96 protein-coding genes (1 of these 96 running past the window's edge) are annotated in these 115,343 nt (G+C 43.8%); 45 read left to right on the forward strand and 51 right to left on the reverse strand.

From position 1 onward, the window contains the following. Nucleotides 1-703: 703 nt before the first annotated feature. From K7A41_RS12625 to spt, 5 genes are read right to left on the reverse strand one after another with little or no spacing between them, the layout of a single operon-like run. On the reverse strand, nucleotides 704-1,102 hold the full coding sequence (locus tag K7A41_RS12625; RefSeq protein WP_265713967.1) for a GtrA family protein: 399 nt from the start codon (nucleotides 1,100-1,102) through the stop codon (nucleotides 704-706). A gap of 2 nt (nucleotides 1,103-1,104) precedes the next feature. Beyond that, nucleotides 1,105-1,797 (reverse strand): CDP-alcohol phosphatidyltransferase family protein, encoded by a 693-nt coding sequence (locus tag K7A41_RS12630; RefSeq protein ID WP_265713968.1) that lies wholly within the window; start codon nucleotides 1,795-1,797, stop codon nucleotides 1,105-1,107. A gap of 9 nt (nucleotides 1,798-1,806) precedes the next feature. Then, nucleotides 1,807-2,799: an NAD-dependent epimerase/dehydratase family protein gene (locus K7A41_RS12635; protein ID WP_265713969.1), complete on the reverse strand. Its 993-nt coding sequence runs from the start codon at nucleotides 2,797-2,799 to the stop codon at nucleotides 1,807-1,809. After that, nucleotides 2,796-3,917 (reverse strand): hypothetical protein, encoded by a 1,122-nt coding sequence (locus K7A41_RS12640; protein WP_028072158.1) that lies wholly within the window; start codon nucleotides 3,915-3,917, stop codon nucleotides 2,796-2,798. Before K7A41_RS12640 ends, K7A41_RS12635 begins: the two co-directional genes overlap by 4 nt. Nucleotides 3,918-3,930: 13 nt before the next feature. Then, the gene (gene spt / locus K7A41_RS12645) at nucleotides 3,931-5,130 is read right to left on the reverse strand and encodes a serine palmitoyltransferase (protein ID WP_265713970.1); all 1,200 of its coding nucleotides are present in this window, start codon (nucleotides 5,128-5,130) and stop codon (nucleotides 3,931-3,933) included. Nucleotides 5,131-5,538: 408 nt separating this feature from the next. On the opposite strand from spt, the gene smpB reads away from it, so the two are divergent. Beyond that, nucleotides 5,539-5,994 (forward strand): SsrA-binding protein SmpB, encoded by a 456-nt coding sequence (gene smpB, locus K7A41_RS12650; RefSeq protein ID WP_028072156.1) that lies wholly within the window; start codon nucleotides 5,539-5,541, stop codon nucleotides 5,992-5,994. Between the two features lie 50 nt (nucleotides 5,995-6,044). Here smpB and K7A41_RS12655 read toward each other — a convergent pair whose 3' ends face one another. The 5 genes from K7A41_RS12655 to K7A41_RS12675 form a co-directional block, all read right to left on the reverse strand. Further along, on the reverse strand, nucleotides 6,045-6,446 hold the full coding sequence (locus tag K7A41_RS12655) for an acyl-CoA thioesterase (RefSeq protein WP_028072155.1): 402 nt from the start codon (nucleotides 6,444-6,446) through the stop codon (nucleotides 6,045-6,047). Between the two features lie 13 nt (nucleotides 6,447-6,459). Beyond that, nucleotides 6,460-8,280, reverse strand: coding sequence for a MutS-related protein (locus K7A41_RS12660; protein WP_265713971.1), 1,821 nt, complete (start codon nucleotides 8,278-8,280; stop codon nucleotides 6,460-6,462). Between the two features lie 30 nt (nucleotides 8,281-8,310). Further along, a complete protein-coding gene (locus K7A41_RS12665) occupies nucleotides 8,311-8,967 on the reverse strand; it encodes a protein-L-isoaspartate(D-aspartate) O-methyltransferase (protein WP_028072153.1) in 657 nt (218 codons plus the stop codon). 191 nt (nucleotides 8,968-9,158) lie between these two features. Continuing rightward, the gene (gene priA, locus K7A41_RS12670) at nucleotides 9,159-11,642 is read right to left on the reverse strand and encodes a replication restart helicase PriA (protein WP_265713972.1); all 2,484 of its coding nucleotides are present in this window, start codon (nucleotides 11,640-11,642) and stop codon (nucleotides 9,159-9,161) included. A gap of 105 nt (nucleotides 11,643-11,747) precedes the next feature. After that, nucleotides 11,748-12,137, reverse strand: a complete 390-nt coding sequence (locus K7A41_RS12675; protein ID WP_028072151.1) for a DUF423 domain-containing protein — start codon at nucleotides 12,135-12,137, stop codon at nucleotides 11,748-11,750. 325 nt (nucleotides 12,138-12,462) lie between these two features. On the opposite strand from K7A41_RS12675, the gene K7A41_RS12680 reads away from it, so the two are divergent. The 3 genes from K7A41_RS12680 to K7A41_RS12690 all read left to right on the forward strand — a co-directional run bounded on the left by K7A41_RS12680 (nucleotide 12,463) and on the right by K7A41_RS12690 (nucleotide 17,264). Beyond that, nucleotides 12,463-15,102: a hypothetical protein gene (locus K7A41_RS12680; RefSeq protein WP_265713973.1), complete on the forward strand. Its 2,640-nt coding sequence runs from the start codon at nucleotides 12,463-12,465 to the stop codon at nucleotides 15,100-15,102. A 117-nt stretch (nucleotides 15,103-15,219) separates the two neighbouring features. Continuing rightward, nucleotides 15,220-16,230: a DHH family phosphoesterase gene (locus K7A41_RS12685; RefSeq protein WP_028072149.1), complete on the forward strand. Its 1,011-nt coding sequence runs from the start codon at nucleotides 15,220-15,222 to the stop codon at nucleotides 16,228-16,230. Between the two features lie 23 nt (nucleotides 16,231-16,253). Continuing rightward, nucleotides 16,254-17,264, forward strand: a complete 1,011-nt coding sequence (locus tag K7A41_RS12690) for an FKBP-type peptidyl-prolyl cis-trans isomerase (RefSeq protein WP_265713974.1) — start codon at nucleotides 16,254-16,256, stop codon at nucleotides 17,262-17,264. 83 nt (nucleotides 17,265-17,347) lie between these two features. Here the strand turns inward: K7A41_RS12690 and K7A41_RS12695 are convergent, their stop codons facing one another. Genes K7A41_RS12695 through K7A41_RS12705 form a run of 3 tightly spaced genes read right to left on the reverse strand, consistent with a single transcriptional unit; the run spans nucleotide 17,348 to nucleotide 20,884 of the window. Beyond that, complete coding sequence (locus K7A41_RS12695) at nucleotides 17,348-18,520, reverse strand: ABC transporter permease (RefSeq protein WP_265713975.1); 1,173 nt, start codon at nucleotides 18,518-18,520, stop codon at nucleotides 17,348-17,350. An 11-nt stretch (nucleotides 18,521-18,531) separates the two neighbouring features. Then, nucleotides 18,532-19,488, reverse strand: a complete 957-nt coding sequence (locus tag K7A41_RS12700) for an HlyD family secretion protein (RefSeq protein WP_265713976.1) — start codon at nucleotides 19,486-19,488, stop codon at nucleotides 18,532-18,534. Nucleotide 19,489: 1 nt separating this feature from the next. Next, complete coding sequence (locus K7A41_RS12705) at nucleotides 19,490-20,884, reverse strand: TolC family protein (RefSeq protein WP_028072145.1); 1,395 nt, start codon at nucleotides 20,882-20,884, stop codon at nucleotides 19,490-19,492. Nucleotides 20,885-21,165: 281 nt separating this feature from the next. On the opposite strand from K7A41_RS12705, the gene K7A41_RS12710 reads away from it, so the two are divergent. Then, nucleotides 21,166-21,933 (forward strand): TatD family hydrolase, encoded by a 768-nt coding sequence (locus K7A41_RS12710; protein ID WP_028072144.1) that lies wholly within the window; start codon nucleotides 21,166-21,168, stop codon nucleotides 21,931-21,933. A gap of 12 nt (nucleotides 21,934-21,945) precedes the next feature. Beyond that, on the forward strand, nucleotides 21,946-22,965 hold the full coding sequence (locus K7A41_RS12715; protein ID WP_265713977.1) for an asparaginase: 1,020 nt from the start codon (nucleotides 21,946-21,948) through the stop codon (nucleotides 22,963-22,965). Between the two features lie 116 nt (nucleotides 22,966-23,081). Here the strand turns inward: K7A41_RS12715 and K7A41_RS12720 are convergent, their stop codons facing one another. The 11 genes from K7A41_RS12720 to K7A41_RS12770 all read right to left on the reverse strand — a co-directional run bounded on the left by K7A41_RS12720 (nucleotide 23,082) and on the right by K7A41_RS12770 (nucleotide 39,467). Further along, entirely contained in the window at nucleotides 23,082-24,377 is a 1,296-nt protein-coding gene (locus K7A41_RS12720) for a bifunctional folylpolyglutamate synthase/dihydrofolate synthase (RefSeq protein ID WP_265713978.1), read from the reverse strand. A gap of 10 nt (nucleotides 24,378-24,387) precedes the next feature. After that, on the reverse strand, nucleotides 24,388-25,215 hold the full coding sequence (locus K7A41_RS12725) for an energy transducer TonB (protein ID WP_265713979.1): 828 nt from the start codon (nucleotides 25,213-25,215) through the stop codon (nucleotides 24,388-24,390). A 54-nt stretch (nucleotides 25,216-25,269) separates the two neighbouring features. Beyond that, a complete protein-coding gene (locus K7A41_RS12730; protein ID WP_028072140.1) occupies nucleotides 25,270-25,680 on the reverse strand; it encodes an ExbD/TolR family protein in 411 nt (136 codons plus the stop codon). Then, nucleotides 25,680-26,387, reverse strand: a complete 708-nt coding sequence (locus K7A41_RS12735) for a MotA/TolQ/ExbB proton channel family protein (RefSeq protein WP_028072139.1) — start codon at nucleotides 26,385-26,387, stop codon at nucleotides 25,680-25,682. The genes K7A41_RS12730 and K7A41_RS12735 overlap by 1 nt, the downstream gene beginning before the upstream one ends. A gap of 25 nt (nucleotides 26,388-26,412) precedes the next feature. Further along, on the reverse strand, nucleotides 26,413-27,756 hold the full coding sequence (locus K7A41_RS12740; RefSeq protein WP_265713980.1) for an SPOR domain-containing protein: 1,344 nt from the start codon (nucleotides 27,754-27,756) through the stop codon (nucleotides 26,413-26,415). 40 nt (nucleotides 27,757-27,796) lie between these two features. Then, nucleotides 27,797-29,548, reverse strand: a complete 1,752-nt coding sequence (locus K7A41_RS12745; RefSeq protein ID WP_265713981.1) for a TonB-dependent receptor — start codon at nucleotides 29,546-29,548, stop codon at nucleotides 27,797-27,799. A 6-nt stretch (nucleotides 29,549-29,554) separates the two neighbouring features. Next, nucleotides 29,555-32,593 (reverse strand): tetratricopeptide repeat protein, encoded by a 3,039-nt coding sequence (locus K7A41_RS12750; RefSeq protein WP_265713982.1) that lies wholly within the window; start codon nucleotides 32,591-32,593, stop codon nucleotides 29,555-29,557. A gap of 366 nt (nucleotides 32,594-32,959) precedes the next feature. Further along, a complete protein-coding gene (locus tag K7A41_RS12755; RefSeq protein ID WP_028072135.1) occupies nucleotides 32,960-33,898 on the reverse strand; it encodes an aspartate carbamoyltransferase catalytic subunit in 939 nt (312 codons plus the stop codon). 142 nt (nucleotides 33,899-34,040) lie between these two features. After that, complete coding sequence (gene pyrR / locus K7A41_RS12760; protein WP_028072134.1) at nucleotides 34,041-34,604, reverse strand: bifunctional pyr operon transcriptional regulator/uracil phosphoribosyltransferase PyrR; 564 nt, start codon at nucleotides 34,602-34,604, stop codon at nucleotides 34,041-34,043. Nucleotides 34,605-34,714: 110 nt separating this feature from the next. Next, nucleotides 34,715-36,112 (reverse strand): APC family permease, encoded by a 1,398-nt coding sequence (locus K7A41_RS12765; protein WP_265713983.1) that lies wholly within the window; start codon nucleotides 36,110-36,112, stop codon nucleotides 34,715-34,717. 343 nt (nucleotides 36,113-36,455) lie between these two features. Further along, entirely contained in the window at nucleotides 36,456-39,467 is a 3,012-nt protein-coding gene (locus K7A41_RS12770; RefSeq protein WP_265713984.1) for a DUF2723 domain-containing protein, read from the reverse strand. Nucleotides 39,468-40,170: 703 nt separating this feature from the next. On the opposite strand from K7A41_RS12770, the gene K7A41_RS12775 reads away from it, so the two are divergent. From K7A41_RS12775 to pth, 3 genes are all read left to right on the forward strand, one after another. Further along, nucleotides 40,171-41,127 (forward strand): ribose-phosphate pyrophosphokinase, encoded by a 957-nt coding sequence (locus tag K7A41_RS12775; protein WP_028072130.1) that lies wholly within the window; start codon nucleotides 40,171-40,173, stop codon nucleotides 41,125-41,127. A gap of 134 nt (nucleotides 41,128-41,261) precedes the next feature. After that, a complete protein-coding gene (locus K7A41_RS12780) occupies nucleotides 41,262-41,858 on the forward strand; it encodes a 50S ribosomal protein L25/general stress protein Ctc (protein WP_028072129.1) in 597 nt (198 codons plus the stop codon). Nucleotides 41,859-42,044: 186 nt separating this feature from the next. Then, nucleotides 42,045-42,608: an aminoacyl-tRNA hydrolase gene (pth, locus tag K7A41_RS12785; protein WP_028072128.1), complete on the forward strand. Its 564-nt coding sequence runs from the start codon at nucleotides 42,045-42,047 to the stop codon at nucleotides 42,606-42,608. A 107-nt stretch (nucleotides 42,609-42,715) separates the two neighbouring features. Here pth and K7A41_RS12790 read toward each other — a convergent pair whose 3' ends face one another. Both K7A41_RS12790 and K7A41_RS12795 read right to left on the reverse strand, forming a co-directional pair. Beyond that, nucleotides 42,716-44,698 carry a M56 family metallopeptidase gene (locus K7A41_RS12790; RefSeq protein ID WP_265713985.1) on the reverse strand — a complete coding sequence of 661 codons (1,983 nt, stop codon included), beginning with the start codon at nucleotides 44,696-44,698 and terminating at the stop codon, nucleotides 42,716-42,718. Nucleotide 44,699: 1 nt separating this feature from the next. Then, nucleotides 44,700-45,065 carry a BlaI/MecI/CopY family transcriptional regulator gene (locus tag K7A41_RS12795; protein ID WP_265713986.1) on the reverse strand — a complete coding sequence of 122 codons (366 nt, stop codon included), beginning with the start codon at nucleotides 45,063-45,065 and terminating at the stop codon, nucleotides 44,700-44,702. 320 nt (nucleotides 45,066-45,385) lie between these two features. On the opposite strand from K7A41_RS12795, the gene K7A41_RS12800 reads away from it, so the two are divergent. From K7A41_RS12800 to K7A41_RS12870, 15 genes are all read left to right on the forward strand, one after another. After that, nucleotides 45,386-46,756, forward strand: coding sequence for a hypothetical protein (locus K7A41_RS12800; protein ID WP_265713987.1), 1,371 nt, complete (start codon nucleotides 45,386-45,388; stop codon nucleotides 46,754-46,756). A gap of 5 nt (nucleotides 46,757-46,761) precedes the next feature. Next, nucleotides 46,762-47,769: an SPFH domain-containing protein gene (locus K7A41_RS12805; protein ID WP_265713988.1), complete on the forward strand. Its 1,008-nt coding sequence runs from the start codon at nucleotides 46,762-46,764 to the stop codon at nucleotides 47,767-47,769. Between the two features lie 6 nt (nucleotides 47,770-47,775). Then, nucleotides 47,776-48,021: a hypothetical protein gene (locus tag K7A41_RS12810; protein WP_028072123.1), complete on the forward strand. Its 246-nt coding sequence runs from the start codon at nucleotides 47,776-47,778 to the stop codon at nucleotides 48,019-48,021. 189 nt (nucleotides 48,022-48,210) lie between these two features. Then, entirely contained in the window at nucleotides 48,211-49,497 is a 1,287-nt protein-coding gene (locus K7A41_RS12815) for a citrate synthase (protein WP_028072122.1), read from the forward strand. A 185-nt stretch (nucleotides 49,498-49,682) separates the two neighbouring features. Further along, nucleotides 49,683-50,744 (forward strand): NADH-quinone oxidoreductase subunit NuoH, encoded by a 1,062-nt coding sequence (nuoH, locus tag K7A41_RS12820; RefSeq protein ID WP_410240447.1) that lies wholly within the window; start codon nucleotides 49,683-49,685, stop codon nucleotides 50,742-50,744. A gap of 3 nt (nucleotides 50,745-50,747) precedes the next feature. Then, complete coding sequence (locus tag K7A41_RS12825) at nucleotides 50,748-51,311, forward strand: NuoI/complex I 23 kDa subunit family protein (RefSeq protein WP_028072120.1); 564 nt, start codon at nucleotides 50,748-50,750, stop codon at nucleotides 51,309-51,311. A gap of 1 nt (nucleotide 51,312) precedes the next feature. Continuing rightward, nucleotides 51,313-51,855 carry an NADH-quinone oxidoreductase subunit J gene (locus K7A41_RS12830; RefSeq protein WP_028072119.1) on the forward strand — a complete coding sequence of 181 codons (543 nt, stop codon included), beginning with the start codon at nucleotides 51,313-51,315 and terminating at the stop codon, nucleotides 51,853-51,855. Continuing rightward, nucleotides 51,852-52,160 (forward strand): NADH-quinone oxidoreductase subunit NuoK, encoded by a 309-nt coding sequence (gene nuoK, locus K7A41_RS12835; RefSeq protein WP_028072118.1) that lies wholly within the window; start codon nucleotides 51,852-51,854, stop codon nucleotides 52,158-52,160. Before K7A41_RS12830 ends, nuoK begins: the two co-directional genes overlap by 4 nt. A 3-nt stretch (nucleotides 52,161-52,163) precedes the next feature. Continuing rightward, nucleotides 52,164-54,218: an NADH-quinone oxidoreductase subunit L gene (locus tag K7A41_RS12840; protein ID WP_265713990.1), complete on the forward strand. Its 2,055-nt coding sequence runs from the start codon at nucleotides 52,164-52,166 to the stop codon at nucleotides 54,216-54,218. A gap of 3 nt (nucleotides 54,219-54,221) precedes the next feature. After that, nucleotides 54,222-55,823, forward strand: a complete 1,602-nt coding sequence (locus K7A41_RS12845) for a complex I subunit 4 family protein (RefSeq protein WP_265713991.1) — start codon at nucleotides 54,222-54,224, stop codon at nucleotides 55,821-55,823. Nucleotides 55,824-55,829: 6 nt separating this feature from the next. Beyond that, the gene (locus tag K7A41_RS12850) at nucleotides 55,830-57,311 is read left to right on the forward strand and encodes an NADH-quinone oxidoreductase subunit N (RefSeq protein ID WP_265713992.1); all 1,482 of its coding nucleotides are present in this window, start codon (nucleotides 55,830-55,832) and stop codon (nucleotides 57,309-57,311) included. Between the two features lie 135 nt (nucleotides 57,312-57,446). Next, entirely contained in the window at nucleotides 57,447-58,052 is a 606-nt protein-coding gene (locus K7A41_RS12855) for a DUF4254 domain-containing protein (RefSeq protein WP_265713993.1), read from the forward strand. 4 nt (nucleotides 58,053-58,056) lie between these two features. Then, the gene (locus K7A41_RS12860; protein ID WP_265713994.1) at nucleotides 58,057-59,082 is read left to right on the forward strand and encodes a glycosyltransferase family 9 protein; all 1,026 of its coding nucleotides are present in this window, start codon (nucleotides 58,057-58,059) and stop codon (nucleotides 59,080-59,082) included. Continuing rightward, complete coding sequence (locus K7A41_RS12865) at nucleotides 59,079-60,302, forward strand: glycosyltransferase family 4 protein (protein WP_265713995.1); 1,224 nt, start codon at nucleotides 59,079-59,081, stop codon at nucleotides 60,300-60,302. The genes K7A41_RS12860 and K7A41_RS12865 overlap by 4 nt, the downstream gene beginning before the upstream one ends. Before the next feature lie 12 nt (nucleotides 60,303-60,314). Beyond that, complete coding sequence (locus tag K7A41_RS12870) at nucleotides 60,315-61,427, forward strand: glycosyltransferase family 4 protein (protein ID WP_265713996.1); 1,113 nt, start codon at nucleotides 60,315-60,317, stop codon at nucleotides 61,425-61,427. On the opposite strand, the gene K7A41_RS12875 is transcribed toward K7A41_RS12870, so the two are convergent. The 10 genes from K7A41_RS12875 to K7A41_RS12920 form a co-directional block, all read right to left on the reverse strand. Then, entirely contained in the window at nucleotides 61,424-62,380 is a 957-nt protein-coding gene (locus K7A41_RS12875) for a glycosyl transferase family 90 (protein WP_265713997.1), read from the reverse strand. The two genes, K7A41_RS12870 and K7A41_RS12875, sit on opposite strands and share 4 nt — an antisense overlap. Before the next feature lie 61 nt (nucleotides 62,381-62,441). Continuing rightward, the gene (locus tag K7A41_RS12880; protein WP_265713998.1) at nucleotides 62,442-63,110 is read right to left on the reverse strand and encodes a glycosyltransferase family 32 protein; all 669 of its coding nucleotides are present in this window, start codon (nucleotides 63,108-63,110) and stop codon (nucleotides 62,442-62,444) included. 12 nt (nucleotides 63,111-63,122) lie between these two features. Next, nucleotides 63,123-63,935, reverse strand: a complete 813-nt coding sequence (locus tag K7A41_RS12885; protein ID WP_322784023.1) for a glycosyltransferase family 2 protein — start codon at nucleotides 63,933-63,935, stop codon at nucleotides 63,123-63,125. A gap of 25 nt (nucleotides 63,936-63,960) precedes the next feature. After that, on the reverse strand, nucleotides 63,961-64,770 hold the full coding sequence (locus tag K7A41_RS12890) for a glycosyltransferase family 2 protein (RefSeq protein ID WP_265714000.1): 810 nt from the start codon (nucleotides 64,768-64,770) through the stop codon (nucleotides 63,961-63,963). A gap of 56 nt (nucleotides 64,771-64,826) precedes the next feature. Then, a complete protein-coding gene (locus tag K7A41_RS12895) occupies nucleotides 64,827-66,098 on the reverse strand; it encodes a glycosyltransferase (RefSeq protein WP_265714001.1) in 1,272 nt (423 codons plus the stop codon). Continuing rightward, entirely contained in the window at nucleotides 66,082-67,341 is a 1,260-nt protein-coding gene (locus K7A41_RS12900) for a glycosyltransferase family 4 protein (protein ID WP_265714002.1), read from the reverse strand. Before K7A41_RS12900 ends, K7A41_RS12895 begins: the two co-directional genes overlap by 17 nt. A gap of 169 nt (nucleotides 67,342-67,510) precedes the next feature. After that, complete coding sequence (locus K7A41_RS12905) at nucleotides 67,511-68,677, reverse strand: glycosyltransferase family 4 protein (protein WP_265714003.1); 1,167 nt, start codon at nucleotides 68,675-68,677, stop codon at nucleotides 67,511-67,513. After that, nucleotides 68,670-69,935, reverse strand: coding sequence for a glycosyltransferase (locus K7A41_RS12910; RefSeq protein ID WP_265714004.1), 1,266 nt, complete (start codon nucleotides 69,933-69,935; stop codon nucleotides 68,670-68,672). The genes K7A41_RS12905 and K7A41_RS12910 overlap by 8 nt, the downstream gene beginning before the upstream one ends. Next, entirely contained in the window at nucleotides 69,932-70,987 is a 1,056-nt protein-coding gene (locus tag K7A41_RS12915; protein ID WP_265714005.1) for a glycosyltransferase family 2 protein, read from the reverse strand. Before K7A41_RS12915 ends, K7A41_RS12910 begins: the two co-directional genes overlap by 4 nt. 45 nt (nucleotides 70,988-71,032) lie before the next feature. Beyond that, nucleotides 71,033-72,262, reverse strand: coding sequence for a hypothetical protein (locus K7A41_RS12920; protein ID WP_265714006.1), 1,230 nt, complete (start codon nucleotides 72,260-72,262; stop codon nucleotides 71,033-71,035). Between the two features lie 394 nt (nucleotides 72,263-72,656). On the opposite strand from K7A41_RS12920, the gene K7A41_RS12925 reads away from it, so the two are divergent. The 4 genes from K7A41_RS12925 to K7A41_RS12940 all read left to right on the forward strand — a co-directional run bounded on the left by K7A41_RS12925 (nucleotide 72,657) and on the right by K7A41_RS12940 (nucleotide 77,161). Beyond that, a complete protein-coding gene (locus K7A41_RS12925; protein WP_265714007.1) occupies nucleotides 72,657-73,148 on the forward strand; it encodes a SixA phosphatase family protein in 492 nt (163 codons plus the stop codon). Between the two features lie 160 nt (nucleotides 73,149-73,308). Next, entirely contained in the window at nucleotides 73,309-75,309 is a 2,001-nt protein-coding gene (locus K7A41_RS12930) for a thioredoxin domain-containing protein (RefSeq protein WP_265714008.1), read from the forward strand. A 38-nt stretch (nucleotides 75,310-75,347) separates the two neighbouring features. Continuing rightward, nucleotides 75,348-75,845 carry an FKBP-type peptidyl-prolyl cis-trans isomerase gene (locus tag K7A41_RS12935; RefSeq protein ID WP_028072097.1) on the forward strand — a complete coding sequence of 166 codons (498 nt, stop codon included), beginning with the start codon at nucleotides 75,348-75,350 and terminating at the stop codon, nucleotides 75,843-75,845. A gap of 629 nt (nucleotides 75,846-76,474) precedes the next feature. Then, entirely contained in the window at nucleotides 76,475-77,161 is a 687-nt protein-coding gene (locus K7A41_RS12940) for an SMUG2 DNA glycosylase family protein (protein ID WP_265714009.1), read from the forward strand. Nucleotides 77,162-77,169: 8 nt separating this feature from the next. Here K7A41_RS12940 and mnmD read toward each other — a convergent pair whose 3' ends face one another. Further along, nucleotides 77,170-77,835 (reverse strand): tRNA (5-methylaminomethyl-2-thiouridine)(34)-methyltransferase MnmD, encoded by a 666-nt coding sequence (gene mnmD, locus K7A41_RS12945; RefSeq protein WP_265714010.1) that lies wholly within the window; start codon nucleotides 77,833-77,835, stop codon nucleotides 77,170-77,172. Nucleotides 77,836-78,084: 249 nt separating this feature from the next. Here mnmD and K7A41_RS12950 point away from each other — a divergent pair, with 249 nt between their 5' ends. Further along, nucleotides 78,085-79,356 (forward strand): dicarboxylate/amino acid:cation symporter, encoded by a 1,272-nt coding sequence (locus K7A41_RS12950; RefSeq protein WP_265714011.1) that lies wholly within the window; start codon nucleotides 78,085-78,087, stop codon nucleotides 79,354-79,356. A 5-nt stretch (nucleotides 79,357-79,361) separates the two neighbouring features. Here the strand turns inward: K7A41_RS12950 and K7A41_RS12955 are convergent, their stop codons facing one another. Next, complete coding sequence (locus tag K7A41_RS12955; RefSeq protein ID WP_265714012.1) at nucleotides 79,362-80,321, reverse strand: lipid A deacylase LpxR family protein; 960 nt, start codon at nucleotides 80,319-80,321, stop codon at nucleotides 79,362-79,364. A 331-nt stretch (nucleotides 80,322-80,652) separates the two neighbouring features. Between K7A41_RS12955 and K7A41_RS12960 the strand changes: the two genes are divergently transcribed. From K7A41_RS12960 to K7A41_RS12975, 4 genes are all read left to right on the forward strand, one after another. Continuing rightward, nucleotides 80,653-81,060 (forward strand): cytochrome c maturation protein CcmE, encoded by a 408-nt coding sequence (locus tag K7A41_RS12960; RefSeq protein ID WP_265714013.1) that lies wholly within the window; start codon nucleotides 80,653-80,655, stop codon nucleotides 81,058-81,060. A 20-nt stretch (nucleotides 81,061-81,080) separates the two neighbouring features. Next, the gene (locus K7A41_RS12965) at nucleotides 81,081-83,540 is read left to right on the forward strand and encodes a heme lyase CcmF/NrfE family subunit (RefSeq protein ID WP_265714014.1); all 2,460 of its coding nucleotides are present in this window, start codon (nucleotides 81,081-81,083) and stop codon (nucleotides 83,538-83,540) included. Next, entirely contained in the window at nucleotides 83,540-84,301 is a 762-nt protein-coding gene (locus K7A41_RS12970) for a Rossmann-like and DUF2520 domain-containing protein (RefSeq protein ID WP_265714015.1), read from the forward strand. The genes K7A41_RS12965 and K7A41_RS12970 overlap by 1 nt, the downstream gene beginning before the upstream one ends. 188 nt (nucleotides 84,302-84,489) lie before the next feature. After that, the gene (locus K7A41_RS12975) at nucleotides 84,490-86,046 is read left to right on the forward strand and encodes an FMN-binding glutamate synthase family protein (protein ID WP_028072084.1); all 1,557 of its coding nucleotides are present in this window, start codon (nucleotides 84,490-84,492) and stop codon (nucleotides 86,044-86,046) included. Between the two features lie 146 nt (nucleotides 86,047-86,192). Here K7A41_RS12975 and K7A41_RS12980 read toward each other — a convergent pair whose 3' ends face one another. The 3 genes from K7A41_RS12980 to K7A41_RS12990 all read right to left on the reverse strand — a co-directional run bounded on the left by K7A41_RS12980 (nucleotide 86,193) and on the right by K7A41_RS12990 (nucleotide 88,723). Next, nucleotides 86,193-86,636, reverse strand: coding sequence for a MarR family winged helix-turn-helix transcriptional regulator (locus tag K7A41_RS12980; RefSeq protein ID WP_265714016.1), 444 nt, complete (start codon nucleotides 86,634-86,636; stop codon nucleotides 86,193-86,195). Between the two features lie 260 nt (nucleotides 86,637-86,896). Beyond that, nucleotides 86,897-87,673: a nitrilase family protein gene (locus K7A41_RS12985; protein ID WP_265714017.1), complete on the reverse strand. Its 777-nt coding sequence runs from the start codon at nucleotides 87,671-87,673 to the stop codon at nucleotides 86,897-86,899. 81 nt (nucleotides 87,674-87,754) lie between these two features. Then, nucleotides 87,755-88,723 carry a polyprenyl synthetase family protein gene (locus tag K7A41_RS12990; RefSeq protein WP_265714018.1) on the reverse strand — a complete coding sequence of 323 codons (969 nt, stop codon included), beginning with the start codon at nucleotides 88,721-88,723 and terminating at the stop codon, nucleotides 87,755-87,757. Between the two features lie 161 nt (nucleotides 88,724-88,884). Between K7A41_RS12990 and K7A41_RS12995 the strand changes: the two genes are divergently transcribed. Together K7A41_RS12995 and K7A41_RS13000 are read left to right on the forward strand one after the other, a co-directional pair. Further along, nucleotides 88,885-90,054 carry a glycosyltransferase family 4 protein gene (locus K7A41_RS12995; protein WP_265714019.1) on the forward strand — a complete coding sequence of 390 codons (1,170 nt, stop codon included), beginning with the start codon at nucleotides 88,885-88,887 and terminating at the stop codon, nucleotides 90,052-90,054. Further along, nucleotides 90,051-90,380, forward strand: coding sequence for a metal-sulfur cluster assembly factor (locus K7A41_RS13000; protein ID WP_265714020.1), 330 nt, complete (start codon nucleotides 90,051-90,053; stop codon nucleotides 90,378-90,380). The genes K7A41_RS12995 and K7A41_RS13000 overlap by 4 nt, the downstream gene beginning before the upstream one ends. Before the next feature lie 81 nt (nucleotides 90,381-90,461). Here K7A41_RS13000 and K7A41_RS13005 read toward each other — a convergent pair whose 3' ends face one another. Beyond that, complete coding sequence (locus K7A41_RS13005) at nucleotides 90,462-91,697, reverse strand: cation:proton antiporter (RefSeq protein ID WP_265714021.1); 1,236 nt, start codon at nucleotides 91,695-91,697, stop codon at nucleotides 90,462-90,464. 3 nt (nucleotides 91,698-91,700) lie between these two features. Beyond that, on the reverse strand, nucleotides 91,701-92,180 hold the full coding sequence (locus K7A41_RS13010) for a cation:proton antiporter regulatory subunit (protein WP_265714022.1): 480 nt from the start codon (nucleotides 92,178-92,180) through the stop codon (nucleotides 91,701-91,703). 469 nt (nucleotides 92,181-92,649) lie between these two features. Between K7A41_RS13010 and K7A41_RS13015 the strand changes: the two genes are divergently transcribed. Together K7A41_RS13015 and K7A41_RS13020 are read left to right on the forward strand one after the other, a co-directional pair. Continuing rightward, nucleotides 92,650-95,670: a SusC/RagA family TonB-linked outer membrane protein gene (locus K7A41_RS13015; RefSeq protein WP_265714023.1), complete on the forward strand. Its 3,021-nt coding sequence runs from the start codon at nucleotides 92,650-92,652 to the stop codon at nucleotides 95,668-95,670. An 11-nt stretch (nucleotides 95,671-95,681) separates the two neighbouring features. Continuing rightward, the gene (locus K7A41_RS13020) at nucleotides 95,682-97,304 is read left to right on the forward strand and encodes a RagB/SusD family nutrient uptake outer membrane protein (protein ID WP_265714024.1); all 1,623 of its coding nucleotides are present in this window, start codon (nucleotides 95,682-95,684) and stop codon (nucleotides 97,302-97,304) included. 56 nt (nucleotides 97,305-97,360) lie between these two features. Here K7A41_RS13020 and K7A41_RS13025 read toward each other — a convergent pair whose 3' ends face one another. Continuing rightward, complete coding sequence (locus K7A41_RS13025; RefSeq protein WP_265714025.1) at nucleotides 97,361-98,140, reverse strand: MBL fold metallo-hydrolase; 780 nt, start codon at nucleotides 98,138-98,140, stop codon at nucleotides 97,361-97,363. A 115-nt stretch (nucleotides 98,141-98,255) separates the two neighbouring features. Here K7A41_RS13025 and recJ point away from each other — a divergent pair, with 115 nt between their 5' ends. From recJ to K7A41_RS13040, 3 genes are all read left to right on the forward strand, one after another. Continuing rightward, on the forward strand, nucleotides 98,256-99,956 hold the full coding sequence (recJ, locus tag K7A41_RS13030; protein WP_265714026.1) for a single-stranded-DNA-specific exonuclease RecJ: 1,701 nt from the start codon (nucleotides 98,256-98,258) through the stop codon (nucleotides 99,954-99,956). Nucleotides 99,957-100,175: 219 nt separating this feature from the next. Further along, nucleotides 100,176-100,910 (forward strand): LPS export ABC transporter ATP-binding protein, encoded by a 735-nt coding sequence (lptB, locus tag K7A41_RS13035; protein WP_028072074.1) that lies wholly within the window; start codon nucleotides 100,176-100,178, stop codon nucleotides 100,908-100,910. A 24-nt stretch (nucleotides 100,911-100,934) separates the two neighbouring features. Further along, nucleotides 100,935-102,449, forward strand: a complete 1,515-nt coding sequence (locus K7A41_RS13040; RefSeq protein WP_028072073.1) for a GH3 auxin-responsive promoter family protein — start codon at nucleotides 100,935-100,937, stop codon at nucleotides 102,447-102,449. An 80-nt stretch (nucleotides 102,450-102,529) separates the two neighbouring features. On the opposite strand, the gene K7A41_RS13045 is transcribed toward K7A41_RS13040, so the two are convergent. Then, nucleotides 102,530-102,688 carry a hypothetical protein gene (locus K7A41_RS13045; RefSeq protein WP_160169546.1) on the reverse strand — a complete coding sequence of 53 codons (159 nt, stop codon included), beginning with the start codon at nucleotides 102,686-102,688 and terminating at the stop codon, nucleotides 102,530-102,532. 321 nt (nucleotides 102,689-103,009) lie between these two features. On the opposite strand from K7A41_RS13045, the gene K7A41_RS13050 reads away from it, so the two are divergent. Continuing rightward, nucleotides 103,010-104,080, forward strand: coding sequence for a branched-chain amino acid aminotransferase (locus K7A41_RS13050; RefSeq protein ID WP_028072072.1), 1,071 nt, complete (start codon nucleotides 103,010-103,012; stop codon nucleotides 104,078-104,080). A 160-nt stretch (nucleotides 104,081-104,240) separates the two neighbouring features. Here K7A41_RS13050 and miaA read toward each other — a convergent pair whose 3' ends face one another. The 4 genes from miaA to pdxA are packed head-to-tail and all read right to left on the reverse strand — an operon-like array spanning nucleotide 104,241 to nucleotide 108,382. Further along, complete coding sequence (miaA, locus tag K7A41_RS13055) at nucleotides 104,241-105,179, reverse strand: tRNA (adenosine(37)-N6)-dimethylallyltransferase MiaA (protein ID WP_265714027.1); 939 nt, start codon at nucleotides 105,177-105,179, stop codon at nucleotides 104,241-104,243. A gap of 26 nt (nucleotides 105,180-105,205) precedes the next feature. Next, nucleotides 105,206-105,790: an IS1096 element passenger TnpR family protein gene (locus tag K7A41_RS13060; protein ID WP_028072070.1), complete on the reverse strand. Its 585-nt coding sequence runs from the start codon at nucleotides 105,788-105,790 to the stop codon at nucleotides 105,206-105,208. 48 nt (nucleotides 105,791-105,838) lie between these two features. Beyond that, on the reverse strand, nucleotides 105,839-107,272 hold the full coding sequence (locus tag K7A41_RS13065) for a CCA tRNA nucleotidyltransferase (protein ID WP_265714028.1): 1,434 nt from the start codon (nucleotides 107,270-107,272) through the stop codon (nucleotides 105,839-105,841). A 54-nt stretch (nucleotides 107,273-107,326) separates the two neighbouring features. Continuing rightward, nucleotides 107,327-108,382, reverse strand: coding sequence for a 4-hydroxythreonine-4-phosphate dehydrogenase PdxA (gene pdxA, locus K7A41_RS13070; RefSeq protein ID WP_028072068.1), 1,056 nt, complete (start codon nucleotides 108,380-108,382; stop codon nucleotides 107,327-107,329). 163 nt (nucleotides 108,383-108,545) lie between these two features. Between pdxA and rsmA the strand changes: the two genes are divergently transcribed. The 3 genes from rsmA to K7A41_RS13085 are packed head-to-tail and all read left to right on the forward strand — an operon-like array spanning nucleotide 108,546 to nucleotide 111,426. Continuing rightward, nucleotides 108,546-109,325 carry a 16S rRNA (adenine(1518)-N(6)/adenine(1519)-N(6))-dimethyltransferase RsmA gene (gene rsmA, locus K7A41_RS13075; protein ID WP_265714029.1) on the forward strand — a complete coding sequence of 260 codons (780 nt, stop codon included), beginning with the start codon at nucleotides 108,546-108,548 and terminating at the stop codon, nucleotides 109,323-109,325. Nucleotides 109,326-109,328: 3 nt separating this feature from the next. Continuing rightward, complete coding sequence (locus K7A41_RS13080; protein ID WP_265714030.1) at nucleotides 109,329-110,507, forward strand: FAD-dependent monooxygenase; 1,179 nt, start codon at nucleotides 109,329-109,331, stop codon at nucleotides 110,505-110,507. Then, on the forward strand, nucleotides 110,497-111,426 hold the full coding sequence (locus tag K7A41_RS13085) for an NAD(P)-dependent oxidoreductase (protein WP_265714031.1): 930 nt from the start codon (nucleotides 110,497-110,499) through the stop codon (nucleotides 111,424-111,426). Before K7A41_RS13080 ends, K7A41_RS13085 begins: the two co-directional genes overlap by 11 nt. Nucleotides 111,427-111,499: 73 nt before the next feature. Here K7A41_RS13085 and K7A41_RS13090 read toward each other — a convergent pair whose 3' ends face one another. Continuing rightward, complete coding sequence (locus tag K7A41_RS13090) at nucleotides 111,500-112,366, reverse strand: hypothetical protein (protein ID WP_265714032.1); 867 nt, start codon at nucleotides 112,364-112,366, stop codon at nucleotides 111,500-111,502. A gap of 185 nt (nucleotides 112,367-112,551) precedes the next feature. Between K7A41_RS13090 and acs the strand changes: the two genes are divergently transcribed. Next, nucleotides 112,552-114,468 carry an acetate--CoA ligase gene (gene acs / locus K7A41_RS13095; protein ID WP_265714033.1) on the forward strand — a complete coding sequence of 639 codons (1,917 nt, stop codon included), beginning with the start codon at nucleotides 112,552-112,554 and terminating at the stop codon, nucleotides 114,466-114,468. Between the two features lie 156 nt (nucleotides 114,469-114,624). Here acs and K7A41_RS13100 read toward each other — a convergent pair whose 3' ends face one another. Continuing rightward, nucleotides 114,625-115,343 carry the 3' portion of an energy transducer TonB gene (locus K7A41_RS13100; RefSeq protein WP_265714034.1) on the reverse strand. Its footprint extends 274 nt past the window's final position, so 719 of the gene's 993 nt are visible here — the last part of the coding sequence; its start codon lies off the right edge, out of view; the stop codon is at nucleotides 114,625-114,627.

Below are 115,343 nucleotides of genomic sequence, written 5' to 3' on the forward strand. Positions count from 1 at the left end.
GGCTGCTTCTTCCGCAGCAACCCGCCCTCCCTTGCGGAGTGGTGCAAAGATAGAAACTTTATGAACAAAGTTCCAAGCCTTTTGTCCTTATTTTTTTTGTTTTTGCCCTAACACGCTGGACAGGTGCACGATTGTTTTTCAAACTTGCTGCGCCGGGACCGCAAACAGGGTCCGAAAGCACGACAAGCTGCCCGGAGCCGGGTGCAGCTCTACCGGAAAAGCCGAACCGGACCGCGCGACGTGATAGACGGAAAGGACCTGCAGGGAGGCGTAGTACATACAGCCCAGTCGAACTGTACCGTTGTTGGGGGAACCGCAGGTGAGCGCTACACCAGCAACGCTAAATATGAAATATATACTAGAGTAAAATGTATCCAATTAGATAGGGTTTACTTAGGGTTTGTTAAGGTTTAGTTTAGGTGTTGATTAGGTAGTACCTAAACTAAACCTAACTTAAGGCTAGCTTAACATTATATTATCCCTAAATAAATATCAAGCTTAGTATCTGTGAACCGAAAATCATCCCATATGAACATATCAGGAACTATTTTGACCTCGCACTATTTGCAATTGCTGGGTGCATTTTTACACATGCGAATTACACGATACAAACCCGATCCGGAATAGAACATATTAGAATCGATCCGATATAGGAAGGATGGGACAAAAAGGGGAATAAAATTCTAAAATAGGATGGATAGCTTCATATCTTGCTATCGGTTTTAAATACCCAAAAACGTTGTAAGGTATAATTAAAACCTAAGGAGACCAAAAGTTCAACAAGCAGCTTCGAAAACAAAAAATTACCATGATATACATCAACCAGAAAATGTATACCCGTAGATTTAAGCGCAATGCTTCCACAGACGACGATAATAAACTTCCACAATTGGCTACCCACAGAATGTTTTGTACTTCCAAAGGACCAATATCGATTGATCAGGAAATTCACTATTGCGCCCAGACTTCCACTAATGGCATTGGAGAAAGGCGCACTGATATGGAGTAGCTTATAACAGGCCGAATATACCCCAAAATCAAACAGTCCGCCCAAGAAGGCGGAAAGTTGTGCTTTAAAAAAAGTAAACGCTCGTGAAGACATTTTTAACGGGACTCTTCCTGTTGTTTTTTCAATTTATCTTCTCTATCCTTTGCGTCACCTAGTTTTAGCAGGAGACGTGTGTCATTTGCATTGATAATAAAGAGCAATATACAGATGACCAATACACACCAATTGATGGAGCCAGGCATCAGCACTTCAAAAAGCATCACCAGACAAATAATGACTCGTATTTCAGTTGGACCAAGTATACCTGCGTCTATTGTGTATTTATCGGTAATTCTATACCGGAGCTGAGAGATGATCATCGCCCAGCCGTACAGGGACACCAGTGCAAATCCTAAATATTTATAATCTCCGGTCGTGTATAGCACATAGCCTAAACCGATAAAAACGGTACTGATCCAGTCCATTACAATATCAAGCGCAAATCCGTACCAACGTCGGGATTTGTTGCGATAAAAGGCTATACGGCCATCCAGCGAATCCCCAAACCATTGCACAAAAAAACCCGGGATCCCTAAAAGCAGATAGCGGATATCAACATATTCAGCCAACAGGAAACTTCCTAAAACGATTAGCGATCCAAGAAAACCAATTGCTGTAAGTCCATCTGATGTAATCCAATTCGGGATTCTCGGCACGAGATAAGTAATCAGCTTTTGTTCAGGCTGACTCAGGATATTTGTTCTTTTCCGGTCCTGAAAAAGCTTTTTATTTATTTTAAATTCACTCATTATCTGTGATTATAACCATTTATTTTGTTTATACCAAACCAAAGTCTCCATTAAGCCCGCTCGCAGATCATAATTAGGTCGGTAATGTATTTGGCGCTGAGCCGACGCTATATCACAGCCCCAGTTCTCGGCTGTAAGTTCGTTCAAGCGCTCGGGATATAATACGGGAATTGCCTTTGAATTTTTATATAAGCGCTCGAACATTACGGCTACAGCTTTTACTATCCCCAACGGAATATGCATTCGAAGCATTCTCTTCTGACCGAACTCCCTGAATATCTTAGCCATTTCATAACGGTCGTACACCTGTCCGTCACTTAGATTGTATACATGCTTCCCTCCCTGATCAAACCGGCAAGCGTTTAGGATGGCCTGCACGAGATCAGCGACATAAATAAAACTCAATTTTTGCGGTGACCTGCCAACATAGGCGTCCAAACCACCGTTCATCGTTTTAAAAAGAATAAAAATATCTTTTTCTCTTGGGCCGTACACTGCAGTTGGACGCAAAATCGTCAATGGCTGCTGGTCAAAATCGTTTAGAGCTAGCTCGGCCTTTCTTTTGCTGCGTCCATAAGCCGTCACTGGAGCATATGGGTTATGCTCGTTTATTAGACCTGAGGCATAGGAAACAGGCCCTATAGCAGCTAAGCTACTCACAAAAACAAATCTGCGGATTGGATTTTGAAGTGAAAAGCAGGCAGCAGCCAAGTTTCGCGTGTAGTTTACGTTAACGCGTTCCAAATCCTCCTCCCGCTTGGCACGGGTCATGGCTGCCGCATGGACAACATAGGTATAGTGCTCTGATTCCAGCAAGGCGCGGATAGCATCTACATCCGTAAAATCAGGGTAAACAAATTTATCCACTACAGAGCTAATTTCCGACACATCACTTGACTTACGTACTGCAGCGTGAACTTCCAGCCCTGCCTCTTTCGCTGCCCTAGTCAAATGATAACCTACAAAACCACTCGCTCCAGTGATTAATATCTTTTCTATCATAATGATTTCTGGTACAAACGATACCGTTTGTACAACTCTCCATTAATTTGTTCTATGGCATGGTTCATCATGTAGTTATGATCCAGCATCCACGAACATTCGGCTCCTTTTATATTTGAGCCGTTAGCATTTTTAATGATTCGACCATATAAACAGGCCTCTATCCCCAGTTTACGGTAATCTTCCAGTACGCCTAACATCAACACACGCAACAGGTTGATTTTCTTCATGCCAAACAGAAGTTTAAAAATTCCCGTGGGGAGCAAGCGCCCTCTCTTTATTTTAATAAGAATCTGATTAATATCCGGCACACCCAAACCAAAGCCCACAAGCTTACCATCTTTTTCAGCAAGAATGGCGAAACGCGGATCAAGAATCATCTTCAGGTCCTTGGCTGTATAATTAAACTCGTCTTCTGTCATCGGAACAAACCCGAGGTTCTTGTCCCAGGCTTTATTGTAAATCTCCCGGACTTTGGCCGCCTCGTTCTTAAAATCCTTTACATTAAATTGGCGAAGTGTAATACCCGAGCGCTTTAAACGTTCTTCCAGTTTCTCCAGCAACTTGACCGAACGTTGGTTGGCCGTATTTTCCATCACCAGATACGCCCTGAGGTCCACCTTTTGCGCGTAGCCCGCCCCAATGATCAGGTTTATATAATACGGAAAATTATAAGGCATCATCGCTACCGGGGGGCGGTCAAAGCCTTCCACCAACAGACCTACAGTATCATTGGTAGACAGATTGATCGGTCCTACTATCGTATCTCCGCCCTTAGCTTTCACCCACTTCTCGGCCGTGTCAAACAAGGCATCAGCCACTTCCTGATCGTCGATACAATCAAAAAATCCCCATTGTCCCTCATTAACATGATTGAACGCGTTATGATTGTTGTTCCATATCGCACAGATACGGCCAACGATTTCACCGTCGCGATAAGCAAGGAAGGGTTGGGCTTGAGAGTGTTTGTAAAAAGGATGCTTGTTCGGGGAAAGCAAATCTTCTTGTTCTAGAAATAAGGCAGGTACATAATTAGGATTTCCCTCATAGAGACTATGAGGGAAATCAATAAACAACCGTCTTTGTTTCTTTGTTTCAACGGGTATAATCTGAATCATATACGATTAGATTTTATATTAATGTTTCAACTTCAGCTTGTTTGAATACTTTAACCATCTTCTCAATGGCTTCGTCAATCTGATCATAAGTATGTGTTGCCATCAATGAAAAACGAATCAGGGACTCCTCGGCAGGAACCGCCGGAGACACTACTGGATTAACGAAAACACCATCATCCTGAAGCATTTTAGTGACCCAGAAAGTTTTTTCATTGCTACGAATAAATATAGGTAAAATCGGGCTTTCCGTCGCTCCAAGATCGAAACCATGATCCAACAGCTGCGCTTTGGCATAGTCCGTATTTTTCCATAACTTTTCGATATGTTCAGGCTCTGTTTGGATAATTTCCAAGGCCTTTAAGGTAGATGCCACTGAAGCGGGGGTCATGGAGGCACTAAACATCACAGAACGGGCATTATGTTTCAAGAAATCGATTACATCGGCATCTCCGGCAACAAAACCACCCAAGGAAGCCAAGGACTTACTGAATGTACCCATGATCAGATCGACCTCTTCGTTAAGACCAAAATGAGACGCTGTACCTGCTCCTTTATGCCCAATAACACCCAGGCTATGTGCATCATCAACCATTACAGCAGCGTCAAACTCATTGGCAATTGAGGTCAGTTCCGGCAAGTTAACAATATCACCTTCCATACTAAAGATACCGTCGGTACAGATTAACTTGGCACTTTCCTCCGGCAAACGCGATAATTTGGCACGCAGGTCCTCCATATTGTTGTGACCATATTTAATTACTTTCGCAAAAGACAGACGACTACCATCGATGATCGAAGCATGATCGCGTTCATCTAACAAAATATAATCGTTTCGTCCCATCAGACAGGAAAGCGGCCCAAGATTGGATTGGAATCCCGTGCTAAAAAGAATGGCAGCTTCCTTACCTACGTAAGCAGACAATTTTTCTTCCAGCTCCACGTGAATATCCAACGTACCGTTTAAGAAACGCGATCCAGCACATCCTGTTCCATACTTTTCCAAAGCATCTTGCGCTGCTTTGATAATACGTATATCGGTCGTCAACCCCAAATAAGAGTTAGAACCAAACATCAATACACGTCTACCATCGATTTTTACCTCGGTATCTTGTTTTGATTGAATAGGTCTAAAATAGGCATATAAGCCTTTAGCTTTTAACTCCTCTACAATCTTAAATTGCGATATCTTTTCGCCTAACTTTCCTTTACTCATGCGATAAAAAGGTATTTCTAAAACTATTTCTAACTTTTAGATGTTATTGTAACAAACAAAATTTCGAATTGGACTTTTATATAAAAAACTCGGCATTCGAATAAAAATCTGCTATATCCACAATGTAAGTTGAAATTCTACGTTGTATATATTCACAATAATTCCAAAAAACGTTGCAAACATACGAAAACATAATCTGACTTTCACTTAAATTTAGTCATATTTTTAACACATCGCCCAAAACTGTTAATTTTATTTTAATACTCCCCTAACATCTTCCTTCACAATTCTACTGTAAATAAGACAATTTTAATAATTATATTTGCGAACTTTAAATTATCCTATACTTAGTTACATTTAGGTTCATTGCACTAGCAATGGTATAGACTTACTAATATACAACAATATATGGCTTTATCTTCAGATATCAATATAAAAAATAAAAAAGCTTCTTTTGAATACCAACTACTGGATAAGTACGTGGCTGGCATCCGTCTATTAGGTACGGAAATCAAATCGATCCGGGAAGGAAAGGCAAATATCAACGATAGTTTTTGCAGCTTTTTCGATGATGGACTGTATATCCGTAACATGCATATCGCCGAATACAGCATGGGCTCATTCTATAACCATGAAGCAAAACGGGACCGTCAGCTTCTGTTGACTAAAAAAGAGCTGAAAAAACTAAAAGAAAAAGGTGAAGAACGGGGTTTTACCATCGTCCCCTTACGGATTTTTATCAGTTCCCGCGGTTTTGCGAAGGTCGAAATTGCATTAGCACAAGGTAAAAAAGACTTCGACAAGCGGGAAACTATTAAAGAGAGAGACGTCAAGCGCGAACTTGACCGGGTTATGAAATTTTAACTGATGGTTAGTTTTCCTGCACTGTGTCAACAGCACGCACTGCAGGAAAACTAATCAATATCCAGGCCTTCCAATACCGGAATTGGCTGTTTGTTCTCGCCAAGCGCAACGAAGGTGAACACGCCTTCAATAGCGAGCTCACGTCCCTCTTTATACATATGCTCCAAGTAGATTTCCACTTTCACTTTCAAGCTAGTACGCCCCACATTCTGAACCCGGGCAATTGCCTCAATAATACTGCCCGACGGGATAGCTTTGTTAAAATCAATGCGGTCCGTCGACACCGTGACCAGCGTTTTTCGGCAAAACCGCGTTGCGGCCATAAAGGACACCTCATCCATTATGGACATGGCCTTCCCCCCAAACAAGGTATCATGATGATTGGTCAAAAAGGGGAATACCGTATTGCAGACTCGTGTCTCCGATAAATCAATACGTTCTTGTAAAGTCATTTATTTCTCTTAATTATATATTTTCCTCAATGTCTATCCCAATGCCCTTCAGTAATAACGACGCATTGAATATTTTGCACTCGCCGCCCTTCAGCTTATAGTCAAACAACATCTGCCCTTCATCCACACGGATATCAAAATGATAATTTTTGATTGTTCCGGGTAATTCCTCTTCCAGGCTGGACAGTTGCAGATCATGTGTGGCTACCATACCTTTACCTGCGACACGGGCCAGTTGCCTGATGATAGCACGCGACCCCAAATATTTATCCACGGAGTTAGTGCCCCGTAACATCTCATCGATCAAAAAGAAACTGCTTGAATCGGCCGCAACGACATCCAGAATATATTTAACCCGATTTAGTTCTGCCTTAAATGTCGATGTGCTTTCATTTAAATTGTCTTTGATCCGCATATAAGATATCAAATTGTAAATAGGAAGACAAAAGGTCCTTGCAGCAACAGCTGCTCCCGCATAGGCCAGAACGGCATTGATACCGACGGTCCGCAAAAAGGTGCTTTTGCCGGCCATGTTAGAGCCCGTCACCAGGGCGATGCGATGATCGTTATTTGTATAATCATTTGCCACTGCCTGGCCAGCCGGGATAAGCGGATGGTAGATACCCGCGGCTTCTATTTTATCGTTAAGCGGATCGTCCAATATTACTGGATACGCGTAGTCGGGATGATTCCGTTTCCAAACTGCAAGACTATTGATTGCCTCAACCTCCGCCAACGTATCAAAAGCACTCAAAATATACTGCTCATACGTTTTCTTCCACTTGATAATAGCGAGTACCTGCCGAAAATCCCACAGCAAAAAGAGGTTCAAAAATAAGCCAACAAACACATTATTTCTCGCGTCCAGATTATTGATTAGACCGGCCAGCCTCTTAAAGGCCTCTGAGATCGGTTCGTTACGGTCGCCCTTCGTTAGCTTGCCCGCTATCTCCTGCATTGCGGGAGACATCCATGCCTGACTCTCGATGGAGCGTATAGCATCTGCGTAGGAACCCAAAACGGCCCCTATCTTATCAATACGGGAGGAAAACAAAGCCACACGACCTGATTTGGCCAAGGGCCAAAGAATATGAAACAATCCCAGAATAATCGCAATAGCAGCCATTTTCGAGAAAAAAAAACTTCCCACGAATGCAAGCAGCAATAAAATTGGCCCAGCATGGATATACAAACGCATAAAGCCATTACCAAATCGGAAATTGCCCTCTTGGAAATAACGGGACAAAAACGCTTTAATATCGACCTTTCGATGCAGATTACTCAGCAGTTTGGCCTGAAAATCCCAGCTCCATTCCGTTTGTTGTGCCAGTTCACCGGACGCTTCCTGATTACTCAAGATTCGTTTTTTGTCCAAGGGGGCATTGAGCCAGGTCGCAAGCAAATCGATTCCCTGCTGTGTAGTCGAACGATTTAACTGTGCAAATAATGAGTAGGAACCAAAGACATCCAGATCGGAACTATAAGGATGATTCCCGTCGACAAACTGCTCGCCATGCGCATAGATATTGGGACCTCCGGCAACGATTTTCCGTTCATTGGACAATATTTGCAGGTAGGCTTCAAAATAGGTTTTCTGAAGCTCAAGCTGGCTCTGTCTCCGGACCAGATAAGCAAATAAAAACAATAAGGAAAAAAAACAGACAAAAACCAACACAAGGCTCTGCAACTGAAATATGTAGAATAAGATGGCACCCCCGATCAGGATAACCATGAGCCGGGACAGATTAATGCGATTTACCGTTTTGGTTAAGCCGGCAACCACCGACGTCATCTCCTTGTGCTTCTGCTGGTATATTGTATCGATTGAACTCATGTGTAAAATTATATAGGGTGTCGGCTTCCCTTACCAGGCCTGATCGCCAACCAAGGGTACAAAGCGGAAAGTATCTAATTCAATCCGGTCAAACTCATTTTCTCCCACGCGGATTATGGTCATCATTTTCTGTGACTTCTCATCGCCTACCGGTATCACAAAAATACCGCCCATCTTTAACTGCTTCAGCATAATTTCAGGTACGTAGGGAGCCCCGGCAGTCACGATAATCTTGTCATATGGTGCGTGTTCTTCGATCCCTTTTGAGCCATCACCCAAAAAGAAATGCGCATGATATCCCATGTAAGGAAGCACCTGAATAGTCCTGTTGTAGAGATTTTCCTGCCTTTCTATTGTATATACCTCGGCCCCAAGCTCTAGTAGGATACAAGTTTGGTACCCCGATCCTGTGCCAATCTCCAGCACTTTATCTCCCTTTTTTACGTGGAGCAATTCCGATTGATAAGCAACAGTATAGGGCTGCGAGATCGTCTGTCCGTCACCAATCGGAAACGCAATGTCCCGATAAGCCTGGTTCCAAAAAGTCTCGTCAAAGAAAAAATGACGCGGCACCTTTCCAATCGCATCCAGGACTCTCTGATCTTCAATCCCCCGTCCCTTCAGATGCTCAACCAGCTTCTTTCGGGCTCCTTTTTCCCGGTAATTATCAATAAACTTATACGCCATGATGTTTCAAACTTAGATAAATTGCGTTTCATATGCAATATAATTGCAGTTTAATAATCGACAATTTATTTGGATCTGTCTGTTCTTTGATATTTATGATCATCTCGCAGGTATCCGTCGTGCTGCATATCTGTGGCTCACTGTTCTGACTGCCTGTTGTCCAATGGCCAAAAATTGTCGCCGTTGATCGTTTAATACGGGTCAACATCAAGCTGTATCCGCACACCGGTATTGGCCTTATCGATTTCAAAATCCAGAACGGCCGACCGGATCAGTTCCTTCACCTTCACAATACTGATGTTGGTCCGTTCAATTTTTAGGGTGATGGTCTGGATAAAATTGTTGCGGACACGGGAGACCAGTGGCGGCTCAGGCCCCAATACCCGTGTGCCGAGCTGCTGCCGGAGTGCAAGCGCGAAACGATTGGCAGCATCATAACATTTCTGGAAATCATTATGCTTGATATCAATACGGATCAAGCGATAGAATGGTGGATAGAAATAGTTTTTGCGTTCTGTGATTTCGGTCATAAACATACCTTCGTAGTCGTTGCTGACCACCTGCTCCAGCACTCTATGTTTGGTAGTGTAGCTTTGAATGATGACCCTCCCGCCGCCTTCCCTACGGCCTGCTCGTCCAGCTACCTGAGAAAACAGCGAAAAAGCGCGTTCGTAAGACCTAAAATCGGGAAAATTAATAATGGTATCGGCATTGATCACTCCGATCAGGCTCACACGCCCGAAATCCAGTCCTTTGGCAACCATCTGAGTACCGATCAATACATCAAATTCGTGCTCATCAAAAGCAGTGATGATCTTGTCAAAACCGTATTTACCTTTCGTTGAATCCAGGTCAAGGCGGCCGATTCGGACGTCTGGCATCAGCAGCTCCAGCTCCTCTTCGACACGTTCGGTTCCAAAGCCCTTACTCTCGATATGCGGCATTCCACAAGCAGGACAGACTCGTAGCGGCGGCTCTGCATGTCCACAATAGTGACAGTGCATCATATTCGAGCTTTTATGGTAGGTGAGACTGACATCACAGTTCACGCATTTAGCGACGAAACCACAGGTATTGCACTGGATCATTGTGGTATGTCCGCGTCTGTTCTGAAATAAGATCACCTGCTCTTTATTTTTGACCGCTTCCGCAATCCCCTGTAATAAGGTGCCGGAGAAATAAGAAAACATATTTTCCTTACGCCCTTCTTCGGGGATATTAATTAACTCTACACTGGGCAGCTGTGCATTCCCGTACCGTTCGAGCAACTGCACGAACCCGTACTTTTTAGCCTTGGCATTATAGTAGCTTTCCAAAGATGGCGTTGCCGACCCCAGCAGTACTTTACTTTGATGCAAAAAGCCAAGATAGATCGCCGTATCCCGTGCATGATACCTCGGTGCAGGGTCAAACTGCTTGTACGAAGTCTCATGTTCTTCATCGACAATGATAATGCCGAGATCCTGAAAGGGAAGGAAAACGGATGAACGGGCACCGATAACAACCTGAAACTCATTTTTCATCACCTTATGCCATACTTCTGCACGTTCATTGTCATTGAACTTAGAATGATAGACCCCCAGTTTATCTCCAAAATGCAGCTTTAACCGCGCGGTGATCTGCGCCGTCAATGCAATTTCTGGTAAAAGATATAAAGCGGATTTACCGGAAGCTATTGCCTGTTCGATCAGCCGGATATAGATCTGCGTTTTACCGGAGGCTGTGACGCCGTGAAGCAGCGTCACAGCCTTCGTCTCAAAAGCTTGCTGGATCGCATCATAAGCCCGCTGCTGATTTTCATTAAACTGAAAGTTGGCATCAAGGTCCATATCCTCTCCCTGAAATCGGGAAACCACTTTTTCTTTAATTTCGAAAACGCCCTTATCGACAAGGGCGGTAATTGCGCCATTCCCGCAACCGGATGCTTCTACCAGCATTGCGCGCGTAATATCTTCCGTCCGCTTCACGAGCTGCATGAAGGCCAGCACAGCATCCTGCTGCTTTGGCGCACGGTTGAGGCTATCCAAGAGCTCCCGCTTGGCCTCCTCATCTCTAAAATCTGGAGCGAGGCGTAAAAATGCCTTGGTCTTCGGCTTGTATCGTTCATGAATCTCCTCTGATATAAGGACGAGGCCCTTATCAAACAGCTGCTTCAATATTGGAAATACTGTTTTTTGTCCCAGTAGCTTCACAATATCACTGACTTTGAGTTCGCCCGCCACCTCAAGCGCTTCAATAATCAAATATTCTTTATCCGAAAGTGCCGTACGGTCAAAGTCAGCTGCCCTGGATAAGGCAACCTTGGTTTCGCTCGCCAGTTTCAATGCCGCAGGCAGAGCGGCCTGCATGACCTCCCCCAAGCTGCACATGTAATAATCCGCAAGCCAGTCCCATAATTTAAACTGCGCCAGATTGACGATAGGCTGATCATCAATGATATCCAGAATATATTTCGCCTCGTAATGGCGGGGTGCTTCATGGCTGATCGACTTGACGACAGCCGAATATATTTTATTTCGCCCAAACTGCACAATGACTCTTACCCCGACCTGTATACGGTCATTCCAATCCGCGGGAACACGGTAGGTATACGTTCGTGCCAGCGCCAAAGGCAAGACTACATCAATAAACAAGGTATCTCTTTCACTAAATATTGTAGATTGCGGATCGGACATAATTTCAAATTATGCGATAAAAATACAAAAAAAACAACAAGAGCCTTCCCGATTTATGTTCCGGAAGGCTCTTTCATAAGCACAAAGATTATATGTCGTCCAGCGCTAAGATTTATTTTTTAAAGCCGCCACAAACAGGGCGATCCAACCAACGATAAATGACAGGCCGCCCAGAGGAGTAATCGGCCCTAAGATTGCCGGATTACCAAAACCGGTGATCTCTCTGATGCTCAGAAGATATAAAGATCCCGAAAAAAAGAAGATACCAATAAGAAAAGCGATAAAGGAAACCTTTATTGAATAGGTTTTTGCACGTGAAAAGGTGGATAAAAACAACAATGCAAAGGTATGATAAAAATGATATTGATTTGCAGTCTTCCATGTGTCAATATGATATGCACTTACCTTTCCTTCCAGACCGTGGGCACCAAAGGCGCCTAATATTACAGCTAATGCTCCCAACAGCGAAGCAGTTAAAATGATTTTCTTATTCATTATAATAAAGTGAATGCTGAACACGTGTTTCTCCGATAAATGTATTAAAAACCGATTGAAATAAGGAATTTTTTGTTAAATTTATATTACAAACCCGCATTATTTGGAACGATTCGCTACTGCTTCCGGCATATTTTTATTAGGTTTGTTTTTGGATATGGGACCATCATGGATTTAAGTCGTCACAAGCAATGTCAAAAGAGCCCCGCGCGATCCTGCATTTCAATAAGTGATTCCTGATAGTTTCGTACACAAGCAACCCGGATGTAACGAATCCATATAAGGGCCTCTGGCTTTTCTATGGCGTTCATAAATATTTACTCTGATGAAAAAAACAATTATCATCACCATTCTACTATTCATCGCCGTCATTGTAGCCACGATCTACCTTTTTGGCGATTTTAATAAAAATAACAAACAAGACTCTAAAGCATTACAATATCTGCCCGAAAACACATTAGCGATTGCTTCTTTTGCCAACAATCAAACGGTAGACACGATATTCAGTGATTATGAACTGTTCCGGGCCATTCTGGGACAGGCCAATGTTGATCATCTGGAAAAACTGAAATCAGAGCTGCTGCAAAGTCCTCAATTTGCTCCTTTTGTCGAAGGACAGCAGATCCTGCTTTCCTTTCATCAGGAGAAGGACCAGATCACCCCACTATATAGCGTGCAGGTCGGACAAAGTCTCGACAACAACTCATTGGCAACCCTTATTGCCCAGGCTGGGAAAGGTTATCAGGTACAGCCATTGGATACCTTAGGGCAACGGTTCTATGCCTTGGTACAAGGGAGCAGAGACAGCACACTGTATTGTGCTTATTCACACGAGATTATTTTTGCCAGCTACTCCAAGAAAGTACTTGCTCAAGTATTTGACAAAAACGTAAAAAAGATAAACTCCAAAGAGATTGAGTTCTTCGTCACCCACAACAATAAAAATACGCCGCTAAGCTTATATTTCTTCAATGAACAGCTGGCGCAGGTAGCCCGCATATTCATGAAGTCCAAATTTGGCAGCTACCTCAATTTAGTCGATTCTTTAAAAGGGCAGACTTCCTGGAATATGAACTTCAAAAAAGATGCCTTTATCTTTAAGGGTGCAACAGACCTGACGGGAAGTAAAGACAGCTATCTACAGCTGTTTGCCCATCAGACTGCCCAAGTCCAGGCTTTAGGCAACTACCTTCCTAAAAATGCAGCCTCGTACATCGATTTCAGCATATCGGACGCTCAAAGCTTCCGTGCGGGGCTGAAAGAGCTATTCATACAGCAGAAAGAATATGACCGCCTGAGCAAGAGCATAAAAAACCTCGAAGAGGATACGAAAATGTCTTTCGACAGTATCGTCACACCACTGTTTAACGACGAGTTCGCACTGGCTGAATTGGACAATCAGGATGTACTCGGTTTGATCAGTATTTCCGATTCCAGCTTATTTGCAGACCACTTCAAAAAATTCAGTTCATCGGTCGGCGATTCCATTTACCAGTTTAAATATTCCAACTTGTTATACGCCTCTTTTGGCCAGCCTTTCAAAAACTTTAACAGGCCCTATTTTACCATTGTGGACAACATTATGGTCGTCGCCAGCCGAACAGGAATACTGAGGGATTATCGTGAATCCTTCCGCGAGAAGCAGTTCCTTTCTGGTACGGCTATATTCAAGAACCATGCGGCATTGCAGAGCAGCCGCAGCAATGTGACGTTTTATTTAGAACCGAAGGCCGGCAAAAGCAACATCTTGGACAATCTAAAAACAGCATATGCCACAAATTTTAAGGATGACGAGCAATTTGGTTTCCAGAATTTCTACTCCTGGTCTTATCAGTTAAGTGGCAATCAAGGCACTTTTACCTCCAGTCTATATGCACTTTATAAAAGCGACACCCGGCTCGGCGGCAAACCAGAGTGGAGCGTACAGCTTGAAAACCGGCTCATCAACAAGCCATGGATTCTGGATCAGGATGGCAAAAACAAGTTTATCCTGCTCCAGGAACAGGATCACACTGTACATGCCTTTTCACCGGACGGCAAAGAACTATGGCAAAACCTGTTTCAGGGAGAGATCTTGGGAGAACCCATCCAGCTGCAGGACCTCAGTATCCTTGCTGTGACTAAAAACCGGCTCTATCGCTTTATGCCGGACGGAAAAAACCTGAGCGGCTTTTCTGTCGCATTGCCTTATCAAGCAAGCTATGGTGCCACCGTCTCCAATTTCAATAAAGAACAACGGATCTACATTCCTGCGACTGACCGTATCCTGGCTTATACCCTGGAAGGAAAGCGGGTAGAAGACTTTGAAAACAATACTGTCGACAGCCGGATCCTTTTCGACTTAAAAACAACCACTTTAGGCCAGACCAACTACCTCATCGCAGGGACGAGTACCGCTTCTATTTACTTCTTTGACCAGAATGGAAAAATAATCCGTAAAAAGACAGTGGATACCGATGGTGAGAGCGTCAAGAATCCGATTGGGCTCGTGGCTGCCTCCGACGAAAAAAATTCTTTTGTGTATGTCGCCGACAATAAGGGCCATGTCTTTAAAGTACCATTCGAGGGCGAGGCAAAAAAAATTAGACTGGGCGACTGGAGTAAAGATGTATTCTTCAATTTTGAAGATATCAGTGGCGGGGCAGACCGGGATTTTGTTATCTTATCGAATAATAAATTAAACAGCTATAGTTCGCGGGACTCTTCTTCCTATTTCGAATATAAATTTATTGATGACGTCAGCAACAGGCCGCTCTTCTTTAAGCGTATCGGTAAATCGGATGTACTTGGTGTCGGCACCGACAACCGCATGATCTATGTCTTCGGATCTGACGGACTGGTTCAGGAAGGTTTCCCGATGGAAGGCTTTTCGAAGTTCTACTATGGACCGATTAACTACGGCGACAATGCCAACTATCTCATCTGTATGAAGCGGGATTTTAAGGTATATGTATATAAATTTTAAAAACTTGAAAATCAAAATTTTAAACTACATATACCACAGAGCAGCATGCAAAAGATGTTTATAAAAAATTTGTTTAATCTAATTTTTTTATAGTAGGTTTGCAGACTTAATATGACTATGCTGAAATCCGAAGAATTAAAAAGAATATTGGCTGAGCCAAAGCAGATTGTAATCACAACCCATTACAAACCAGATGGGGATGCTTTGGGCTCCTCGTTGGGATTGTATTTCTGGCTTACTGCAAAAGGACATCGCGTTAATTTAATTGTACCCTCTGACTTTCCCGCTTTTTTGGATTGGCTACCGGGTCTGGATAATGTACAGATCTATACACAGGATATTCCTTTACACGACCGGCAGATTGCTGACGCGGACCTGCTGTTCTGCTTGGACTTCAATGGCCTCGGTCGCATTCAGGAAATGGGAGAGCCTATCCGACAGGCGAGAGGAATCAAATGCATGATCGACCATCACCTTGATCCAGAAGGTTTTGAAGACTATGCCTACTGGGATCCGACAGCCGCTGCAACAGCACAATTGATCTATCGCTTCTTGGTAGACGAGATGCAGGATGCAGAACATATCAGTGCCGACATGGCGACCTGTCTATATACCGGGATTATGACTGACACCGGATCTTTCCGATTCCGCTCCACCACATCCGAAATCCATCGGATCATCGCCTCATTAATCGACTGTGGAGCACAAAACTGGGCCATCCATGAAGAGATCTATAACAGTTCGTCGGAAAACCGGCTTAAATTTCTCGGATTCTGTCTGCTCAACCGCCTCGAAGTAATCCATCCATACAATGCAGCCATCATCCATGTCACCAAAGAAGACCTCCAGCAGTTTCAGGTAATTACCGGCGATACTGAAGGACTTGTCAATTATGCGTTATCCATCAAAGGAATTCGCTTAGCTGCATTAATTATTGACAGAAGTGAACAAATTAAACTATCTTTGCGATCGATTGGCGAAGTACCCTGCAATGAGATCTGCAAATTGTATTTCAATGGTGGAGGGCATCTCAACGCTTCCGGTGGCAATTCAAAAGAAAGCCTCGAAGCCGTGATTGCAAAATTCAAGTCGATTTTACCAATTTATAAAGAAATATTAACAAAATAAGATATCGTAACATACATTAGAAAATGAAGAAAGCAATTCTATTTTTCGCGGCTGCCGGTCTTTTGATGACGTCATGCCAAAATTTTAAAAAGGCTGAAGGTGGTCTTGAGTATAAAATCGTGGATGACAATGCAAAAGAGAAAGCAGTATCCGGAGATTTACTTTCCGTGGACATGATCGTCAAGTCAGATAGAGATTCTGTATTGCAAAGTACTTTCGATATGGGTATCCCCCAGATCGTTCAATTATATGCAGATAGTATCATCGCCAAAAACCCAGGTGATCCAACAGGTTTATTCAAATATGTCGGTGAAGGCGATAGCTTGGTATTCAAAATTAATCTGGATTCCGTAGCAGCAAAAACACATCAACCAAAGCCTGAATTTGCGGACAAATACATCATCTATTCGATCAAAGTTCAAAAACACTTCAAAAAGGGCAAATTGACAGATCAGCAACTGGGTGAACAAGTTCAAAAATATTTTGAGGAGCAGTTAAACAAACATAAGGCTGCTGAACCTGCAAAAATCGAGAAATACATTAAAGACAAAAACTTAAAAACAACAAAAACGGCTTCAGGTCTTCAATATATTATCACCAAGCCGGGAACAGGCGCCAATGCCAAAGTAGGTGACTCTCTTCAGGTAAACTACGTAGGTTCATTGACTACCGGCGTTGTCTTTGACACCAACCTTCCGGATATTGCGAAGAAAGAGAAGATTTTCATGCCACAACGTCCTTACGAAGCATTGAAATTCCAGTTAGGTGTTGATGGTGTTATCCCAGGATGGACTGAAGCATTCCAGCTATTCAACAAAGGCACCAAAGCTACGTTGGTCATTCCATCTTCTTTGGCTTACGGTGATCGTCCATCAGGTAAAATTCCGCCTTATGCTCCACTTGTATTCGAAGTTGAGGTATTGGATATCAAACCGGGAAAAGTTCCGGCTCCAGCAGCAACAACTCCAGCGGCTCCGGGTACTACAGCACCTGCAACAGCTGCTCCTGCAACTAAAGCACCTGCTAAAAAATAAACAACAGGTTTTCGAAGGACTTTATACAAAAGCGCCGTTTCATTTCACGAAACGGCGCTTCGTTTTTAAAGGTGCTCCTCACCTCAGCTTTTCGTTTGCTTGGCAGCCTGCTTCATCTTCCTAATTTTTATCCACAGCACGATAAGGGCCAGCACAAAAGATAGCGTCATAATAATGGTCAATGCCAGAAGTGCTTTATCCGTATGATAATTTTCGGCATGCTGAATAAACATCAGCCTAAATATGCGGAGATAATGCGTAGACGGAATAACATTCGCTATGGCCTGTATCCATCCCGGCATCAAGCTCGATGGCCAGGTGAAGCCGCTCAGAATGAAAGCAGGTGTCGCGATCACCATCAGCACTTCAGTCGACTTTAACTGCGATGGCAATACGATGCTGACCAATACCCCAATAAAGCATACCGCTAGCAGAAACACCGTCGTACAAAGTATAAAGCGGCCAAAATCGGCATGCAGTGGCATGTGATAGTATTTTCCAAATCCCCAGTACAACAATAGGATACCGATCGACATCAATACATAGGGCAATATTTTGACCAAAATAAGCCCAATTGGATTCGACACTTTGTTGACCAGATCAGGAAAGGTATTGTTTTCGAATTCCGAGGAAAACGACAAGGCCAGGCCCAGCAGCAGGACCTGTTGCAGGACGGTAATCAGGACGCCGGGCAACATGAAATAAAGATAGTTGCCACTGCGGATATTCTGCTTGATGATGGTCGTCTTAAAAGGTTCGTATTGCTGCGCTGCAATTTTTGCGGGCACTCCCCTTTTCATCTGTGACTGGATCTGTATACCAGCTTTGAGCGTCATGGCACATACGTTGACAGCCATTAGCGCGGTATTGGAAGTCAGCGTATTTGCGCCATCCACAAAGACAGTGATTTCGGGCAGGCGGCTTTGCTGCACTCCTGAAGCAAAACCACGGGGGATATGGACAATGGTCGTGGCATCGAATTGAATTGCCACATCTTTTGAATCAAATAATGACGGCAACACTTTAGCCACCCGAATACTCTCGTTGTCCGATAGCATATCAATAAACGAACTACTCAAGGGGCTATTGTCTTCATCGACCACCACAACGGGCATTTCGGTCACCTTCCCTTGCTGATAGACATGTCCTACAAGAATCCCATACAGTACAGGAGCGCCCAGAAAAAGCATCAGCAGCACCTTATTGTTGAAAAACAGGCGAAATTCACGCTGTAACAATGCTAAAAATTTTTTCACATCCTGACGGTTTAATTCGCATGGAGAATCACCAGCGTTTTGGTTAGCAAATCCTTCGTACCGGCGGCATCCTCCGGTACGACTTTTAATTCAAATACGGCAAGCTGCGGATCGAAATCCGGATAAGCCGAAGCAATGTTGGCGTACGCATTCAGGGCTTTTATGCTCACTACTTTCGCGCTGACTTTTTTGTGGTTTAGATAAGGTATCTCTACCTCTACAGCTCCGCCCTTTTGCAAGTTTCCGATCTGATTTTCGGGCAAGGTGAATCTAAAATATGTAGAACGGTCGAGATAACCATTGATAATGGGGTAGCCCGCCATTGCCAGTTCGCCTATCTTCAGGTTGATCGTCTCCACGCTCATGTCCTGTGGCGCTATGACATATTTTTCCTGCGCAGCCACATTGACTTCAGATACTGCACCAAGTGCCCGCTCTTTCTGTCCGAGCGCCATGATCTGCTGTTCACGTCTTGCACCATTGCGTGCTTCCTCCAGTTCAGCCTGAGCCGCCAGATACTGGTTTTTCGCTCCCTGATACTTCGCGTAGGTCTCATCATACTTTTGTTGCGGTATCAGGCTGTCCAGCAATAATGCTTCCAGTCGGCCGATTGATTTTCTGGCAAATTCGTACTGTTCTTTGAGTCCATCCACTTTTGCCTGCAATTGGACGAGCTGGCCCTTCGTCGCCCCTTTGACAGCCATATTATATTGTGCGTCCGCCGACTGAAGCGCGCCTTTTGCCTGCTCCTCTTTTGCATCGACTTCAGGAATGCTTAAAATCGCCAGGGTATCGCCGGCATGTACCAGATCCCCCTCTTCGACAAAAATCTTGGCAATCTTGCCAGGAACCTTGGTCACTACCGACACCTGCTCACGCTCCACCTTTCCCTCTATCGGTTTTTCCTTGACTTCTTCTGAACAGGCAACAAAAATAAGCACGGATAATAGTCCACATAAATTCTTCATGTTACTCATGTATAGTTTGTAATAATTTTCCGGATGTATGTAATAGCTCTACAGCAGCCGTCCGCTGCTGTAAAACATTATTGAAATAACCAAGGTTCACTTTGTACCACTCATTCTCCGTCGCGAGCAGTTCGGTCACATCGATCAGTCCGGCCTGATACTGCTTTACAGCCATGGATAAATTGTTTTGGGCAACTTTCAGCTGCTGTTCGCCTACCTTCAGCTTCTGGTTTCCCGTTGTATAGTTCACCTTGTTCTTGCTCAGCAGCAGGTTGAGCTTCTCTTCGGTATCCTCCTTTTTGGTCGCGTTGATGGTCTGATCCAGTTTGACTTGTTTTATCTTGTTCTGATGTTCTCCCCCTGTATAGAGATCCCATTTTACTCCAAGACCAACCAACAGATTGGGATTACCTCTGATCGAATTAAGGGGCAGATTCACCGTCCCCAATAGAGGCTGATCCTTTATGCTGAGTTTAGAATTAAATACGTTGAGGTAATTGGCGGAGCCGAAAGCAAAGACTGCAGGCAAAGAACCTCCTTTTTCTTTTTTATATAAATATTCATACGCTTTGGATGAAGCCTCCAACGCCTTCAGCTCAGAACGCTGATCGACGTTGTCGGGAATTTCCGTCAGGAAAATTGGCTGAAGTGTATAGTGGATGCCCCCTACCTCCTCAAACGGAACACTGGTTTCCTGCTGGATCTTCTGGCATAGAAGGTCGCGGTTTCCGGCGACCTCGACTTTCTTCTCCTCCAGTTCGAGCAGTGCCAGTTTGAGCTTATCACGGTCATAAGGAATGGCCAGACCGTTCTGGATCGCTTTATTGACTTTTTCCTGTTCTTTCTTCAACCTTTTTTCTGAATCTGCTATCAGCTTATCGACTTCGTCAAGCAGCATCAACTGGTCAAAGGAAGCTATAATATCTTTAGAGAGGGTCTCACGGCTTGCTGACTCCAGATATTGCTGGGCAAGGGCCTTTTCTTTCAGCGCTTTTATCCCATTGGGTATCTGCAATCCTGAAAAGATAATTTGTCTCACCGAAACACCGGCGTAGGCGGCCTGCCCATGCATGCTGAATCCCGTTGCGCCCTCAAATAGCCCCAAGTTTAACAGGGGCACATTCACGGTGGGGATATCCACACTGCCATTGCTATGTACATAACCATACAGTCCGAGTGCCGAGACATGAGGCAGCTTATTGGCTTTAACACCTTCGGCCTCCAGCCGCGCCTTGTCCACCTCATAGGTCTTCAGTTTCAACTCCTTGTTGGTTTGAAAAGCTCTCTGAATAATATCTTTTACAGATGGGTCAATCAAAGACTGAGCATGCAGGCTATTTAAACCGATGACCGATGCTAAGGTGACCAAACCCAAGCTTAGTTTCTTATTCATCATTTTATACCATTTATTCTAAAAATAGGGCTACAGCCGTTCTCTTGTTTAACAGCAAATCATGCAGTATGTTTTGCCGCGTCGCGTTTTTCTGAATTCTTTCTTCCGCCATCACGGCGCCTTCAATACAAGAAAGAGAATACGTTATTAATTTTCATTTTGTTAATTAATAAGTTATCTTTGGAGAGCGAATTGAAATTTTGGTAATGAACACTACCTCTTGATTCGAGAATAACAAAAAGTAAAGTTACCCTAATCCGCTTTTTGCCTCCACGCAGAAAACTATGTTGCTTACAGATACACACACACACATTTATTACCATGCAGGTACGCCAAAGCTGCAGGAGCATCTACAGCGCTGTTTTGACAACGGTATACAGCGCCTTTTCCTGCCGAATGTCAATAGTGCCTCCATCAAGCCGGTTTTTGATACCGTTGCGGCTTATCCCGAACACTGCTTCCCCATGCTCGGACTCCATCCCTGCGATGTGAAAGCGAATTATGTGAACGAGTTAAACACGATCCAAAAGAGCTTGGAAAATAACAAAGTCCATGCCATAGGCGAGATCGGACTAGATCTTTACTGGGACAAGAGTACGCTGGAGATCCAAAAAGAAGCCTTTAGAATCCAGGTTCAATGGGCCAAAGAGCTTCATTTACCGATAGATATCCATTGCCGTGAAGCCTTCCCCCAATTATTTGAACTTTTGGAAGAACTCCATGACGAAAGACTGTTTGGCGTTCTTCATTGCTTCACCGGAACGCTGGAGCAAGCACAGCTGGCCATTGATCTGGGCTTTGCCCTCGGCATAGGCGGCGTTGTTACCTTCAAGAAAGCTGGCCTGGATCATGTGGTCAGGGAGATCGACCTGCAACATATCGTGCTGGAAACGGATGCTCCTTACCTTGCACCGGTCCCCTATCGCGGCAAGGAAAACGAAAGCAGCTATTTAGTCTATATCGCCCAGAAAGTGGCTGACCTCCATGCTGTGTCCATGGACACGGTAGCCAGCATAACAACAGAAAACTCAAAACGTATATTTGGTATATAATCTACACAACCCATGCACAATATCTTTATTATCTACACAGGAGGGACCATAGGGATGGTCAAAGACGAAACAGGGACGTTCGTTCCTTTCGACTTTGAACTGATTAAGCGCAACCTTCCTGATCTAAGCCGGCTGGATTATAAACTTACCGTACATTCATTCGAACCGATCATCGACTCATCCAACATGAAGCCGGAGATCTGGATCGAAATGGCGCAGATTATCAAGGATAATTATGAGGACTACGATGGTTTTGTTATTTTGCATGGTTCTGATACAATGGCCTTTACCGCTTCCGTACTAAGTTTTATGCTGGAAGGGCTGCAGAAACCTGTTATCCTCTCAGGCTCCCAGCTGCCTATTGGTGAGATCCGCACCGATGCACGGGAAAATATGATGACGGCCCTTGAAATTGCGTCGGCAAAGCAGGACGGTGTTTCCATTATCCAGGAGGTCTGTATCCTCTTCGACAATAAATTATTCCGCGGCAACCGTTCCTTCAAGTATAATTCTGCCAAATTCGAGGCCTTTAGGTCACCAAACTATCCTGTTCTGGTAGAAGCCGGCATTCACCTCAAATACAACACGGATGCCCTGCTGAACAATGTCAACAAAGAATTTATCTTACATACCAAATTAGACAACCGAGTTGCCGTACTAAAACTCTTTCCGGGTATATCAGCGCAGACCATCAAGGCGGTGCTCGACTCTGATGTTCGCTCCATTGTAATGGAAACCTTTGGCTCGGGCAACACGACGACCGATAGCTGGTTTCTGGATCTGCTCAAAGAAGCGATTGACCAGGGCAAAAATATCCTTAACATTTCGCAGTGTAAAGTTGGGTCAGTGGAATTGGGTCGGTATGAAACTTCCCAAGGCCTTAAAGCAATAGGCGTGCTCAACGGCTACGACCTCACCTTTGAAGCCGCAGTCACAAAACTGATGTACCTACAGGGTGAACTCGAAGATCAAAAAGAGGTCGCTTACTGGGTTGAAAAAGACATTCGTGGAGAATTGACTGTTAACGATTAAACCATCATCTAGCGGTCTTGTAAAATAGACGCCTACAAACATGTCGTGATTCCAATAAAAGAGGGCTACAGTGGAGGTCTTGAAAACCGGGATACTGCAGCCCTCTTTCATTCATATTAGATTTTCGCCAGGACCTCAGCAACAACAAAATTACTTCCCCCCACGAAAATGAGGTCACCTGTTGTGTAGGCTACCCTTGCAGCGTCGAAGGCTGCTGTGACAGACGGGAAAGCCCAGCCCTGAAGGCCAAGTACTGCAGCCTCCCGCCGTAGCAGGTCTGCAGGCATCGCGCGCGGCATATCCGGTGCAGCAAAATAATATATAGCATCTTTCGGTAGATGCGGCAGCATATGAGATAGATCTTTGTCCCGCATGGCCCCCATGACAAAGTGCAGCGTCTGATAAGGTGTGGCCTCCAGATTTTTTAAAACCTCATGAATGCCATCCTCGTTATGACCTGTATCGCAGATCACAAGAGGATTTTTGGAAAGCTGCTGCCAGCGTCCCTGGATACCTGTTGTCGACTGCACTTTCTTCAGCGCGCCTCGCACCTGTTCTGGGCTGATCTGAAAGCCCTGCTTACGCAGTTCATCGACTGCCAGCAGCACACCCGCTAAGTTTTTAACCTGGTAGGAGCCCTTAAGATCCAGCAGATATTGGTCTTCAGTACCCTTGGGGTCGCTGACATCTATAGCCAGATAATCCTGATCGACGGACCTTATCCTCGTGTGATAAACCTGAGAAGCAAACTGAATGGGAGCTTGTTCGGCATGTGCTTTATCCAGGAAGACCTGCGCTGTCTCGGTGGCATATTCCGAGATTACGACCGGTGTATTTCTCTTGATAATACCCGCTTTTTCGCCTGCAATTTCGGTCAAGGTATTGCCCAGCATATTCATATGGTCAAAGCCAATATTGGTGATTACCGACAGCAAGGGCCGAATGATATTGGTGCTGTCCAGCCGGCCCCCTAGTCCCACTTCAATGACAGCGATATCCACCTTATTTTTTTCGAAGTAATCAAATGCCATAGCTACCGTGATTTCGAAAAACGAAGGGCTTACTTCTTCGATCAGCTGCCGGTGCTGCTCCACAAAATCAACGACAAATTGCTGCTCGCACATTACACCATTGACACGGATACGTTCTCTGAAGTCCAGCAGATGTGGTGAGGTATAGAGCCCGGTCTTATATCCCGCCTCCGCCAGAATCGCGGCAAGCATATGGGAGGTAGATCCTTTGCCATTGGTTCCGGCAATATGTATCGTTTTGAATTTTTGCTCCGGGTTACCGAGCGCATCACATAATCGGATGGTATTGTCAAGGTCTTTTTTAAAGGCTGAGGCACCATCCCTTGTAAACATAGGCAATCGAGTATACAGATACTCGATTGCCTCTTTATAAGCATTCATCTGAATGTTTTTAACGTAATTTAAAATTGAAGACAATCCGCCCTGTTTGGGAGTCAGGGGCATTAGGCAATTGATTTAGCCGTGCTCCTCGCACCGCACGTTCACATTTCTCCAGCAGTGAGGGATCCGTGATGGTCGTCCCTTTGACTCCTGCACGCGCATAGGTAATGATGCCCTGTTTATTCACTCTAAATTCGACGGCTACTTTTCCCGCCTGCTGTCCGTTATCGTCGATACTTGGTCGCTGCGTAAAGCTCCTGTTTTCAATCGATAGCATCATATTGCCATATCCAGACCCCCCTTCACCATAATTACTGGCTAGAGGGTCGCCCAATTTCGAGCCCTGATTTCCCGGAGTTGTACCTGTGCCGTCTCCCGCTCCCTTTCCATTATTCTTATTGCCTTTGAAAAGAGCTTTGGCATTGGCCTGTGGAGCTACTTCTTTAGTTTGTTTGGTTGTTTCTGTTGCTTTCGACTCTACTTTCTTTTCCGTCTTTGTGACTGCCGGCGCTTCCTCCATGTCCTGCGTAGCCACTACTTTTTCGGCGACCTGCTGCGTCGGCGTAGGTGTCGGTGTCTCTACCGGGTCAATTCGGTCTGGACGTTCATTATTGGCATTCGGGTCCACGGACGGCTCCTCGACACTCATGTAGTCATCGCCCATACCTTCGGGAGCCGTACCATAATTGACAATCATGCCGCCCATACCATATTCGTCGGGCGCCTGCGCTTTGAAAACGACAAAAAAGCCGATCAGGAGCAATGCAGCCATGACCAATGTCGATAATCCCAAGGCTTTGGGGAAGTTGTTTTCTTCGTGCTGAAGATGGTATCTCATTGTATAAATCTCCTATATTAACCTATGAACAACAAACCTCAAAAAAGTTTAATGTTACTTATCTTTTTTAGGTTCGGTTGCCAATACCACTTTCACTTTCAAACGATTGGCCACATCCATCACAGAAATCACATTCTGAATCGGCACCGTGCTATCGACATAGAGCATGATTGTCAGCTCTTCGCCACCTGCCATCTGCGCCTGTACAGCCGCTTCCAGGCCCTCAATGGGAACAGGCGTTTTGTCAATAAAATAGCCCAGGTCTTTAGTAATGGATACCGTGATCGTCTTTTTTGCAACCGACTGCTCACCGGCACTGGACTTTGGCAACAATAGTTTGACCACCTGAGGGTTTGACACAGCGGAAGCCAGCAGGAAAAACAACATCAGGAAAAACATGATGTCATTTAACGCCGACGTGTGTACCTCCGCAGATGGTTTATTTTTTCTACTTCGTAAATTCATTATCTTCCGGGTTCATCCAATAAATCAATAAATTCTACTGCATCAGTTTCCATACGTAAAATCAAGCGCTCGACCATCATATTTAAAATATGATAGCCCAGATATGCCAGGATACCTACGGCAAGACCAGAAGCCGAAGACACCATTTTCACATATAGACCACCGGATACCGATGCGATATCGATACCACCTGCCAGCTCTACTTCATGGAAAATTTTAATTACCCCAAAAATGGTACCCACGAAGCCGAGCATCGGAGCGATACCCGCAATAATACCCAAGATGTTGATATTTTTCTCCAATTTGGCAACTTCCAATTTGCCGACGTTCTCGATGGCTCCCTCAATATCTTTGATCGGTCTGCCCACACGCAGCAAGCCCTTTTGCAACATCCGTCCCAATGCTGAATTGCTCGAACGGCAGACAGCCAAGGCAGAGTCCAGGTTGCCCGACAGTACGTTTGCTTTGATCTGGGACATCAGACTGTTATCGTATTTTGCAGCGCGGCGAATAGTCAGATAGCGCTCAAAAAAGATGACTAATCCAATGAAAAACAATAAAAGTATCGGGATCATAATCCATCCCCCCTTGATCATCATATCGATCAAACTCATGTTTTCTGTACTTGCGGCGGCAGGTAATGGTTGTTGCGCAGCTTGATTAAACGTATCCACAGCAGTCCTTGCTGTATCCTGTACTAATGACATAATTATTAATAGTTTTATATAAGTTCTATAATGTTTCTACCCAGGCATCTTTGATTTTCTTCTCGACAGATTTACGGGCGAGGTCAGCCTCCTCCTTGGTCATGTACGCATTCAAGATGACTTTTTTTCTACTCTTTTTTGTTTTTCCTTCCACGGCACGCGCTGTTTTATACCCCATCTCACGGAGTCGCTTGGCTTCTTGTTCAGCTTGGACCATGGTCTTGGCGGAACCAATGACCAGCTGATATTTTGGCTGTGCAAGCGGTATGGATTCTTTAATTACCGGATCTGCCTGAAGTACGGTCGGTTTATCCACTGTTTTGCTGGCCGATACCGTACCAGTAGCGGCCTTCGCGGAATCAGCGGCGGTGCTAACCAGGGAGTCGGTTTGTCTTAGGCTATCCGTCGCCAGCACCTGCGATGCAGAATCCAGAACGGTCGCATTGCGCTTTTGGCCAATGCTGTCCACAGTAGCTTTTGCAGGCGTTGGGCCGCCCAATAGTGTGTGTTTTAGTCCCGGATTCGTATAAAGCACCCCGACAACCAGCATGACCAGCACAATGGCAGCAGTGAGCCAATACCAGATCGCATTCGAGTTGCGCGGTTCCTCCTCATATATGTTGGGCGTGTATGCAGCATTTGCGGTTGCAATTGCTCCTTGCTCCTTTCTCAGCTCCCCCGATGTGTCATTAGCCTGTTGTGCAACACTATCCTCCAGCTCCACGACGGCAGGTTCGGTTGTAGCCGTCTCCACGATTACATCTGCTGGTCCATCAGACTCCGCAACCGCATCGTCATCGGCAGCGGGCGATTGCTCGGTCGCCTCCGCGTTGCCTTCTGCCGTTAAGGGCTGCGGATCAATACCGGTGTCTTCCGACTCGGTAGATTCTGGCTCTACATCCCGTTCTCCGTCTTGTGTATCCGTTGAGGCGACATGCTCTTCCTCAAGAGCCGGAATAACCGTCTCAATATCAGGTCCGGCCAGATTCACCACAGGCTGAAAATTGAAACCTGAGAGATCCAGCGGCTTAAACACCAAACTGGTACCATAACTGATCAGAAGTCCCAGATCATCCAGTTTTGCCTGTCCAAACTGCCCCAGCTCGTCACGCAACGCAGCGACAGCTTCATCCACAATCTGCTGTGCCTGTCCCAACCCCAGGTTTTCCTGCTGTTGGATGTAATGGACCATATTGAAGCCATGCTGTGCAGAGTAGTCGAGCTCCACATACGAGATAGGTGGCAAAAACACATTGTTCTGTTTATCAAACTGCGCAGGCGAATGGATTCTTTTGAACACACCTATTCCCGGCACGTATACTTCCGCATAGCGTCTTAATAAACTATTGATGTTTTTGCCTAGATTCATTGTTCTACAATTTAAAACGCAAATTTATAATCTTAATTCGTTAAAAAGAATAATTAAGACCGCCAATTACATTGAAGCCCAGTCTTGGATAATACATATAACGTTCGTATTCCTTTCCGAAAATGTTATTTGCCTTGACGAAGACACCGAATTGCTTTTTGATCCGGTATTCAGCGCCGGCACTTAAATCAGCAAAAGACGCTATTGTTACCTTATGTCCGCTATCTGTGATACGGCTGCCATCCGCGGCGTAGTCATACACATACGCGTAGGTATTGCCTTGGCTCGAAAGCTCGGCATCCACAAAAAACTTGTCCGAAATATTGAAACGTGCATTGGCCTGCAACCTAAATTTAGGTAAGCCCCAGGCTTCCTCCTCGTCACTCAGATTATAATCATCAATATACACTTTACCACCTAGATTAACCAGCTGCGAAAGACGTACATTGATCTCCCCTTCCAAGCCCATGTGTTTTGCTTTATTGATCATCCCATCATACACCACATCAAAAGCCCACGGGATATAGCCTTCCTGACTGCCACCGAACGCACTGTTCTTAAACAGGGGCAATCCTTCGATCTGTTTGTAGAAGACTTTCACTTTATACCCAAATGTAGCGCCTGCATTTCCTTTCAGTCCACCATATACATGGAGTTTTTCTATTGAGTTGGCGATCCGCACATTAGGTGCCAGGTATGGGTTCTCCTTCGCAAAATTACGGAAAGAGGCCTGTCTAACATTCCCATTCACGCCGGCGAATAAAGAGATGTATTCTGGCGCCAAAGAAAAATCTGCCTCCACAGATGGAAATACATTGAAACGGGATTCGTCACCAAACTCCGAAGTCAGATTGGCTCCAAGAGTCACGTTATAATTATCACCCTTAAAGCGGATATAGGGATTGAGCAACAAAAGGTTGTTCTTTACGTTGGCGGTATCATTTTCATTGGTCACATTATTCATGTTGACACTCACATTCGCCCCAACATTAAATGCGCTCATCCGCTTATTTAAGTATCCTGATAATGCGATTGAATTCTCCTTTGCTTGATAAGCATCTTTGAACAGGTAACCATCGACCTTTGCCGAATAGCTCATGGCCTGCTCATTTTTCGGATCGGCATTGCTGGACAGTTCGCCATTTAAGTAAATATCGGTAAAGGTTTGTTTATCCGGCGCGGTATTGAGCAGGGTCTGCCCTGTCTGATCAAAGGTCTGACCATAAAAATTGGTACCATAACGGTTGTACCCTATTGTCCCCTTTACCGTAACCGCATCGAGCACACGACGCCCGAAAATACCCACATCCTGTGTACTGAACTTCTGTCCTTCGATATTTCCTTTCTGGCTCAGATGTTTTGCAAATAAGCCGAAACGTGTATTTTCAAATTGCTCGGACGCCAGGTAAGCTTCGCCCAGGATCGAATTGTAGTTACCAATACCAAATTTGACGTAGTTACTGCTCTGTTCAAAAGGCTGTGCGAAAGGGATCTCCTGCACATTCAGCTGCTTCAGACCTGTATTAATGTCCAATTTCTTATCCATGATATTACCATAAGACAATTTGGGCTGGTACTCCCGCTTGTTGGTCATATCAGGGCTACGACGAATTTTTACCGCATCAGCAAGGATCGGCTTGTAATCGCGAACAACATCAAAAGAATCAATAGTGACCGGTTTTTCAGGATCATTCTTTTTGCCCGTTTCCTGTGCAAAAGAATTCAATCCCACGCCCATCAACAGCGCTGCTAAGGTATATTTCTTCACATTTCTATTTTGCAACTTCTTCATTGTATCCTATTTCTTTTTGTTGTTCAATTTATTTAGACGTTCTTTTGCTGCAGGCAAGATATCGTCTTTCGCCTCGTAGTTATCCACAATTGATTCTAATGTCGCTTTAGCCTGGAACGTATCTCCCTTACCTGCATAGGCATCAGCCATGGTGATAAAGCTTTTCGCTACCCAATATTCATAAGAAGAGAAATTGTCCGACAGGTCCATGGCTGTCTTGATACAAGCGTCATATTGCTTGTTTTCCAGCTGGAGCAGTGCCACATTGTATTTGGCTTCAGCTCCAAATACGGTACGGCTCTTCAAGGCTGCGAGGCTAAATTCTTTCATCGCCTCAGTCTTCTTATTCTGTTTGACATAACATTTACCAGCATACAGGTAGGCATTCGCAATTTCCTCTTCCGAAGATTTCTCGTAGTTTTTCACGGCGTTGGTATAGTTCAACGCTTCTTTATAATCTCCGATCTGATAGTAAGAAACCATCAGGTTATTAATCGCATAGCCATAATTAGCCTTATACTCTGAGGTTAACTCCAGCTTCTTCAGCAATTGCGTCGCCTCATTATATTTCTTTTGTTTCAGATAGAGATTTGATACCGAAATCAGTGTCCGTTCGGTATAAGGCGAAGTCCAGTCATTCAGAATAATATTATAATCGTGCAATGCGTCGTCGATATTGCCTAAGGCAGCATTACTTTCCGCACGCACAAAACGTGCATATTTCTCCTGATTCGGTTTCGGGAATTTATCGAAATAGGCATTGACAGCCTCGACAGCGCCCTGATAATTGCCGCGGGAGAATAAAGTAGTCGCTGTGGAGAAGGTGCGCGCATCCTGTTCTGATTTTGAAAGATCGCCGAGATTGGTACCTGTCGCATATTTGATGTAGCCGGTGGCATCCCCTTTGTCCAGATAAATATTCTCGATAGACCGCATCGCTTGCTTGGCCTCCTCTGTAGACGCATATTGATCCACAACCCGTTGGAAGGTCGCTAAAGCAGCATCGTTATTGTCCTGATTGTATTGCACCAAACCGATAGTGACCAGCGCACGCGGTACATAGCTGCTCCGCGGATACTTCTCTACCATGCTTTGCAGTCCGGCAATTGCCTGCTCGCTTTCTCCCATTAAGAAACGTGTATACGGGATCTCAAAAGCGATATCGTCCGCATAATTTGAATTCGGGAATTGTGCGATCACTGCATTTAGCGTGGCAATCTTGCCGTTATTGTCGCCCTGCAATCCTTGAATAATTCCCCGCTGAAACAGCGCATAGTCCTGACTCGGTGCTTTGGATGCAATCAGCTTGTTGTACTCTGTGAGTGCTCTGCCATAGTTTTTCGAAGAGAAGTAGGAGTCCCCAAGACGGGCGATTGCATCGTTACGCGTGTTGATCTCCAATCCTTTTGAACCACCGGAAGCCAGGAAGCGCTCGAAATAGTTGGCCGCGGTATTGTAGTTGCCATTTCGGAAAGCAGCATACGCCAGCGCATAGTTTGCGTAGCCGTATACATCTGTTTTGCTGGCTCCCGGCAAACGTAAGAATTTATTGAAATTGGTCACCGCTTCACCATATTTGCGGACTTCGTACATCGCTTCGGCTTTCCAGTACGTGGAGAGCGCATAGATCTCCTCATCATAACGATGTTGTTCAGAGCGCATAAACATGGATATCGCATTTTCAAATGCACGCTCATTGTAGTATTCTAGACCACGGTAGTACGTTACCTTCTGGTAGGCTGCATTAGCTTCTTTTCCACGTTTTGGAATGGATTCCAGGATGTCCACCGCATCGCGGTAGTTTTTCGTGCTCAGCAACACTTCTGCCAGCAAGGTTTTTGCTTCTTCCTGACGGCGTGATTTTGGATAGGTCTTCAAATATTCCTGTGTAGCAGCCAAGGCCACCTGATGAAATTCCAATTCGTAAGAAAGCTTTGCATAATTGAACAAACCTTCTTCCTTCATCGCCGGATCAAAGTCCAATTTGGAAGCTCTAAAGAATGCGTTGCGGGCAGACTGCTTATTTCCTTTTTTCAGGAAGCTGTCACCCAGGGTGATCATCGCCGACTGATAATAGGCATCCGGCTCAGTCATCTTCTCCAGCTCGGCAATCGCTTTGTCGTAATCCTTCAGTTTGTAGGCAATATAACCGATCTGGTAGCTATCCTGATTATTCTGTGTCTTACCTTGGTCCTGCGCCTGGAATTTATCATAGTAGTCTTTAGATGTTTTCAGGTCGCCCTTGATAAAATACGTTGCAGCAATGATACGGAACATCTCCGTTTCATTTTCCTGTTTGGTACGCGATAAAATCGGCAGGGCATAATCCAATACGTCATCATAGCGCTTATCCAAGAAATACAATGCAGTGATGTAGTACGGATAGCTGCTTTCAAACTGTTTTGAACCATTTAAGCGCTCAAATTCGTTTAAAGCAGTTTTATATTCGGCATCTAAATAACACAAGTAAGCGTAGTAATAGATCGAGGCTTCCTGAAACTCGGTTTTCTGATCTTTCAATCCCTCAAACAAAGGCTTGGCCGTTTTGTAATCCTTGGTCATGAAAGAAGCATAGCCCAATTTAAAGCGGTATTCTACATTTTCCTTACCTGCAAGGTTTTTACTGTCGATCTTGGTGAACCATTCGATCGCTTTGCTGTAATCCTTTTTGGCGTAATACGATTTACCGATCTGAAAATAGGCAGCTTTTGAATTTGCACTGACGGGGAAATCTTTGATGTATTTTAAGAAACGGTTTTCGGCATCTGATTCGCCCAATTCAAGCGCACATACCGCTTGATAATACCGTACGTTTTCTTTCAGCAAGGAGAGTTCTTCTGTCTCGTCCAACTGTAAGTTGGATTTGGTCCGCAAGGCTTCCACACGATCGAACTGCGCTGAGGCAGAACTGAATTTTCCGCGCTCATACAATTCCATTCCGGTTTTGTACGCCTTGTTGATTTGTTGCCATTCTGTCTGTTGCGCTAATGCTGGCGTCGCCATAACACTTAATGCAACTCCCACCTGGTAAATCTTCTTATACATAATATGTGAAACCTTAATATGTTGTTTATCTGCAAATGTAAATCAATCCCTCCTCAAATGGCGATAATCTGCATGACGCACACTTCGCCGTCCCTTTCCCGTGTAACCTATACATCGGGGGAAAATATTGAAAATCAATCCAAATCTCCGGCTTGTGCGGAGATAGATTTATTCATGTTACTAAATTATACTTTAATTGAGATGTTTTGCCCAAAAGTTATTAACATCTGTGAATAACCCTGTATTATAACGGAAATTTTGCACAAAAAATATGCCCGACCAAAAATAAAGTCAGGCATCGTCTTGTTGGTCCCTTCATCAACTTATACCTTGGTCACTTCCGTTGATCTCGCATCATTACGGCCTTTAGCCGCGCTGCCCAGCCAATAGATACAATACGGCCATCCGTACTGCCACGCCGTTTTCCACCTGATCCAGGATAATGGAGTGTTCGCTATCGGCTACATCAGAGGTGATTTCCACACCACGGTTGATCGGTCCCGGGTGCATGATGGTGATTGGCTTGTTCAGCGAATCCAAAATTTCTTTATTTAATCCGTAAAGCATCGAGTATTCCCGCAGTGAGGGAAAATAAGCGATATCCTGACGTTCCAGCTGAATACGCAGCATATTAGCCACATCACACCAGTTCAGTGCTTTTCTAAGATCATGTTCCACCTTTACACCCAACGAGGTAATATGTTTAGGTATCAGTGTCGTCGGCCCACAGACCATCACTTCAGCCCCCTGTTTTTGCAGGCACAGGATATTGGAGAGTGCGACACGCGAATGTGTGATATCTCCGATAATGGCCACCTTACGTCCGGCGACATCGCCAAAGCGTTCGCGGATGGAGAAAGAATCGAGCAAGGCCTGGGTCGGGTGTTCGTGTGCGCCGTCGCCAGCATTCACGATCTGCGCATTGACATGTTTGCTCAAAAACACGCCCGCTCCTGCGTAAGGATGCCGCATCACGATCATATCGACTTTCATCGCCAGAATGTTGTTTACCGTATCGATCAAGGTTTCCCCTTTGCTCACGGAAGAGGACGAAGCCGCAAAATTGACAATATCAGCCGAAAGTCTTTTTTCTGCAAGCTCAAATGAAAGCCGCGTGCGCGTTGAATTTTCAAAAAACACATTGGCAATCGTAATATCCCGTAGGGAGGGAACTTTTTTGATCGGCCGGTTTAATACTTCTTTAAAATTACTCGCTGTATCCAGGATTAATTGAATATCTTTTTCATTTAGATCTTTAATTCCTAACAAATGGCGAGTACTTAATTGTTCTGCTGCAGCTGACATCTTATAGTGTATTCAAGTATTTACTAATCATTTCAATTGACGAGGCTCCTTGTGTTGATTCCGGAAGTTTTATCGGACTGTGGCGGAGCACTTTGTTGTTGTCTAAAATTGTCTGGATGGTTGGCCATTGACCAGACCGATCTTAGTCATTACCAGACGTTTTCTTCTCGGTGATCAAGGTTATGCTATCCTGATCTTCGGACTCCTTCCAGTTCACAATAACTTTCTGTGAGTCGATAGAATCCACCTGTATACCAATATAATCAGGCTGTATGGGAATCTGTCTGGAAAAGCGACGGTCGACCAGGACAAGCAGTTCTATTCGCCGCGCCCGGCCAAAAGCCTGCACCGCATCCATCGCGGCACGGATCGTGCGTCCGGTCCAAAGTACGTCATCAATAAAAATGACATCTTTACCTTCGACGATAAAATTGATATTTGTGCTATTGGCGAGTATGGGACCGGCATTACCTTTAGTCCGGAAATCATCTCGGTAAAATGTGATATCCAGATCGCCGACCAGAATATCTTTTCCGATCATCTGTTGCAGTTCCTTGACAATACGCCGCGCTAAGAAAGTTCCTCTTGGTTGAATACCTATGACGACGGCATTTGAAAAATCACCATGATTCTCAATCAACTGACGACATAGCCTTTGAATGGTGATCTGAAATTTTGGTCCGTCTAATAAGATCGACTGTTTCATTATGGGAATGTTTGAGCAAAGCTACACTTTTTTCAACAAAAATTTAAGGCTCCCCGCCAATTAATTTCATTAACTGGCTGCTCCCACTCCGTTTTCTTACATCCTCACTGCTACACGCTGCCTCTCCCGTTCATCTTTCCACGCGCGATAAAGTAGACGGGCAGGCCGATCAGTACCAGAATAAAGCCCGGCCAGGTATATTGAGGTTTATAAATGATCAGCAGCACACAGAATATGGTACCGATAAGCAGATAGAGCAGCGGCGTCAGGGGAAATAAAAAAGTCTTGTACGACCGCTCCAGTGTCGGCTTGCGCACCCGCTGTATAATCACGCCGAGTACCGTGATCATGTAAAAGATGACGATCACAAAAGAGATCATATCGAGCAAATTACCATATTGTCCGCTCAGACAGAGCAGGGATGCCCAGATGCCCTGTAGCCACAAGGACCGGGCCGGCACATCAAATTTATTGTTGGGGATTGCCTGTTTAAGAAATAAGCCATCTTTGGCCATGGTCTGAAAGACCCGGGCTCCCGATAGGGCAAGTCCATTGACACAGCCGAATGTGGAGATCATGACCAGCACAGCCATCGCGATGGTCCCCACATGCCCCAGCATCTTTTCAGCTGCCGCAATAGCGACCCGGTCATTGGCGGCGAAAGCAATTTCTTCGCGGCTCAGCGCAGATAGGTAAATAATATTGCAGCAGATATATAAGACCATCACCAGACTGGTACCGATCACGAGTGCACGGACCACATTGCGCTGCGGATTGACAATTTCGCCCGACACGAAGGTCACATTTTCCCAGGCAACGCTACTAAACACCGATCCCACCATAGCTGCTGCCAGCGCCCCCATTAATGTACCTCCCGAAATAGCTACCCAGCCCTCGCCTTTCAGGTTCTGAAAAGAATCCCAGCCATAGGCCATATTCTCCGAAAAATGATTTTCCCGAATCAAAAATAACCCACCGACGATCAGCAATACCAGGGCGATAATTTTTGCCGAAGTAAAAAAGGACTGTACCGACTTGCCACTTCTAATGCCCCGTGTGTTGATGTAAGTTAACAACAGGATGATACCCATGGCGAGCACCTGAATCCAGGTAATTTTGAACTCCCCGCGCTGAAACAAAGGAGCAGCATCGTTCAGCTGTGGAATCAGGTAGGCCGTAAATTTACCGAAGGCCACCGCTACGGCCGCTATGGTACCGGTCTGAATCACGGTAAACAGGCTCCAGCCATATAAAAATCCAACTGGCTTGCCAAAAACCTCCGTAAGGTAGGTATATTGTCCGCCGGCTTTGGGATACATCGATGACAATTCACCATAACAGATTGCTGCAGCAACCGTCGCGACGGCAGTCAGCAACCATACGACCGCCAGCCAATATCCGGAGCCCAGCTGCCGCATCATGTCGCTCGACACAATAAAAATCCCACTACCGATCATCGATCCCATGACCAGCATAACAGCGTCCCACAATTTCAGTTGACGTTTCATATTCAGTTATGTATTCAGTTATGTATTCAGTGCCTTCATTGGTATAAACGAACTTGCTACCCTCGGGCAACGACGCTGATCGGCTTCATGCTCCTAAATATAAGCGTTTTATGAGCCCAGACACCTCATCATGCAATCAGGTTGGTTTAATGCCGTTAAGCTAAGAAAAAATATTCAAAAAAAATGCTCATATTTTACAATCAGCAGCAGCTTGGAGAAGCGGTTTTCACTCAGGCAGGTCGAAAAAAAAAGCTGTCCCTCCCACAAGCTGTTCAAAAAAGTATTATTTTTTGAATAGCTTGCATGTAAAGACAGCTCTCCCAGCTCAATGGGTGGTTGACAATTACTCTACACCATATTGCTGTTTATACGATTTCTCCAGGTCAGTCACCTGCTGTAGCAGATGCTTTTCTGAGGTCGAAGCCAGAATGCTCTTGTAAGCACCCAAAGCCCGCAATGCCGTTCCGATATTGGAATATTCGAGTTCAGGTTTGCTCTGTGCAATATCCTGATACCAGCGCATATTTTGAGTAATGAACTTCAGGTTGCGGCTGACAATCTCATTTGCGCGTTTATTTTCACCCGTTTCATACAATACGTTGATAATCGGAATGTAACCTAAGACGTCACGCATCAAATAGACACGTTTCGGCATTTTCTCGTAAGTCTCCACCGCGACCTTGCGAGCCTCATCTTTATGTCCTTCCACCATCAGCTGAGTAGCTGTACCGCCCATCACCGTATTGGTGATCATGGTGATCATCCGGTACGACTCGGGATCGAGATAAGAAGCATTTGCCATATTTCCCCACTGGTATTTGGTCGTGATATCTTTGTAGGCAGCCTGCGTATCTACCAATGTACCTTCTGCTCCTGCAGGCGCATTGATCGGCATCAAACGTAGGGCGAATCCCTCCTGCACCAAATATTTGTCCAGACCGAGGTAGTTATCGTTCGGCACGGTTGCTGCGAAATAAATCGGGCGTTTCCAGTTGTTATTCAACAATACATTCAAGATCGACAGCTCCGCTCTCGATACATAATTTCTATTGTATGTCCAGGTCATCGTATCTACGATGGACTCTTCCCATGCTTTTGGAACCACCTTATTTTTGATAACAGCTTCTCTATCGACCGGAAGGCTGAAATTTTTGGTTGGCAGGAAGTTCTCAAACTTACCACCACGCAGTTCCAGCTTGTTCTTTTGGTCATCGGACAACAAGATCTGCATCACCAGATCCAGGTCTACGTGTCCCTGAACCTGCATATCCTGATAGTAAAGAACCTCACGGACGCCTTTTTTGAATTTCTCATCATCAATGTTGATCGGTAGACCATCCGCCTGGTTGACTTTTTGCTTCATCTGACGCATATACCAGTCGGAGCTCAGCAGGCTGAGATTCACAACGCGTACATCCGGACGATAATTTTCTACTTCCTGCACATACCATAATGGATAGGTATCGTTGTCGCCATAGGTAAACAAAATGGCATTGGGTGCACAGGAAGCCAGGTAATTTTTAGCCAGATCACGTGCCGTTGTTTTCTCCGAGCGGTCATGGTCATCCCAGTTCTGGAATCCCAGCAATACCGGAGCGCCGAGCAAACAGGCAGCTGTAGCTAGCCCAGCTGCAACTTTGCCGTCCACCTTCTTGCTTAGGTAATCCGCGATAGCAAATACACCCAGTCCGATCCAGATGGCAAAAGCGTAGAATGAACCTGCATAGGCGTAGTCACGTTCCCGGGGCTGCAGTGGGCTCTGATTCAGATAGAGCACAATGGCAAGTCCTGTAAAGAAAAACAATAATCCCACAATCCCGGCATCACGTTGCCGCTTGCCGAAGTGCCAGAAGGCGCCGATCAGACCGATGATCAATGGCAGGAAATAGTATTTATTGTTGGAAGGGTCTGTTTTCAACGAATCCGGGATCGCATTCTGACCACCCACATGCATCTGATCCACCGGCTTCAGACCCGAGATCCAGTTGCCTTCAGTAAAGGAGCCCTGCCCCTGCTGATCGTTTTGACGGCCCGCAAAATTCCACAAGAAATAACGTCCGTACATATGTCCGATCTGATAGCTGAAAAAGAATTTCATATTATCCCCGAACGTCGGAGATTGCCCTTCAGGAATTTTCAGGTAATCCCGGTAATACCCGTCATGCCCGTCTCTATTGCTATAGATCCGCGGAAAGAACATGGTTTTATCGTATTTATAATCCATACCGTTTTCGACCTTTGTATACTTGTCCTTATCTTTTCTATAAGTGTAAGTCGGTGTAGCATCGACCACCTGCGCGTCAAATGTGGGACCACTTAATAGTGGCTCACTTGTATATTGTTCACGTCCCAAGTAGCTCACAAACGAAAAGGCATTATCTGGATCGCTGTTATTTAATGTAGGATTTGCTTTGGCACGTACCATGATCATGGCAAAAGAACTATAGCCAAATACGATGAAAGCGGTACTGACCAAAATTAGGTTCAGCATCGGTTTGACCTTTTTGATCGAATACCAGATGCCGTAAACAAAAAGCGCTACGACCAGAATCAGGAAGAAATTGAAGCCCGTTCCAAAGCCCAGTCCCAGGCTATTGACAAAGAACAGGTCAAAATAAGCCGCGGCCTTGACAGTATATTGGATGATCCCCCACAAAATCAGGGCAAGCACCACCACACCGATGAAGAATGCCTTGGTGGCCCCTGAGGAAGTCACTGTTTTTGTACGTTTGAAGTAGATGACCAGGGCAATTGCCGGAATGACCAGGAGGTTCAATAAATGCACCCCGATAGAAAGGCCCATCACATAGGCTATGAAAATCAGCCAGCGGTCAGCGCCGGGCTCATCCGCGTGGTTCTCCCACTTCAGGATACCCCAAAATACCACAGCAGTACAAAGAGAAGACATGGCGTACACCTCTGACTCGACTGCAGAAAACCAGAACGTATCTGTGAAGGCATAAGCCAGCGCGCCTACGGCTCCAGAGCCAAATATTTTGATCAGATCTGTTGCTGTAAACGATTCATCAGCACCTTTTACGATGATCTTCCTGGCCAGCGCAGTGATGGTCCAAAACAGAAACAAGATCGTCAGACCGCTACATACAGCAGATCCCACATTCATCCAGAAAGCGATCCGTGTCACATCACCACCCGCAAGGTTTGAGAAGATATTCTGGATCATCAAGAATAAGGGAGCTCCCGGCTGATGCACAATTTGAAGTTTGAAGGCTGAAGCGATAAACTCACCACAGTCCCACCAGCTCGTCGATCGTTCGGCTGTCATGATATACGCTACCGTTGCAATGAGCGCACATATCCATCCTAAAAGATTGTTGATTTTAGTATAGTTCATAAAATGATAACTGTAAAAGTATATATAATACGGCTCGAAAATAAGGATTAGTTGATAAGAAATGAACTTTATTCTGATTTTTTAACACATCCTCCCCGAAAAAATGTCGGCAGCCGGAATATCATTGGGATAAAAACAAAAATTATTTCTTTGAAAATCAAGCCCAATACATATTCAAGCACATTTTTATTTGCAGAAATAAGAATTGTCCGTATATTTGCAACATCAAATCCGGAACGCTTGTGGACAAAACAAGCAGGATGAGTGTCCGATAGTATAAGGGTAGTACAAGTGATTTTGGTTCATTTAGTCTTGGTTCGAATCCAGGTCGGACAACAACAGCAGAAAGGCTTGCAAATGCAAGCCTTTCTTCGTTATATGCAAGGCTTATTGTTTATAAAGGGTTAGATTTTTTTAAATTCCAATTTTGATTTTTAAAACAAATCTCTATCTTTGCGTCGTCAAAAAGAAAAAGACGGAAACGTTGACTTTTATTAGCGACATTGTCCGATAGTATAAGGGTAGTACAAGTGATTTTGGTTCATTTAGTCTTGGTTCGAATCCAGGTCGGACAACTTTTAAAGTTAACAGTATATGGATTGTGCAAACAATCCATTTTTTTTAATGTTTAGCTTTAAAAAAATAAGGGAATAAAATATTGAATAAGCGACAATACAATAACCCAACATAAATATACAAAACCATGCCTTTGCAATTCAACACGGTTAAACTATTTGCAGGTTCTGGCACCACAGAACTAGCCGAAAAAATCGCACAATCTTACGGGAAGCCTCTTGGAGACAAAACATTATCACGTTTTAGTGACGGTGAGATTCAGCCATTCTACAATGAATCGGTTCGTGGAAGCGATGTATTCATCATCCAGTCGACCAATCAACCCACTGACAATCTTCTCGAATTATTGTTGATGACTGATGCGGCCAAAAGAGCTTCAGCGCATTACATCACGGCCGTAGTTCCTTACTTCGGTTTCGCAAGACAGGACCGAAAAGACAAACCGAGAGTTGCCATCGGCGCAAAAATGATCGCCAATCTGCTGACAGCAGCTGGAATCCACCGTATCATGACGATGGACCTGCATGCAGCGCAGATCCAAGGTTTTTTCGATATTCCTGTTGATCACCTTGATGGATCCATCATCTTTGTTCCTTACATCAAATCCTTAAAGCTTCCCAATTTAACAATTGCATCGCCGGACATGGGCGGATCCTATAGAGCACGTACCTTTGCCAAATTTTTCAATGCAGAAGTTGTTATCTGTGACAAACGCCGTAAGCGTGCCAATGAAATCGAATCGATGTCTATCATTGGTGATGTCACTGACCAGGATGTGGTCCTGATCGACGATATCTGTGACACAGCAGGCACGCTTTCAAAGGCAGCGGCCCTGATCATGGAAAACGGAGCACGCTCTGTACGGGCAGTTTGTACGCACGCCGTGTTATCGGGCAAAGCCTACGAGACTATCGAAAACTCGGCCCTGTCCGAAATGATTGTAACAGATACGATTCAGCTGGATCCTGTGAAAGCCAAACAGTCAACAAAAATTAAAGTATTGTCTACCGCTGACCTGTTTGCAAAAGCAATCAAAAGCGTAAATCAGCATACATCGATCTCCGATCTGTTCGAAGTCGAGTAAAACACGGGGCCTGGCAAGGAGTATACAATTTTTAATTTTTGCTTTTTAAATTTATATACTATCTTTGCACCTCAAATTTATAGAAATTTAACGGATGGAATAGTTCATCCACCATTTAAAAACAATTTTAAAAAATGAAATCAATTGCTATTAGCGGTTCTGTAAGACAGAACGTAGGGAAAAGAGATGCAAAAGAATTGCGTTACCAAGGTTTAGTACCGGCAGTGCTTTACGGAGGTAAAGAACAAACCGCTCTTTCTGTATCCGCAGCTGATTTGAAAGCAGTTCTTTATACGGCTGATGTTATCTTCATTGACTTAAACATCGACGGACAGACAAAAAGAGCTATCGTTCAAGACGCACAATTCCACCCATTGACTGACCAGGTTACTCACGTTGACTTTTTGGAATTATTTGATGACAAAGAAGTATCATTAAATATTCCTATCAAATTGACAGGAACTTCTCCAGGTGTTAAAATGGGGGGTAAACTAGTTCAAAAATTGCGTAAATTGCGCGTAAAAGCATTACCTGCAAACTTGCCACAAGAAATCGAGGTACCAATGGAATCCTTAGAAGTTGGTAAATCATACCGTGTGGCTCAGGTTCAGCTGGAAAATGCAAAAGTATTAAACAACGCTGATGATACTATCGTATCCGTAATCATGTCACGTGCATTGCGTCAAGCTGAACAAGAAGCAGCTAAAGCAGCTAAAGGTGGTAAAAAATAATCTGGACAAGATTTTCAAATACTACAGAAAGCACCGAAATTCGGTGCTTTTTTGTTTATTTAAATTTCTATTTTTATACCTTGGATTACTCTTTTCGGGACAATATGCAGCAGACCGTAGCCCGGAGCCGTGAACACCACCGGCTTAGGAATACGTTAAACAATAAGGATAAAATAATTAAACTATATGAACTTCCTCATCGTCGGATTGGGCAACATTGGCAGTGAATATGCCGATACGAGACATAACATCGGTTTTATGGTAGCCGATGAGCTTGTCAGACAAGCTGGCGCCAGTTTCTCGTTATTAAAACTGGCGTATTACAGTGAATTTAAACAAAGGGGACACAACGTCACGGTTATTAAGCCGACCACCTATATGAATTTAAGCGGCAAAGCGGTCAATTATTATATGCAGCAGTGCAAAGTTCCCATTCAGCATGTGCTGGTCGTCGTGGACGACCTGGCCATTCCATTTGGTTCATTACGGATGAAGCCCAAGGGTAGCAGTGCGGGCCACAACGGTCTTAAATCCATCGAGCAACTGTGTGGTGGACAGGTGTATCCACGGCTGCGCTTTGGTATCGGCGATAATTACCCCAAGGGCAGACAGGTGGATTATGTGCTGGGACCTTTTGACAAAGAAGAGCAGGCAGAATTGCCAGCATTAATTGATCATGCGGTAAAAATGATCCAGAGTTTTGTCAACATCGGGATTGAGCTGACCATGACCAATCTAAATACAAAGTAAGAGAGGGATAAGCCTCTCTTACTTTGTATTTAGATTGGCTACTACCTTTTATCGCCCTTGACGCCGGCAGCAGGTCTTATTTCTGTGTCGAGTTCGGTTTTGACCGTTTACTTTGTCTTCCCATCCAAAGTTTCAGCAGCTGCTTTTTTTATCCCGGCAGCTTTTTTCTTCGTGGTGACCATAATAACACCCTTATCGCCAGCTGCACCAAATCGCGCTGTCGCAGCCCCGTCTTTAAGCACCTCCACCGACTGGATATCCGAAGGTTTGAGATCATCTAATTTCACTGACTCCACCTTGCCATCGACCACCAATAAGGGATTCTTCTGGCCAGAAGAAAAACCGCGCACTCGAATAGGACTTGTATCAAACGACTGAATCAACGTTTTTGTCCTTTCCTCCTGCCCTTCCGATGTCGTATTGGACTGCGCTTTAAACGTCAGGTTCTCAATATCACCAACACGGTCTCGGGCAACACGGCCCGCCATTAAAAGTCCAGTCCCTTTCACACTATTTCCGGCCCCGGTAACCTGCGACGATGAGGCTTTCAATTTATCCGGATGTTCTCTGGCCCATCCCTTCGTCGTTACTTCGATGACGCCATTTTTGCCGTCCCGACCATATTTTACCTGTGCGGTAGCATCCTTAATAACATGTATATGTTCAATATCGTTGGGAGACAGCTCTTTTATTTCCTCCGGACTTGCTTTCACACCATCGATGACATATAGAACGTTAGTAGGTATGCCTACGGTTTTCACCTTTGTCGTACGCGTAGAATCGCTCTGAAGGAAAAGGCCCGAAACCTTACCTTGCACGCTGCCGGCAGCAGCACTTTTGCCGGTCTTCGTTGTAATCAAGACGACTCCCTTTTCACCTTTCTCGCCATATATGGCAGTTGCCGATTTATCTTTCAGAACCGATATGGATTCAATTGTATTCGGGTCCAGCACATTCAACTTTTCTCTGTCGATCACCACATTATCCAGCATCAGCAAGGGATCATGACCAGCCAAACCAACTAACTTTAATCCGCTCGCTTTACCGTTATTTTCTCCAGCAACATGACGAACGGTATCATTCTTGACGGTATCTGCGGCCGGCTCCTTTTTTTGTAGCGTTCCAGTGTGAGCGGGCAACCTGTCCGGCAAAGAATCCAATGGATTCACCTTGGGCAGCGTAATCAGTGGGGTTTCATTCGCCTGCCTGACCACCCCTTCGATACTATGCTCCGCCCTGCTGACCGTGAATGCGGCTCCTGCAAGCAGAAACAACGGGAGTAGAAAGCCATACTTGCTCAACTCTATTTTGGACGATCTTTTTTTATTCATCATCATAATGCGACGTTTTAATAGTTTAAAATTAAATTGATTGCTCAATCCTATTGAAGTGCCCTTTTTGGACACATTCAATAGGCTATATTGGTACGTTTGGCGGTCAATTCCTTTATCGAGCACCCGTTGATCAGTCAGGAACTCCAAATTTTGGCGAATGGCCCTGCGCAGCAGCCAGACGAAAGGATTGTACCAACAACACACCAATATCATTTCAAACAATAAAATATCCACACTGTGAAGGCCTTTCACATGAATATCCTCATGCTTAAAAATATCGTGCAGCTCCGCGTCCAGATGCTGCTGCTTGTTGACATAGATTTTATTCAGGAAGGAAAAGGGAACGATAGGAATCAATACGTTCCGGAAAAAATAAGTCCGCCATTGGTCTGCTGTAGAATGCATATGAATCCGTAGTAAGCTCATGAGCTGCAATAGAAATTTCAACAGCAGTATAGCCGCGCCTACCATAAAAACGATTTCTATGAGCCCGGCCAGCGTCAATCTGTCCTGTACCTCCGGCTTTGTGATATAGAATGAAATCTGCTCGCCGACCACGCCCATATCCAGCCCGCGCTGCAGCAAAAGAGACCTAAGATCCAAAAAGGGATACACGAAAGCAAATACGCCCCCGATCAAAAAATAGGCTCTATTCAAGGTATAGAACGTCAACCTCTTCAGGAGCCCAGTATAACCGATGTAGATCATCGCAAGCAAAAGATTGACTTGTAGGATGTAAGTCAGTAAGCTTTCCATTCTATTTGGATTTAGTGTCTTTGATCATATCCATTATCTCCTTGAGCTCATCCGCGGTCAACTTTTCTTCCTTTACAAAAAAAGAAACCATCTCCTTATACGAATTTTTAAAATAATCGCCCACAAAGGAATTCATGAACTTTGCTTTGTAATCCTGTTCGCTGACAATGGGCTCATAACGCTTGGCATTCGCATACCTTACCGCCTTCACAAATTCCTTGCGCTCTAAATTCTTGACGGTAGAAGCCAATGTGGTATAAGGCATCTTCTCGCCTTTGATGTTGTCCAGTATCTCCTTGATAAAACCTCCGTTGAGCGCCCATATGGATCGCATTGCCTGCTCTTCCTGTGCTGTTAATTTTTCCATTGTGTATCTCCTATTACTAATCTTTCACTAATCTACGAATAATTCGTAAATATCAAAACTATTTTTCTTTTTTCATTGATGATCAAAATCGTATCGCGTCTCTACGCTGTGGAAAAAACAACCTGCTCATTTCATGCGTATTTAAACTCATGCGCCACGAATATGAGTTGGCTGGCCGAAAATTTGTAATACGTTTATTTTTATTCTAACTTTCAGCGATAGAAATCATAGTCAGTCATCAGAATGAAGGGATTACTGCAGTTATTCCATATAATAAAGAATCTGAGATCAAGCTGAATCGATAAACACAAGTAAAGTAAATGGCCAAGAACATCAAAGCGATCAAATGCCCCCACTGTGGCAGTATTAAAGTCACCACGCTGCGCCCGGATTACTATAAATGTAACAGCTGCGGCACAGAATTCTTTCTGGATAGCGACGACATCAATATCAACCACAACTATAACTATCCTCGTCCTCATCCAGACCAGTCCAAAGCCCTACGCATCATTGTGCTCGCTGTCGTCGGATTTGTTGCGCTGCTGTTTTTTATCAATGTGCTCAGCGGTATATTCAGCAAAAAATCCGAACCAGCGTACTCGGCTTACAGCTCTTCGAACCAAAACAAAGAGCCGGAAAAAACGGATCCGCTGGAATGGAACTACGCTAGCAACACCTTATTTTTGGATAAGAACAACGTGCCGCACGTGGTACTGGTAGGCAATGTAGGTACCTTCCGCACAATGCACGACGAAGGTAGAGACAATAAGGTATATATAGGACTGTTTGATCCCAAAACCGGCAAAAAGGAATGGGTAAAAGCGCTGATGGAAAGTCCGGTCAAATTGTCAAGCAGCGATGTGCAACTACAGGTCTTTGAAGACCAGAATCTGTATATTATTGTTAAATCCAAATATATTTATCAGCTGGATCGATCAACCCTGACCTACAAGAGTGTACTGGAGGACTATGTCAAGGCAGCGCCTGCCCTAAGTACTGGCATTGCCAAAGTAGAGTTTAAATATGCGGATTACGGCTCTGCTTATCAGATCGTCAATAATGAGGGACAAAATCTGGCGTACTATCCACTGATCAACAAAGCCATACCTGATAAACAGCTTTACGACGAGCGACGGAAAAAACTTCCAAATGCTACAACAAAAACCGGCTTTACGTTTTCAAGTAAATCCAGCTATTATCCGGAGGAGAAAATACAGCTGATTCAATACAGCTATCAGTATCAATATGGATTTCCAAAAGACAGCCCACGCTTTTCCTGGGATAAAGACTTTGGTGGATCGGGCATCTTCACGGACCGTGACCCGTACAAAAAGGTACTGATCAATCCCTGGCAATTTAAGGGGGCCCGCCTGCTCAGCTTTAAAGACCTGACGCCGGGACGGCTTTACTTTCAGCCAAAGGTCGTTACTTACAATGAAAAGACACTGCTGATCGCCTACAAACCGACACCGGCAGAAGATGATCCTTTTCAGCTCCAGCTGTTGGATGCCGTTACTGGCAGCATACAGCAAACCATACCGACCGAACTTAAGTATATTGATGACGAGGGCAGCCTGCTTAAAGACGGCTTTATTGTCAAAGGCTCCAGCGACTACTATTATTTTGACCAAAGCGGCAAACAAATCAATAAATTCGAAGGGTATAATCCCAAATTCGACGCAATAAATTAAATATTATGGGACTATTCAATCTTTTTAACAACCAGCTATCTGAGGTCATTGAGTGGAAAAATCAGGACCCGCGATTATTATGGTATAAATTTCCATCCGAAAGAAATGAGATCAAAAACTCCAGCAAGCTGATTCTCGCTCCCGGGCAAGGCTGTATTCTGGTCTACGAAGGAAAGAGTGAAGACCTGCTCACCGAGCCGGGAACATACAACTTAAAAACGGACAATCATCCGTTTTTTACAACGCTGGCGAGGCTCAGGCAAAACTTTGAGTCGGAGCACAAACTATATATATATTTTTTCCGTACAGCAGCGATCGTCAACCAGTCCTGGGGAACAGGAAACCCGATAAAATATATCGATCCTCAGTACAACCTTCCTGTAGAACTGGGGCTTAACGGTACTTTTTCCTACCTCATCACAGATCCTGTACATTTCTACACGAATATTGTCGCCAATCAACATACAGTCGACACCGCGGCCATTCAGGAGATTATCAATAACCGTATTCCGCAGCAGATCATTAGCAGCATCGGACAGAAAAAACTCGGGTATAATGAAATTGACAGCCAACTCTCAAGTCTGTCTGCCGACATAAAAACCGCGATCGAACAAGAATTCAAAGACCTTGGTCTGCACATCACGGACTTCAAGATCCTAGGTACGCAGTTTGACACTAACACCCAGCGCCGCATTGGTGAAATTGCTGACCTGAGCACCCAAAATCAGGCGGCTTCACAGGCGGGCCTCAGCTATGTGGAGCTCGAAAAATTGCGTGCACTTCGGGATGCAGCCAAAAATGAAGGCGGGCTGGCAGGAGTAGGTGCCCAACTGGGGGTGGGCATGGAATTGGGCAAGCAGTTCAACCTGGAAAAAGACCAGATCAAAGACAGCATCCAACAAGAAGGAGACTTTGTCGAAAAACTGCAAAAACTACAGTTGCTGCTACGCGAAAATATCATCACTCAGGAGGAGTTTGATACCCTCAAAAAACAGATCTTAAATAAAATATAATATCATATGAAATACATCTTCGGTATATTATTCACTCTGGTTATCCTATTTGTCGCCACATATTTTCTGCTGGGCTTATGGGGAATCCGCTTGCTGGACGCTGAGAATTTCAGCAAAATCCTCTGGACAACAGGTATTCTTACCTTAACGTCCATTATCTTGGTCTGCTTTGTCGTTATCCCCTTCTTTGGATCAGGCAAAAATGGCCGATATGAGGACAAAGGAAAGGTCGCCCAACGAAAAACCGACTGATATTTAGCATAATAAGTTAATGTTAAATTTGAATAAATTCTTTGCTGATATGAGTAAATATTTAGTCGATATTATCCAAAATGACGGAATCATGTCATTTTAATTCGAAAAGAACTTTCGATTTTAAATCTCAAATAGTTAAATTTGTGAGATTAGCATAACAAATCAGATATAAGATAATATATAAACATGTCAGATAAAGCATCTATAAATTTAGACGGCACTTCTTATGACCTTCCAGTCATTGTCGGTACTGAAAATGAAAAAGCAGTTGATATTTCCAAATTAAGAGATCAAAGCGGATTTATTACCTTAGACCCGGGATACAAAAATACGGGCGCCACTAAAAGTGCGATTACCTTCCTAGACGGCGAAAAAGGAATATTGAGATATAGAGGTTATCCTATCGAGCAATTGGCAGAAAAATCCACTTTCTTAGAAGTAGCTTATCTATTGATCTATGGAGAGCTTCCGAAAAAAGAGGTGCTCGAAAAATTCAGAGCTGACATCAAAAAACAAATGATGATCCACGAAGACATGAAAAATTTCTTCGCCGGATTCCCATCTAAATCCCACCCTATGGGACAGCTGTCCTGCCTGGTCGGTGCACTATCTGCATTTTATCCTGAATCTTTAAATCCTAATTTAACAGACGAAGAAGAAGATCAGACGATCATCAATTTACTGGCTAAGATGCCGACTATCGTATCATGGATCCAAAAGAAATCTTTGGGCCATCCAGTTGTATACCCTAAAAACAACTTAGGTTACATCGACAACTTCCTAAACATGCTATTCGGCGAAGTGAACGATGAAAAAACATTCGATCCAGTCGTTATCGATGCCATGCACAAACTACTTATTCTGCATGCTGACCATGAGCAGAACTGTTCGACATCCACTGTACGTATCGTAGGCTCTTCAAATGCCAACCTTTATGCTTCTGTTGCTTCCGGTATCAATGCCTTATGGGGTCCATTGCACGGTGGTGCAAACCAGGCAGTGATCGAAATGCTTGAAGCAATCAAAAATGACGGTGGCGACGCTGAAAAGTACCTGGCGAAAGCCAAAGATAAAAACGATCCTTTCCGTCTGATGGGATTTGGACATCGTGTGTACAAAAACTTTGATCCACGTGCCAAGATCATCAAAAAAGCATGTGACGATATTCTGGAAAAACTAGGTGTTCAGGATCCTGTATTGGATATCGCTAAAAAACTAGAAGAAGCGGCATTGAACGATCAGTATTTCATCGACAGAAAATTATATCCAAACGTTGATTTCTATTCGGGTATCATCTATCGTGCATTAGGGTTCAAAGCGGATATGTTCACTGTATTATTTGCGTTAGGCCGTCTTCCTGGATGGATCGCGCAATGGAAAGAGATGCGTGAGAACAAAGAGCCGATCGGTCGTCCTAGACAAGTATACGTTGGCCATACAGAACGTGACTACGTTGAATTTGCAAATCGCTAATCCGATTTCGATTTATATCCATAAAAAAGCATCTCCCGGGATGCTTTTTTTATGGATATGTCACAATAATCTACTTGTTAAGTATATTTTAATTTTTCCTTATCTAAATTCCCTGTTTTTCGTTAAGTTTGCGTATTCATTGGACGCTTATTAAAAATCATTATAAATAAGACTTGTTGGATTCTATACTACATATCTTGGTTCCCATTGCTATCTTCACCTTTATAGCAGCATTTACCTTATTTGCAGTATATGCCGAACGCAAAATTGCCGGATTTGTCCAGGACCGTCTCGGCCCAATGGAAACGGGGAAATACGGCAGTCTACAAACGATAGCAGATATCCTCAAGCTGCTCCAAAAGGAACTGATAACCCCTGCTTCAGCAGACAAAATTCTGTTCCGCATAGCCCCGATCATCATCTTTGTAGCGGTATTTACAGGCTTTGCAGTCATCCCATGGGCCAAAGATTTTATACCGGCAAATACCCATACCGGTCTGTTTTTTATCATGGCGATAATCTCCATTGATGCATTAGGCATTCTGATGGCGGGCTGGGGATCAAACAATAAATATTCCTTACTGGGTTCCATGCGGGCTATCGCCCAGATGGTTTCCTATGAAATACCTGTCGGTCTTTCCCTGATTACTGTTGTCATGCTGACACAGACTCTGAATCTCAATGAAATAACGATAGACCAGGGTATTGCTACCAACGGCAGTATCAAGTTTCTGGGTTTTTGGGAGGTGAATGAGATCGGTGGCATTTTTGCATGGAATATTTTTCAGGCCCCTCACTTGATCGTCACATACATTATCTTTTTCATTGCTACACTGGCCGAATGCAACCGTGCGCCTTTTGATATTCCCGAAGCGGAATCCGAATTGGTCGGCGGCTTTCATACAGAATATGGGGGTATACAATTCGCCTTTATCTTTCTGGCTGAATATGCAATGATGTTTCTGGTATCCATGCTGGGGGTAGTCCTTTTTCTTGGTGGTTGGAACACACCGTTGCCCAATATCGGTGCGCTGCGGCTCGCCGACTGGACCAGTGGTCTGGCCTGGGGAATCTTTTGGACTCTGGCCAAGTCACTATTTATTGTTGGAATACAAATGTGGATTCGCTGGACACTGCCGCGTCTTCGCGCAGATCAGCTGATGAGTCTTTGCTGGAAGGTGCTGACACCCTTGGCCTTTCTCTGCATGGCTATTTCCGCGATCTGGAGAATCTTAATTATTGCGTAAGATATGATATTTAAAACGGCTTCCCATGCATTTCGTACGGCGATCAAAGGTTTGTCTTTGACGGTCAGGCACTTGTTTGGCGCACGGCGTTCCCGTCAGGAGCTAAATATCAAAAAGGATAACTATTTTGACAATCAGGATGGCATTGTCACGGTACAGTATCCTGCCGAAAAGATGCCTATACCCGATGTTGCGCGTTATCAGCTGCAGGTTGACATCGACGACTGCATCGTGTGTGACTTGTGTGCCAAGGCCTGTCCCGTAGACTGTATTGAAATCGAATCGATCAAATCGCCTGAAGCCATTGGCAAGACCTCGGATGGCAGTGTCAAACGCCTTTATCCAGCCAAATTTAATATTGACATGGCCAAATGCATGTACTGCGGGCTATGCACCGTCGTCTGTCCGACTGAATGCATTACGATGACCAACGAATACGACCGCAGTTCACAAAAGCTAACCGACCTGATCTATGGTTTCTCGGATATGACCGAAGAACAGGTGGCCCAGCGAAAAGCGGAGTGGACTCGATATCAAGCTGAAAAGGAGGCAGCAAAACAGAAGTAAGATGGAAAAAATCCTGTTTTATGTATTTGCGTTCCTTGCCATCGGCTCGGCATTGCTGCTGGTCAACCTTAAAAATATAGCACGTGCATTATTTTTGTTTTTCATTGTGCTGTTTGCGATGGCGGGCCTGTATTTATTTGCACTTGCCGATTTTGTGGCGATTACGCAGATCATGGTCTATGTGGGTGGGGTACTGATCCTCATGCTGTTTGCATTTATGCTTTCCAACAAGGAACTTCTGAAAGAACTGCAGGATAGCAGTGGCTCATTCCTAAGCATGCCCAAGTGGCAAGCGGTGCCATTGGCACTGGGCTTTCTGCTCCTGATGATGTATGGAATCATTGAATGGCAGCAGGCTACTCCTACGTGGATAGACCAGTCTGAACAGAATGGCACTTTTATCGCGGCCACGGATAACAACATTCAGCAGATTGGACTGCGATTTATGACATTTTATGTACTGCCATTCGAAGTCATATCGGTCTTTTTGATGATGGCACTTATCGGTGCCTCCCATTTATCCAGAAAGGAGCGCAGCAGATGATCCCATTAACCCATTTTCTGATCGTCAGCGCCTGCATTTTCTGCATTGGACTTTACACCGTGCTCTCGAAAAAAAATGCCATCATGATTCTCGTGGGGATCGAACTGATGATCAACGCGGCTATTCTAAATTTTGTAGCCTTTGGCCGATACGACAAAATCAGTTACGGCGGGCAGATCTTTGGCTTGTTTGCCATCGTGCTTGCTGCTGCTGCCGTTGCTGTCGGACTCGCACTGGTTTTAAATGTATACCGGCATTACAAGACCATCAATCCGGACGAAATAAACGAACTAAAAGATAAGTAAGCATTGGATCAGCTTGTTAACATATCGCCCCTATTGACCGCGCTGCTCGCCGTAATAGCACCATTTATTGCCTTCCTTTACCAGGCAGTCGCAGGCAGACATGATCAATCGGGGGGCGTCTCCCTGCTGGCTATTGTGCTCAGCTTTGTTTTTGGTGGACTCACCTGGCTAACCTGCTGGAACAGTCCGCCCGTTTCCAGCCAGATCAACTGGTTTACCATTGGTGGATCCACGTTTACAGTCGGCATCCTGCTCAACAACCTCAGCACACTCATGCTGCTGCTGGTTCCAACCATAGCACTACCTGTACATATCTACTCCAGAGCATACATGAAGGGCGACACTGGCATTCACCGGTACTGGATGTATCTCAGTCTGTTTTGTTTCGCTATGCTGGGCCTGGTAATTATGGACAGCCTCTTGCTTATGTATATCTTCTGGGAACTGGTGGGCTTTGCATCATACCTTCTCATCGGTTTCTGGTTTACCCGTGAATCAGCTGTACAAGCCAACAAAAAAGCATTTATTGTCAATCGTATTGGCGATTTAGGTTTCTTGATTGGCCTGGCAATTCTATTTACACAGTTCCAGACTCTCAATGTAGCTGAACTTTTTGCTGAGGGTGGCCTCGTCGCTCAGACGAGTGTCGCAGATGGACAGTGGGTCTCGCCGGTCAATACAATGGATCAGATCTGGTTAACGGTAGCCGGGCTTGCATTTTTTGTAGCTGCGATGGCCAAATCGGCACAATTCCCACTACATGTATGGCTGCCCGATGCCATGGAGGGGCCGACCTCCGTATCCTCCCTTATTCACGCTGCCACAATGGTTGCCGCTGGAGTATTCCTACTAGCAACCGTACTTCCGTTATTCAATGAAAGTGTGTTGTTGTTTATAGCAATCATAGGCACGGTTACCGCAGCATCCGCAGCTTACTTCGCCGTCGGTCAATACGACATCAAACGTATCCTGGCATTCTCAACCATTTCACAGCTGGGTTTTATGATGGTCGGTATCGGTATTGGCACTTGGGATGCAGCTTTATTTCACCTGGTCACACATGCCTTCTTTAAATGCCTTTTATTTCTTGCAGCAGGGGCAGTCATTCACGAGATGGCGCACCTCAAAGAACATAGTCATTTGGACTTCGATCCGCAGGACCTCCGCCAGATGGGCGGGCTAAAACAATATATGCCCAAAACCTTTATCCTAATGAGTCTGGCCTCGCTGGCCCTGGCGGGCTTTCCGCTCACCTCAGGATACCTCTCCAAAGACAGTATCGTCATATCCGCTTTTGAATGGGCATTGGCACATGGAGGAGGCTATCTGTTCATCCCAGTCTGTCTGGTTCTTGTCAGCATATTGACGGCATTCTATATTGGCCGGTTAATCTTTAAAACATTTTTTGGCGAATTTCGCCTACGGGCGCGGCTACCAGAAACGCTACAGGCACACCCATTACATGAGGCGCCGCGTACGATGCTGGTTCCGATGTTTTTTTTGGGAATATGCTGTTTATTCCCCCTATTTTCCACCAACCCACTCTCTTATCACGATTCGTGGCTGATGGATGGCCTATTGCCGGGAGAATATCAGTTTGCTCCCAGCCATAGTGCCCACCTGATCATTCCTTTGCTACTGCTGCTGGGATCCGCTGTGGGCTGGGTCATAGGCTGGAGATGGTATGTGCAAAATAAATATCCGCTAGATCCTGATAAATGGACTTTAAAAGCCGCTTTGCACCAGGGATATCTGAATGAGATCTACCAGGTCACCTTCGTTCAGGGCATATTAAAATTAGCACAGTTTAGTTACTGGTTTGACCGCCATATCGTCGATGCCCTGGTTGCTTTTGTTCGGTCCATCGTCCTCTCCTTATCACAGCTGAGCGTATGGGTAGACAAATATATTGTGGACGGTTTTGTCAACACAGTCGCTTCAATCGCATACTGGACGGGAAATCAGGTGCGCTTGGTGCAGAACGGAAAATTGCAGACAGCGTTGTATTCCGTGTTTTTGTTTGTTTTACTTGGTTTAATTTATCTTATATTTTTTTAGGACATGCCTATTCTATCCTTACTGATATTTTTACCGCTTTTGGCAACAGCTATCATTCTCGCCTTACCGACACGCTTTAAGTCGAGTTATCGATACATTGCCCTTGCCATCACTGGAATACAATTTGTGCTGGCTGGTATATGTTATGCACATTTTGATGCGAGCCAGACGGGTATTCAGGATCTAGCTGGGTATCAGTTTGTCGAGCAGCTGCCCTGGATCCGACTCGACCTGGGTACGATAGGCACACTTGAAATTGATTACCTTATTGGCATCGACGGTATTTCCATGCCCTTGCTGCTGCTCAGCGCTTTTGTAATGCTCATGGCCATCGGCGCATCCTGGAATATACAAAAAAGTCCCAAAGGTTATTTTGCCTTATTGATGGTGCTCAATATGGCTGTGATGGGTATTTTCTGTGCGCTGGACTTTTTCCTGTTCTATTTGTTCTACGAAGTCATGTTACTTCCACTATATTTCCTCATCGGTATTTGGGGTGGAGCCCGGCGGGAATATGCAGCCATCAAATTTTTCCTTTATACGCTATTTGGATCGGTTTTCATGCTATTGATCATTGTAGGCCTCTACTTTTCGGTGGTCAATCCAGAGACCGGAGCGCACACATTTAATATGATCCATATGATGAATCCCCAGAACTACCTCGCGGATTCCCTCTTTGCCTGGGGTGGATATCGGGAGATACTGGGTATTTCGGCAAGGCTGGTTGGCTTCATTGTGCTGTTTTTTGCCTTTGCCATTAAGGTTCCTATTGTACCCTTGCACACTTGGCTGCCCGACGCTCACGTGGAGGCACCAACGCCGGTATCGATTATTCTGGCGGGGATCCTGCTGAAAATTGGTGGCTATGGCATTATCCGCATCTGCTATAGCATCTTTCCCGATATGGCTGCACTTTCCAACTGGTGGCTGGGGTTGATCGGAGTGGTTTCCATCCTATATGGCGCATTGAATGCATTAGCCCAAAAGGATCTGAAGCGGATGATCGCGTATTCGTCGGTATCGCACATGGGCTTTGTGTTGCTCGGTGTAGCCTCGCTGACTGCCGAAGGTATCTCGGGAGCCATGTTCCAGATGATCTCCCATGGTTTTCTGTCTGCAGCGCTCTTTTTTCTGGTGGGAGTCCTTTATGACCGTGTGCATGACCGTAATATTTACAGTTTTCGGGGATTGGCTCAGATCATGCCCAAATACACAGGTTATGTTGCCGTCGCATTCTTTGCTTCTCTCGGGTTGCCGGGCTTTTCCGCCTTTATCGGCGAAGCTTTTGTCATTATCGGTTCATTTAATGCCGCCAGCTTAGGCACTGGCTTACCGCGCTGGATGGCACTCGCGGGATCTGTCGGTATCTTATTGAGCGCAGCCTATCTCTTGTGGACATTGCAGCGCATGTTTTTTGGACAGGTCCGCCTGAAAGGCGCCGACAGCTGGGCACATGCCCTGACGGATGTCAATGGCCGCGAACAGCTGATCCTATTTCCGACCCTGGCACTCGCTCTTTTGCTGGGCATCATGCCTTCCCTGGTATTTAGTCAGCTAAATGCAAGTGTATTGAACCTTGTCAGCATTATACAACAATTTATTTAACCCAGCATGCTCGCATTCGGTCCATATATCAGTTCTTTTATCGATCAGGTCATCGCCAGTATTCCCTATTTTAAACCCGAACTTACGCTGGTCATCACCTTTATTGCTGCAATTATTGCCAGCCTGTTTTTAGACCGCCGCTGGAAAAAGAGCTCATTTATCATTACTTTTGCCGGTATGGCACTCAGTGGCTGTTATCTGCTGGGACAAGGGCTCAGTAAAGTCGATATGGTTGCATTTTTCGATATGATCCATATCGATCCTTTCGCTACTTCAGCCCGGATGGTTATCCTTTTTTCAACCCTGCTGATTTGTCTTTTTGTGCAGCGCCGCCATCAGGAAGACCGTCCATTAGGTGACTTCTATGCTGTACTGCTGACAGCCACGCTGGGTTTAAATCTGTTGACCATGTCCAGCAACTGGCTGATGATTTTTATTGCGGTCGAAACTGTCTCTATCAGTTCGTACGTCATGGTCGGTTATTTTTCCTCCAGTAAAACTCAATCTGAAGCCGCGCTAAAATATGTCCTCTTTGGTTCGATCTGTGCTGCGGTAATGCTTTACGGCCTATCTCTGCTGTACGGTTTCACGGGAAACTTGAATTTCGATGCATCCAGCCATATTGCAGGCCTCATAGAAGCCCCACGGGTACTGATCAGCCTTGCGCTGCTCTTTTTGCTGACAGGAATAGGCTTTAAATTGAGTTTCTTCCCTTTTCATGTCTGGAGCCCCGACGTCTATCAGGGCGCACCGACCGTGGTGACGACCTACTTGGCCACAGTACCGAAAATAGCTGTTGTCGTGCTGTTATCCAAGCTCCTGGCAGCATGGCTATCCGTATCTTTTTATTTCAGTGATTTTCTGCTCTATGTCGTGATCATCATCGCCATAGCAACCATGCTGGTCGGCAACCTGGCTGCCCTACGGCAGCAGGACGCCAAAAGGATGATGGCTTATTCTTCTATCGGCCATACGGGGATATTATTAATGGCCGTACTGGTTTATCAAAATAACGAGGCCAATGTGCTGTTGTTTTATCTGTCCATCTATGCGTTGATGAATATTGCCGTTTTTATTTTCATTGATTCATTGGAGAATGCCCTGGGAACGACTTCCATCGACTCCTATCGTGGACTTGGCAAGCAATTCCCACTCCTCTTTACCGCATTTTCTGTGGTATTGGTGGCGTTGGTCGGCTTACCGCCCACGGCCGGTTTTGTTGGTAAACTTTTGGTATTTTCCAAAGTATTTGAGCAATATCAGCAATTCCCCACCTTCGGCCTGCTGACGTTACTGATCGTGGGCGCGCTGACCTCGGTCATTTCCCTGTTTTACTACTTTAAAATCCCGCTGAACGCATTCTTAAAGGAAACGGCTGAGCAACATACTTTCCGGCCATCGCGCCTGCTGCTTGGCATCGGACTGCTCTGTACCGTCGCGGTCCTATTGCTGGGTATTTTTCCCGACATTTTATTGTCCTTATTTTAAGTTGCAGGCTGTGCCGTATGACCATATGTTTTACGGCTGGTCGCGAACGGCGCATCGGTTGAAGGAACATGTTTTACCTTAGCACAGCGCGCGATTATAATTGTATATACTGGCAAATTTATCTAAGTTTGTGTTATGATTAGTGCAATAGCAAATCCGATTTTCCAACGTGCTATCCAGGATTACCACGTATACGACCAGATTGATCATCCAATCCAGAATCCGTATGACACACAATCCCTAGAACATCTCCTTTACCTCAAGTGCTGGATTGACACCGTTCAGTGGCATATGGAAGATGTTGTACGTAATCCGTCAATTGATCCCAAAGAGGGTCTATATTGGAAACGGCGCATCGACGAATCGAATCAGTACCGCACCGACACCGTAGAATATATCGACAGCTATTTTTTGCAGCAATATAAAGATATTCAGGCCAACCCCGATGCGAAGATCAACACCGAAAGTCCGGCATGGGCCATTGACAGGCTCTCCATACTGGCATTGAAGATCTACCACATGGAGCGGGAAACATGGCGTTCGGATGCGTCAGAAGCGCATATTGCAGCCTGTCAGGAAAAATTGAATATCTTGCTCGAACAGCGAAAAGATCTTTCACAGAGTATCGATGAACTCTTGAACGACATTGAAGCCGGCAACAAATACATGAAAGTATATAAACAGATGAAGATGTATAACGATCCGGCACTTAACCCTGTACTTTATACCTCCGGGAAATAGAAACATGTCTTTGCCTCAGCGAATCATAGTAACTCGGTTTTCGGCCATGGGTGATGTCGCCATGGTCGCTTCTGTATTAAGAGAATTTTGCCAGCAGTTTCCGCAGGTCGAAATCATTATGGTCAGCCGTCGCTTTTTTGAGCCATTCTTTGAGGAGATACCCAACCTGCGGTTTCATACGATAGACCCTAAAGCAGTACATAAAGGCTTGCGGGGTTTGATCAGGCTGAAAAAAGAGCTAGCGCAATATGGAGCAGATGCCGTGGCAGATTTACATTTTAACCTACGTTCCCGCGTGCTCGCTCTGCTATTTTCTTTATCAGGTTTGACCGTAAAACAGCTGGATAAAGGACGTGCTGAGAAAAAGGCCCTTACCAGAAAAGACAACAAGGTTAAAGTGCCACTAAAGCTGACTGTCGAACGCTATGCAGATGTCTTTCGTGCCCTGGGGTTTATCTTTACGCTTTCCAATCGTCTGATACCAAATGTGCAGGATGTCCCCAAGGCGGCTTTCAGTATGTTCGGCAATATGCGCCATAAAAAGGTAGGCATTGCGCCATTTGCTCAGCATCGCTATAAGATATGGTCTTCAGACAACATGGAGCAAGTGATCGATTATCTGACACACAACGGATACGACGTACTGCTCTTTGGTGGCGGCAAGGCTGAATTTCAAATTGCTCAGAACTGGACGGAGCGCTTCCCTAATACCTTCAATACCATTGGAAAGTTCAGTTTACGCGAGGAGCTGGATATCATATCCAATCTAGACCTGATGATCAGCATGGATTCGTCCGGGCTGCATATGGCCTCCTTAATGGGTGTCCGCTGTCTGTCTTTATGGGGCGCCACGCATCCCTATGCAGGATTTACGGGATATGGGCAGCAGCTGGCGGACTGCATCCAAGTCGAACATCCCAACCGTCCCAGTTCGGTGTACGGCAACAAACCCTGCGACTGTAATGGTACAGAGGCGATTGATTTAATTACTCCGGCAATGGTGATCGAAAAAATAAGGGCGATAAGATGAGAATAGGACTAGTTACGATTCGATATGGCCTGGATATCACAGGTGGAGCCGAATTCCATTGCAGAATGTTGGCGGAAAGATTAGCAAAAAGACATGAGGTTACTGTTCTCACAACCAACATTAAGGTGTTAAATAAGACCCAAGAAAATTTTGACGAAGGAATAGAAATCGTCAACAATATTCCAGTGCTGCGATTTAAAACAAATGGCATTAAAGCTCCGGAGACTACAGAAAAAAAAAGTAAGATCGCTAGAAAATTAAGGCGTTTAATTTATAGATGGGGATTATCACGACCCGTTTTTTCGATGTTCCCTATTTGGAGGTACAAAGTACATCAGGAGGCCAGGCATTTGGAACGTCATCCCTTTTATTCTTCTGACTTATTAGATTATTTAAAAAATCATAAAGACAGCTTCGACAAAATTATTTTCTTCACCTATGAGAACCCACTTACTGTTTTCGGATGTTTAATGGTTCCAAACAAATCCATCTTAGTTCCAACAGCACATCTGGAAAGTATGTTATTTAGAAGTATAAACACGCTCGTATTTTCAAAGGTAAAACACATTGCCTTTAATACCCAAACTGAAAAGGAAATGTGCAGGAAAATATTCCGAAACGCTCTAGCCCAAAATAGTGTAGTAGGGATAGGGGTTAATCAGATCGAAGATTTTGGCGATGGTAAATGCGTTTTTAAGAAGTTTAACATCCGCTCACCATATTTGCTCTATTGCGGACGGATTACTCCAGTAAAAATAAACAATTTTATACACTATTTTCTAAGGTTGAAAACCGAGCAAATGCTAAACCTACAATTTGTTTTAACCGGAGAAAATATGATGGGGATTGAAACTCATTCTGATATTATTTATACCGGATTTGTCAGTGAAGAAGATAAAAAGAAACTGATGGAACAAAGTTTTGCCATCGTCAATCCGTCCCTTGCTGAAAGTTTATCTTTATTGACTTTAGAAGCACTTCAATTAGGCAAACCTGTGATTGGTAACAGGAGATGTCATGTTATGGTAGAGCATGAAATAAAAAGCGGAGCAGTATTTTGCTATGATTCTTTCAACTCATTAAAATCGATAATCCAATATTTACAGAACTCAAATATTGAAAGCGATGCAATAGAAAAGAAAGCGAAAGAATATGTCAATAAATATTATAATTGGGATTTGGTATTGAGTAAATTTGAAAATATTTTTAAAGAAAGCTAAACCAAATCAGGCATGATAACAATTGGATTCGATGCTAAGAGATACTTTCTCAATCGGACTGGCTTAGGTAATTACAGCAGAGATCTTATTCGAATTTTGGAGTTATATTATCCAGAAAACAATTATCTGAAATACACTCCAAAATTAAGTTCAGACATCTTTGGAAAAGCTTATGATGATCACATCCGTATACCCAACACAACATTTGCTAAAGCATTTCCGGCTTTTTGGCGAAGTTGGGGAATAGCATCTGATTTGGTTAAGGACGGTGTAGACCTCTTTCATGGGCTCACTGGTGAAATACCGAATAGATTGGGTTCCACAGGTATTAAATCTGTTGTCACTATACATGATTTAATTTTTTTAAGATATCCCCAACTGTATAAACCTATTGATCGTTGGATATATAACAAAAAATTCCGTTTCGCTGTTAATAACGCTGACCGAATTATCGCAATAAGTGAACAAACCAAATCTGATATTATTAATTATTATTCTGTTCCAGAAGATAAAATTGATGTGATCTACCAAGGTTGTCATCCGGCTTTCAAAATACCAAAAAGTGAAATTGAAAGAGAATCATTAAGGCAACGATATCATTTGCCTAGCGAATTTTTACTAAGTGTCGGGTCGATTGAAAGGCGAAAGAATGTTTTGCAGATTGTAAAAGCCATCCATGACATTGATATCCCTTTACTAATAATTGGGAAGGAAACTCCGTATTTAGATGAAATCAAGAAATATATCATAGCAAACGGGCTCGAAAAGAAAATAATTATTAGAAAGGGCTTCACTGTGGAGGAACTATCAACAATTTATTCCATGGCTTCCATTTTTATTTATCCATCTATTTTTGAAGGCTTTGGGATCCCTATTATCGAAGCGCTTTATACTGGAACACCCGTAATTACTACAAATTCAGGTGTATTTCCGGAGGCTGCTGGCCCTTCATCTTATTATATTGATCCATCAGACGTGGACGACATAAATATGGCAATCAAAAATATCTTAAACAATCCAGAAAGAAGAACCGAGATGGTATCCCAGGGATATAATTACGTACAGAAATTCAACGATGAAAACATCGCAGTTAAGCTGATAAACTGCTATACGTCCTTACTTTAGCGTATTAACACTTGGCCAGTCAACCTAAAATATTTTTCTAGGACTTTAAGTGCGATTAAATCTTCTTGCTTAGTATTTTTGAAGGGCTTTATATATTCATTCGCGTTTTGCACTATTTTTTTTGCATCCTGCTCATGAGTAATAAAATAGTTTAACTTTTCCTCCAAATCCGAATAATCGTCTTTAATGCAAATAAAATGGTGATCTGGGATTAGACGTCCTTCCATAAACCAAGTTTCATATTTAGGCATGGGCATCACAGCGATAGAATTAGATGACATAATCCATTTTAAGTTTGTAGCAACGTCGTTTCCTTCAAGGGCTAAAACAAATTTATAGTGTAAATGATCGGAAATAGATAGATAGCCGGCATCTGAAGGTTTATTTGCTTTTTTAAGATTACACAAAGGATGGTCGTGGAATAAGGTATAGAAGCGAGCTCGATGCGGTTGTGTGAACCCACTTCTCCCGACAAGTATATTTATTTTTCTATCAAACGGAATATCATCGTGCACAAAATTGAAATGCCTAGATTTATCCAGTTTTAAAATGACTGAATTAGCATTATTTCCTGTGATTGGCCTACTTTTAACTATGGACGGAAATTCAGGTATATGTATAATATCACCTGGTAAAATACTGAATTTCATCCTAGGATTGAAAAATCTCAGATATTCTTTACTATCAAAATAATATACCCGTATACGCTCGGGAATACCATACTGGCCAATTTCAATAGCATCTTTGCCCACGGCCTGATAGTGTGCCAGTTTGTTATAATAATTCACTCTATCATTAATATACGAGGCATGCTCACAATAATATATGCTATTTAAACGCTTTCGCAGCGTGGCTCGTGGAATCGCGCTCGGTATCAACTCTCGAATGAGTGCCTTAATATAATAGTAAATCTTATTATTTCTATTTCGTAAAAATACGCGTTTCAGATTCATCGAAAAATACTTTACTTTTTAATAATAGGCAACAAAACAATCCCCATTAGAACATAAATTCTTAGTAATCGTTATCTGGCTTTATTACTGGTATACGTAGCTGTAACTTCTTCCAATGATTAGATCTATCTTTGTAAATCAGAAGTTTTCCCAATTTGTATTTAAACTTCATTAACCCTTTATAATCATCTTGTATACAGCGATATCTTACCGTTGGGTTTTCTTTGAGCACCTCGTTAATCGCACGCGTATAGACTGTTGGCCCCGTCATCGCGTGTACATCATGAGGAAAACGGTTTTGTTCAATATTGTCTACTATTAGCTCGAGTGTTCTTTTTAAAAACGGATGTCCTTTGTCGAAGATCAAAGCCCATTGAGCATACAAGCTTCGGTTAGTTTCGTGTGCTATTACTGCAACGTCATCTTCTTTTAAATAGTTATTAAGGGAAACCAGCAAATCGCTATCCAGATCCAAATATATACCGCCATAAATATAGAGAACCGCATATCTAAAAAAGTCAGCTTTTGCAGCCCCAATTTGAACACGTTGATAAGCCTTATTCAACCGCTCGTCGAAATGTTGCTTAAAAAACTCGCTTACGGCCTCATCATCGTAGAACATATATGAATAGTCCTGGTTCTTCTTTAAAAAGGACCGAATATATAATTTAGTAAGCCAAGGTACTTTATTATCCTTAAACGTCTGAAAAATATTCTTTGGAATCCCCATGATATCAATTAATTAAAGGAATCTAGAAAGTCCATCCTCGCAGAACTTCAATTTCTCCGATTTTGTCCTTTTTAATGAAAAGTCATTTTGCGGAAGGGCTTGACGAGATTCTTCTCTATGATAAAGATGATAACCGATTGCAGCAAACCTTACGAGCAGTCCCTTCAATCCATTATTGAAAAGACGCTCTACAAATTCACTATCCTCTCTTCCCCATCCTTCAAATCTGTTGTTAAATCCATTCACCGCACGCACATCGGCCATATAAAATGACATATTGCAAGATCTTACTTTACTTCTATTACTCGCAAGGTCCTTTAAGGTCAGCTTTGCAAACAAAAGATTACGAAATGCACTAACTCGCTTTTCAAATCTATATTGTTCAAATCCAGGATGTAACATACTAGGATATTTTAAACGGCTACTATCCGTCAGTAATCCCGAAGTTAGGGCCTGGTTGAGTAATATCCTTCCTCCTTGAATAAAATGACCAGGTTTAGCGAATTTCAAATGATCCTCAATAAAACGAGGCGTCATTAAAATATCACCATCTATTAGTATCACATATGGCGATTCAACTTTAGCCAATGCTTTATTTCGAATACGTGCGACGCGAAAACCAATATCCTCTTGCCAGACATGAACGATGGGAATCTTAGATATTGCTGCATAACGATCGATAACCAGCTTTGTTCTGTCATCGGATCCATCATCTGCTATAATAATTTGACATGGTGATATTGTCTGATTCAACGCAGACAATATTACCAGCTCCAACGCGTCAGGCCTATTATACGTAGTTATAATAATCGAAGTTTCCAACAAATAGCAATTATTGGTAAAAATACTGCTAACTAAGTGACTTCAGGTATTTATCAATACCATTATCACAATAGGTCAAATTTAATTGTTTTGTTCTTGCAAACAAACAATTATTATTCCCCAAATTCTCTTTTGCGTTAATTTTATGCCAGATATGGAATACGATACCACCAAACTTCAAAAAACGTTTTTTAACGTGTATATTTAAAAGCCGAGCTACAAACTCTTTATCCTCAGGCCCCCAACCTTTAAAATCTTCATTGTATCCGTTGACAGAGATAGCATCCTCTCTCCAATAGGCCATATTCGCACCATGAATCTCCCAACGTTCGTCACCTTTATTTTTATAATTAAATTCAAAATATTTCCATAAAAATGGTATTCTAAAGGCACTAAAAAAATTCGATACCCCCTTATCCAATCTATTGATCTCTGTATTTAGGGTTTTGATTTTCTTTTCGGATAGTTCTTGATTTAAATATATCCGGCTTGCTCTGACCACGGTCCCTTTCCTAGCAAATTTTCTATGATCTCGAATAAAATATGGGTGTAAAATTAGATCTCCATCAATCTGAACAATATATTCGGACGACGCCTTTGCTATTGCTTTATTTCTAATTTTTGCCAATTGGAATCCATCATCCTCGTGCCAAATATGAACAACAGGTATATTAAACCTACTTTTGTACTCTTCAATAACTCGTTCCGTTTCCTTTCCAGAGCCATCATCAGCAATAAGTATTTCATTAGGTAGATCCTTTTGCCGTAATACACTTTCCAAACATAATGTCAATGCTTCGGGCCAATTATAGGTAGATATTAATAAAGATATATTCATAGTGAGAATTCAACTCTCTTTTTTTGGATTGTAAAAAACAATAACGCGATATAGTCCTATTCCCACAAGTATTTTTTGTACTTTTTGCCTAATATGCGACTTTTCAGTTTTTTAAAACGTATTTTCAATTTTATAAAACCTATATTCTTGAGCTTTTCTAACTTCAATTTTAGTAGTTGGTTTTCGTTTCTTAGATCAGTCAATCTCATGTTAGTTTCGTCGGTTACTCTATTTTTTATATGCTGCCCAATCACATGGATTCTGTCTGCCATCGCCCTACCGATATAGGCATAACTATGGTAGTTTGAAATTTGTTCACGCGCCTTTGATTTAAGCCTGTCTATCTCGTCCCCGCCCTTGAAAGCTTTAGTCATTAGATACGCTGCATGATGAATATCAGGATCCGCCCATTTCATTCCTTTTTGAAAGGGGCCAATAGACTCCGTAATTTCATTTAATTCAAAATTGACCAAAAGTGAATTCGTATGGTTCATAAATTCCATATTACCAGAATAACCAGTTGCTATCACGAGCTTACCATACCCCATTGCTTCAGCCATCGTCAGACCAAAACCTTCAGAATGATGCAAAGAAATGTAACAATCAATTTGGTTTAACAGTAAGTGAACTTCATCTTGTTTTAATTTCTCCTCATAAAAAATAACTGAGCGATCGTCCCCAATCTCCTTTAATATCAGAGCTCTGTCTTCCTTAAACCTTTCATTTGGCAAAGTTTTCAAAAGCAATGTTGCATCTTTTGAGTTATGCCCAAAAGCGAGTTTAAAGGCCCTTATTAGTCCCACCACATTCTTTCTAAAAATTAGACTACTGATGTCAAAAATACTGGTAAACAAAAATGTATCACCTCTATCTTTCAAAAGTCTGACTCTTATTCCCTCCACTGCATTAGGTATAGTTAAAATGGGAACCGCATGCGGCATATTTAATACAGGGACCGGACTTTTTTTCGATATAACTGCCTGACAATAGGAGGAAGGGGTCCAGATCTCATCAAAATAATCAAAACAATTTTGATATTCATCGGGAAAATCGTCCGTTTCCCAAACCCAAAACGCGATGTTAAAACTCTTCTTAAAGGTCTCAATGCGATACCTGATAAAAAAATCATGCACCTCCTGAGGATATATTTGAAAAATATTAATTGAACGCGCATCAAAAATTGTATTCAATTCTAAGTTGGCCAGATCAAAGACATTGACTTTAAAGCCTTGGCTTTGTAGAGCCTTGACATTGTTTCTGGAAGCCTCACCTAAGCCAGAAAACGCGGTTATAAATCCAAAAAAATTAATGTCAAATTTGGGCTCCATTGTAAATTAAATCTATTGCACTATTAAACTTATTCGAGATCTTTTCCCAGCTGTAATTTTCTTTTACATATGCTTTCGCTTTGGTTCCTATCTGTTCTCTCTCCAAAGGCGTCATTGCCAGTGCCAGATCTAAAGAACAGCTAAATTCCTCAAAGTTTGTGAAGGTGAAACCAGCACCGCTCAACTCAACATGATTGCTCAGGACCTCGCAATTTCCATTAACAATCGCGATTTGTCCGATATCCATGGCTTCTAATGTGACCAAGGATAGACTCTCATTCAAAGATGGCATTATCAAGCCGACGCTACCTTGAAGCAAACCGTACTTTGTCTCCTCATCCACAAATCCTGTCGTTAAAATTTCCTTCTGTTTGTTTACTCCTATAAAATCCTTACCTACTAAAACCAGTTTTAAATCCTTATTCTTTTTACAATATTCAGTAAAAAAATGTATTAACTCGTTACAGTTTTTATCGGCCTCTATTCTTCCGATATAAACAAAATATTTACAATCGATAGCATAGCGATTCTTGATTTCGGAAACGGTTGCTGGAGCTATGTTCAACGACTTTATTCCAATCCCCGCAACATCGTTATGCGCTGCTATACGGTCAAACTTTGATGCTATCAGCTGTTTTTCAGCTAAAGAATTGTATAATATGTACTTAGGTATATGATAAAGGTCTTTATAAGGTTTGGTATACATTATTTCTTCGTCGTGTGCAGTGGGTATAAAAATACTTTTTTCACCGACAAGCTTCATGCCCACAACAGTAGGAAAATACAAATAAGTAAAAAAAATAAAAACATCAAAAGACAGCTTTTCTCTTTCAATAAAGGAGATCATTTCTGGACAATACGGTCCTTGATATTTAAGCCAGTCTTGCACTTCTCGGTCACTAGGTTCTCTGATATTAAATTTTCGATCAAGAAAATCCAGTATGCCGAATAGCCTCAATATTCCAAAATATTTCTTATTTCCAAACATAGCACGCCGGGCCTTACGTAAGCTCTTTTTGCTTGTCTGAATGGTTGGGAATCTCCTTACCGAAATCCCGTTAACGACATCTAAACCTGCCGAATAGTAGTTTTTCCAATCCTTGTAGTTGTTTGCCGTTGTTGTCAAAACTTCAATATCATAGCTTTCTGCCAACAGCTCAGCCAGCGATCTTGCGTGCAGCTCCGCTCCCCCGTTAACCTCCGTACCATACATTTGAACAACTACCGCTACTTTTTTTCTCATATTTAAATGCTGATCAGTGACTCCGGCTACCCTACGAGTTAAATAAACGTAGTTCGCCCGCAAAATGTTACATTTTTTAATCAAAAATTACTCCTCTAACCATCATTAGCAATTTATTGGTAACAAAAATATTACTATTTATAGAATATTACCAAAGAGCAACGTAATTTTACATCTCCTCCATCTCTAGGAATATTTTATCCAAAACTGCATGTTCTTTATCAACGGTGTAGAATGATTGATAAAAGTTCCACGCGTAGTCACATTGCGTTTCATAGAAAACCGCATCTTCCAAAAGCTTTCTGATATATTTTGCAAATTGAATAGCATCTTCGGCTACCAAGCAGCCATTATTCATCTTATTTATAAGACCATCGACTCCCCGACGATTAGTTACAACAGGCAATCCATAAGACAGCGATTCCAAAACTTTGATTTTTACGCCCGTACCGCTCAACATCGGGCAAATTGTCATCTTTGCCGAGGTATAAAAAGAAATAATGTCCTCAATCATACCATGTTTTGTCAATTGTGGATGATCCTGAATTTTGTCGCATATCTTCCCCACAACATCAATTTTACAGTTCGGAATAAGAGGTAAGACCTCGTTTATAAACCAATTCATACCACCTATATTATGCGAGTTATCACTGGCAACATAAAGAATACCTACGTTTTTTTCTAACTGCTGTTTCAATCTCTTAGCACCGTTAGATACAGGTAAAAGGGTAATTTTATTGTCTAAGAACTGCGAATAAATATATTGTTCCTCAATCGAGTAGGTCCAAATTTCATGATATAAAGAAAGTACATTCAACTCTTCTTCAAATGCAGCTCCAACCGCCAGATTTGAATTTTGTTTTTTGCGTTGTAATGTCATGAAATCATGCGTATCAATAATCGTATAAGCATCCAGTTGATGTAATTCACGGATCAAAGCCCCCCAAGTAGAATAACTAATAATAATAAAGTCATATGTTTTATCTTGTAAAAGAGACTGGATACGCTTGGCAATAATAGGGGTCAACAAATTGATTTGTGGCCTATGCATGCGTTGAAAAATCAATCTGGGTATTTTATCTTCGATTAAATATTTAATCCGGTTGCTTTTATTCGAATTAATGTCAACAATCTTTAAATTAATAAAAGGGTATGATTTATTAAACAATTCTACGGAGGCGTTGTCCCAGAAAAGGCAGGACAAAAAGTCTACCTCCAATAAAGCCTCGTGCTGTGCAAAATAGTTTAATAACTGCTTTGCGCGGGTTAAATTCCCGGCCTGGCTCCAGAATGGGTTGTCAGGCATAAAATATAATATGCGTTTCTTTTTAGTCATTCTTATTTATCGCATGTTTTTTCATTACCGCTTGGATGAGAGTTTTCCATCCGCTAACCATCCTAGCTAACGTGTAGTTTTTCATCCCCAAATGTGCTTGTCTTCCCAATTTTTGGCGCAGCGGCGCATCTTCCATTAGCTGCTTCAGGAAGCTTCTCATCTCATCTATGCTGTTGGCAAGAAAGCCGTTCTCACCATGTTTAATCAGCTCGTTTACGCCAGAACAGGAGGAAAATCCAATGCTGGGCAGCCCGCACGACATTGCTTCTCCCAAAGCTAAACCAAACCCCTCGTATTTGCTGGGAAAAATAAAAATATCCGCTTCATTCATTTTGCTTATTGGATCATCTGTAAATCCACGAAGAAAAATACGTGATGATAGCCCCAAATTCACAATTTGAGTATTCAAACGTACCAAATCTGCCCCTGTTCCCCAAAATTCCAGCTCCCATTGCGGAAACTTAGACGCCAAGTCTGCAAATATTTCGATAGCGAGATGTTGTTGTTTACAGTCAGAATCGAGCCTTCCTACATGGATAACCTTATATCTTTTTTTACTTTGATTGTGATTCACAACCTTATCCGATGGCACTTGTTGCACTGGATTTGGAATAACTTTGCATTCTCCGTGAAAAATAGATGGTAAAAACTGACGATAACTTTCGAACAAAATCTGAATTCCGTCCAATTGGCGAAAACTTTGAGTCAACAAATCGACTAAATAAGGCTTCCTTCCACCTAGACTATTGGTATAATCATAATCTGGACGGCCATTTACCGAGTTTATAATCGGCTTGGAGAGCTGATTATGGTAGGTGATTTCCAATAATGAAGCAATCGACATGGTAATAATGAGATCTGGGTCTAAACGATCAATATATCTTTTCCACAATATTGCTCGATTCCGTAAATTATATTGATACAATTTATCTTCTCCACCCATCCTTTGATTTAACTTACGATTGTACCATTTCGCATACTTTTTCCTCAATTTATATTTTACCCAAAGCAACGGGTTTCGCCCTTTGTAATTATAAATTGGAATTTCTTCTTTCTGTTCTAAGTTCGGATCAAAAATATTTGTTACCGTTACATTTTCGTGTAATGGAAAGACCGGAAAACCAATTGTACTTTCATTTGTAGCAATTTCGGCTTGATGTCCATCAGCACATAACATATTTGCCAATTCTGAACAGATTTTCTCCGTTCCTCCTATGCCATTGAGAAAGGAGGAATGCTGGACTAGCAGAACTTTCATATATCAGCGTATTTGTCCCTTATATTTTGACGCACTCTTCGTCTGATTTTTGCGATTGGGATAAATCTCACCCAGAACAATGCCCGTTTGAACCTTATGGGTCTTTCTTTGCTATAACGCTTATAAAAGGAATCGAAGTCATAGCGACTCTTAGCTTTCATGAAATATTTAAAAGGTATACTAAGTACTTTTTCATCCTCCTTCGTTAAATAAGGGGTCACATATTGTTCAATAAAGTCTTGTAGCAATTTAAAAAGGGCCTCCCGTTCGGTATCGGTAAATGACATTTTTATATAGCGCAGTTCGAACGGCTCATGTTCGACAAATAAGGCTAGATGACGTACCTTCGAGGCGAAAATATGATGCTCGCCGTAGAATGTCTTTAGTAAATCCAACCACTTAGGGATCTGTTTTAGAATCCGTCCGGTTTCGTAATTTATCCGGATATGATTTTGATTTTCATGTTTTCTGTAATTGTATACAGCATTACGGTTAAATCCTATTTTATCCGTGATTATAAAAAGCCGATGCGAAAAAAGCCCATCCTCACACGGTTGGATTCCCGCTGGAAAACGGATGTCTGGATGGGCGTCTAACAAGGACTTTTTTATAAGCAGCCCACAGGTCGGCACAGCCGTTAACTTTTTAGCCCGATTACAGTAGGCCTCTCCAACAACCACTATATCCAGCTCTTCTTGTAATGCCACTTGAATAGAGCTGGACAAAAATTCTGTGCCTAAACTGTCGTCCGAATCCAGGAAATAAACATATTTACCTTCTGCGTGATCTAAGCCTTTATTCCTAGCAACCGATACGCCGGAATTTTCTTGCTCAAGAAAGAAAATTCTCGAATCTAAAGATGCATATTTTTGACAAATCTCAGCCGAAGAATCCGTACTGCCATCATTCACTAGAATAATTTCAAAATTCTGCAACTGTTGATCAAGGACACTTTGTACCGTCTCATCCAAGAATTTTTCAACATTGTAGACAGGGATGATAACCGAAACAGCCGGCCCATTGTACTCGTTATGATTAAAACTTTCCTCCATTGACTCTTAATATACAAAAATAGTCAGATACATTTTATCTCAATATCAATTTAGGGACTTTTCGATTCTGTCCTTGTCCAATGTAAACTCACGGTAACGGAATTCTCCAGATTTATTTCCGATCATGGCCCCCATCTTAATCAAACGGTCTGTGCTTCCCATTGGAAAAATTGAACTCCGATACGCATTATTCTTTAAAAGAGGTTTTGGGAATACCTTAAAATTCAAACCATCTTTAGAATAGGCGATATATAATAATTCAGAAGTGTATTTTCTAACGTCACCTATAGCAACACACAGAAAGTAATAACCGTCTTTAAAGCTCGCTTGAATATGCCATGGCGAATTATTCAAGTCTTGCTTGAGCCATGGTCTGTTCAAGAAATTAACTACTCTACTCGCCCTATAGTTCGTAAAATTAAAACCATCAGTTGAGGTTCTACAAACAACAATGGAAGGGTGCTTAGCTTTATTCTTTTTTGCCCCAAGATTCAATTCGATTTCATAGCTTAAAAATTGGCTTCCATCGTGAATAAATGACGGAGACAACAAATGATTATCTTTGGGTGTACAGGGTGGATTACTTGTTAACACAATATTCAAATTAGACCATCTGATACCATCTTTGGAAGTCTGTTGAACAATAGTCCGATGCGCATTCTGCTTCAATCGATCAAAATTAGTATTATCGAGTACACATTTGCCTTTTAATGATTGTGCAGTGATAAAGCTTCCTCTATAATAAAGATAAAACTGGTTATTGACGAATAGCCAGTCAACATCAGACCAAAATCCTTGAATAGGATCCACCTTGTTTTCTCTAAAGCTTTCTGAAGGAAATGGCGTGTTAATGATTGGATTAGTTAAACCTTGCGGATTTATCCATTCAATGCCATTATTTGATACTACAATAGTCGGATTCTCAAATTTTTTTGAATTTTGCGTGGTTCCTACAGTTCCAAAATAAGGAGTGAACACCATCCAATATTTATAGCCATTGAACGTGTTTGGGAAATACAATACGTCTGGATGGCAATAACTTGAATGTACGCCCGAAATATCCAATAAGTCAGCTGTATTTTTCAGACCTTTAAAATTGGCATCAGCCGTAGTATGAATGTTTACGATACCTTCATCCCCATCAAACGCAACCGAATCAATGGGATCAACAGTCCAAATAGGCATCTCAACTTCCTGAGCAGAAAACTCCTGTGTACGGCTACAAGCCATAAAAATTATACTCCCACACAGAAGTATCAACAAATTACGAATCATAAGTAAATTCTAAACGTTAAATAAAGAAAAATGCTACTTATACGGTGGTATAAAATAGGAATTATGCGAAAATAAAAAATACATCTAAATTTCTTCTGTAAAGATGTTTTTATCATGATAAAAACATCTTTACGTGGGTTGTTGAATTTTAACAAGTTGCCTAACAATCCTGCTGTATACTTAACGATCATATGACGTCAATTTTCCAATAGAGGCCCGACATCTTCCCCCTGCGAATGAGTAGAAATAGCGTAAACTCCAGCATTTCATATATTTTAAAAAACATCATAGGCTGTGAGTTGTATTTATAGGTAATTGAGAAGTCATGTCCACGGCGCACACAATGAAATTCGCGTACGAGACGTTAAATATTATAAGAATCAAAAATTTTATTATGGACAACAGCAAAAAACTCTATATTATCCGACACGCCAAAGCCGAAACCATTCCCGGAATCGGCGACTTTGATCGCGCGCTGACATCCGAAGGAATACAACATGCTAAACAAGTAGCTGCCAAACTCGCTACCAAGGTGACCTTGGACGACAACTGTGTTGTCATCAGCTCTCCCGCTAACAGAGCATTACAAACGACCCGCATCTTTCTCGATGTACTCGGTAGCCCTTCATTCGACATTCAGATCGAAGAGTCCATTTATGAATGCACCTACAAACATCTATTGTCCGTAATCAACACTATTCCTGATCATATCAACAATGTACTACTGATAGGACACAACCCAACGCTGACTGATTTAGTTGAATATCTAACCCGAAAAGCCGCATATTTACGGACCTCATCATACGCAGAAATCAAACTTGATACTGGCTTCACATTTCAGATGCTTAGCGGTAATTGCGCAGATTTAGTACAAATAGTTGATTAATATTCAGTATTAAGATTTATAATTAAACATTGTTTTATTATAAAGGAATTACCCAAATAATCAGTGTTAACTTAATACTGAAAAACACCTTAATAAAACACCCTATCAAATTAAATAGATTTAAGCCTCCATTATGGAGGCTTTTCACTAACTTCGTCTTATGGCGAATCAACTCCAGTTTGAAAATTCCCCTTACCTTAAGCAGCACGCACACAATCCGGTGGATTGGATGCCTTGGGGAGCGGAAGCCCTGAAAAAGGCAAAAGATGAAAATAAACTTATCATAGTCAGCATCGGCTACTCTGCTTGCCACTGGTGTCATGTGATGGAACGTGAGAGTTTTGAAAATACGGCCATCGCCCAGACCATGAATACTTTTTTTGTGCCGATCAAAATAGACCGCGAAGAAAGACCTGATATCGATCAGGTATATATGCTCGCGGTACAGCTGATGACCAACGCCGGCGGATGGCCACTCAATTGCATCTGCCTGCCCGATGGCCGGCCGATATACGGTGGCACCTATTTTAAACCGCATGACTGGCAAAACATCCTGCTGCAGATTGCGCAGATGTGGGAAGAGAAACCTGAGGTTGCGCTCGATTATGCAAACAAACTGGAAAACGGTATCCAAAGGGCAGAGAAACTACCCATTCAACCTATCCCCGATCAATACACTGAGACGGACCTTGACGACATCGTGAAGCCATGGGTGCAAACCTTTGATAAAAAAGAAGGCGGGTATAAAAGAGCTCCGAAATTTCCCCTGCCCAACAATTGGTCCTTCTTTTTAAAATATGCTTCACTAACCGACGATCAGTCTATTTTGGACCACGTCCATTTCACCTTAAAAAAAATGGGCTCTGGCGGCATCTACGACCAGATTGGCGGAGGCTTTGCCCGCTATTCCGTAGATCATTACTGGCATATCCCCCATTTCGAAAAGATGCTTTACGACAATGGACAGCTACTGTCCTTGTATGCCGAAGCTTATCAGCAAAACAAGGATCCATTCTATAAGAGAATCATGGAGGAAACCATAGCTTGGGCCGAACGCGAAATGCTTGCACCCAACCATGGTTTTTACAGCGCATTAGATGCTGATAGCGAGGGTGTGGAGGGAAAATACTATTCATTTTCAAAAGCAGAGTTTGACGACGTACTAGGAGAAGATGCCCCCCTGTTTTGTCAATATTTCAATATTACCGAAGAGGGTAACTGGGTGGAAGAAGAAATCAATGTACCGATATGCGCCATTAATGCAGACCAACTTGCCGCTAAGGTCAAGATGTCAGGTGACGAATGGGCAGAGTTTCTTAAAAAATCGAAGAAAAAATTATTTGATTACCGCGAACAGCGCGTACGACCCGGACTTGACCATAAGCAATTGACCACCTGGAATGCGCTAATGTTAAAAGGGCTGGTAGACGCCTACCGTACCTTGGACAACAACCGCTTTCTAGACCTCGCTCTCCATAATGCAACGTTTATCTGTACTGAGCTCATCCAAGATGATCATACCATATTACATCAGCCGAAAGACGAGAATCGTGCGATAAACGGATTCCTGGACGACTATGCGTTCACGATAGAATCTTTCATTGCGCTCTATGAGGCCACATTTGATCAGCAATGGTTCCACATTGCCCGAGAGCTGGCGGATAAAGCAATCGACCTCTTTTTTGATGGTAAACAAAAAACATTTTATTATACATCTTCAGAAGCCGAAGAACTTATAGCCCGCAAAAGCGAGATTATGGATAATGTCATCCCCTCATCCTCTTCGACCATGGTACGTCAACTCAAGCGCCTTGGGCTCCTTTTTGATGACGAGAATTATACGGCGATAGCGGATCAGCTGTTGGCCAATGTGTTTCCACAAATCAAAACTTATGGCTCGGCCTATTCAAATTGGGCAATATTATTGCTAGAAGAAATATATGGGATTAATGAAATCGCATTGACCGGTGAGCGAGCGGAGCTATTTCGTAAGGAACTGGATCAGCATTACATCCCCAATAAACTTGTGTTAGGCGGTACGGAAGAAAACCTTCCACTGCTGGAAAATAGAATCGGAAAGGAGACAAAAGCATATCTTTGCAAAAATAAGACCTGCAGTCTTCCGCAGGATTCCATAAATGCATTAATAAATCATATTTAATAAACGGTGGTCTCCGGACGACCAAAAATCAGAATCAGATGGCTATAAAAGCAAACGACGTCGTAGCATTGACGTACAGACTTCACACAGTAGAAAATGGTGAAAAGGTTTTTGTTGAAGAAACAACTGCAGAACAACCTTTGGACTTCTTATATGGTGTAGGTATGATGTTACCTAAATTTGAAGAAAACATCGCAGATTTAAACGTTGGTGATAAAATCTCCTTTGAATTGGCTCCAGAAGATGCATACGGTCAAAAAGACGACAGAGCATATGCGCAGCTTCCAGTAGATATGTTTAAAGAGACAGGTTTACCTCCAGTAGGTGAAGTTTTACCTCTACAGGACAACCAAGGAAATCAATTCCGTGCTGTCGTTGCAGAAGTAACTCCGGAAGTTGTAGTTGCAGACTTAAACCACCCCATGGCAGGCAAAACGTTAAACTTCGATATCGAAATCTTAACGGTACGTCCCGCTACTGAGGAAGAATTATCCCATGGACATTCCCATGGAGCAGACGGTACGCAAGGTCACTAATAAGGCCTTGTATCTGGATAAAGAAGGACGTTGCATGACGTCCTTCTTTATTTCCAATCGCTAATTCACTCTATCCGATGTTCGCCTTTGATTTCGGACAAAAGGAACCCAATCGCTAACTAGGATATTTTAGAACACCTACATGCTATTCAACAACACAAAATCAACAGGAAATCCATGTTATACCGACAATTATATTCGATTATAAGCAGCTCAAATAATCTGTCATGACTATAGCATCCACTATCTAGTCCGTGTACGGTAGACTATTCAGTCACGGTGCAAAGATAGTTCTGGTCATCCTCTGGGCTCATTCGTCCCTATAGCAGAATAAGAGCGTCCCGTTACAGCTGTGCTACCGCCTTCTATCCGAGTCTGACTCGGACCCAACACGGACTCAACACGGACTCATGTCGTTCTCACTACGGCTAATTGCTGTCTATGATATGAAGATATAATACATCTGACTTCCCTCCTGACTGAATTTACTATATTCAGCCAACTGATACAATTTTTTGATTAAGGTTTATTAAAGCTCACTAACCGCATAATTACAAGCTTTACAATTTCCTCGGGCAGGATTCTTGATTCCCATCTAAAAGCCTTATATTGCCTATAAAGGATACACTATGACATTTGGCGAAAAAGTAATTTCATTTAACAAACAGCTCCATTATAAAGGGGATCTTCCTCCAGATTTTAATGTCATCAATCCCTATCTGGACAATCCGGAAACGTTAATCGTGATGGAGCAATTTTACAAAAAATACTATAACGACACGGTTAAGCGTAAATTTATCATCGGCATTAACCCCAGCAGACACGGCGCAGGCGTAACTGGGGTACCTTTCACCGATACCAAAAGGCTCTATAGTTCCTGTGGCATAAAAATGCACTCAGCGCATACCCACGAAGTGTCGTCTGTATTCATGTACGATATGATTGAGGCCTATGGCGGTCCCGAAGTATTCTACAAGCAATTTTACATCAATTCCCCCTTCCCGCTGGCGATCGTCAGACATACCCAAGCGGACAATTGGATCAACGCGAATTACTACGACGATAGAAAACTCTTTGAAATGGTAAAGCCTTTTATGCAGGCCTCCTTACAACAACATATTCAAATGGGACTGGAAACCGATGAAGTATTTGTGCTGGGCAAAAAAAACGCTTCCTTTCTAGCAAAGATCAACCAGGAACAAAAACTGTTTGGCAAAATGACTATTTTGGATCATCCGCGCTATATCCAACAATATAAATCAAAGGACAAGCAACTATATATTGACAATTATATTCAACGATTAAGTGGATTGTAAATGTATCGTCACATCTTGGTAGCGCGCAGCATTTCTCTCTTTCCCGGTGCACCAGGCGCTTTCTCAATCTTAAAACCCAACGATTTCATGCTGCGTTTAAGGTTGCCTGTGATGGCATAAGTAACAAAAACTCCTCCAGACCTGACAAACTGTGCCACATGTCCTAAGGCAGCATCGTTCCACATCTCAGGCTGGTGAACAGCCGCGAAAGCATCGAAATAAACCACATCAAATTGACGGTCCGACTGAAAATCCATCAATAGACTGTGCGCGATATGCAATTGCAATCCCGCATTCAGCTGTATAGGTCCCTCCAATGCTTTTTCGTACCCCTCAAGATAAGCGGACCACAGTCCTGAATCCACACTTTCATCGTAACCCGTTGCCGCAATAGTGGCCAAGGGCAAAGGGAAGCCCTCAATACCAACATAATCTACTTGCAAAGGTTTGTCAAGAATATACTCCCCTGTCTGCAGCAAGTTTAACCCTGTTCCAAATCCGACTTCTAAAACGGCGATATCCGCTGCTCCGGTCTGCTGAACATAATGTTCTAGCCCCATCTTCACAAATACATGTCTGCTCTCTTGCACTGCGCCATGTCTGGAGTGATAGCATTCTCCTATCGCCGCATTATACAAGGTCTTCGAACCATCTCCTGTCGTTACAAAATCCATCTTATTCTCCTTTTAATTTGCTGTTCGCTCATCTGGCTTACATCGCCCTGAGGGGCGCAGGGCACGTGAACAGCCGAGTAAACGTGTAAAGGTAAGTATTTCTGGAAGTCTGTAAAAATCCGAAAGTCGGACGCATAGCAGGTTTGTGCCGGTATTGGCAGTATATAGGCACAAATATTAAATGAAAAAGAGTATTTTAGCAGGCAAAACGACTAAACAATCGCAAACCTAATGAACCGAAGCGAGCTTATGGAAAAGAAAAATAGGGAGATGAAATACGCAGCAAAAACTTTCCTGCACAACTATGGCAGTATTTTATTTCTGCTGTTTGGTATCAGTCTTGGCAGTGTGATCGGTATCTTTTTTCCTCATGCAGTAGATAGTCTTAAGCCAATCGGGGATATCTTCCTCAACCTACTCTTTGTCAGCGTCATACCGCTGGTATTCTTCGCCATAGCAGGATCTGTTGCCAATATCGAGGGTGACCGGGTTCTGGGCCGCATCATTGGCACGATGGCTGCCGTATTTATCGTGGGCATTGTCATCGCCGGAGTCGCAAGCATTATTTTTCTCTATCTTTTTCCGCTTAGCACAGAGCTGCCGGTCGAACAGAGCAAGGAAATTTTCGATACGGCAAAGGATGATTCCTGGGGTGAAAAGATAGTGCGCTTCCTCACCGTGAGTGAATTTTCCAGCCTGTTGTCGCGACAGAATATGCTGGCATTTGTTATATTCTCTTTTCTTGTCGGCATCGCAACACGTCAATCTGCGGCAGCCGGAGATCTTTTCAAAAAGTTTATCAATTCGGGAAATGCGGTCATGGGCAATCTGCTCGTCATGGTCATGAGACTCGCGCCTATCGGGCTCGGTGCGTATTTTGCCTACCAGGTCGGTACACTGGGACCACAGCTCTTCGGTTTTTACGCCAAGCCGATCGGGCTCTATTACATCTTTGGCCTTCTGTATTTTTTTACGGTATTCAGCCTATTTGCTTTTTTCGCCTATGGTATCAGGGGCGTCAAGCTTTACTGGAAGAATAATATTCTCCCTTCGCTGACGTCATTGAGCAGCTGCAGCAGCCTGGCAACCATGCCGGCCAACCTGCTTGCCGCTAAAAGTATCGGCATTCCCGATACGGTCGCCAGTGTGGTAATTCCACTGGGGACTACCTTACATAAACATGGCTCGGCAATTTCCTGTATCTTTAAGATCTATGTGGCGCTGCTGCTCAGCGGGCAGGAATTTTTCAGTTCCACCAATCTGATTATGGCAGTGGGCATCACACTGCTGGTCAGCATCGTTGCCGGCGGCATTCCGAATGGCGGCTATATCGGTGAAATGCTGATCATATCGGTATACCAGATGCCGACGGAAGTAATACCCTCGATTATGATCATTGCCACACTCGTCGATCCATTAGCAACAATGCTCAATGCTACGGGGGATACAGTGGCCGCCATGCTGACAACCCGACTAACAGGACAAAAGCTCTTACCGCCTCAAGCTACCTCAGCTGAATGACAGGCTCAGAAACGGTAGGCAAAAAACAGTTCGCCGTATTGGTGTCTGTGAAAGACGCCTTCCAGCTCCTTAGAATTAAAAATATAGTTGATACCATAATTGATCTTATGGTCTGACCAATGAAAGCCGACCCGGTGGCTGATCATCCAAGGTTCCACCTGATACAGTCTGCCGACAGGATCATCTTTGCCCAGGCCGCCCCGGATGGTCGAATTATAAAAAATCCGCGCAAGGCTGGGCTGGTAAACAAAATACCATTCCTTCTCTCCGGCCTGCCGGGCCTGTGTCAGATGACCATAGGTGAAGGTGGAAGCCTGATAGGGCTTCAGCTTACCAACCCGTACCGGCAGTCCGGCCTGAATATTCGTATTGTTCATCCCAAGCACGGCCTGTGTTTTTACCCCCAGATCAAAGGACTGTGCGCGATTGCGGTAAAGCCCTTTCAAATATTTTGCATGCAGATCGACACCAAATGAATTGCTAAGCTGTGTATCCCAGCCTGTTGCCTCATACATACCAAATAGATGATGGATAAACCGCTGCGCCTCTTCGCCGTAGGAGCGCTGTCCGATCTGCCCGACCTCCACTTTTCCCTCTATCAGCTGATCAGCAGATAAAAAGCGTGTTGCGCCACCGCTTAAATATAAATATCCCGCAAAAGGCCGGTCATAGTCCTTCGGCTGCCGGCGGTAATCGAGGATGCTGATGCCATTGTAAATTCGCTGCCCGATCTCAAAGTCCAGCACGGTATTAGACTGCGGCTGCGGTCCGGCCGATGGCAAAGCTATCCGGTAATTGACATTGATGCCATTGGTGTAATAACGGTCCTGTCCGATCAACAAATAAACGTCATTGTCGTTCTGAACGGAGACTTCCTGATTGCGCCATCTTACCTGCCCAAAAACAAAAAAAAATGGAAATACAATTCCATACCATAGCAGTAAAGACCGCAAAGCAACATTCATATTAACAGGCAATTGTAAAATTCATGCAATATCGCCAGCACCAAAATATTAAATCTCCATTGAAATTATTCAAAAGCATTCTAATATCGCATATTTTTTCAACTCTGCCAATCTATTTAGAACAAATATAAATAATACCGAAAAGTTGCATTATTCCTTTCTTCGCAAATCTATTCGTAATTTTGCATTCGGTTAAGTGTCTGTTAGGGCCAATCTTCTCCTGTTTGGACGGTCGGGCTCTCTTAGGCACAATATCGCCGCTGAACAGATCAGGTCTTGTGATTGGTTCACCCGGGTAAAGAAATTGATACATTATAAATAATTTAAACGAATGAAAAAAAGTTCGATCATTCTAATCGCTATCATTGCTGTGGCCATCGCCATGATACTTGTGATCTATACCGATTCAAGTACATACTCCACATTTACCGAGGCAAAAGAAAAGAAAACAGAACTATATGTTGTGGGCCAGCTCAACAAGGAGAAGGCGCTTCATTATGATCCAAAGACGGACGCCAATAAATTTACATTTTTTATGTATGACAACGAGGGTACCGAGTGTGAAGTGGTGTTCAGGGGAGCCAAACCTCAGGATATTGAGCGTTCGGAGCAGATCGTTCTGACGGGTAAAATGGACGGCAACGTTTTTAGAGCCAGCAAAATACTGATGAAATGCCCATCTAAATATAACGATAAATCGGTGGTCACCGAGATCAATGCAACGGCTTTCAATAATTAATTCGTAAAATCAATCTTTCAATGGACGTTAACTACGTTGGTGAACACCTGCTGCCGGGTCAGATCGGACAGTTTTTTATTGTACTTTCTTTCGGTGCAGCAATTTTATCCTGTATCAGTTATTTTTTCGCGACTAGACACCCTGAAGAGAGTTCATGGAAAAAGCTCGCCCGTATTGGTTTTTGGATCAATGCGGTCTCTGTTGTAGCTATTGGTGCTACATTATTCTATATCATCTACAACCATCTGTTTGAATATAATTACGCTTGGGCACACTCCTCCAAAACGTTACCCACCTACTACATCATTTCCAGTTTCTGGGAGGGGCAGGAAGGTAGTTTTTGGTTATGGATGTTCTGGCAGACCGTGCTAGGTGCTATATTGCTGTTTAAGGCCAAAAGCTGGGAATCCTCTGTCATGACATTTGTCATGCTGTGCCAGGCATTCCTAGCCTCGATGCTGGTGGGCGTAGAACTCTTCGGTCTACGCATCGGCAGTTCGCCCTTTATATTACTGCGCGAGGCGATGGACATTCCTATCTTCAAGCAGGCCAATTACCTATCATTAATCACTGACGGCAACGGCTTAAACCCGCTGCTACAAAACTATTGGATGGTCATTCACCCACCGACCTTATTTCTGGGCTTTGCGTCCATGATTGTGCCATTTGCTTATGCAACGGGAGCCTTATGGACAAGACGTTATAAAGAATGGATCAATGCGGCACTACCATGGGCTCTATTCGCAGTGATGATCCTCGGTGCAGGCATCATCATGGGTTCCTTCTGGGCGTACGAAGCGCTCAACTTTGGCGGCTTTTGGGCATGGGATCCGGTAGAGAATGCTTCCATCATCCCCTGGTTTACACTGATCGCTGCAGTGCACGTCATGATCGCCTACAAAAACTCGGGCCACTCCTATTTCACGGCCACCTTCTTGGCGATGATCAGCTTCGTCCTGGTCATTTATGCTTCTTACCTCACACGCAGTGGTATCCTCGGAGAGACTTCTGTCCACTCTTTTACCGACCTGGGCATGAGCGGACAGCTTATCCTATTTAATGTCGTGTTCCTGATTATTATGGTAGTCTTCCTTGCGGTAAAAAAGAAGGAAATGCCGATCACCGAAAAAGATGAGGACATCTACTCTAGAGAGTTTTGGCTGTTTATTGGTGCCTTGGTACTTACGGTGGCCTGTGCGCAGATTATCGCCTCCACCTCCATCCCGGTATTCAACAAGATATTCGGCACGAAAGTGGCGCCACCGCTGGAACCTATTCAGCATTACAACAAGTGGCAGTCTGGCTTTGCAGTCATCGTGATGATCATGACCGGATTTACCCAGTTTTTAAAATACAAACGCACCGACAGCCGTAAATTTCTGGCTTCGACAGTAGCATCATTGGTGATAGCACTATTGCTGACTGCGGCAATTACCTACATTACCAAAACATACAGCAACCTAATCTACATGCTGATCACCTTTTCGAGCACCTTCTGTATATTGGCAAATATCCGCGTTCTTGGGGATGCTTTTAAAGGAAAATGGAAACTGGCCGGCTCCTCGGTGGCCCACATTGGATTTGGACTACTATTGATCGGCGCCATGGTAGCGGCAGCGACCAATGAGGTCATTTCCGTCAACAACACAGGATATATTGCGGTATCTGGATTTGACAAGGTGGAAAAACCCGGTGACAACCTATTCCTGACCGAAGGTCAGCCCGTGCAGATGGGTGAATATAAAATCACGTATATCGGCGACAGCATTGTTGCACCAAACACCTATTATAAGATTAAATACGAGCGGGTAGATGAGGAAACAGGCAAAGTCAAAGAAGAATTTGTCCTGCAGCCATTTGCTCAGAACAACGCGAAAATGGGCGGTCTTATCGGTACTCCGGCGACCAAGCATTACATCACGCATGATATCTATACCCTGATCACGGCTGCGGCCGCAGAAAGTCAGGCGCAGCATGCGCAGGTAGCAGCCGAGGACAAAACCGGCTTTGAAGACTATGAGGAGCCTGCAACCTATCAGGTCAATATCGGTGATACGCTACGTTACCGAAACGGATATTACGTCATCGAGGGGCTCAACCGCGATGCACATCTGGAAAAAATCCCAAAAGGCCCCAACGATATTATGGTCGGACTGAAAATCAAGGTCTTTGCAGCCGACAACAAACAATATGAGGTACAGCCGATCTACCTGATCAAAGATGGTGGTGTCTACGACTTCAACAAGGACGTTACTGAACAGGGACTTAAATTTCGCTTTACAGGGATCAAGCCGGACCAGGATAAACTGGAGATCATGGTCTATCAAAAGCCACTGCCTGAAAAGAAATGGGTTGTCTTTAAGGCCATCAAGTTCCCTTATATCAACTTCTTCTGGTGCGGAACGATTGTCATGACCATTGGTTTTATCATGTCTATTGTCAGGAGAAACAAAGAGCAAAAACGAAAATTAGCTAAATAATGAACATTGTGATCTTAGGAAGCGGGAATGCCGCAACGCATTTTGCACAACAGTTCCAAAAGAGAGGACATCAGATTGTTCAGATTTATAGTAAAACAAAGGCCAATGCGGATGCATTGGCCTTTGCGCTTCAATCTGCTGCGACGGATGATCTGTCGCAGCTACACCCGGATGCTGATCTATACTTCATCGCCGTGAGTGATAGAGCTATCCCCACACTCGTCAGCCAGCTGGCATCAGGCATTAAGGGACTCGTTGTCCATTGCTCGGGGGCTACCGACATAGCGGCATTGAACCGCTTTACAAACTATGGTGTGATTTACCCGCCCCAGTCATTGTCGAAAAACAAATCTGTTGATTTTGCAGAAATACCGCTTTGTGTAGAAGGGAATACAACGACAAACGCGCAGTTGCTGCTCCGGCTAGCACGCGAACTTTCAGCACAGAGCCTGCTCTGCAATTCGCCGCAGCGAATGGCGATTCATCTATCCGCTGTTATGGTCAACAACTTCACAAATATGCTTTACCAAATGGCATACGAGCTGCTGGCTGAAAACAGTTTACCGTTTGACTTGGTGCGGCCGATCATCCTGGAAACGGCAGAAAAGGTTCAAAATCACATTCCATTTACAGTTCAGACAGGCCCCGCCCGTCGTGGGGATGAAGACACCATACAAAAACATTTGAAATTTATTAGTAATAAACCAGATTTACAGCAAATCTATCAACTTTTGACGCAACAGATTACTAAAAGAAAATAGTTTGTCATAAACAGTTATAAACTTGTCAAAACTTACCTCAGGGGGGCAATTATAGCCATTTACTCTAGGAACTTTAGTACATTTGCTCTGTCCGAAAGCGCATTTTTGGAATGCTAATTGAGCAATAAAATAAGCAATTGGGCTGAACAGTAACAATAGCGAATTAAAACTAAACAATCGTATTTTCTATGGAAGTTAGAAAACTCATTATTTCAATAATGGTTGTGATTAACTTAATCATTGTATCATTTGGATTTATATTCACGCCAAGCTGGTTTTGGCTGTTGATTATACCCTTCCCCCTATTATTGATCGCATTATACCATAGTTTCCAGACCAGACACGCCATCCTGCGCAACTATCCGCTGGTTGGATACTTTCGTTTTATTTTTGAGTCGATCCGTCCCGAGCTGAGACAATATTTCTGGGAATCCGATATGGACGGGCGCCCCTTTAACAGAAGACAGCGTTCTATCGTGTATCAACGCGCAAAAAACCAGCGTGAGACGGTAGCCTTCGGTATGCAGAGTGACCCACAGGCTGTAGGAAACGAATGGGCCGCACACTCGGTTTTTCCATGCCATATCGAAAATCATGACCTGCGTACGGTAGTAGGCAACGAGGCCTGTAAAAAGCCTTACAGCTTAAGTGTATTCAATATCTCAGCCATGAGTTACGGAGCATTGAGCAAGACGGCTATCACGGCATTAAATAAAGGTGCTGCCTTGCAAAACTTTGCGCATAATACCGGCGAAGGTGGGATCAGTGATTACCACAACAACGGTGGTGACCTAATCTGGCAGGTGGGTACAGGATATTTTGGCTGCCGGAATGCGGAGGGCAAATTCGACCCCGAGCTCTTCCGTGAGAAATCCAACCGCGAGAATGTCAAGATGATTGAACTTAAGCTCTCACAGGGAGCAAAACCCGGGCATGGGGGTATTTTGCCCGCAGCCAAAAACACGCCTGAGGTCGCTGCCATCCGGCACGTCATCCCGGGAACGGACGTCATGTCGCCTCCCGCACACAGTGCGTTCTCCACGCCAACGGAAATGATGCATTTCCTGCAGCAGATGCGTGAACTATCGGGTGGGAAACCCATCGGATTCAAAATCTGTATCGGCGATAAAAATGAATTCATCGATATCTGCCATGCGATGCAGAATACTCAGATCTTTCCCGACTTTATCTCGGTGGACGGATCTGAAGGGGGAACCGGTGCCGCACCATTGGAATTTACAGATAACCTGGGAATGCCGCTTTATGATGCCCTAGCTTTCGTAACCAAAACACTAATCGCTTTCGGTCTGAAAAAACATATTAAGCTGATCGTGTCCAGCCGCATTGTGACCGGCTTTGATATCTTAAAAGTCATTGCACTGGGAGCCGATGCTTGTTATAGTGCCCGTGGGATGATGTTTGCCCTAGGCTGTATCCAGGCGCTAAAATGTAATGAGGACGTCTGTCCTGTCGGTGTGGCAACACAACAACCACACTTGTATAAAGGCCTTGATGTCAACGATAAATATGTACGTGTGGCCCAATTCCACCGCAATACCTTACGCGCCACCGTGGAGATTATGGAAGCCTGTGGGTTCAAGACCCTGGCCGACGTATCTGCAGATAAATTTTTCCGAAAAGTAGATGCAACCCGGACATTGAGTTTTCAGGAGATCTACTTTGGTACCGAAGGCAAATTGGTCAACAGCCACACGGACTTTGAGAGCAAGCTCTTCGAGGACTAAACAGTTCCATTATATCTCATAAACACATCCCCCAAGTGCTTTGACATTTGGGGGATGTGTTTTATCGTGATGTTTTCATCTTACGCCGGTGTATTATTTAAGCACGATCCGCTGCTTGGCCGAAAGGGATGCTGTCGCATGTTCTCTTATTTCAGGTTAAAGAGCACACGATGGAGTGTGGTATGCGATAAAGCAATCTGATCTTCGGTGAGACCTCCCAACGCCTGCTCAATGGTATTTTTGGCCTGCCGCATGCCCTCCTCCTTCATCCTGCGGCCAGTCTTGGTCAGATAAATCAGATTGGAACGTCTATCATTTTTATCGTTAACACGGATCACCAGATTCATTCTTTCAAGGTTGTTGATCAAGCGGGTCACACTCGGCTTGTCTCTGAATGTCCTGATGGCAAGTTCCTGCTGCGTAAGCCCCTCTTCCATCCAGAGATTGTACATGATACTCCACTGCTCGGAGGTAATAGTCAATCCTGCTTCTTTGAGATTACGCTGTAAACGGCGCATAACGGCTATGGAATATTTCCCTGTAAGGAAATTATAAAAGTACTCTTGCGATTCTAAATCTTGGTCTAACATAATAATAATGGTTATGGTTGTTTACGCAACTTAAGCTGTAAAAAATAGTAGGCCGAAAATCGTATTAAAAAAGTAAACTTATTTTAGCCAATCCTTAGCCTAAATTACGTTTTTCTAGCACTGTATCAAATAAATTTTTATCAACATGCCAAAAATAGATGTTAATAAACCATAATTAATGATCTATATCAGACTGAATTTAGGTATAAAAAAGATACAAACAAAAAAATGCTTGTCTTTATATCTAATTTTACGTGGGACTATCCGATAGTGAAGACGTCGGAATCTTTCAAAAACGGAAATTTCTCCCGGGCTTCCAACAGGTCGTTTGGATTCAAGGTAAACGTATATAGGTCCTCATCCTCGGGCTTGTAATACACCACGTCTCCCAATGGAGAAATACACATCGACCCTCCAGAATAATAAATATCGTTGCCGTCATGACCTACGCGGTTTACACCGATCACATAAGACTGGTTTTCGATCGCACGCGCCGGAATAAGTGCCCGCCAATGTGCCGAACGTTTATCAGGCCAGCTGGCCGTGTACACCAAGATATCATAAGCAGCGTTCTGATTCTTGGACCATACCGGAAAACGCAGGTCATAGCAAATCATCGGACATATCTTCCAGCCTTTGATATCCACCAGTATGCGCTCGTTTCCGGGTTCGAAGTACTCATTTTCCTTGGACAGACTAAAAAGATGACGCTTGTCGTACTTCACATATTTGCCGTCCGGAAACATCCAGACAAAACGGTTATAATATTTGCCTCCCTCCTCAATAATCAACGAACCTGCAACTACACAATTAAGCGAGCTTGCCATTTCAAACAGCCATTTTGTTGTCGGCCCGTTGGTAGGCTCGGCACACTTTGAAACGTTGTTCGTGAAGCCGGTATTAAACATTTCAGGCAATAGGATCAAATCTGTCTTCTCACGTAGCGAAGAAAGTCGCAACGCCAGATTATTCAGATTCTTCTCTATATTTTCCCAGAATAAATAGGCTTGAAATATCGTTATCTTTAAAGGCTCCATTGAACGTAATCTAAAATTATTTAATTAATTTCCTACAAAATAACCATTTATTAGCAAAATACGAATTTTAATACAATTTCTCTATTGTTGCCGTACCAAAAGGCTATTTGCTAACACTAATAACGCTTCCTTCCGTGTCTTTGGTACATCCAGCGCTTCCATTTTTTCAAAGGCCAGCTGGGTATAACTATCTTTGAGTTGGTCCGCTGATTTCCGGACAGCATACTTATCATACAGCGCGAGCATTTCTGTGACCTTGCTCGGCAAAGTATCGACTGTGGCATTCAGCAGTTGCTCCATACGTGGTCTATCTTCCGGGGTGATAACTTCCATCAATTTCACCAACAAATAAGTCTTCTTATTGATCATAATATCGCCACCGACAATTTTCCCAAAAGTGTCCGGATCACCATAAGCATCTAGGATATCGTCCTGCAGCTGAAAAGCCAGTCCGACATTTTCGCCAAAATCATAGATCAATTGCTGCTGTTGGGCATCCGCTCCGGAAAGAATGGCCCCCAATTGCAGGGCTCCGCCCAATAACACTGACGTTTTCAGACGGATCATCTCCAGGTATTCGTCCATACTCAGGGATTCGCGCATTTCATAATCCATATCTAGCTGCTGTCCTTCGCATACCTCCATAGCCACCTTGCTTAAAATCTTGAGTGTCGCTGGCAGGTATACCGGATTGCATTTAGAAATTTCTTCATACGCCTTCACCAACAGACCATCACCGGACAAGATAGCGATATTGGCGTCCCACTTCTCATGAACGGTAGTTTTCCCGCGTCGCAAAGGAGCCTTGTCCATTAGATCGTCGTGAATCAAGGAAAAATTGTGAAAAAATTCGACGGCTTTTGCCGCAGGAATAATCTCCTCCATCTGTTGCATACCAAATAACTCTGCTGCCATTAAGGTGAGCACTGGCCGCACCCGCTTTCCGCCCAAAGTCAATATATATCGTATAGGATCATATAAATTGGTTGGTGCTTCAGGAAATTCACTATTCTCTATCGCCTCTATTACGAGTTGTTGTAAATGTTGCATATATCTTTACGATCGAATCCTGCGAATATAGCAATAATCGGATAGAAATGGCAAACATAATCGGCTACTGACAATGGAGAACTAGACCATTACATTTTATGCGCAAGCAATGATATTGCATATACAAGTGAATTTATTTAGGTTTGTATGAAGTCATTCACATGCGTATACTGATCATCCATACATTCTATCAGTCTCCCGGCGGCGAAGATACCGTTTTTAAGGAAGAAACCGCCCTCCTGTCTAAGGAACATCATGTTCGTACCCTCACTTTTCAGAATAAAAAAAGCTGGCGGGGCGCATTGCAAACTCTAGGTTCTATCTGGAATATTTTCGCAGCAAAGAAATTAAAAAAAGCGATACGCGAGTTTCAACCAGACGTTGTCCATCTTCACAATACGCATTATGCTTCCGGACCGATACTTATCCGGACCATTGCCAAACTGGGGATACCACAGGTGATGACCTTACATAATTTTAGGCTACTCTGTCCCTCGGCCACTTTATACCACCATCAGCACCTCTTCCTGGATTCTATAAAAGCACAATTTCCCTGGACCGCAATCCGTGAGAAGGCTTTTAATGATTCGGCTCTCAAAACTTTTCTGCTGGCCTTTAACTATTGGTTTCATCGCCGGATCGGTACCTGGCACAAAGTCAGCCGTTATATCAACCTGACAGAATTTGCCAGAGAGATCTTTATTGATTCCAGCTTGTATGTATCTGCAGAAAAGTTTGCGGTAAAGCCGAATTTTGTTTTCCCCTCCCCTTTGCCCGAGGTACCTCAAGGAGACTATTTCATCTATGTGGGCCGGCTATCCGACGAAAAAGGCATATGGAATCTGGTCGAAGCAGTCAAAGACACTGATTTCACATTAAAAATTGTGGGCGATGGTCCCCTGGCCGAACAAATTCGCGAAGCCCTCGGTAATCATCCGCGCATCAGTATGCTGGGGTTCAGGTCGCGCACAGAAATCTTGTCTCTTGTTGCCGCTGCACAAGCTTTGATCGTGCCTTCCATCTGCTATGAAGGGATGCCCATTACGCTATTGGAGGCTTATTCAGCCGGCACCGCCGTGCTGTGTTCCAATTTGGGGCCACTGCCTGAGATGGTCATTCCAAACAGCACGGGCCAGACCTTTGATCCACATGATAAAACTTCTATAGTCGAATGCCTTGCGCAATGGAATGCCAAGCCAGCAGTGGAAAAAGATGAGATTAGAAAGACCGCCCGAGCCTATTATTTTCGTAATTTTACACCAGAGATCAACAAAAACAAATTGCTGGCGATCTACCAGAACGCCATTGACGACAAAAAACTAAACAGATGAGCATGATTATATTAGATAAGCTGGGCCTGGCGCCCAAAATTCAGGAGGTTTTGGAAACCATCTACGACCCTGAATTAAAGCCTGCTAATATCGTGGACCTCGGTCTTGTATATGAGATCATTACCAAAGAAGATGGAATTGCGAAAGTGGTGATGACGCTGACAGCTCCCGGCTGTCCTGTCGCAGGCGAAATCATGAATGAGGTACAGGAGAAGGTTGCGGGTGTGGAAGGTGTCAAAGAAGCCTTGGTTGAACTGACATTCGATCCACCATGGACAAAAGATATGATGTCCGAAGAAGCAAAGCTTGAGCTGGGCTTTTTATAAGAGCAGCTTTCTCCGGCTGCTTTTTCTTTGAGAGTTCCATGCTTATAGCCTTTCTATGTCACATAGGCAGACTGCGCTGGCCTATACTTTGTTTTCCAGATCACTTAGTTTTTTCAAAGGTTTGGCTGTATTTGCATCGCTACCGAACAGCGATTTCCATAGGTTACGCGACTCCTTGGTCAATAAGGGCGACACGATCGAGAGAATTAAGACATAGACGACAACGAAGGATTGAATGACGGGCAGCAATGCTCCTGCTTTGCCGATATTGGCCATAATAATCGAGAATTCACCCCGAGCTGACAATGTAAACCCGATATCAAAGGATGTCTTCGGTTTCATACCTGAGAACTTTGATGCAAAATAGCCGGAGGCTAGATTACCCATCACGGTCACCAAAGCCGCAATAGAGGCCCAAAGTACCGCACCGCCAAGGGACATGATATCAATTGAAAGCCCGAAACTAAAGAAAAACATTGCGCCAAAGAAATCTTTATACGGCAAGACCATTGCCTCGATCTTTTTAATATACTGCGAATCAGCCAAAACGAGTCCGGCCATCAGTGCACCAATAGCTTCAGCCACATGGATGGTCTCCGAAAAACCAGCTACGATAAAAAGTAGCGCGAAAATGATTAATATAAATAGTTCCGACGTTTTTTCCTTTAAAAGGCGATCGATTGCAGGGACTAGCTTCCTACCCAAAATCAGAAATGTCAGTATAAAGCCCAGCGCGAGCAAAGACGTGCCAGCAACCGTCCAAAAGGAACTACTCCCTGTCAGGATCAGCCCCGACAGGAAAGAAATATGCATGGCTATAAAGAGATCATCAAACATGATCATGCCCATGATCACTTCGGTTTCCGGATTTGCTGTGCGCTTGAGGTCTGTCAGTACCTTAGCTACTATTGCGGTTGACGAACTTGTCATGATACCACATAGGACCATCATCTCCTTAAATGGCATATCCATCAGCCATCCGATCAATAGCCCCGAGGTAAAGTTGAGCAAAACGTAGATAGTCCCTCCCGTCACAATCGCTTTTCCGGATTTGATCAGACGGTTTACCGAAAATTCCAATCCCAGATAGAACAGCAAAAACAAGACTCCCAGCCGCCCCATAAAATCAATAAACGGCTTGCTTTCGGTAAAGGTGAGATCCACCATACCAATCTGCGGAGCATGCTGCCCCAACACCATCCCTATAATTATGAAAAAAGGAATAACGGAAAACCGGAGCTTGTTGGCAATCAATCCAACGATAGCAACGAGTCCTACAGCGATTCCAATTTCCAGAATTAAGGTGTGTGATAGCATAGATTACAGTAAAATTTCCTTTAAAAGTTTGATGTTGTTTTTCTTTCCTGCGATGACCAGTGTAGTGCCAGCACTGATCAGATAAGATGGCCCCGGATTGATCACGGTCTCATCATCCCGTATGGCAGCAATAATGGAAGCTCCGGTACGTTGCCGAACTTCCAGTTCGCCGATCGTCTTTCCCGCCCCCTCACATTTGCCTTCGACTTTATACCACTCGATACGCAAATCGTCCAAAGCCACTTCAATGGTCTCCAATGCTTTCGGCTTATAGGACAAGCCGCCTATAATACCTGCTATCTGACGTGATTCATCATCGTTGAGCGTCATCACACAACGCGACTCGTGCTCTTCGTCATCATAGCGATACAACTCCCGCCGCCCATCATCGTGGATCACAACAACCATATTGTCACCGGCATCAGTTTCAATTTGAAATTTCTTTCCAATTCCAATCAGATCGGATTCTCTTACAATAGACATAATCTTCTATTTAAATAAATACCAATTATCAACAGCCAATTGCCGTTCCTAGTAAATTACAAATTTACCAAAAATTTAGTCTTAAACGAATCCTCCTCTCACGGCAGCAGAATGTAAAAAAAAGCAGATTACCCCAAGATACGGAAAATCCGTTAGAAATGCCGTAGGAAGCCTGGATTTAATCAATAGTCTAGAAATCTCACTATGCCATGTTGTTGTAAACCGCAGCATTCACGTGAGCTTACCTCGAGTAATGAGGTCTATTTAGTTGTATAAAAAACTGATTTTTAGCAACAAGAGACACTTATGACGTCAGCGCCCTAAGCCTTCCGAATATCTATTACAAAAATCATCATCTATAACGTTTTCGTAGTTCATGCAAACGTTTGTTTAAACAAGCAACCGAACAGCGGAACTTTATTTTTTTATTATTGCCACGTTAAAAACTAGTTAATCTAAATTACACACTATGGTCAAAAAGAGTCATCTCATTTTACTGACACCCTTATCACTTCTCTCAGTAGCAATACCTTTTCATACAATGGCACGGTCCTACGCTCCTTCTGTTTGGCTTGCTCAGCAACAATCCATTTCAGGTAGAGTTGTCGATGAGACCGGCACACCGATCAGTGGGGTCACCGTGTCGGAGAAAGGCAAAACAGCAGCGACTACTACGGATCAGAATGGCAGATTTTCGCTGCATGTCAGCTCTCATAACGCTCTATTAACCTTCAACTCGATTGGATATATCACCAAAGAAATCCCCGCTTCGCAAGCTTCTCAGGTAACATTGTCCAAATCAGAAGATGTGCTAGACGAGGTTGTGGTTGTCGGTTACGGTAAACAGAAAAAAAGCGACCTGACAGGAAGTGTTGCTACTATAGAAGCGAAATCGTTGGAACGAGTCAATTCGCCGAACATTGTAGACAAGTTGCAAGGCAAGATTTCGGGACTTGCCATTAATTCCGGCTCCGCAAAGCCTGGAGAAACAGCATCAATCAACATTCGTGGTGAAAATTCCATTTCTGCATCCAATAACCCGTTAATTATTCTGGACGGTATTCCTTTCAGCGGTTCCTTGGGAGACATATCCTCCAATACCATTGCTAGCATTTCGGTATTGAAAGATGCTTCGTCCACAGCTATCTATGGATCACGCGCTGCAAATGGTGTTATTTTGATCACCTCCAAGAAAGGTTCAGCTGGAAAAGCACGCATTAATTACAATGGATATTTTGGTGTACAGAGCGTCGAACGCCGCTTAAACCTGATGAATGGCTCACAATATATTCAGTTTATGCGTGATTACCAAGCCTCAAAAGGCAAAACTGGCAACGAGCTCAACCCCGAAAACTACCTTTTTGCGAATGTTCTCGAACAATACAAAAAAGGTGAAGAGGTCAATTGGCAGAATGAGGTCTTCAATAAAGCAGCTCCTATCCATGAGCATCAGTTAAGCTTTTCGGGCGGAACTGAAAAATCCGATTATTATGCCTCTGTGAGCTACCTCAATCAGGACGGTGTAGTTAAAAACAGCCCTTACGAGCGCTATAACATGAACTTAAACCTCAACCAGAGCCTCAACTCATGGCTCAAACTAGGGATGACCATGCAAGCCTCACAAAGTAATCGCAACGGTGTCCAACCAAATCTAGAAAGTGTTGTCAAGCTGTCACCTTATAGCAAAAACCGCGACGAGAATGGTACAGCCGTCACTTACCCAATGTTTGCTCAAACGCTGTGGGCACATCCGTTCGCTGATGAAAATGGTCAGTGGGATCAGACACGACGTACGGTCTATGCCAACACCTGGCTTGACATTAAACTGCCTATTGAAGGGTTAAGTTTCAAGTCGACTTTTGGCACAAATTATAGAGATGTCAATGAAAATTCCTATTACGGTTCAAACACGGTGACCGGGCGTGGAGTAAATGGTAGAGGCGAAATTTCAAATCAACGTTTGTGGGACTGGACCTGGGAAAACCTCCTGACCTACGACCGAACATTTGGTGATCATAAGATTAACGTCGTGGGATTATACTCCTCCCAAAAAACTAATTTTAAAACGTCCAAGATGAGCGGTGAAGATTTTGTTTCGGACGCCGGATATAATAATATGGCATCGGCGTCCAAAAACCTAAAATTGGAATCCAAATTGGAAAATACAGCGATGATCTCTTACATGGGAAGAATTAATTACTCGTTTAGAGACCGCTATTTATTGACGCTGACAGGACGCTCGGATGGTTATAGTGCATTTTCGATAGATAATCGGTATGCCTTTTTCCCTTCGGTTGCAGGGGCTTGGGTCATATCCAAAGAAGGTAATATGCAAGATTACGTAGACTTACTGAAATTACGCGTTTCTTATGGCAAAAATGGTAACCAAGCGGTATCTCCTTATCAGACTTATGACCGTTTGACAAATGTGGATTACATTTATGGACTAGACCCAGTGAAAGGGCTGGTTATGAATTTTAATGGCCGTGGAAGCAATCTGACCTGGGAAACTACATCTTCACTAAACTTTGGTTTGGATTTTGGCATTCTTAACAATAGGCTTTCGGGAACAATTGATTATTATACATCCAAAACCACAGATCTATTGCTAAGTGAACAGGTCCCTGTGATGAATGGCTATAATACTATCCTAACCAATATCGGCGAAACATCCAATAAAGGAATAGAGCTCACCCTTAATGCAGTAGCTGCGAAAAACGACAATTTTCAATGGAATACCACGGTCAACTTTGCATACAACAATAACAAGATCACCAAATTGCGTGCGGACGGTAAAGATGACCTGACAAACGCTTGGCTTATCGGGAAACCCATCCGTATTTTCTACGATTATAAGGTTATCGGCGTGTGGCAAGAGGGCGAAGATATTGCCAATTCCTACCAACCCAAAGCTAAACCTGGGGATGCAAAGCTTGCCGATTTAAACAATGACGGTAAAATTGATGCTAACGACCGCACAGTCATGGGTAACAAGATCTCTCCATATACATTGGGGATAGGCAATGATTTTACCTACAAAAACTTCTCATTCTCCATTTTTATGAATGGCGCTTTTGGCGGCACCAAAGTGGACGATTTTAAAAATATCGAACGTTTCTTACCTAATAACGGAGCAAATTATCTTGCGGATATGCCCTATTGGACCCCCGAAAATCCCAATACGGACGTTCCTTCGCCGGGCTACACTCCAGTCAATAATCACACGTATTACATCAATTCAGCATATTGGCGTATACGTGACCTTAGTATAGGATACACATTTGACGGCGATTTTCTCCAAAAGCTGAACCTGTCTTCGGTCAGAGCATTTATCAATGCACGCAACCTTTACACATTTTCAAAAATCAAAGGATATAATGTAGAGGCTCAGAGTGTGAGTTCAACGACCGGAAACCCGACGACAACAAATATTGCTTACCCCTATCCTGTGGCAAGAACATTTTCATTGGGCCTAAATGTTCAATTTTAAACATTAATATCATGAAGAAAATAAACACAACTTTATATGCATTTTTAGCTGGTTTAAGCTTGCTCTTCACTGGCTGCAGCAAGGATTTTTTAAATGAAGATACCAGTAGCTTCCAGTCGCCGGACAACACGTATATCAATACAAAAGGGTTTGAAACCGGCCTGAACGGTCTTTATGCTTATGCACGAATGGAATTCTGGACATGGAACGGTAGCATCTTCTCGCACGGCGCGACTCCTCAAGAAGCGCTACAGGCAGGGACAGACATCGTTGCCATCAAAACCACCGGAACCGACGCAACATTGGCACCGTTCAGCAATTACACACTAAACCCTGCTTCTTCGTACGTCCGTAACTATTGGAAATATGCCTATGGTTTCATCGGTAACGCCAATACCATCCTAGAAGCGTTAAACAAAGAGGGTATTAGCTGGACAGACAAGGAGAATGACCCGAAACGTGTAGAGGCGACGGCGCGTTTTTTTCGCGCTTATAGCTATCGTTATCTGATCAATCTATATGGTGACGTGCCCTGGGTGGACAAGGTGTCCCAGACTCCTCGTCGCGACTTTACCCGTACGCCAAAAGCCGAAATATTAGCTCACATGATTGAAGATCTTAAATATGCCGGGGACAATCTGCCGGATAATCCTGGAACTGTACAAGAAGGAAAATTGACGAAATGGGCAGCCCTGCATTATCTTGCCGAGGCTTATATAGAAGCAGGCCAGCCAGATCTCGCAGCCGAAGCGGCAAATAAAGTGATCCAAAGCGGCTATTTTAAGCTAAATGACCAACGTTTTGGCACTGAAAAAGATAAACCTGGAGATTACTTCCATGACATGTTTATCGAAAATAACCAAAACCGTTCATCTGGCAATCAAGAAACAATATGGGCCATTCAATTGGAATATAATACACAGGGTGGTGGCGACCGCTACACGGATTGGAGCAAACGTGCGTGGGTTCCGTTCTATTCCCAACAAAAAGGTTTCGCCCTAGCTGACTCACTTGGCGGAAGAGGACTTGGGCACATACGGCCATATGCATGGTGGTTAAATAGTTATGAACAGCAAGACATTAGAAATTCCTCTTTCAATATCAAGCGCGATTGGTATTACAATGATCCATCTGTACCAGAACTTTATGGTAAGAAGGTTGAACTGACCAAAGCTATTATTGAATCCGGAAATGTATTCCCTACGATAACCAAATTTTTCTATGGAAAGACGGCAGTAGATCCTGCATTCGAAGGGAATATGAAAGACCGCGTTAAAGTACGTTTGGCTGAAACCTATCTATTATTGGCAGAAGCATATATGAGAGCCAATAAGCCGGCTCAGGCGAAGGATGCTATCAATGCGGTACGCGCCCGTGCAAAGGCCTCACTGGTTGACGCATCTGCTATTAACACCGATCTAATTCTCGACGAACGTGCCCGGGAGCTGATGGGCGAAGAAATGCGTCGTATGACACTCGCCCGGTTTGGCGAGGATGTGTTCTTACGCCGCGTACAGACGCTTAATCCACAATCGAAAGATGTGGTCAAGAAAGAATTTATTCTCTGGCCGATCCCACAAGAGGTCATTGACAGCAACACGGGGGCTGCTTTCCCGCAAAATCCGGGTTATTAAATTTATAATAAACCTTCGCGGAAGATGTCGACATCATCCGTGGAGGTTTATTCGACCTACTTCGCTTCCACCAGCCTATAACTACCGTCTTCGCGTGCCTGACTGCGACCGATCGCAATGCTTTTGGAATGGTAAAACAGAAAGATCCAGTTTTCCGGAGCTCCTGCCGCCCAATAGGTCTGCCTCAGTTCTTTGGACCGCCGGCCATCGAAATCATATTTCGCCACATAGTTATGAAAAATCTCCTCGGGCTCAGGTAATACGTCGCCACCAAAAAAATACTGCTCGCTACCACTGTGGATGTGGAATACCTGATGGTTGGCCGTATGGCCGCCGCTGTGCGCATATGAAATTACATCATTTACCTTTCCGGCACCTTCCACCAATACCAGGTTACCGCTCCGTTGTACCACATCAAATATTTCGGTCCGATACGAGCTGGAGATACCTGAATAGGCATCCTCCCACTCGCCGCGCTGCACGATATATTCGGCCTCGGGAAAAGCAATTCGCGGCGTCCCGCTCTCTATAGTGACCATACCACCGGCATGGTCTTTATGCAAGTGTGACATGAGCACATAATTAATATCCCCTGGCTCATGACCCAGTTTCCGAATATTTTCATGCAATCTCAGTACACCATTGTCGTTGGCATACCCTAATCCCGTATCACAGATTATGAGACCCGCATCTGTTTTCAGCAAAAAAGGGTGTAAATCGATAAACATGGATCCCGGCCGGTCCCCGGGATCATCGAAATCAGGATCAAAGGGGACAAATTTTTTGCTCTTGTCAACGGAAAAAGAACCCTCATACAAAGAATAAGCCTGCACCATATTTAAAACATTGGGAATATGCACGTTAAGCAAAGAGGCCGTCAATACCGGGTTTAGGAATTAGGTAAGTCCAGCCTTAAAACGTATATTTACACTTAAAATATGCTGCAAAGATATGCAAAAAAGGTGGGTACTAAAATCTAAAACTGATGTCAAAATAACCAACAAACTGCGCGAGGAATTAAATATCAACCCTGTGTTAGCGGAGTTGCTCGTCAGCCGGGGCATTGGAACTTTTGATCAGGCAAAACAGTTTTTTAGGCCACAACTGAGCGACTTGCACGATCCTTTTTTGATGAAGGATATGGAAAAAGCCATATCCAGAATCATCCGGGCCATCGGTAACAAAGAAAAAATACTGATTTATGGGGACTACGATGTTGACGGCACGACAGCCGTTGCCGTTGTCTACAGCTTCTTCCGGGAATTCCACAGCCAGCTTGAATTTTACATTCCTGACCGTTATGCCGAAGGCTACGGCATATCGACACAGGGGATAGACTACGCTGCCGCCAACGGATTTACCTTGATCATTGCACTGGACTGCGGGATTAAGGCCATCGACAAAATTGATTACGCCAACAGCAAGGGCATAGACTTTATCATTGGCGACCACCACCTTCCGGGAGAAAAGCTTCCCAACGCCTATGCTGTACTGGATCCGAAACGTGCCGACTGCGACTATCCTTATAAGGAGCTTTCGGGTTGCGGTATCGGATTTAAGATCATTCAGGCCTTTATCCTAACCAATGGCATGGATATCAAAGCCTGCTATCAGTTTTTGGATCTGGTTGCCGTTAGTATCGCTTCGGATATTGTTCCCATCACTGGAGAAAATAGAATTCTGAGCCACTTTGGGCTTATCAAGCTCAATACCAACCCCTGTGTAGGACTCAAGGCCCTGATCGACCTTTCCAACAACCGGACAAAAACATTTACCGTCAATGACATCGTTTTTCAGATCGGCCCACGGATCAATGCAGCCGGCCGTATCGATCATGCGAAAGATGCAGTCAAACTGCTTATATGTAAATCACTACAGGAAGCTAAAGATTTCAGTTCGAGTATTGATGATCAAAATAATGTGCGCAAGGACTTTGACCTCAAGATAACGGAGGAAGCTCTCGCGTTGATTGAGGAAAATGTCGTTCTGAAAAGCCGAAAGTCGACCGTATTATACAAGTCGGACTGGCACAAGGGGGTCATCGGAATTGTCGCCTCCAGACTCACAGAGAAATATTATCGTCCAACGATAATCCTGACCGAAACGAATGGTCATATCGCAGGTTCCTGCCGTTCGGTGATTGGATTTGACCTCTATGAAGCTCTCAGCGAATGTGCTGACTTGCTCGAGCAGTTTGGCGGACATAAATACGCTGCAGGGCTGACCATGTCACTGGAAAATGTCACCTTATTTCAGGACCGTTTCGAAGAGGTTGTCGCCAGACGTATCAGCCCCGAAATGCTAACGCAGGAAATTGTGATCGATGCCAAGCTTCAGCTCAAAGATATCGATGGCAAATTTTTCCGTATACTCCAGCAATTTGAGCCCTTCGGCCCGCAAAATGAATCACCTATTTTCCTAAGCAAAAAGGTCAGCGCTGTCGGGCAGGCATTTCTGGTCGGAAATAACCATTTGAAAATGGCCGTGGTACAAGAAGATTCACCTTCATTCGAGTGTATAGGTTTTGGTCTCGCCGAGCATATTGACCATATCAATTCGGGACAGAGCTTTGACATCTGCTACAGCATTGAGGAAAATGTATGGCGCAACAAACGAAACCTGCAACTCAACATAAAGGGGATCAGGTATTAGTTGGCAGGTTGAATCGGATCTATCCAAGGAAATCGTGGAATAACTTGATCCGCTGACCACTTGATAATAACGAGATATTAAATATATTTACAAAAGATTTGCACAGAATGGCCCATGAGTAAATGTGTCAGCAACAAGCTGGTGATCAGAGACCTTGGCCATCGTCTATCAACCGGTTGACTGAAGGGTGCAGAATCAGAGAACAGACAATTCACGAAGATGATTTTAAAGGCAGAGCATCTCATAAAAAAATATAAACAACGTACTGTTGTCAACAATGTTTCCTTCCATGTAGAACAAGGGGAGATTGTCGGATTGCTGGGACCCAATGGTGCCGGCAAAACCACGTCATTCTATATGATTGTAGGACTGATCAAACCCAATGAGGGCAAGGTATTTCTGGACGATCAGGAAATTACCCAAGATGCCATGTATCAACGCGCGCAACGCGGTATTGGTTATCTGGCACAGGAAGCATCCGTCTTTCGGAAGCTGTCTGTGGAAAACAATATTCTCGCTGTCCTGGAGATACATTACCCCAACAAGGAGGAGCGCTTGGCAAAGCTGGAAGAACTATTGACCGAGTTTAGTCTGCATCGGGTGCGTAAAAACAGGGGTGACCTCCTGTCCGGTGGTGAGCGCCGGCGGACAGAAATCGCCCGTGCACTGGCCGCAAATCCTTCTTTTATTCTACTGGATGAACCCTTTGCAGGGGTAGACCCCATTGCGGTTGAGGAAATTCAGACCATCGTTGCGAAGCTCAAAACACGCAATATTGGCATCCTGATCACCGACCACAACGTACAGGAGACCTTGTCCATCACCGACAGAGCGTATTTGCTGACCGAAGGCAAGATCATGCTGACGGGCACACCCGAGGAAATTGCCGACAATGAGCTCGCCCGGAAATTCTATCTCGGCCGTCATTTTGAATTACGAAGGAAAAAATTTTAAACGTCTAAAGCAACATCATCTCCTATGGCCCTATTAAACTCCATTTTTACTTGGTTCATGAAAAAGAGAATTCATCAGATTGAGCTTTTCATGAAATACCCGCACGACGTGCAAGAAGAATGGTTTCAAAGTTTAATTTCCACAGCAGAGGCAACCGAGTGGGGAAAAAAATATGATTACACCAGCATATTGACTCCCGAGATATTCAAAGAGCGGGTTCCGATACAAGACTACGACGACATCAAAGGCTATGTGGACCGTATGATCAAAGGCGAACAGAATATCCTCTGGCCTTCGGATATCAAATGGTTTGCAAAATCTTCGGGTACAACATCGGACCGTAGCAAGTTCATTCCTGTCAGCGAAGAAGCACTCGAAGAATGCCATTTTCAGGGAGGAAAGGACATGCTGACCATCTATTGCCACAATAGACCTGAAAACCGCGTTTTTACCGGTAAGTCCGTAGTCATTGGCGGTTCGTCCCAGATCAATAATTTCAGCCCAGACTCTTATTATGGGGATTTGTCGTCGATCTTGATCCGCAATCTTCCATTCTGGGCAGAATTCAAACGGACCCCAAACATAGAAGTGACTTTAAATCCTAATTTTGAAGAAAAGATCGAACAGATAGCGCAGATCACCATCAAGGAAAATGTGACCAGCCTGGCGGGCGTACCGACATGGAATATTGTAATGGCTAAGCGCATCCTGGAAATCACGGGCAAGGACAATCTACTGGAGGTATGGCCAAACCTCGAATTTTATGGTCATGGAGGGGTTAGCTTCAAGCCTTACCGTGAGCAGTTCAAGTCCCTCATTCCTACAGAAAAGATGTATTATCTGGAAAACTATAATGCCTCAGAAGGCTATTTTGGCCTGCAGGACCAGTCAGATTCGGACGATTTGTTATTGATGCTGGACTACGGGATTTATTACGAATTTCTACCGACCGAACGGATGCATGAGGAAAATCCAAAAACCTTGCGCCTGGATGAGGTGGAAATCGGTAAAAACTACGCGCTGATCATATCGACCAACGCGGGATTGTGGCGCTATAAAATCGGGGATACCATCAAATTCACCTCTTTGTCGCCCTACCGCTTTCAGATCTCAGGCCGTACCAAGCAATATATCAACACGTTTGGCGAAGAGGTGATCGTAGACAATGCTGAGCAGGCGCTGACTGAAGCCAGCAAACTGACCAACGCGCGTGTCAAAGATTATACAGCGGGCCCCGTATATTTTAAAGATGCTGAAGCGGGAGCCCATGAATGGGTCATCGAATTTGAGCAACAGCCCAATGACTTTAAGCGGTTTTGTGAAATACTGGATGCCAAACTACGGGAAATCAATTCTGATTACGATGCAAAGCGATTTAAGGACATGGCGCTGCGATCACCGATCATCCATAATGCGCCTGAAAATACTTTCTATACATGGATGAAATCCAGGGATAAGCTAGGTGGCCAGAATAAGGTGCCACGGCTGAGCAACAACAGGGAATATTTGGACCCGCTACTGAAAATTCTACGTGATTAAAACGGTATGATGGCTATAATTGGTTGTTGAGATTAGCCAAAAGTCGCTCCGTTGCTATTTTTGGCTAATCTCTTTCTGTTTTAGGGTTTGATTGCTGTTTTATATAAAAACACAAAAAAACCAAGGATAAAATTCACAGAAATACCTTTCTTTTGAATTTCAACTTCACGCTGTAACAATTCGCGAGTTTCACCCGATGTTACTTCATTGCTTTTGTTAAGACGTTGAGTCAATTCCATACTAAGTTTATTTTATGATAAGTGATTTTATAGCGTAACTGCAGACCAAGTGTCAATCTTTGGTCGCACAGTTTAGAGCCAAACTTTATGCCATAAATTATACTCCCAGGATTAATTAACATAAAATTAATACAATTAATTTTTGATGTAAATCAGCAGCTACAATCTACAGGAACATTTTCCGATTTATAGAAAAAGTGTAGTAAATCGGGGAATTACTGTCCCAAATAAAAGGCATCTGCCGCACCGCAAATTATCGATGTAAAGTGCGGTTTATATGTCAATTTTTCCTAACTTAGCCTAAGTAATATAAAAAATAAGATGAACGCGACAGAGAACTATTCAATTCGCGTAGAGCCAACTCAAAATTCAAGACTCTCGCAAGTAGATTTCGACAATCTAAAATTCGGAAAGATATTATCTGACCACATGCTGGTCGCCAACTATGATGACGGTGAATGGAAAGATGTCAGCGTCGTCCCTTATGGAGATATCAGTATCAGTCCTTCCATGTCTGCTTTACATTATGGTCAAGCGATTTTTGAGGGAATCAAAGCGTACAAGTTTGCAGATGGCACAGTGAGTATTTTTCGTCCGGACAGAAACTGGGAACGTTTCAACAAATCTGCTGTCCGTCTTCAGATGCCTGAAGTCCCTGAAGAGATCTTTATGGACGGGCTGAATAAGCTGTTGGACATCGATCGTGACTGGGTTCCGGCTAAAGAGGGTTCATCCTTATATATCCGCCCGTTTATGTTCGGTACCGAAGGAGCATTGGGCGTACATCCGTCAAAATCGTACAAGTTTATCATTATCACAGGTCCAGTAGGCGCTTATTATAGCAAACCGATCAGCTTAAAAGTCGAAACTTATTACACGCGTGCCGCAGAAGGCGGTGTTGGGTTCTCGAAAAATGCTGGTAACTATGCCCTGTCGCTTTACCCGACCCAGCTGGCAAATGACGAAGGCTATGATCAAATCATGTGGACCGATGCTGCTGAACACAAATATATTGAGGAAGCGGGTACAGCGAACCTGATCTTCCGCATTGGCGATTCGATTATCACTCCACACGGCGATACGATCCTTCATGGCGTTACACGCCGCACCATCATGGAGCTGGCAGAGAAGTGGGGATATCAGGCCGAACAAAGGAAAGTATCTGTTCAGGAACTGATCGACGGCATCAAAGCAGGTACCGTGTCCGAGGCTTTTGCCGCTGGAACTGCTGCTACGATTACACACATTAGCCGTATCGGTTACGAAGGACAGGATTACCATCTGCCTCCCGTTGAGGGCCGTGAATTCTCCAACAAGGTATTGCAGTATCTGAACGAGTTGCGCTATGGAAAAGTAGAAGACACTTTCGGATGGAACTATATCGTTAAATAAACGAAAACACAAGGTATAAAACGGGGCTGTCCAACAATGTTGGACAGCCCCGTTTTGTATGCGATTCTATACATGTCCCTCACAGCATCATTTCAGGATCCGATTCTCCAAAGGATTGGATTGACTTTCTGAATATCTTCTTGATACTTACGCGGCAAGCCTAATCAGTTTCGGCCAATTGACTTTCTATAAAGCGAATGATCTCCACTGTTTCCGAAGGTTGGAACCAGTGGGTATTGCCATATTTTTTAAACCAGGTGATCTGCCGCTTGGCATAGCGTCGGGAATTCTGTTTGATTTTGTCCACCGCTTCGGACAGCGACTGTTTACCATCCAGAAAGTCAAATAGTTCGGCATAACCAACGGTCAGTAAGGCAGGCTTCATCTTGTAAGGCAGCAGTGACTCGACCTCTGCCAGGAGACCAGCCTCCATCATATGATCCACACGGCTGTTGATTCGCCCGTAGAGCGCGGTACGATCCATATTCAGCCCTATTGTCAGGATGTCAAAAGGCCTTTTCTCCACCTCCTTTTTATGAAACATGGACATTGGTGTGCCCGTGGCTTCAAATACTTCCAGTGCACGGACCACCCGTTGCGGATTATCGACATCTGCCACCTCAAAATAGGCGGGATCGATGATTTTTAGTCGCTCTTTCATGACCTCAAGGCCCAGATCAGCAAGCTCCGAATTAAGTCGTTCGCGGACCTCTGCTCCCGCTTTGGGCAGGTCGTCCAGCCCTTCACATAAGGCCCGGACAAAAAGTCCTGAACCGCCAACCATAACGACAACATCGCGCTGCCGAAAAAGTTCATCCAGTTTCGCCAGCGCCTCCCGTTCAAAATCCCCTGCCGAATAGTCCTGTGTAATGTGATGGGAATTAATAAAATGATGAGGCACAGCGGCCAGCTCAGCGGCCTCAGGCTTTGCTGTGCCAATGGACATCTCCCGGTAAAACTGGCGGGAGTCTGCAGAAATGATTTCAGTTTTAAAATATTGTGCCAATGAAATAGCCATTGCAGTTTTTCCAACAGCAGTCGGACCCACAATGGCTATCAATGTTTTTCCCTTCGCCATAATCACTGCGTCAAATGCCATGGATGCATTCTCGGCCTATTATCTATTTAATATTCGTCTTCGTACCCGTTGGATTCTTCACGCTCCTCCTCGCCTTCGCCGTCTTCATCATCGCTGTCGAAGCCATCCAATTCATCCTCATCGTCCACACCGTATTGTGTATCGTCTTCCTCCACATAGTCGTCTTCTTCCACTGCATCGGAAACAGGAAAATTGGCTGCAGTCATTGTTTTCGGAACCTGTCCCACGGACTTGAACAGCGCAGGGTATTGCTTACCATCCTCCTCTTTCAGGATCTTAATCAATTCGACCTGAAAATCATAGGGACGCTCAAAATTATAGATGTAATAGAACTTCTGATGCGGATCGTCGATAAACTTGCTCAGACGGATATTTTCCATGAGCAATACTTCAGCATCCCGTTTGCGCTGAACCGGCTTATACGCAATTTCGGTTCCCTTTTTCCATTGGTCATTGCTCACATAGAACGAGGAAGAAGCCTCAGCAGCATAGCCTGTCGATTTATGGATTTCCTCATGCAAGTCTAAAAATGTACTTTTGGAAGGCATATCAATTTCACGATATACATCCTCATAGTCCTCAAAAGTAACTCTAAATCTATAAATTGCCATCTCTAAATGTGTTCTTCTTTTTTAGCAGTTTAAAATTAATACTATATTTTAAGAATTGGAAATTTCCAATGGGATTTCTTGTTTGACAGTTAAGCCTAAATCTTGGGCCTTTTGCAGGAGATAGTGATATGCTTCGATTCGCGAATTGGGAATTTCGCCTTCCAATATCGCCTCCCGGATTATGTTTTTTAGCTGCCCCACCGTGCGGCCCGGTGTCAGGCCAAACAGGATCATGATATCCTGTCCGCTGATAGGAGGCTGCCAGTTACGAATTTTGTCGCGTTCTTCAACATCTTTGAGCTTTTGTTTCACAAGCTCAAAATTCTGTCGATATTTTTTCTTTTTAAACTCATTCTTGGTTGTCACATCGGCATGGCAAAGCATCATAAGCGCTTCAATATCGTCCCCCGCCTCAAACAAGAGACGTCGCACTGCGGAGTCTGTCACGATATCCTGGGCCAGCACGATAGGGCGCAAGTGCAGCTGCACCAGTTTCTGAACAAACTTCATCTTTTCATTGAGCGGCAATTTCAGTTCGGCAAAAAGCTTAGGCACCATGCGGGCACCACGGTCTTCATGTCCGTGAAACGTCCAGCCGAGTTTTTTATCAAAGCGTTTTGTAGCAGGCTTGGCAATATCGTGCATGACGGCCGCCCAGCGCAGCCATAAATCGTCAGATTGCTCGCAAACATTGTCCAGCACTTTCAGTGTATGGTAGAAGTTGTCTTTATGTCCTTTTCCGTCAATGATGTCTACCCCATGCAGGTTGTACATCGCCGGAAAAATCAGTTCAAGCAGTCCTGTATCAAAAAGGTATTTAAATCCTACCGACGGTTTGGTGGAGAGCATGATCTTATTGATCTCATCAATAATCCGTTCCTTGGAAATGATTTTGATACGATCTTTGGTTTCGGAAATTGCGGTGATGGCCTCTATAGCAATTTTGAAGTTTAGCTGCGTTGCGAAACGAATCGCACGCATCATGCGTAGCGGATCATCCGAAAAGGTTTCTATGGGATCAAGCGGTGTCCGAATAATGCGGTGCTCGAGGTCCTTCACCCCGTTGAAAGGATCCACCAGGGCACCGTAGTCAGCTTTATTTAACGAAAAAGCCATCGCATTGATGGTAAAATCGCGGCGGTTTTGATCGTCCGCCAATGTTCCGTCTTCCACAATCGGTTTTCGGGAATTGGCACGATACGATTCTCTTCTGGCGCCGACAAATTCCACGTTTAGGCCGTCATACACCAACATGGCAGTGCCAAAGTTTTTGTACACAGCCACCTTGGTCTGCAGTTTTTCACCTAATAAGGTGGCAAATTCAATACCACTTCCCACAACAACAATATCCACATCATTTTTGAAAGGACGTTGCATCAGATAGTCCCGTACATAGCCGCCGATGACGTAACATTCGGTATTTGTCTTTTCAGCAAGCTCTTTGATGATTGTAAATATTGGATGTTGTAAATTATCGTACATAGTTAGAACAGGAGGTAAAAAACCAAACAGTTTGCAAAAGTAAGAATTTTTTCCCTAATCCCTATCTTTGGATAACTTGCGGAACGCCAATGGATTTTTGAGCAATTCAGCCTGTTCTCTACGTTTTTTAATGATATGCAATGCCGAAAAAAGTGCTTCGGCAAAGGAGCTTGAAGAGGCTAAGTTTTTCCCCGCGATATCATAACCCGTACCATGGTCAGGTGAGGTACGCACGATGGGCAAGCCGGCCGTAAAATTGACTCCAGCTCCGTTGGCGATATGTTTGAAAGGGATAAGGCCCTGGTCGTGATACATAGCCAGCACTGCATCAAATTTTTCATAAGCACCCTTCGCGAAAAAGCCATCTGCTGGATATGGACCAAAACAGAAGATTCCCTGTTCATTAGCTTTTTCTACAGTTGGACGAATGATCTGGTCATCTTCCGTTCCAATAATACCGTGGTCTCCAGCATGTGGATTAAGCCCAAGAACAGCTATTTTAGGCTTCTCGATCCAAAAATCTTTTTTCAGGGACTCATTCATTAATGTTAGCTTCTTCAAAATCGCTTCCTCGGTGATATTTGCAGCCACTTCGTGCAAAGGGATGTGTCCAGTGACAACACCGATGCGAAGTTCGTCGCAGATCATAAACATCAATACATCGTTAGCATCAACTTTTGCCTGCAGGTATTCGGTATGACCGGGGAAATTAAATCCTTCCTGCTGAATATTATGTTTATTGATCGGTGCAGTTACCAAGGCATCTATTTTACCGGCTTTGAGGTCTTCGACAGCCCTTTCCAATGACAGGAAAGCATATTTACCGCCGGTCTCATTTTCCTCTCCCAGTGTGATCTTGACATCCTCCTGCCAGCAATTAATCATATTCGCACGTTTGGGATGAGCTTGTTCGGCATCATTGATCACATTAAAACTAAAATCATTTATGCCAATAGCTTTGCGGTGAAAAGAAGCCACTTTCGTATTTCCGTAAACTATAGGTGTAAAGAAGTCACATATACGTGGATCCACCAAAGACTTGATGATCACTTCAAGTCCGATGCCATTAATATCGCCAACAGTAATTCCGATTCTTAATTTATCACTCATCCTATTTAATGCTTTGATCCAAAAATAGGGATTTTTTTTTAGTATTGGGTAGTTAGATATGACTATTGAGATTCTGGTTGCACGAGCGCGTCGCATAAAAACTGTCACCACTTTTAATTTTGACTTTTTACGCTATAAAGCTTTTAATTTTTAATTTTGTAGCATGAGCACAGTAAGAGCAAAAAAACATTTAGGACAGCATTTTTTGAACGATAAAAATGCAGCGCAACGTATCGTGGAAGCTTTGGATCCTAAACTGGGCTTTGGTCAGGTGCTCGAGGTGGGGCCGGGAATGGGCGTCCTTTCCGATTTTCTGCTACAAAAAGAAGAATATGAAACGTACCTGATCGATGTTGATGACGAGTCCATCGCCTATCTGGACGACAAATATCCGCAGCTCGGCGAGCGCCTGATCCATGGAGACTTCCTGAACTTGGATTTTTCGCAGTATTTTGGTGAGAAAATGGCCGTCATTGGCAATTTCCCTTACAATATATCCTCGCAGATCTTATTTAAGATTCTGGAAGAACGGCAACGTGTCGTGCAGATGACCGGCATGTTCCAAAAAGAGGTGGCCGAACGTTGTACTGCCAAAGCCGGCAGCAAGGAGTATGGTATCCTCAGCGTTTTTCTTCAAGCTTATTACAAAGTGGAGTACCTGTTTACGGTCAAAGCAGGCGCATTTAACCCACCGCCAAAGGTGCTGTCGGGGGTCATCCGCATGACAAGAAACGACCGTGAACAGCTGGATTGTGACGAAAAGCTATTTTGGCGGGTGGTGAAAGCCGGGTTCAACCAGCGCCGCAAGACCCTCCGCAATTCACTCTCCGGAGTTATTCCCAAAGATAAAATGTCGGACAACCCGCTATATGACCTTCGCGCAGAGCGGCTGACGGTGGATGACTTTGTTAGTCTCACAAATGAAATTGCCAGCTGCCCCTGAGATATGAAACCAAGCCAAAGCACATTCATCATTGTCGGCGGCGGGATCGCTGGGCTATGTGCCGCGATCGGCCTCCAAAAACTGGGCATTGAGGCGCATGTATATGAAAGTGCGGCCGAGCTTAAAGGAATCGGAGCTGGCTTTGGACTTGCTGCTAATGCCATGCAGGCGTTAGAACTAATGGGGCTAAAGGCAGAGATCAGCAAAATTGGTCATTATCTGGATTCCTACAATGTACTTGATCAGCACGGCCATATTCTGGTCGCGCCCAGCACGCAAACCATCAGTTCAAAATACAGGCAGGACAATTTTGCCGTCCATCGCGCTGACCTACATCAGTTTTTATTATCCAAAATTTCGCACCAACGGATCCATCTAGGCAAGCGTGCCATATCCCTCGAACGGGAACAAGGTGGGGTAAAGGTACACTTTGCCGATGGCAGCCAGACCACAGGTCACGCCCTACTGATTGCCGACGGTGTACATTCGCTGTTGCGGCAGCAACTTGTCCCCGGGTCTGCCCCCCGCTATGCCGGTTATACCTGTTGGCGGGCCACAATCGACAACAGCAGCATACAGCTGAAGAAAAGTACCGAAACATGGGGGGCAAAAGGCCGCTTTGGGATGACCCCACTCGTCGGCAACCGCATCTACTGGTATGCCTGTGTCAACAGTCCTGCCCAAAACCTCACCTTAGGAAACTGGGGTACAGCAGAACTTCTGAATAATTTTAAGGATTATCACTCCCCAATTCCGACAATATTAAAGGAAACCAATACCGAAGATCTTATCTGGAACGACATCATCGATATCGCACCATTGCAGCAACTCGCCTTTGATCAAGTTGTCCTATTGGGAGATGCTGGCCATGCCACCACACCGAATTTAGGACAGGGAGCCTGCCAGGCGATCGAAGATGTTGCTGTATTGCTGGACGAGCTGCGGACGACCCCATCCATACCCGAGGCATTCAAAGGTTTTGAGAAGCGACGGATAGACCGCGTGAGATATATTTGCAATACCTCCTGGAGGATCGGTAAAGTCGCGCAATGGGAAAATCCTTTCTTAATCGCTATGCGGAATTTCTTCATGAAAATCATGCCCAACAGCCTTAAACAGCAGCAAATAAACAATTTACTATCCGTGGACTTTATGCAAATTAACCGTAATCATGGAAACTAATATTTTGATTGTTGATGATATCCATCCTGTCATGCTCGAGAAATTTGACGAAGCAGGCATCGCATATAGTTATCAGCCGGATATCAGCCGTGCGGAAGCAGAGCAAATCATCACCAGCTATTCCGGTCTGGTGATCCGCTCTAAATTTCAGGTCGACAGCGCTTTTCTGAATTTTGCGCCAAACCTACGTTTTATTGCTCGCGCTGGTGCCGGCATGGACAACATCGATGACGAAGCCGCCGGGCTGCGGCACATTACATTGATACCGGCAAATGAGGGCAACCGCAATGCCGTCGGCGAGCACATGATCGGTATGCTATTGAGCCTGATGAACCACCTCAATCGTGCGGACCGCCAGGTTAGATCGGGACAATGGTTGCGTGAGGCCAACCGCGGCTACGAGTTGAAGGGCCGTACAGTGGGGCTTATTGGCTATGGCCACAACGGCATGGCGATGGCCAAAAAACTGTCCGGCTTTGACGTCAAGGTGCTGGCGTATGATAAGTACCGGAAGGATTATAGCGATATATACGCTACTGAGGCCAGCATGGAGGCGATCTACCAACAGGCAGATATCATCAGTTTTCATATCCCCCTCACCGGAGAAACGAAAGGGATGATCGATGAACAGTATCTATCGAAGTTCGAAAAACGGATATTCTTTTTGCTCGGTGCGAGGGGAGGCATTGTGGATGTGTCAGCAGTATTAAATGGCCTTGATAAAGGGAGCATACTCGGAGCAGCCTTTGATGTACTTCCGATAGAGAAATTCCCAAAATTGGCCGAACAAAGCTGGTATAAGGATCTTATCAGCCGCGATAACGTCATCCTTTCCCCACACGTGGCAGGATGGACATTTGAAAGCTATTATAAGCTGTCGGAGGTCGCCGCAGATAAGATTATCGCTTTTCTAAGGTGATCCGCATGCTTTATTATTCTAGAAAAAGTTATCATGTGATAAGGCCATGACGGTTATGTTCTAGCTGGCGTTATTACAAGCCATAAAAAAGAACAACAATCAAAAATTGGAGCACGAGGCTACCGTCCAATAAATAGGCATAGTGATAATGTTCCCGGGATTTGAATACGGCCAGTTTGAGGAGAGCCAGTATCAGCAGGTTGGTCAGGATCAGTCCTATCTTGATCGGCATCAGATAAGGTGCAATCAGTATAAAAAGGCTATGCAATACCAATAGCGTGTATGTAAGATTCTTTGCTTTTTGTTCGCCCAGCATATTAGGCAGCGTCCGCAGGTGATAATACGAATCCTGCTGGATATCGCGGATATCGAAAGGCAGTGTACAGATAATCAAAAATATAAATTTGAGCACACATAATACCATAAATACCCAATGGTCGACGGTAATACCTGTATTGGCCAGCTCAACGTAAGGGAGCACCACACTGCTGCACACCCAGACCAGAGCAATGTGGAAAATCTTAGCTCCCGGAATCTGCCGGAGGCCCACTTTCCGGTCATGGAAAGTAAACAAAGGCATACCGTACAACAGGCTCAACGCGCCAATGAAACCCAAAAATAGGAATGAATACAAGTGGATATGCCATAAGCAATAAGCAAGCAGGGCCAGAGCGATGACATTATTGCACCACATCACCCATTCGTGATTAAAAATCCAACGCGTCCGCGGAAATTTTGACTGCTTCGGATTTTTGGGTTTGGACCACCATAAGCTAAAATTGTAGAGCAGTAAAGTCGCCGTACCTTCAATCAGGACAATATACCAATTGATCGGCCGTTCAAAGATAATATAGGTCAGTGCACATTGCGCCATGGCAGCCAGTGCAATCAGAATATTCGTATAAATGCTGACATAGAATATCTTTCTGAGAAAGGACATTTGCATTAAATCTTATTGCAATATAACAATCTTGATAGATAAAAGTAGTTTAACATTATATTAAACTTCAAATTGTTGATAAAATGGGCAAAAACCGCTAAATTGTACACCGAAATTGAAATATTAAAAACAATTTCGCAACGATAACTATATAAAATAAAATAATTCATAATAACCCTAATAAGATGAGCCTACAAATAAAATCATTTGAAGAATATCAGCGTGAGTATAAGCGAAGTGTAGAACAACCCGAAGAGTTTTGGGCGAGCATTGCGGATCATTTTTTCTGGAAGAGAAAGTGGAACAAAGTGCTTAACTGGAACTTTGAGGAACCAAATGTCAAATGGTTTGAAGGTGCTAAATTGAACATTACGGAAAATTGCCTTGACCGCCATATCTATGCAAATGGAGACAAACCAGCCATTATCTGGGAGCCGAACGATCCGAATGAAGCACATCGTATCTTATCGTACAAGCAATTGTTGCAGAAGGTGGAGCAATTTGCCAACGTATTAAAAAACAACAATATCAGAAAGGGCGACAGGGTCTGTATCTATTTACCTATGGTACCCGAACTGGTGATTGCGGTACTTGCATGTGCACGTATCGGTGCTATTCATTCCGTAGTTTTCGGTGGATTCTCGGCCCGTTCGATTGCCGATCGCATTATTGACGCTGAGTGTAAGCTGATCGTCACCTCAGATGGAAGCTACCGCGGTAACAAGACCATTGGTCTTAAAAATATTGTGGACGACGCCCTGATGCAGTGTGATACTGTCGAAAAGGTAATTGTATTGACCCGTACCCGTACACCTGTATCCATGATCAAGGGACGTGATGTATGGTGGGAAGACGAGATCAAGAAAGTAGAAACCCAAGGCAATCCCGCCTGTCCTGCTGAGGAAATGGATGCCGAAGATACTTTGTTCATCTTATATACTTCCGGCTCTACCGGCAAGCCAAAAGGTGTAGTACATACTTGCGGGGGCTATATGGTCTATACAGGTTACACGTTCATGAACACCTTCCAGTACCAGCCCAACGATGTATTTTTCTGTACAGCGGATATTGGCTGGATCACGGGACATAGTTATATCGTCTACGGACCACTTTCTCAGGGTGCCACATCATTGATGTTTGAAGGTATTCCGACTTTCCCGGATGCCAGCCGTTACTGGGATATCGTGGATAAATATAAAGTCAATATCATCTATACCTCACCGACAGCATTGCGCTCGCTAATGGCCTTTGGTGACGAGTATGTCGACAAAAATGATCTTTCTTCATTGCGGGTGCTGGGCTCGGTGGGCGAACCTATCAATGAAGAAGCCTGGAACTGGTTTAACGAAAAAGTAGGTAAAAAGAACTGTCCGATCGTTGATACCTATTGGCAAACCGAGAACGGGGGCCACCTAATTACATCTTTGGCGGGTGTCACACCTGAAAAGGCCAGCTACGCGATGTTTCCGATGCCGGGCATTCAACCTGCACTGATGGATGAGAGCGGCAAAGAAATCGAAGGTAATGATGTCACTGGCAACCTATGTATCAAATTCCCATGGCCGGGCATGCTGCGCACGACCTGGGGTGATCACGACCGCTGCAGACAGACCTACTTCTCTACATACAACAACATGTATTTCACAGGAGACGGTTGCTACCGCAGCCCCGAAGGGTATTACAAAATCACAGGCCGTGTAGATGACGTGCTGAACGTATCAGGACACCGGATCGGTACAGCGGAAGTTGAAAATGCCATCAATATGCACGCCGATGTCGTAGAGTCGGCCATTGTGGGTTATCCCCACGCCGTCAAAGGACAGGGTATTTATGCTTATGTGATTGCCAACCACCACACTGACGCAGAAGCGACGAAGAAAGATATCATGGAGACCGTTTCGCGTATCATCGGTCCGATTGCCAAACCAGACATCATCCAGTTCGTCAGCGATCTTCCCAAGACAAGGTCAGGAAAAATCATGCGCCGTATTCTACGCAAGATCGCCGAAGGAGATGTCAGCAACTTGGGGGACACTTCCACATTACAGGATCCAACCGTAGTGGAAGGCATCATTCAGGGCGCTGAAAGTCTGAAAAAATAATACCAAAACAATTTCACAAATACCTTTAACAGAAAAGCCTCCCCAGCGGAGGCTTTTCTATGATATGCTTTTACTTCGATTACAGTGATTGAAAAAAAAGCGTCAAATAGGTTCAAAATTTATTAAAAGTATTTTTAATACCGCATGGAAGTTCAATTATCGGGTAGAATTTAAACGAATGGGAAGCGTATAGCGGACATTAACAGGCTCGCCTCGCTGAATACCCGGTTTCCACTTTCCGGCCTGTTTCACCACACGGATTCCCTCTTCTCCCGTACCATAGCCTAGGTCCTGTTTCACAACGAAATCCTTCACATTCCCTTCTTTGTCGACAGTGAAATCAATCTCTACCGTACCACTTACGCCTCTTGCTAAGGCTTCTTTAGGATATCTATAATGACTACTAATAAATCCCATCAACCGGGATATCCCACCACGATATTGTGGATTGACCCGATAAGTGGTGGAATCATACTTAATGATTTCCCCACTGGCTTTCATTTTCAGCCCTGCTAGAAGCTTGTCTTTGCTGTAATTTTCTACGGTTGAACTTTTACCAAACTTTCCTTTCCATTCACCTTCACGCATGCTATTAAGCATCTGTCCCTCTTCGTAGTCATTATCATACTTAAAGCGAATATAACCATTACCGTTTTCGAGCGTTTTATTTTTTAGTGAGTCATAATAAACCACATAAATAGGTTTTTGGACCTTTATTTTCCCTTTTTTATCAACATAATTGGGATAGAAAACGATCATCTCCAGTGTATTGTTAGGGTATAAATAAAATGCAGAATCAATCAGTCGGCTATCACTGCTATAATTTTCCAGGCTTTTCAATTTTCCGTCTTCGTAAAATTCATACTTCGTCCCTA

The organism is Sphingobacterium sp. InxBP1 (assembly GCF_026191775.1).
Taxonomy (GTDB): Bacteria; Bacteroidota; Bacteroidia; order Sphingobacteriales; family Sphingobacteriaceae; genus Sphingobacterium; species Sphingobacterium thalpophilum.

What these genes read in the sequence shown, in the direction of transcription:
- K7A41_RS12625 (WP_265713967.1), bottom strand. Translation starts at nt 1,102, where the DNA reads ATGTCTTCACGAGCGTTTACTTTTTTTAAAGCACAACTTTCCGCCTTC.
- K7A41_RS12630 (WP_265713968.1), bottom strand. Translation starts at nt 1,797, where the DNA reads ATGAGTGAATTTAAAATAAATAAAAAGCTTTTTCAGGACCGGAAAAGA.
- K7A41_RS12635 (WP_265713969.1), bottom strand. Translation starts at nt 2,799, where the DNA reads ATGATAGAAAAGATATTAATCACTGGAGCGAGTGGTTTTGTAGGTTAT.
- K7A41_RS12640 (WP_028072158.1), bottom strand. Translation starts at nt 3,917, where the DNA reads ATGATTCAGATTATACCCGTTGAAACAAAGAAACAAAGACGGTTGTTT.
- spt (WP_265713970.1), bottom strand. Translation starts at nt 5,130, where the DNA reads ATGAGTAAAGGAAAGTTAGGCGAAAAGATATCGCAATTTAAGATTGTA.
- smpB (WP_028072156.1), top strand. Translation starts at nt 5,539, where the DNA reads ATGGCTTTATCTTCAGATATCAATATAAAAAATAAAAAAGCTTCTTTT.
- K7A41_RS12655 (WP_028072155.1), bottom strand. Translation starts at nt 6,446, where the DNA reads ATGACTTTACAAGAACGTATTGATTTATCGGAGACACGAGTCTGCAAT.
- K7A41_RS12660 (WP_265713971.1), bottom strand. Translation starts at nt 8,280, where the DNA reads ATGAGTTCAATCGATACAATATACCAGCAGAAGCACAAGGAGATGACG.
- K7A41_RS12665 (WP_028072153.1), bottom strand. Translation starts at nt 8,967, where the DNA reads ATGGCGTATAAGTTTATTGATAATTACCGGGAAAAAGGAGCCCGAAAG.
- priA (WP_265713972.1), bottom strand. Translation starts at nt 11,642, where the DNA reads ATGTCCGATCCGCAATCTACAATATTTAGTGAAAGAGATACCTTGTTT.
- K7A41_RS12675 (WP_028072151.1), bottom strand. Translation starts at nt 12,137, where the DNA reads ATGAATAAGAAAATCATTTTAACTGCTTCGCTGTTGGGAGCATTAGCT.
- K7A41_RS12680 (WP_265713973.1), top strand. Translation starts at nt 12,463, where the DNA reads ATGAAAAAAACAATTATCATCACCATTCTACTATTCATCGCCGTCATT.
- K7A41_RS12685 (WP_028072149.1), top strand. Translation starts at nt 15,220, where the DNA reads ATGCTGAAATCCGAAGAATTAAAAAGAATATTGGCTGAGCCAAAGCAG.
- K7A41_RS12690 (WP_265713974.1), top strand. Translation starts at nt 16,254, where the DNA reads ATGAAGAAAGCAATTCTATTTTTCGCGGCTGCCGGTCTTTTGATGACG.
- K7A41_RS12700 (WP_265713976.1), bottom strand. Translation starts at nt 19,488, where the DNA reads ATGAAGAATTTATGTGGACTATTATCCGTGCTTATTTTTGTTGCCTGT.
- K7A41_RS12705 (WP_028072145.1), bottom strand. Translation starts at nt 20,884, where the DNA reads ATGATGAATAAGAAACTAAGCTTGGGTTTGGTCACCTTAGCATCGGTC.
- K7A41_RS12710 (WP_028072144.1), top strand. Translation starts at nt 21,166, where the DNA reads ATGTTGCTTACAGATACACACACACACATTTATTACCATGCAGGTACG.
- K7A41_RS12715 (WP_265713977.1), top strand. Translation starts at nt 21,946, where the DNA reads ATGCACAATATCTTTATTATCTACACAGGAGGGACCATAGGGATGGTC.
- K7A41_RS12720 (WP_265713978.1), bottom strand. Translation starts at nt 24,377, where the DNA reads ATGAATGCTTATAAAGAGGCAATCGAGTATCTGTATACTCGATTGCCT.
- K7A41_RS12725 (WP_265713979.1), bottom strand. Translation starts at nt 25,215, where the DNA reads ATGAGATACCATCTTCAGCACGAAGAAAACAACTTCCCCAAAGCCTTG.
- K7A41_RS12730 (WP_028072140.1), bottom strand. Translation starts at nt 25,680, where the DNA reads ATGAATTTACGAAGTAGAAAAAATAAACCATCTGCGGAGGTACACACG.
- K7A41_RS12735 (WP_028072139.1), bottom strand. Translation starts at nt 26,387, where the DNA reads ATGTCATTAGTACAGGATACAGCAAGGACTGCTGTGGATACGTTTAAT.
- K7A41_RS12740 (WP_265713980.1), bottom strand. Translation starts at nt 27,756, where the DNA reads ATGAATCTAGGCAAAAACATCAATAGTTTATTAAGACGCTATGCGGAA.
- K7A41_RS12745 (WP_265713981.1), bottom strand. Translation starts at nt 29,548, where the DNA reads ATGAAGAAGTTGCAAAATAGAAATGTGAAGAAATATACCTTAGCAGCG.
- K7A41_RS12750 (WP_265713982.1), bottom strand. Translation starts at nt 32,593, where the DNA reads ATGTATAAGAAGATTTACCAGGTGGGAGTTGCATTAAGTGTTATGGCG.
- K7A41_RS12755 (WP_028072135.1), bottom strand. Translation starts at nt 33,898, where the DNA reads ATGTCAGCTGCAGCAGAACAATTAAGTACTCGCCATTTGTTAGGAATT.
- pyrR (WP_028072134.1), bottom strand. Translation starts at nt 34,604, where the DNA reads ATGAAACAGTCGATCTTATTAGACGGACCAAAATTTCAGATCACCATT.
- K7A41_RS12765 (WP_265713983.1), bottom strand. Translation starts at nt 36,112, where the DNA reads ATGAAACGTCAACTGAAATTGTGGGACGCTGTTATGCTGGTCATGGGA.
- K7A41_RS12770 (WP_265713984.1), bottom strand. Translation starts at nt 39,467, where the DNA reads ATGAACTATACTAAAATCAACAATCTTTTAGGATGGATATGTGCGCTC.
- K7A41_RS12775 (WP_028072130.1), top strand. Translation starts at nt 40,171, where the DNA reads ATGCCTTTGCAATTCAACACGGTTAAACTATTTGCAGGTTCTGGCACC.
- K7A41_RS12780 (WP_028072129.1), top strand. Translation starts at nt 41,262, where the DNA reads ATGAAATCAATTGCTATTAGCGGTTCTGTAAGACAGAACGTAGGGAAA.
- pth (WP_028072128.1), top strand. Translation starts at nt 42,045, where the DNA reads ATGAACTTCCTCATCGTCGGATTGGGCAACATTGGCAGTGAATATGCC.
- K7A41_RS12790 (WP_265713985.1), bottom strand. Translation starts at nt 44,698, where the DNA reads ATGGAAAGCTTACTGACTTACATCCTACAAGTCAATCTTTTGCTTGCG.
- K7A41_RS12795 (WP_265713986.1), bottom strand. Translation starts at nt 45,065, where the DNA reads ATGGAAAAATTAACAGCACAGGAAGAGCAGGCAATGCGATCCATATGG.
- K7A41_RS12800 (WP_265713987.1), top strand. Translation starts at nt 45,386, where the DNA reads ATGGCCAAGAACATCAAAGCGATCAAATGCCCCCACTGTGGCAGTATT.
- K7A41_RS12805 (WP_265713988.1), top strand. Translation starts at nt 46,762, where the DNA reads ATGGGACTATTCAATCTTTTTAACAACCAGCTATCTGAGGTCATTGAG.
- K7A41_RS12810 (WP_028072123.1), top strand. Translation starts at nt 47,776, where the DNA reads ATGAAATACATCTTCGGTATATTATTCACTCTGGTTATCCTATTTGTC.
- K7A41_RS12815 (WP_028072122.1), top strand. Translation starts at nt 48,211, where the DNA reads ATGTCAGATAAAGCATCTATAAATTTAGACGGCACTTCTTATGACCTT.
- K7A41_RS12825 (WP_028072120.1), top strand. Translation starts at nt 50,748, where the DNA reads ATGATATTTAAAACGGCTTCCCATGCATTTCGTACGGCGATCAAAGGT.
- K7A41_RS12830 (WP_028072119.1), top strand. Translation starts at nt 51,313, where the DNA reads ATGGAAAAAATCCTGTTTTATGTATTTGCGTTCCTTGCCATCGGCTCG.
- nuoK (WP_028072118.1), top strand. Translation starts at nt 51,852, where the DNA reads ATGATCCCATTAACCCATTTTCTGATCGTCAGCGCCTGCATTTTCTGC.
- K7A41_RS12845 (WP_265713991.1), top strand. Translation starts at nt 54,222, where the DNA reads ATGCCTATTCTATCCTTACTGATATTTTTACCGCTTTTGGCAACAGCT.
- K7A41_RS12850 (WP_265713992.1), top strand. Translation starts at nt 55,830, where the DNA reads ATGCTCGCATTCGGTCCATATATCAGTTCTTTTATCGATCAGGTCATC.
- K7A41_RS12855 (WP_265713993.1), top strand. Translation starts at nt 57,447, where the DNA reads ATGATTAGTGCAATAGCAAATCCGATTTTCCAACGTGCTATCCAGGAT.
- K7A41_RS12860 (WP_265713994.1), top strand. Translation starts at nt 58,057, where the DNA reads ATGTCTTTGCCTCAGCGAATCATAGTAACTCGGTTTTCGGCCATGGGT.
- K7A41_RS12865 (WP_265713995.1), top strand. Translation starts at nt 59,079, where the DNA reads ATGAGAATAGGACTAGTTACGATTCGATATGGCCTGGATATCACAGGT.
- K7A41_RS12870 (WP_265713996.1), top strand. Translation starts at nt 60,315, where the DNA reads ATGATAACAATTGGATTCGATGCTAAGAGATACTTTCTCAATCGGACT.
- K7A41_RS12875 (WP_265713997.1), bottom strand. Translation starts at nt 62,380, where the DNA reads ATGAATCTGAAACGCGTATTTTTACGAAATAGAAATAATAAGATTTAC.
- K7A41_RS12880 (WP_265713998.1), bottom strand. Translation starts at nt 63,110, where the DNA reads ATGGGGATTCCAAAGAATATTTTTCAGACGTTTAAGGATAATAAAGTA.
- K7A41_RS12890 (WP_265714000.1), bottom strand. Translation starts at nt 64,770, where the DNA reads ATGAATATATCTTTATTAATATCTACCTATAATTGGCCCGAAGCATTG.
- K7A41_RS12895 (WP_265714001.1), bottom strand. Translation starts at nt 66,098, where the DNA reads ATGGAGCCCAAATTTGACATTAATTTTTTTGGATTTATAACCGCGTTT.
- K7A41_RS12900 (WP_265714002.1), bottom strand. Translation starts at nt 67,341, where the DNA reads ATGAGAAAAAAAGTAGCGGTAGTTGTTCAAATGTATGGTACGGAGGTT.
- K7A41_RS12905 (WP_265714003.1), bottom strand. Translation starts at nt 68,677, where the DNA reads ATGACTAAAAAGAAACGCATATTATATTTTATGCCTGACAACCCATTC.
- K7A41_RS12910 (WP_265714004.1), bottom strand. Translation starts at nt 69,935, where the DNA reads ATGAAAGTTCTGCTAGTCCAGCATTCCTCCTTTCTCAATGGCATAGGA.
- K7A41_RS12915 (WP_265714005.1), bottom strand. Translation starts at nt 70,987, where the DNA reads ATGGAGGAAAGTTTTAATCATAACGAGTACAATGGGCCGGCTGTTTCG.
- K7A41_RS12920 (WP_265714006.1), bottom strand. Translation starts at nt 72,262, where the DNA reads ATGATTCGTAATTTGTTGATACTTCTGTGTGGGAGTATAATTTTTATG.
- K7A41_RS12925 (WP_265714007.1), top strand. Translation starts at nt 72,657, where the DNA reads ATGGACAACAGCAAAAAACTCTATATTATCCGACACGCCAAAGCCGAA.
- K7A41_RS12930 (WP_265714008.1), top strand. Translation starts at nt 73,309, where the DNA reads ATGGCGAATCAACTCCAGTTTGAAAATTCCCCTTACCTTAAGCAGCAC.
- K7A41_RS12935 (WP_028072097.1), top strand. Translation starts at nt 75,348, where the DNA reads ATGGCTATAAAAGCAAACGACGTCGTAGCATTGACGTACAGACTTCAC.
- K7A41_RS12940 (WP_265714009.1), top strand. Translation starts at nt 76,475, where the DNA reads ATGACATTTGGCGAAAAAGTAATTTCATTTAACAAACAGCTCCATTAT.
- mnmD (WP_265714010.1), bottom strand. Translation starts at nt 77,835, where the DNA reads ATGGATTTTGTAACGACAGGAGATGGTTCGAAGACCTTGTATAATGCG.
- K7A41_RS12950 (WP_265714011.1), top strand. Translation starts at nt 78,085, where the DNA reads ATGGAAAAGAAAAATAGGGAGATGAAATACGCAGCAAAAACTTTCCTG.
- K7A41_RS12955 (WP_265714012.1), bottom strand. Translation starts at nt 80,321, where the DNA reads ATGAATGTTGCTTTGCGGTCTTTACTGCTATGGTATGGAATTGTATTT.
- K7A41_RS12960 (WP_265714013.1), top strand. Translation starts at nt 80,653, where the DNA reads ATGAAAAAAAGTTCGATCATTCTAATCGCTATCATTGCTGTGGCCATC.
- K7A41_RS12965 (WP_265714014.1), top strand. Translation starts at nt 81,081, where the DNA reads ATGGACGTTAACTACGTTGGTGAACACCTGCTGCCGGGTCAGATCGGA.
- K7A41_RS12970 (WP_265714015.1), top strand. Translation starts at nt 83,540, where the DNA reads ATGAACATTGTGATCTTAGGAAGCGGGAATGCCGCAACGCATTTTGCA.
- K7A41_RS12975 (WP_028072084.1), top strand. Translation starts at nt 84,490, where the DNA reads ATGGAAGTTAGAAAACTCATTATTTCAATAATGGTTGTGATTAACTTA.
- K7A41_RS12980 (WP_265714016.1), bottom strand. Translation starts at nt 86,636, where the DNA reads ATGTTAGACCAAGATTTAGAATCGCAAGAGTACTTTTATAATTTCCTT.
- K7A41_RS12985 (WP_265714017.1), bottom strand. Translation starts at nt 87,673, where the DNA reads ATGGAGCCTTTAAAGATAACGATATTTCAAGCCTATTTATTCTGGGAA.
- K7A41_RS12990 (WP_265714018.1), bottom strand. Translation starts at nt 88,723, where the DNA reads ATGCAACATTTACAACAACTCGTAATAGAGGCGATAGAGAATAGTGAA.
- K7A41_RS12995 (WP_265714019.1), top strand. Translation starts at nt 88,885, where the DNA reads ATGCGTATACTGATCATCCATACATTCTATCAGTCTCCCGGCGGCGAA.
- K7A41_RS13000 (WP_265714020.1), top strand. Translation starts at nt 90,051, where the DNA reads ATGAGCATGATTATATTAGATAAGCTGGGCCTGGCGCCCAAAATTCAG.
- K7A41_RS13005 (WP_265714021.1), bottom strand. Translation starts at nt 91,697, where the DNA reads ATGCTATCACACACCTTAATTCTGGAAATTGGAATCGCTGTAGGACTC.
- K7A41_RS13010 (WP_265714022.1), bottom strand. Translation starts at nt 92,180, where the DNA reads ATGTCTATTGTAAGAGAATCCGATCTGATTGGAATTGGAAAGAAATTT.
- K7A41_RS13015 (WP_265714023.1), top strand. Translation starts at nt 92,650, where the DNA reads ATGGTCAAAAAGAGTCATCTCATTTTACTGACACCCTTATCACTTCTC.
- K7A41_RS13020 (WP_265714024.1), top strand. Translation starts at nt 95,682, where the DNA reads ATGAAGAAAATAAACACAACTTTATATGCATTTTTAGCTGGTTTAAGC.
- K7A41_RS13025 (WP_265714025.1), bottom strand. Translation starts at nt 98,140, where the DNA reads ATGGTGCAGGCTTATTCTTTGTATGAGGGTTCTTTTTCCGTTGACAAG.
- recJ (WP_265714026.1), top strand. Translation starts at nt 98,256, where the DNA reads ATGCAAAAAAGGTGGGTACTAAAATCTAAAACTGATGTCAAAATAACC.
- lptB (WP_028072074.1), top strand. Translation starts at nt 100,176, where the DNA reads ATGATTTTAAAGGCAGAGCATCTCATAAAAAAATATAAACAACGTACT.
- K7A41_RS13040 (WP_028072073.1), top strand. Translation starts at nt 100,935, where the DNA reads ATGGCCCTATTAAACTCCATTTTTACTTGGTTCATGAAAAAGAGAATT.
- K7A41_RS13045 (WP_160169546.1), bottom strand. Translation starts at nt 102,688, where the DNA reads ATGGAATTGACTCAACGTCTTAACAAAAGCAATGAAGTAACATCGGGT.
- K7A41_RS13050 (WP_028072072.1), top strand. Translation starts at nt 103,010, where the DNA reads ATGAACGCGACAGAGAACTATTCAATTCGCGTAGAGCCAACTCAAAAT.
- miaA (WP_265714027.1), bottom strand. Translation starts at nt 105,179, where the DNA reads ATGGCATTTGACGCAGTGATTATGGCGAAGGGAAAAACATTGATAGCC.
- K7A41_RS13060 (WP_028072070.1), bottom strand. Translation starts at nt 105,790, where the DNA reads ATGGCAATTTATAGATTTAGAGTTACTTTTGAGGACTATGAGGATGTA.
- K7A41_RS13065 (WP_265714028.1), bottom strand. Translation starts at nt 107,272, where the DNA reads ATGTACGATAATTTACAACATCCAATATTTACAATCATCAAAGAGCTT.
- pdxA (WP_028072068.1), bottom strand. Translation starts at nt 108,382, where the DNA reads ATGAGTGATAAATTAAGAATCGGAATTACTGTTGGCGATATTAATGGC.
- rsmA (WP_265714029.1), top strand. Translation starts at nt 108,546, where the DNA reads ATGAGCACAGTAAGAGCAAAAAAACATTTAGGACAGCATTTTTTGAAC.
- K7A41_RS13080 (WP_265714030.1), top strand. Translation starts at nt 109,329, where the DNA reads ATGAAACCAAGCCAAAGCACATTCATCATTGTCGGCGGCGGGATCGCT.
- K7A41_RS13085 (WP_265714031.1), top strand. Translation starts at nt 110,497, where the DNA reads ATGGAAACTAATATTTTGATTGTTGATGATATCCATCCTGTCATGCTC.
- K7A41_RS13090 (WP_265714032.1), bottom strand. Translation starts at nt 112,366, where the DNA reads ATGTCCTTTCTCAGAAAGATATTCTATGTCAGCATTTATACGAATATT.
- acs (WP_265714033.1), top strand. Translation starts at nt 112,552, where the DNA reads ATGAGCCTACAAATAAAATCATTTGAAGAATATCAGCGTGAGTATAAG.